The sequence below is a fragment of the Mesorhizobium sp. LMG17149 genome, from assembly GCF_024518695.1.
In the GTDB taxonomy this organism is placed as follows: domain Bacteria; phylum Pseudomonadota; class Alphaproteobacteria; order Rhizobiales; family Rhizobiaceae; genus Mesorhizobium.
Genome location: NZ_JANIFL010000010.1, coordinates 111,542 through 222,292, shown reverse-complemented (window position 1 = coordinate 222,292; position 110,751 = coordinate 111,542). Strand labels below are relative to the sequence as shown.

The 110,751-nt window shown below is 62.7% G+C and carries 110 protein-coding genes and 1 riboswitch (1 of these 111 running past the window's edge); of the genes, 52 read left to right on the top strand and 58 right to left on the bottom strand.

Annotated features, from left to right (window positions below; translation table 11 throughout):
• Window positions 1-62 precede the first annotated feature (62 nt).
• Window positions 63-449, top strand: coding sequence for a MerR family DNA-binding transcriptional regulator (locus NP945_RS23605; protein WP_023685221.1), 387 nt, complete (start codon window positions 63-65; stop codon window positions 447-449).
• A gap of 316 nt (window positions 450-765) precedes the next feature.
• Here NP945_RS23605 and NP945_RS23600 read toward each other — a convergent pair whose 3' ends face one another.
• The gene (locus tag NP945_RS23600; protein ID WP_127267999.1) at window positions 766-1,242 is read right to left on the bottom strand and encodes an isoprenylcysteine carboxylmethyltransferase family protein; all 477 of its coding nucleotides are present in this window, start codon (window positions 1,240-1,242) and stop codon (window positions 766-768) included.
• Window positions 1,239-2,237, bottom strand: coding sequence for a heparan-alpha-glucosaminide N-acetyltransferase (locus NP945_RS23595; protein ID WP_256747666.1), 999 nt, complete (start codon window positions 2,235-2,237; stop codon window positions 1,239-1,241). Before NP945_RS23595 ends, NP945_RS23600 begins: the two co-directional genes overlap by 4 nt.
• Before the next feature lie 222 nt (window positions 2,238-2,459).
• Between NP945_RS23595 and NP945_RS23590 the strand changes: the two genes are divergently transcribed.
• The 5 genes from NP945_RS23590 (at window position 2,460) to cobO (ending at window position 6,068) form a co-directional block, all read left to right on the top strand.
• Entirely contained in the window at window positions 2,460-3,659 is a 1,200-nt protein-coding gene (locus tag NP945_RS23590) for an MFS transporter (RefSeq protein ID WP_127297842.1), read from the top strand.
• Window positions 3,660-3,724: 65 nt separating this feature from the next.
• A riboswitch (cobalamin riboswitch) is annotated at window positions 3,725-3,922 on the top strand.
• 35 nt (window positions 3,923-3,957) lie between these two features.
• Window positions 3,958-4,137 (top strand): CbtB domain-containing protein, encoded by a 180-nt coding sequence (locus tag NP945_RS23585; protein WP_127267996.1) that lies wholly within the window; start codon window positions 3,958-3,960, stop codon window positions 4,135-4,137.
• Window positions 4,138-4,152: 15 nt separating this feature from the next.
• Entirely contained in the window at window positions 4,153-4,944 is a 792-nt protein-coding gene (locus tag NP945_RS23580) for a CbtA family protein (protein WP_256747665.1), read from the top strand.
• Window positions 4,937-5,452 carry a bifunctional adenosylcobinamide kinase/adenosylcobinamide-phosphate guanylyltransferase gene (gene cobU / locus NP945_RS23575; protein ID WP_256747664.1) on the top strand — a complete coding sequence of 172 codons (516 nt, stop codon included), beginning with the start codon at window positions 4,937-4,939 and terminating at the stop codon, window positions 5,450-5,452. Before NP945_RS23580 ends, cobU begins: the two co-directional genes overlap by 8 nt.
• A gap of 1 nt (window position 5,453) precedes the next feature.
• On the top strand, window positions 5,454-6,068 hold the full coding sequence (gene cobO / locus NP945_RS23570; protein WP_127331450.1) for a cob(I)yrinic acid a,c-diamide adenosyltransferase: 615 nt from the start codon (window positions 5,454-5,456) through the stop codon (window positions 6,066-6,068).
• Window positions 6,069-6,108: 40 nt separating this feature from the next.
• Here cobO and cbiB read toward each other — a convergent pair whose 3' ends face one another.
• Entirely contained in the window at window positions 6,109-7,077 is a 969-nt protein-coding gene (cbiB, locus tag NP945_RS23565; RefSeq protein WP_128309160.1) for an adenosylcobinamide-phosphate synthase CbiB, read from the bottom strand.
• On the opposite strand from cbiB, the gene cobD reads away from it, so the two are divergent.
• A complete protein-coding gene (cobD, locus tag NP945_RS23560) occupies window positions 7,076-8,125 on the top strand; it encodes a threonine-phosphate decarboxylase CobD (RefSeq protein WP_256747663.1) in 1,050 nt (349 codons plus the stop codon). The genes cbiB and cobD overlap by 2 nt on opposite strands.
• Complete coding sequence (locus NP945_RS23555) at window positions 8,122-8,631, top strand: tyrosine phosphatase family protein (protein WP_127272559.1); 510 nt, start codon at window positions 8,122-8,124, stop codon at window positions 8,629-8,631. Before cobD ends, NP945_RS23555 begins: the two co-directional genes overlap by 4 nt.
• A 22-nt stretch (window positions 8,632-8,653) precedes the next feature.
• Here the strand turns inward: NP945_RS23555 and NP945_RS23550 are convergent, their stop codons facing one another.
• From NP945_RS23550 to NP945_RS23535, 4 genes are all read right to left on the bottom strand, one after another.
• Entirely contained in the window at window positions 8,654-8,947 is a 294-nt protein-coding gene (locus tag NP945_RS23550; RefSeq protein ID WP_256747662.1) for a type II toxin-antitoxin system RelE/ParE family toxin, read from the bottom strand.
• On the bottom strand, window positions 8,947-9,201 hold the full coding sequence (locus tag NP945_RS23545; RefSeq protein WP_127271993.1) for a type II toxin-antitoxin system ParD family antitoxin: 255 nt from the start codon (window positions 9,199-9,201) through the stop codon (window positions 8,947-8,949). The genes NP945_RS23550 and NP945_RS23545 overlap by 1 nt, the downstream gene beginning before the upstream one ends.
• A 168-nt stretch (window positions 9,202-9,369) precedes the next feature.
• A complete protein-coding gene (locus tag NP945_RS23540; protein ID WP_256747661.1) occupies window positions 9,370-10,173 on the bottom strand; it encodes a creatininase family protein in 804 nt (267 codons plus the stop codon).
• 54 nt (window positions 10,174-10,227) lie between these two features.
• On the bottom strand, window positions 10,228-10,611 hold the full coding sequence (locus NP945_RS23535; RefSeq protein WP_127271694.1) for a RidA family protein: 384 nt from the start codon (window positions 10,609-10,611) through the stop codon (window positions 10,228-10,230).
• A 265-nt stretch (window positions 10,612-10,876) separates the two neighbouring features.
• On the opposite strand from NP945_RS23535, the gene NP945_RS23530 reads away from it, so the two are divergent.
• The 7 genes from NP945_RS23530 (at window position 10,877) to NP945_RS23500 (ending at window position 17,834) form a co-directional block, all read left to right on the top strand.
• Window positions 10,877-11,881, top strand: coding sequence for an ABC transporter substrate-binding protein (locus NP945_RS23530; RefSeq protein ID WP_256747660.1), 1,005 nt, complete (start codon window positions 10,877-10,879; stop codon window positions 11,879-11,881).
• 12 nt (window positions 11,882-11,893) lie between these two features.
• Complete coding sequence (locus NP945_RS23525) at window positions 11,894-12,721, top strand: ABC transporter ATP-binding protein (RefSeq protein WP_127272562.1); 828 nt, start codon at window positions 11,894-11,896, stop codon at window positions 12,719-12,721.
• Window positions 12,708-13,559 carry an ABC transporter permease gene (locus tag NP945_RS23520; RefSeq protein ID WP_127268481.1) on the top strand — a complete coding sequence of 284 codons (852 nt, stop codon included), beginning with the start codon at window positions 12,708-12,710 and terminating at the stop codon, window positions 13,557-13,559. Before NP945_RS23525 ends, NP945_RS23520 begins: the two co-directional genes overlap by 14 nt.
• 196 nt (window positions 13,560-13,755) lie before the next feature.
• Entirely contained in the window at window positions 13,756-15,057 is a 1,302-nt protein-coding gene (locus NP945_RS23515; RefSeq protein WP_256747659.1) for a cytosine deaminase, read from the top strand.
• Window positions 15,057-16,460 (top strand): FAD-binding oxidoreductase, encoded by a 1,404-nt coding sequence (locus NP945_RS23510; RefSeq protein WP_256747658.1) that lies wholly within the window; start codon window positions 15,057-15,059, stop codon window positions 16,458-16,460. Before NP945_RS23515 ends, NP945_RS23510 begins: the two co-directional genes overlap by 1 nt.
• 205 nt (window positions 16,461-16,665) lie before the next feature.
• The gene (locus NP945_RS23505) at window positions 16,666-17,247 is read left to right on the top strand and encodes an NAD(P)H-dependent oxidoreductase (protein WP_256747657.1); all 582 of its coding nucleotides are present in this window, start codon (window positions 16,666-16,668) and stop codon (window positions 17,245-17,247) included.
• The gene (locus tag NP945_RS23500; RefSeq protein ID WP_127322284.1) at window positions 17,247-17,834 is read left to right on the top strand and encodes an NAD(P)H-dependent oxidoreductase; all 588 of its coding nucleotides are present in this window, start codon (window positions 17,247-17,249) and stop codon (window positions 17,832-17,834) included. Before NP945_RS23505 ends, NP945_RS23500 begins: the two co-directional genes overlap by 1 nt.
• A 47-nt stretch (window positions 17,835-17,881) precedes the next feature.
• Here the strand turns inward: NP945_RS23500 and NP945_RS23495 are convergent, their stop codons facing one another.
• Genes NP945_RS23495 through NP945_RS23475 form a run of 5 tightly spaced genes read right to left on the bottom strand, consistent with a single transcriptional unit; the run spans window position 17,882 to window position 25,442 of the window.
• Window positions 17,882-20,332, bottom strand: a complete 2,451-nt coding sequence (locus NP945_RS23495; protein ID WP_256747656.1) for an FAD-dependent oxidoreductase — start codon at window positions 20,330-20,332, stop codon at window positions 17,882-17,884.
• Window positions 20,329-21,510 (bottom strand): pyridoxal phosphate-dependent aminotransferase, encoded by a 1,182-nt coding sequence (locus tag NP945_RS23490; protein WP_027034771.1) that lies wholly within the window; start codon window positions 21,508-21,510, stop codon window positions 20,329-20,331. Before NP945_RS23490 ends, NP945_RS23495 begins: the two co-directional genes overlap by 4 nt.
• Window positions 21,503-22,408, bottom strand: a complete 906-nt coding sequence (locus NP945_RS23485; protein ID WP_256747655.1) for a homocysteine S-methyltransferase family protein — start codon at window positions 22,406-22,408, stop codon at window positions 21,503-21,505. Before NP945_RS23485 ends, NP945_RS23490 begins: the two co-directional genes overlap by 8 nt.
• Entirely contained in the window at window positions 22,405-24,858 is a 2,454-nt protein-coding gene (locus tag NP945_RS23480; RefSeq protein WP_256747654.1) for an FAD-dependent oxidoreductase, read from the bottom strand. The genes NP945_RS23485 and NP945_RS23480 overlap by 4 nt, the downstream gene beginning before the upstream one ends.
• Window positions 24,859-24,878: 20 nt before the next feature.
• Entirely contained in the window at window positions 24,879-25,442 is a 564-nt protein-coding gene (locus NP945_RS23475; protein ID WP_127269323.1) for a helix-turn-helix domain-containing protein, read from the bottom strand.
• Window positions 25,443-25,646: 204 nt separating this feature from the next.
• Here NP945_RS23475 and NP945_RS23470 point away from each other — a divergent pair, with 204 nt between their 5' ends.
• Window positions 25,647-26,351, top strand: a complete 705-nt coding sequence (locus NP945_RS23470) for a nitroreductase (protein ID WP_164748979.1) — start codon at window positions 25,647-25,649, stop codon at window positions 26,349-26,351.
• Between the two features lie 11 nt (window positions 26,352-26,362).
• Here the strand turns inward: NP945_RS23470 and NP945_RS23465 are convergent, their stop codons facing one another.
• The 5 genes from NP945_RS23465 to NP945_RS23445 form a co-directional block, all read right to left on the bottom strand.
• Window positions 26,363-27,805 carry an MFS transporter gene (locus tag NP945_RS23465; RefSeq protein ID WP_256747653.1) on the bottom strand — a complete coding sequence of 481 codons (1,443 nt, stop codon included), beginning with the start codon at window positions 27,803-27,805 and terminating at the stop codon, window positions 26,363-26,365.
• Window positions 27,806-27,980: 175 nt separating this feature from the next.
• Window positions 27,981-28,583, bottom strand: coding sequence for a sarcosine oxidase subunit gamma family protein (soxG, locus tag NP945_RS23460; RefSeq protein ID WP_127398087.1), 603 nt, complete (start codon window positions 28,581-28,583; stop codon window positions 27,981-27,983).
• Complete coding sequence (locus NP945_RS23455; RefSeq protein ID WP_256747652.1) at window positions 28,576-31,569, bottom strand: sarcosine oxidase subunit alpha; 2,994 nt, start codon at window positions 31,567-31,569, stop codon at window positions 28,576-28,578. Before NP945_RS23455 ends, soxG begins: the two co-directional genes overlap by 8 nt.
• Window positions 31,566-31,880 carry a sarcosine oxidase subunit delta gene (locus tag NP945_RS23450; protein WP_127269175.1) on the bottom strand — a complete coding sequence of 105 codons (315 nt, stop codon included), beginning with the start codon at window positions 31,878-31,880 and terminating at the stop codon, window positions 31,566-31,568. The genes NP945_RS23455 and NP945_RS23450 overlap by 4 nt, the downstream gene beginning before the upstream one ends.
• A 16-nt stretch (window positions 31,881-31,896) precedes the next feature.
• Entirely contained in the window at window positions 31,897-33,156 is a 1,260-nt protein-coding gene (locus NP945_RS23445; protein WP_256747651.1) for a sarcosine oxidase subunit beta, read from the bottom strand.
• A 240-nt stretch (window positions 33,157-33,396) separates the two neighbouring features.
• Between NP945_RS23445 and NP945_RS23440 the strand changes: the two genes are divergently transcribed.
• The 12 genes from NP945_RS23440 to NP945_RS23385 all read left to right on the top strand — a co-directional run bounded on the left by NP945_RS23440 (window position 33,397) and on the right by NP945_RS23385 (window position 48,586).
• Window positions 33,397-35,883, top strand: a complete 2,487-nt coding sequence (locus NP945_RS23440; protein WP_256747650.1) for a mechanosensitive ion channel family protein — start codon at window positions 33,397-33,399, stop codon at window positions 35,881-35,883.
• A 156-nt stretch (window positions 35,884-36,039) separates the two neighbouring features.
• Window positions 36,040-36,303, top strand: a complete 264-nt coding sequence (locus NP945_RS23435) for a hypothetical protein (RefSeq protein ID WP_164748978.1) — start codon at window positions 36,040-36,042, stop codon at window positions 36,301-36,303.
• A 207-nt stretch (window positions 36,304-36,510) separates the two neighbouring features.
• Window positions 36,511-37,944 carry a UbiA family prenyltransferase gene (locus NP945_RS23430; RefSeq protein ID WP_256747649.1) on the top strand — a complete coding sequence of 478 codons (1,434 nt, stop codon included), beginning with the start codon at window positions 36,511-36,513 and terminating at the stop codon, window positions 37,942-37,944.
• A 2-nt stretch (window positions 37,945-37,946) separates the two neighbouring features.
• Entirely contained in the window at window positions 37,947-39,299 is a 1,353-nt protein-coding gene (locus tag NP945_RS23425) for an FAD-binding oxidoreductase (protein ID WP_256747648.1), read from the top strand.
• 124 nt (window positions 39,300-39,423) lie between these two features.
• Window positions 39,424-39,873, top strand: coding sequence for an EamA family transporter (locus NP945_RS23420; protein ID WP_127330325.1), 450 nt, complete (start codon window positions 39,424-39,426; stop codon window positions 39,871-39,873).
• A complete protein-coding gene (locus NP945_RS23415) occupies window positions 39,870-40,877 on the top strand; it encodes an NAD(P)-dependent oxidoreductase (RefSeq protein WP_256747647.1) in 1,008 nt (335 codons plus the stop codon). Before NP945_RS23420 ends, NP945_RS23415 begins: the two co-directional genes overlap by 4 nt.
• 104 nt (window positions 40,878-40,981) lie before the next feature.
• Window positions 40,982-42,412, top strand: coding sequence for an aspartate aminotransferase family protein (locus tag NP945_RS23410; protein WP_256747695.1), 1,431 nt, complete (start codon window positions 40,982-40,984; stop codon window positions 42,410-42,412).
• A 24-nt stretch (window positions 42,413-42,436) separates the two neighbouring features.
• Complete coding sequence (locus NP945_RS23405) at window positions 42,437-43,669, top strand: glycosyltransferase 87 family protein (protein WP_256747646.1); 1,233 nt, start codon at window positions 42,437-42,439, stop codon at window positions 43,667-43,669.
• Window positions 43,666-44,424 (top strand): FkbM family methyltransferase, encoded by a 759-nt coding sequence (locus NP945_RS23400; protein ID WP_256747645.1) that lies wholly within the window; start codon window positions 43,666-43,668, stop codon window positions 44,422-44,424. Before NP945_RS23405 ends, NP945_RS23400 begins: the two co-directional genes overlap by 4 nt.
• Window positions 44,425-44,584: 160 nt before the next feature.
• Window positions 44,585-47,146, top strand: a complete 2,562-nt coding sequence (locus tag NP945_RS23395; RefSeq protein WP_256747644.1) for an FAD-dependent oxidoreductase — start codon at window positions 44,585-44,587, stop codon at window positions 47,144-47,146.
• A 94-nt stretch (window positions 47,147-47,240) separates the two neighbouring features.
• Window positions 47,241-48,089 (top strand): DUF1194 domain-containing protein, encoded by an 849-nt coding sequence (locus tag NP945_RS23390; RefSeq protein ID WP_256747643.1) that lies wholly within the window; start codon window positions 47,241-47,243, stop codon window positions 48,087-48,089.
• 155 nt (window positions 48,090-48,244) lie between these two features.
• A complete protein-coding gene (locus tag NP945_RS23385) occupies window positions 48,245-48,586 on the top strand; it encodes a peptidase inhibitor family I36 protein (RefSeq protein ID WP_256747642.1) in 342 nt (113 codons plus the stop codon).
• 38 nt (window positions 48,587-48,624) lie between these two features.
• On the opposite strand, the gene NP945_RS23380 is transcribed toward NP945_RS23385, so the two are convergent.
• The 3 genes from NP945_RS23380 to NP945_RS23370 form a co-directional block, all read right to left on the bottom strand.
• On the bottom strand, window positions 48,625-49,563 hold the full coding sequence (locus NP945_RS23380; protein WP_348625597.1) for a GlxA family transcriptional regulator: 939 nt from the start codon (window positions 49,561-49,563) through the stop codon (window positions 48,625-48,627).
• A 346-nt stretch (window positions 49,564-49,909) separates the two neighbouring features.
• Complete coding sequence (locus NP945_RS23375; RefSeq protein WP_013531161.1) at window positions 49,910-50,044, bottom strand: hypothetical protein; 135 nt, start codon at window positions 50,042-50,044, stop codon at window positions 49,910-49,912.
• A gap of 338 nt (window positions 50,045-50,382) precedes the next feature.
• Window positions 50,383-50,568: a hypothetical protein gene (locus NP945_RS23370; protein ID WP_032930657.1), complete on the bottom strand. Its 186-nt coding sequence runs from the start codon at window positions 50,566-50,568 to the stop codon at window positions 50,383-50,385.
• Window positions 50,569-50,787: 219 nt separating this feature from the next.
• Between NP945_RS23370 and NP945_RS23365 the strand changes: the two genes are divergently transcribed.
• Window positions 50,788-51,687, top strand: a complete 900-nt coding sequence (locus NP945_RS23365; protein ID WP_127411553.1) for a LysR substrate-binding domain-containing protein — start codon at window positions 50,788-50,790, stop codon at window positions 51,685-51,687.
• Window positions 51,688-51,714: 27 nt separating this feature from the next.
• Here NP945_RS23365 and NP945_RS23360 read toward each other — a convergent pair whose 3' ends face one another.
• From NP945_RS23360 to NP945_RS23310, 11 genes are all read right to left on the bottom strand, one after another.
• A complete protein-coding gene (locus NP945_RS23360; protein WP_127317949.1) occupies window positions 51,715-52,662 on the bottom strand; it encodes an alpha/beta hydrolase in 948 nt (315 codons plus the stop codon).
• 230 nt (window positions 52,663-52,892) lie between these two features.
• On the bottom strand, window positions 52,893-53,078 hold the full coding sequence (locus NP945_RS23355) for a hypothetical protein (protein WP_127271300.1): 186 nt from the start codon (window positions 53,076-53,078) through the stop codon (window positions 52,893-52,895).
• Between the two features lie 188 nt (window positions 53,079-53,266).
• Window positions 53,267-55,357: an ASKHA domain-containing protein gene (locus NP945_RS23350; RefSeq protein ID WP_256747641.1), complete on the bottom strand. Its 2,091-nt coding sequence runs from the start codon at window positions 55,355-55,357 to the stop codon at window positions 53,267-53,269.
• 2 nt (window positions 55,358-55,359) lie between these two features.
• Window positions 55,360-55,920, bottom strand: a complete 561-nt coding sequence (locus NP945_RS23345; protein WP_127366739.1) for a T4SS efffector SepA family protein — start codon at window positions 55,918-55,920, stop codon at window positions 55,360-55,362.
• A gap of 103 nt (window positions 55,921-56,023) precedes the next feature.
• The gene (locus NP945_RS23340; RefSeq protein ID WP_127271735.1) at window positions 56,024-56,998 is read right to left on the bottom strand and encodes a methyltetrahydrofolate cobalamin methyltransferase; all 975 of its coding nucleotides are present in this window, start codon (window positions 56,996-56,998) and stop codon (window positions 56,024-56,026) included.
• 82 nt (window positions 56,999-57,080) lie between these two features.
• A complete protein-coding gene (locus NP945_RS23335) occupies window positions 57,081-58,172 on the bottom strand; it encodes a methylenetetrahydrofolate reductase (protein WP_013531168.1) in 1,092 nt (363 codons plus the stop codon).
• Window positions 58,169-58,807, bottom strand: coding sequence for a methylenetetrahydrofolate reductase C-terminal domain-containing protein (locus tag NP945_RS23330; protein ID WP_127397519.1), 639 nt, complete (start codon window positions 58,805-58,807; stop codon window positions 58,169-58,171). The genes NP945_RS23335 and NP945_RS23330 overlap by 4 nt, the downstream gene beginning before the upstream one ends.
• Window positions 58,800-59,102, bottom strand: coding sequence for a virulence factor (locus NP945_RS23325; RefSeq protein WP_023812316.1), 303 nt, complete (start codon window positions 59,100-59,102; stop codon window positions 58,800-58,802). Before NP945_RS23325 ends, NP945_RS23330 begins: the two co-directional genes overlap by 8 nt.
• Before the next feature lie 203 nt (window positions 59,103-59,305).
• Complete coding sequence (locus NP945_RS23320; RefSeq protein ID WP_256747640.1) at window positions 59,306-60,085, bottom strand: formyl transferase; 780 nt, start codon at window positions 60,083-60,085, stop codon at window positions 59,306-59,308.
• A 93-nt stretch (window positions 60,086-60,178) separates the two neighbouring features.
• A complete protein-coding gene (locus NP945_RS23315; protein ID WP_127317921.1) occupies window positions 60,179-60,754 on the bottom strand; it encodes a DUF4893 domain-containing protein in 576 nt (191 codons plus the stop codon).
• Between the two features lie 114 nt (window positions 60,755-60,868).
• Window positions 60,869-61,498, bottom strand: a complete 630-nt coding sequence (locus tag NP945_RS23310; protein WP_127317923.1) for a DUF1638 domain-containing protein — start codon at window positions 61,496-61,498, stop codon at window positions 60,869-60,871.
• Window positions 61,499-61,562: 64 nt separating this feature from the next.
• Between NP945_RS23310 and NP945_RS23305 the strand changes: the two genes are divergently transcribed.
• A complete protein-coding gene (locus tag NP945_RS23305; RefSeq protein ID WP_023812312.1) occupies window positions 61,563-61,703 on the top strand; it encodes an entericidin A/B family lipoprotein in 141 nt (46 codons plus the stop codon).
• Between the two features lie 82 nt (window positions 61,704-61,785).
• Here the strand turns inward: NP945_RS23305 and NP945_RS23300 are convergent, their stop codons facing one another.
• On the bottom strand, window positions 61,786-62,484 hold the full coding sequence (locus NP945_RS23300) for a B12-binding domain-containing protein (RefSeq protein ID WP_027029468.1): 699 nt from the start codon (window positions 62,482-62,484) through the stop codon (window positions 61,786-61,788).
• A 272-nt stretch (window positions 62,485-62,756) separates the two neighbouring features.
• Here NP945_RS23300 and NP945_RS23295 point away from each other — a divergent pair, with 272 nt between their 5' ends.
• Together NP945_RS23295 and NP945_RS23290 are read left to right on the top strand one after the other, a co-directional pair.
• Window positions 62,757-64,331 carry a trimethylamine methyltransferase family protein gene (locus NP945_RS23295; protein ID WP_024501311.1) on the top strand — a complete coding sequence of 525 codons (1,575 nt, stop codon included), beginning with the start codon at window positions 62,757-62,759 and terminating at the stop codon, window positions 64,329-64,331.
• A gap of 89 nt (window positions 64,332-64,420) precedes the next feature.
• Window positions 64,421-65,116: a 4Fe-4S dicluster domain-containing protein gene (locus NP945_RS23290; protein ID WP_256747639.1), complete on the top strand. Its 696-nt coding sequence runs from the start codon at window positions 64,421-64,423 to the stop codon at window positions 65,114-65,116.
• 55 nt (window positions 65,117-65,171) lie between these two features.
• Here NP945_RS23290 and NP945_RS23285 read toward each other — a convergent pair whose 3' ends face one another.
• On the bottom strand, window positions 65,172-65,444 hold the full coding sequence (locus NP945_RS23285) for a hypothetical protein (RefSeq protein ID WP_256747638.1): 273 nt from the start codon (window positions 65,442-65,444) through the stop codon (window positions 65,172-65,174).
• 504 nt (window positions 65,445-65,948) lie between these two features.
• On the opposite strand from NP945_RS23285, the gene NP945_RS23280 reads away from it, so the two are divergent.
• The 3 genes from NP945_RS23280 (at window position 65,949) to NP945_RS23270 (ending at window position 68,759) form a co-directional block, all read left to right on the top strand.
• On the top strand, window positions 65,949-66,626 hold the full coding sequence (locus tag NP945_RS23280; protein WP_256747637.1) for a FadR/GntR family transcriptional regulator: 678 nt from the start codon (window positions 65,949-65,951) through the stop codon (window positions 66,624-66,626).
• Window positions 66,623-67,918, top strand: coding sequence for an MFS transporter (locus tag NP945_RS23275; protein ID WP_256747636.1), 1,296 nt, complete (start codon window positions 66,623-66,625; stop codon window positions 67,916-67,918). Before NP945_RS23280 ends, NP945_RS23275 begins: the two co-directional genes overlap by 4 nt.
• Window positions 67,919-68,021: 103 nt before the next feature.
• Window positions 68,022-68,759, top strand: coding sequence for a dienelactone hydrolase family protein (locus NP945_RS23270; RefSeq protein WP_256747635.1), 738 nt, complete (start codon window positions 68,022-68,024; stop codon window positions 68,757-68,759).
• Window positions 68,760-68,922: 163 nt separating this feature from the next.
• Here the strand turns inward: NP945_RS23270 and NP945_RS23265 are convergent, their stop codons facing one another.
• The gene (locus tag NP945_RS23265) at window positions 68,923-69,480 is read right to left on the bottom strand and encodes a DUF308 domain-containing protein (protein ID WP_127382458.1); all 558 of its coding nucleotides are present in this window, start codon (window positions 69,478-69,480) and stop codon (window positions 68,923-68,925) included.
• A gap of 138 nt (window positions 69,481-69,618) precedes the next feature.
• Here NP945_RS23265 and NP945_RS23260 point away from each other — a divergent pair, with 138 nt between their 5' ends.
• Together NP945_RS23260 and NP945_RS23255 are read left to right on the top strand one after the other, a co-directional pair.
• Window positions 69,619-70,206: a TetR/AcrR family transcriptional regulator gene (locus tag NP945_RS23260; RefSeq protein ID WP_127810175.1), complete on the top strand. Its 588-nt coding sequence runs from the start codon at window positions 69,619-69,621 to the stop codon at window positions 70,204-70,206.
• Between the two features lie 81 nt (window positions 70,207-70,287).
• Window positions 70,288-71,466, top strand: coding sequence for an NAD(P)/FAD-dependent oxidoreductase (locus NP945_RS23255; protein ID WP_256747634.1), 1,179 nt, complete (start codon window positions 70,288-70,290; stop codon window positions 71,464-71,466).
• On the opposite strand, the gene NP945_RS23250 is transcribed toward NP945_RS23255, so the two are convergent.
• From NP945_RS23250 to NP945_RS23225, 6 genes are read right to left on the bottom strand one after another with little or no spacing between them, the layout of a single operon-like run.
• Window positions 71,463-71,870, bottom strand: coding sequence for a DUF1801 domain-containing protein (locus NP945_RS23250; RefSeq protein WP_127267741.1), 408 nt, complete (start codon window positions 71,868-71,870; stop codon window positions 71,463-71,465). The two genes, NP945_RS23255 and NP945_RS23250, sit on opposite strands and share 4 nt — an antisense overlap.
• 40 nt (window positions 71,871-71,910) lie before the next feature.
• Entirely contained in the window at window positions 71,911-72,303 is a 393-nt protein-coding gene (locus NP945_RS23245) for a VOC family protein (protein ID WP_127267742.1), read from the bottom strand.
• A gap of 29 nt (window positions 72,304-72,332) precedes the next feature.
• A complete protein-coding gene (locus tag NP945_RS23240; RefSeq protein ID WP_127267743.1) occupies window positions 72,333-72,770 on the bottom strand; it encodes a DUF1801 domain-containing protein in 438 nt (145 codons plus the stop codon).
• A gap of 11 nt (window positions 72,771-72,781) precedes the next feature.
• A complete protein-coding gene (locus NP945_RS23235; RefSeq protein ID WP_127267744.1) occupies window positions 72,782-73,003 on the bottom strand; it encodes a hypothetical protein in 222 nt (73 codons plus the stop codon).
• A gap of 56 nt (window positions 73,004-73,059) precedes the next feature.
• A complete protein-coding gene (locus tag NP945_RS23230) occupies window positions 73,060-73,485 on the bottom strand; it encodes an SRPBCC domain-containing protein (RefSeq protein ID WP_127267745.1) in 426 nt (141 codons plus the stop codon).
• The gene (locus NP945_RS23225; protein ID WP_256747633.1) at window positions 73,482-73,805 is read right to left on the bottom strand and encodes a helix-turn-helix transcriptional regulator; all 324 of its coding nucleotides are present in this window, start codon (window positions 73,803-73,805) and stop codon (window positions 73,482-73,484) included. The genes NP945_RS23230 and NP945_RS23225 overlap by 4 nt, the downstream gene beginning before the upstream one ends.
• A 154-nt stretch (window positions 73,806-73,959) precedes the next feature.
• Between NP945_RS23225 and NP945_RS23220 the strand changes: the two genes are divergently transcribed.
• The 3 genes from NP945_RS23220 to NP945_RS23210 all read left to right on the top strand — a co-directional run bounded on the left by NP945_RS23220 (window position 73,960) and on the right by NP945_RS23210 (window position 77,116).
• On the top strand, window positions 73,960-74,520 hold the full coding sequence (locus tag NP945_RS23220) for an RNA polymerase sigma factor (protein ID WP_127271980.1): 561 nt from the start codon (window positions 73,960-73,962) through the stop codon (window positions 74,518-74,520).
• A 2-nt stretch (window positions 74,521-74,522) separates the two neighbouring features.
• The gene (locus NP945_RS23215) at window positions 74,523-76,637 is read left to right on the top strand and encodes a VWA domain-containing protein (protein WP_256747632.1); all 2,115 of its coding nucleotides are present in this window, start codon (window positions 74,523-74,525) and stop codon (window positions 76,635-76,637) included.
• Between the two features lie 209 nt (window positions 76,638-76,846).
• Entirely contained in the window at window positions 76,847-77,116 is a 270-nt protein-coding gene (locus NP945_RS23210) for a hypothetical protein (protein ID WP_256747631.1), read from the top strand.
• Between the two features lie 15 nt (window positions 77,117-77,131).
• Here the strand turns inward: NP945_RS23210 and bmt are convergent, their stop codons facing one another.
• From bmt to NP945_RS23195, 3 genes are all read right to left on the bottom strand, one after another.
• On the bottom strand, window positions 77,132-78,154 hold the full coding sequence (gene bmt, locus NP945_RS23205) for a betaine--homocysteine S-methyltransferase (RefSeq protein WP_256747694.1): 1,023 nt from the start codon (window positions 78,152-78,154) through the stop codon (window positions 77,132-77,134).
• 103 nt (window positions 78,155-78,257) lie between these two features.
• Complete coding sequence (locus NP945_RS23200) at window positions 78,258-78,860, bottom strand: DUF1989 domain-containing protein (RefSeq protein ID WP_256747630.1); 603 nt, start codon at window positions 78,858-78,860, stop codon at window positions 78,258-78,260.
• Window positions 78,861-78,931: 71 nt separating this feature from the next.
• The gene (locus NP945_RS23195) at window positions 78,932-79,789 is read right to left on the bottom strand and encodes a helix-turn-helix domain-containing protein (protein ID WP_256747629.1); all 858 of its coding nucleotides are present in this window, start codon (window positions 79,787-79,789) and stop codon (window positions 78,932-78,934) included.
• 229 nt (window positions 79,790-80,018) lie between these two features.
• Between NP945_RS23195 and NP945_RS23190 the strand changes: the two genes are divergently transcribed.
• Together NP945_RS23190 and NP945_RS23185 are read left to right on the top strand one after the other, a co-directional pair.
• A complete protein-coding gene (locus NP945_RS23190; protein ID WP_256747628.1) occupies window positions 80,019-81,029 on the top strand; it encodes a fatty acid desaturase in 1,011 nt (336 codons plus the stop codon).
• Window positions 81,030-81,121: 92 nt separating this feature from the next.
• Complete coding sequence (locus NP945_RS23185) at window positions 81,122-81,949, top strand: phosphate/phosphite/phosphonate ABC transporter substrate-binding protein (protein ID WP_256747627.1); 828 nt, start codon at window positions 81,122-81,124, stop codon at window positions 81,947-81,949.
• Here NP945_RS23185 and NP945_RS23180 read toward each other — a convergent pair.
• The 4 genes from NP945_RS23180 to NP945_RS23165 all read right to left on the bottom strand — a co-directional run bounded on the left by NP945_RS23180 (window position 81,914) and on the right by NP945_RS23165 (window position 88,047).
• The gene (locus NP945_RS23180; RefSeq protein WP_256747626.1) at window positions 81,914-83,269 is read right to left on the bottom strand and encodes a Xaa-Pro peptidase family protein; all 1,356 of its coding nucleotides are present in this window, start codon (window positions 83,267-83,269) and stop codon (window positions 81,914-81,916) included. The two genes, NP945_RS23185 and NP945_RS23180, sit on opposite strands and share 36 nt — an antisense overlap.
• A 9-nt stretch (window positions 83,270-83,278) precedes the next feature.
• Complete coding sequence (locus NP945_RS23175; protein ID WP_256747625.1) at window positions 83,279-85,849, bottom strand: FAD-dependent oxidoreductase; 2,571 nt, start codon at window positions 85,847-85,849, stop codon at window positions 83,279-83,281.
• Entirely contained in the window at window positions 85,846-86,331 is a 486-nt protein-coding gene (locus NP945_RS23170) for an endonuclease domain-containing protein (protein WP_127271897.1), read from the bottom strand. Before NP945_RS23170 ends, NP945_RS23175 begins: the two co-directional genes overlap by 4 nt.
• A 138-nt stretch (window positions 86,332-86,469) precedes the next feature.
• A complete protein-coding gene (locus tag NP945_RS23165) occupies window positions 86,470-88,047 on the bottom strand; it encodes a trimethylamine methyltransferase family protein (protein ID WP_256747624.1) in 1,578 nt (525 codons plus the stop codon).
• Window positions 88,048-88,300: 253 nt separating this feature from the next.
• Between NP945_RS23165 and NP945_RS23160 the strand changes: the two genes are divergently transcribed.
• From NP945_RS23160 to NP945_RS23130, 7 genes are all read left to right on the top strand, one after another.
• Window positions 88,301-89,476, top strand: coding sequence for an MFS transporter (locus NP945_RS23160; RefSeq protein ID WP_256747623.1), 1,176 nt, complete (start codon window positions 88,301-88,303; stop codon window positions 89,474-89,476).
• Window positions 89,477-89,656: 180 nt separating this feature from the next.
• A complete protein-coding gene (locus NP945_RS23155; RefSeq protein WP_256747622.1) occupies window positions 89,657-90,829 on the top strand; it encodes an MFS transporter in 1,173 nt (390 codons plus the stop codon).
• Between the two features lie 68 nt (window positions 90,830-90,897).
• A complete protein-coding gene (locus NP945_RS23150) occupies window positions 90,898-92,970 on the top strand; it encodes a prolyl oligopeptidase family protein (protein ID WP_256747621.1) in 2,073 nt (690 codons plus the stop codon).
• Between the two features lie 256 nt (window positions 92,971-93,226).
• Window positions 93,227-94,606, top strand: a complete 1,380-nt coding sequence (locus NP945_RS23145; RefSeq protein ID WP_256747620.1) for an aspartate aminotransferase family protein — start codon at window positions 93,227-93,229, stop codon at window positions 94,604-94,606.
• Between the two features lie 143 nt (window positions 94,607-94,749).
• Window positions 94,750-95,115 carry a hypothetical protein gene (locus NP945_RS23140; RefSeq protein WP_256747619.1) on the top strand — a complete coding sequence of 122 codons (366 nt, stop codon included), beginning with the start codon at window positions 94,750-94,752 and terminating at the stop codon, window positions 95,113-95,115.
• 81 nt (window positions 95,116-95,196) lie between these two features.
• Window positions 95,197-95,841 (top strand): cytochrome c oxidase assembly factor Coa1 family protein, encoded by a 645-nt coding sequence (locus tag NP945_RS23135; RefSeq protein WP_127271457.1) that lies wholly within the window; start codon window positions 95,197-95,199, stop codon window positions 95,839-95,841.
• 193 nt (window positions 95,842-96,034) lie between these two features.
• Entirely contained in the window at window positions 96,035-98,470 is a 2,436-nt protein-coding gene (locus NP945_RS23130) for an FAD-dependent oxidoreductase (RefSeq protein WP_256747618.1), read from the top strand.
• A gap of 329 nt (window positions 98,471-98,799) precedes the next feature.
• On the opposite strand, the gene mmsB is transcribed toward NP945_RS23130, so the two are convergent.
• From mmsB to NP945_RS23115, 3 genes are all read right to left on the bottom strand, one after another.
• Window positions 98,800-99,681, bottom strand: a complete 882-nt coding sequence (mmsB, locus tag NP945_RS23125; protein ID WP_256747617.1) for a 3-hydroxyisobutyrate dehydrogenase — start codon at window positions 99,679-99,681, stop codon at window positions 98,800-98,802.
• Between the two features lie 63 nt (window positions 99,682-99,744).
• The gene (locus tag NP945_RS23120; protein ID WP_127331895.1) at window positions 99,745-100,113 is read right to left on the bottom strand and encodes a four helix bundle protein; all 369 of its coding nucleotides are present in this window, start codon (window positions 100,111-100,113) and stop codon (window positions 99,745-99,747) included.
• Window positions 100,114-100,135: 22 nt separating this feature from the next.
• Window positions 100,136-101,305, bottom strand: a complete 1,170-nt coding sequence (locus tag NP945_RS23115; protein ID WP_128364299.1) for an isobutyryl-CoA dehydrogenase — start codon at window positions 101,303-101,305, stop codon at window positions 100,136-100,138.
• A gap of 136 nt (window positions 101,306-101,441) precedes the next feature.
• Here NP945_RS23115 and NP945_RS23110 point away from each other — a divergent pair, with 136 nt between their 5' ends.
• A complete protein-coding gene (locus NP945_RS23110) occupies window positions 101,442-102,056 on the top strand; it encodes a dimethylsulfonioproprionate lyase family protein (RefSeq protein WP_256747616.1) in 615 nt (204 codons plus the stop codon).
• Complete coding sequence (locus tag NP945_RS23105) at window positions 102,056-103,528, top strand: cobyric acid synthase (protein WP_256747615.1); 1,473 nt, start codon at window positions 102,056-102,058, stop codon at window positions 103,526-103,528. The genes NP945_RS23110 and NP945_RS23105 overlap by 1 nt, the downstream gene beginning before the upstream one ends.
• A gap of 23 nt (window positions 103,529-103,551) precedes the next feature.
• On the opposite strand, the gene NP945_RS23100 is transcribed toward NP945_RS23105, so the two are convergent.
• The 4 genes from NP945_RS23100 to NP945_RS23085 all read right to left on the bottom strand — a co-directional run bounded on the left by NP945_RS23100 (window position 103,552) and on the right by NP945_RS23085 (window position 105,985).
• Complete coding sequence (locus NP945_RS23100) at window positions 103,552-103,971, bottom strand: VOC family protein (protein ID WP_256747614.1); 420 nt, start codon at window positions 103,969-103,971, stop codon at window positions 103,552-103,554.
• 72 nt (window positions 103,972-104,043) lie between these two features.
• Window positions 104,044-104,874 carry an AraC family transcriptional regulator gene (locus tag NP945_RS23095; RefSeq protein WP_256747613.1) on the bottom strand — a complete coding sequence of 277 codons (831 nt, stop codon included), beginning with the start codon at window positions 104,872-104,874 and terminating at the stop codon, window positions 104,044-104,046.
• Between the two features lie 102 nt (window positions 104,875-104,976).
• Window positions 104,977-105,147: a hypothetical protein gene (locus NP945_RS23090; protein WP_127268806.1), complete on the bottom strand. Its 171-nt coding sequence runs from the start codon at window positions 105,145-105,147 to the stop codon at window positions 104,977-104,979.
• A 52-nt stretch (window positions 105,148-105,199) separates the two neighbouring features.
• Window positions 105,200-105,985 (bottom strand): TSUP family transporter, encoded by a 786-nt coding sequence (locus tag NP945_RS23085; RefSeq protein ID WP_256747612.1) that lies wholly within the window; start codon window positions 105,983-105,985, stop codon window positions 105,200-105,202.
• Window positions 105,986-106,133: 148 nt separating this feature from the next.
• Between NP945_RS23085 and NP945_RS23080 the strand changes: the two genes are divergently transcribed.
• On the top strand, window positions 106,134-106,565 hold the full coding sequence (locus NP945_RS23080) for a TerB family tellurite resistance protein (protein WP_127268808.1): 432 nt from the start codon (window positions 106,134-106,136) through the stop codon (window positions 106,563-106,565).
• A gap of 20 nt (window positions 106,566-106,585) precedes the next feature.
• On the opposite strand, the gene NP945_RS23075 is transcribed toward NP945_RS23080, so the two are convergent.
• The 4 genes in view from NP945_RS23075 to NP945_RS23060 are tightly spaced (at most 13 nt apart) and all read right to left on the bottom strand, a layout consistent with a single transcriptional unit that may run on beyond the window.
• On the bottom strand, window positions 106,586-108,208 hold the full coding sequence (locus NP945_RS23075; protein ID WP_256747611.1) for an ABC transporter ATP-binding protein: 1,623 nt from the start codon (window positions 108,206-108,208) through the stop codon (window positions 106,586-106,588).
• Window positions 108,205-109,074 carry an ABC transporter permease gene (locus NP945_RS23070; RefSeq protein ID WP_256747610.1) on the bottom strand — a complete coding sequence of 290 codons (870 nt, stop codon included), beginning with the start codon at window positions 109,072-109,074 and terminating at the stop codon, window positions 108,205-108,207. Before NP945_RS23070 ends, NP945_RS23075 begins: the two co-directional genes overlap by 4 nt.
• Window positions 109,071-110,018, bottom strand: coding sequence for an ABC transporter permease (locus tag NP945_RS23065; protein WP_256747609.1), 948 nt, complete (start codon window positions 110,016-110,018; stop codon window positions 109,071-109,073). Before NP945_RS23065 ends, NP945_RS23070 begins: the two co-directional genes overlap by 4 nt.
• A gap of 13 nt (window positions 110,019-110,031) precedes the next feature.
• Window positions 110,032-110,751 carry the final stretch of an ABC transporter substrate-binding protein gene (locus tag NP945_RS23060; RefSeq protein ID WP_127271445.1) on the bottom strand. Its footprint extends 759 nt past the window's final position, so 720 of the gene's 1,479 nt are visible here — the last part of the coding sequence; the start codon falls outside the window, past its right edge; it ends in the stop codon at window positions 110,032-110,034.

Below are 110,751 nucleotides of genomic sequence, written 5' to 3'. Positions count from 1 at the left end.
CGGGACATAAGGGCGACGCCGGCATGGCGATCGCCCCTTGGTTTCGGCGTGCGGGAGTGGCAATGCGAGAATATTATTCGATCACCGAGTTGACCCGCGAGTTCGACGTGTCGACGCGGACGCTGCGCTTTTACGAGGACGAAGGGCTGGTGCAGCCGGTGCGGCGTGGCCGCACGCGGCTGTTTCGCCCCTCCGACCGGCACCTCATCCGTCAGATCATGCGCGGCAAGAGGCTTGGCTTCTCGATCAACGAAATCCGCGAGATCATCCAGATGTACAAGGAGCCGCCCGGCGAAGTCGGCCAGCTCAACCTGATGATCAAGCGCATCGAGGAAAAGCGCGAGGATCTCCGGCAGAAGCGCCGCGATCTCGAGGAGACGCTGGCTGAACTCGACCAGGCCGAGGAATCTTGTGTGGAGCGGCTGGTTGAGCTTGGCGTGAATACCTGAGCGGACTGGATTCTGTCGCGCGTTAGCGTTCGGAATTAGCGGAGACGTCTATTCCTTCGTCATCCTAGGGCGGAGCAAGGAGCGTAGCGACGCGGCGCAGACCCTAGGATCCATGCCATGACTGCAATGCACCGCGACGGCGCAGAACTTTGCTCCGCTGCACTCCTCGACCGAGGTCACGGCATGGATCCTAGGGTCTCCGCGACGGAGCTGCGCTCCTGCTTCGCCCTAGGATGACGAAGTTCGCAAGACTTAGGCTAATCGCCGAAGTGTGCACCTGTCAAACCTCTCCGCGATGGAAACCAGGGGCGCCAGCTCAGATCCAGCGGCGCACGCGTTTGGCGTAGTCGCGGTACTTCTTGCCGAATTTTGCCGCCAGCACCTTTTCCTCGCCTTCGATCGCCATTTTCTGCGTGGCATAGGCGGCGATGAATGCGAGCGGCAGGAACCACACGATGCCCGAGACAAAGGCGACCCCGATCAACAGCAGGGTGTTGGCCAGATACATCGGATTGCGGGTGATGCCGAAGGGACCCGTGGTGACCAGGTGATCGGGCACAGCGTTCGGGTTCAGCGTGGTCTTGGCGCGGACCATGGTGCGGATCGCGGTGACCCAGAGCGCGGCGACGGCAAACAGCGCCACCCAGCCGGTGGCGAAAAGAATATCGCCCAGGAGGTCACCGATCCAGGGCAGGGGATAGAGCAGGCCCAGCGCGATGCTGATGGCGATGGCGGCGGTGTAGATCAGCGGCGGCCACGGTATGAGCCCCGGCTTAGGCTGGTTCTCGGTCATTTGACCTCTTCCTCCATCAACTTGCTGTCGGTCTTGGCGGTACACATGCCGGCGAGATCGGACAGATGCGTCTTCCATTCCGCAGTCTGATCGTTGTTGTAGAGCCGATCAAGCGTTGCCTCGCCCTCGAGCGTATCGAGCATGCAGACACAGTAGCTCGTACAGAACTCGGTGTCGCGCGACTGCTCGCAGGACAGCTGGCAGGTTTTGAGGAAATTCACCTGCGGGGTTTCGACCTGTGCCGGCATGATCTGCGAGAACAGCCACATGCAGCCGATCAGCAATGGCTGGTGGATCAGGTAGAACGCCAGGCTGTGCCGGCCGATAAAGACCAGCGGGTTGGCCCAGCGACCGGGCGCCAATTCGGCAAGCCGGGCAAGTACGCCTGAACCGGCGGCGAGTTTCGTCATCGCGATGCCCGCAAGCACGGCGCCGAACCATGGAAACAACGGAACGTAGTCGTTGGAGCGTGGATTGTTCGCCGACAGGCCGACCCACCACAGCCATGGGTGATCGAACGCCTCGAGGCGCAGATAGACAGGCGCCGCGATGACGAGCGCGGCGACGACAAGCGTCAGCAGTGCCGGCAGCCGCAGAAAGGCGAGGCCGAGCAGGCTGGCCAGCGCGATCTCGTGCAAGATGCCGAAGAAGATGAATCCATCCGGCGTGGCGATACGGGTGACGACCGATATCGCGATCGCGGCTCCCGCGACCATGGCGAACCGCTTCCAGAAGCCGTTCCAGCGGATTTGTCGGCCATGGGCGAGGTACAGACTGACGCCGACCAGGAACAGGAAAGTCGAAGCGATGCAACGCGCGTAGATCTTCCACCAGCCGAAGGCGGTCAGGCCGGGATCGGTGTAGCCGAAGAACTCCAGATCCCAGGTGAAATGGTAGCTCGCCATGGCGATCAGCGCGATGCCGCGCACGATGTCGATGGCGACGATGCGCTTTGGTCGATCCGGAACGGGTGCGGTCGGCGTTTGGATGCTCATGGTCTCGCATTCTGATTCAGCCCCGCTGGAGGACTATCACGGTTGCCCCGGACAAAAGAAGACCGGCAACTCTGCCGACAACCCGGATCAGCCGCGGCATTGGGCCAGTGCAGGGAAGCCTTTGGCCGGCTTCGCTTTTGCCGGATGCGCGTCGGTTTCCTCTTATTGGCGCTGGGATCGCCACGTCAGATTTGACCCGGTGAATCTGCTTCGGGGAAAGCAATGTCCACCCATGTGCGCCATCCGATCTGGCTGCCGGCTCTCAAGGCCGCGGACGCGCGCACCTTCGCGTCGCTCTATGCGGTCGAATCCTTCGCCCGTGCCACGGTGTCGAGCGTCATCCCGATCCAGGCCTACGAGATCCTGCACAACGAGCAGATCGTGTCGATGCTCTACACAGTCGTGGCGATGCTCGGCCTGTCGGTGACATTGTTCATGCCGATGCTGATCCGCCGTTTTGCCCGGCGCTGGGTCTACACATCAGGCGCCTGCCTGCTGGCCGTCGGCTCGCTGTTCTTCGTCACCGACACGCTTGCCGGGCAACTGGCCGGCATGCTGTGCCGGGTGATGGGCGCCAGCGCGCTGTCGATCACGCTCAATCTCTACATCATGGACCACATCCGCAAGACCGACTTCATGCAGGCCGAATCGCTGCGCATGGCGTGGTCGATGCTGGCCTGGACCGGTGGGCCGACGCTCGGCATCTTCCTCTACACGCGCTTCGGCATCTATGCCGCGCATGGTGCGGTCGCGGTGTTCGCGTTTGCCCTGCTGGCGCTGTTCTGGACCTACCGCCTCGGCGACAACCAGTCTATCCGTCCGGGCAAGACGCGCCCCGTCAATCCGCTCGCCAATATCGGCCGCTTCGTGGCGCAGCCCAGGCTCAGGCTGGCTTGGCTGATCGCCTTCGGCCGCTCCTGCTTCTGGACGACGTTCTTCGTCTATGGGCCGTTGTTCATGGTCATCACAGGTGAGGGCAAGCTGGCCGGCGGCCTGCTGGTTTCGGCCGGCAACGCGCTGTTGTTCATGGCGATTTTCTGGGGCAAGGCAGGAAAGCGCTTTGGTGGCCGCGGGACCATGACATTCGCCTATTTCGCCATGTCGGCCGCGCTTTTGGCGGCGGGCTTCGTCGGCGAAACCGTGCCGCTGCTTACCGGCGCCTTCCTGCTCTGCGGTGCCTTCTTCACCATTGCGCTCGACGCCCTCGGCTCGACCGCCTTCATGCGCTCGGTGCGCTCCTATGAAAGATCTCAGATGGCAGCGGTCTACCGCACCTATCTCGACTTTTCCGAGTTGACGCCGCCGCTGGTCTATTCGGTGGCGCTGGCCTTCTTCGGCCTGGGCTCGGTGTTCGTCACGCTCGGTCTGCTGGCGGCGGTCTGCGGCTTTGTGACGTGGCGCTATCTGCCGAAATCACTTTGACCTTCATGGCGCATTCGCAATGGTCACCGGCGGAATTTGGTTTGCCGGAAGCGAGGATTCTGCCTATAGTCACCGCTGTCGCCGGTTCCATTTTGGAGCCAAGAGGGAATGCGGTGAGGGCGAATTTCGCCCAATGCCGTGGCTGCCCCCGCAACTGTGTGCGGTAGTCCTCTCCATAAACCACTGAGGATTTTTTCTTCGGGAAGGTGGGGAAGGACGCTGATCCGTGAGCCAGGAGACCTGCCGGCGACAGGAAACTGACTTCGATGCCCTCGGGTGGAGGGCGAAAGGACAAGACATGACTACCGCTTCCGTCTCCCTCGGCACCTCCGTCTCCTCGCAGTCGCGCTTCATGCAGCTCGCTCTTGCCGCGCTGCTCGGCGTTTTCGTGATGGGCTTTGTCGGCTTCTCGCATATCGATGCGGTCCACAATGCGGCTCACGACTATCGCCATTCGATGGCGTTTCCCTGCCACTGACGAGGGGCTGACATCATGAACCTGTTTCGCAACGTCGTGTTCATCGCGGCGATCGCAGGGCTCGTGGCCGGCGTCGTCCTCGCCTGCCTGCAAGCCTATGCCACCGTGCCGCTGATCCTGAAGGCGGAAGTCTACGAACAGGCGGGCGGCGGGCATCACCATGACCATGCCGCTCCGGCCGCAACGGATAGCAATGCCATGAGCACAACTGCACCGGCGGGAGATGCCATGAGCTCTGCTGCCCCGGCGGCGGAAGCCGCTCCGGCAGACGAAGGCTGGGCGCCGGCAGATGGTTTCGAGCGTTTCGCCTTCAGCGTGCTTGCCAACATTGTCACCGGCATCGGCTTCGCCTTGATCCTGGTCGCGGTCTCCGAATTCGCCGGCGGCATCGGTGGCTGGCGCCAGGGCGTGTTCTGGGGCCTGGCCGGCTTCGCCGTGTTCACGCTGGCGCCTGGCCTCGGCCTGCCGCCGGAACTGCCGGCCATGCCGGCCGCCGATCTCACCCAGCGCCAGATCTGGTGGTGGGCGACGGTGGCGGCGACCGCCGCCGGTCTCGGCCTGATCGCGTTCCGCAAGTCGCTGCCGCTGGCGATCCTTGCCGTCCTGCTGATCGTCGCGCCGCATGTTGTCGGTGCGCCGCAGCCCGGCAGTTACGAGACGGCGATTCCGGAAGGGCTGCATCACCAGTTCGTGGTGGCGGTGACCGTGACCAATCTGGTGTTCTGGCTGGTGCTCGGCGCCGTCGTCGGTGTGGTGCGTGGCCGCTTCACCGGCACCGCGACCAGCCTGCGCGACAGCTTTGCCTGATCGCAAGACACTGACCTTCCTCATCGGCGGTGCGCGCTCCGGCAAGAGCGCGCACGCCGAAATTTTGGCGACCGCCTTGCCGCCGCCCTGGACCTATATCGCCACGGCGCAAGCCTATGATGACGAGATGCATGAACGCATCGCGTTGCACCGATCGCGGCGCGGCGAAGGCTGGACGACCATCGACGCACCGCTCGATCTCTCCGGTACGCTTGCCGCCTTGCCGGAGGATCGGCCGGTGCTTGTCGACTGCCTGACGCTGTGGCTGACCAACCACATGCTGGCTGAACACGATTTCGAGCTGGAATGCCGGCGATTGGCGGAGGTGCTGTCGCGGCCGCGCGGGCCCTGGTTCGTGGTGTCCAATGAAGTCGGCCAAGGTATCGTGCCGGACAATGCACTGGCGCGCCGGTTTCGTGATGCCGCCGGCCGGCTCAACCAGCAGGTCGCCGCCGTCGCCGACATGGTGCTGCTGATGGTGGCAGGGCTGCCGCTCAAGGTGAAATGACATGACCGACATCGACAATAGGGACGAAGAACGCCACCGCGCCAAGATGGCCAAGCGCAAGGCTGTGCAGGATGCCGAGGTGGCGAGCAAGACGGTCGAGAAGGGCTTGCTCATCGTCAACACCGGACCGGGCAAGGGAAAGACCACCGCCGCCTTTGGCCTGGCGCTGCGCATGCTCGGCTACGGCAAGCGCGTCGGGGTCGTCCAGTTCATCAAGGGCAAGTGGCACACCGGCGAGAAGGACGCCTTCGCCGCCTTCGGCGACCGCGTTGTCTGGCACGCGATGGGCGAGGGGTTCACCTGGGAAACGCAGGACCTGAAGCGCGACATCGCCGCCGCCGAAGCCGCGTGGGCCAAGGTGCTTGAGCTGATGGCCGATCCGTCGATCAGCCTGCTGGTGCTCGACGAACTGAACATTGCGCTGCGCTACGACTATCTCGACCTCGACAAAGTGGTTGCGGCGTTGAAGGCGCGGCGTGAGGGCCTGCATGTCGTGGTCACCGGCCGCAACGCCAAGCCGGCGCTGATCGAGGCGGCCGACCTCGTCACCGAAATGGGCGTGACCAAGCACCATTTTTCCGCAGGCGTGAAAGCGCAGCAGGGGATCGAGTTCTGAGCGTTTCTTACCCTCCCCACAAGGGGGAGGGTGAAGTAGATCACGCCACGATGACAACGACCGAAACCAACCCGAACAGCGCGATCAGCAGATAGTCGGCGATGCGATAGAGTTTCAGCGCTCGCCTTATGTCGACGCTGTCGGCCTCGCGCCGCCCACCTTCGCCCATGAAGACGTCGTCCACGAGCACGCCGCCGTAGCTGCGCGGCCCGGCGAGCGCCAGGCCGAGCGCACCGGCCATCGCCGCTTCCGGCCAGCCGGCATTGGGTGAGCGGTGTTTTTTCGCGTCGCGCCACACCGCATGCCAGGCATTTTTCGCATCAGCGCCTTTGACGAAGAACGCCGCCAGCACGATCAGCAGCGCCGTCAGCCGCGACGCCGGCAGATTGATCCAGTCGTCGAAGCGCGCCGCCGCCCAGCCGAAGGCCTCGTGGCGCGGGGTGCGGTGGCCGATCATCGAATCGGCGGTGTTGGCGGCCTTGTAGGCGGCGCCGCCGGCCAGGCCGCCGACGCCGGTCCAGAAGGCGGGGGCGACGATGCCGTCGGAGAAATTCTCAGCCAGGCTCTCGATCGCGGCGCGGCAGACGCCGGCCCTGTCGAGCGTTTCAGGGTCGCGGCCGACGATTCGCGAAACGGCAAGGCGGGCCAGAGCGAGGCCACCGGTGTCGAGCGCGTCCGCCACAGCCTCGACATGCTCATAGAGGCTCTTCTGCGACAGAAGCGACGTTGCCAGAAGGGCCGTGATGACGAGGCCCATGGGAACGAACCAGAACAGGATCTGCACGCCCAGGCCAATTATCGCCGGCACCAGCACGATGACCAGCAGCGCCTGGACACCACGCTTGCGACGCAGCGCGTCGGGATCAGTGGCGCGGTTGAGCCTGCGGTCGAGAAAGGATATCAGCCTGCCGAACCACGTCACCGGATGGCCGATGGCGCGAAACAGCCAATCGGGGTAACCGAGGGCGAATTCGACGGCCAATGACAGGAAAGCGATCAGGACTGACATGAAGCTTCTTAATGGGGCGGTTGTGGACCATGGTGGAAGTCTTGGCCGCGCGAGGGCGCTTTTCCCCAACGCCCTGCTGCCATTCGTCGACCTCTCGACCGGTATCAATCCGCACTCCTACCCGCTTTTCGACCTGCCCGCCACCTCGCTGTCGCGGTTGCCGGAAGCCGCGCGCACGCGTGAGCTGACAGAGATCGCTGCCAGTGCCTATGGGGCGCCGTCGCCAGCCAACATCGTGGCGGCACCGGGCACGCAGATCCTGTTGCCGCGCGTCGCCTCGCTGATTACCCCCGGAAGGGCGCTGGTGCTGGGTCCGACCTACGCCGAACATGCCCGCGCAGCAGTGATCGCCGGGCACGCGGTGACCGAGGTCGGCGATTTCGCTGACCTGGCGGACGCCGACCTTGCCATCATGGTCAATCCGAACAATCCGGATGGACGTGTCATCGAGCGCGACCGGTTGCTGGCTCTGGCTGCCGGATTACGCGCTAAGGGCGGGCTGCTGGTTGTCGACGAGGCGTTCATGGATGTTGGGCCGCGCGAGCATAGCCTCTGCGGCGATGTCGGCCAGGGCGGCGTCGTCGTGCTGCGCTCGTTCGGCAAGTTCTTTGGTCTAGCCGGCCTGCGGCTCGGTTTTGCACTTTCCGATCCTGTGACGGTCGAACGGCTGGAAACACAATTCGGGCCATGGGCCGTCGCCGGCCCGGCGCTGGAATACGGCATTCGCGCGCTTGCCGATATCGGCTGGCAGGACGCGATGCGGACGGCGCTGGCTGATGAATCGGCGCGGCTCGATGCGCTGTTCGGCCGCTTCGGTATTCCCGTTATGGGTGGCACCACGCTGTTCCGTTTTCTTCGCCTGCCGCATGCTGCCGATTTGTTTGCCGCGCTCGGCGGGCGCGGCATTCTGCTTCGCCATTTTGCCGATCGGCCTGACGTTCTGCGCGCCGGCCTGCCGGGGAGTGAGGAGGAATGGCAGCGGCTCGAGACCGTTCTTGCCGAATGGGCGTTGCGGCGCGAGCATCAATCGAAGGGTTCGAAACAATGATCCATGTCTGCTCGCTGGCAAAGATCGAGGAAACGGTGGCCAGGAGCGGCGCCGACCGCATGCTGTCGCTGCTTGCCGCCGGAACGGCGGTGGTCCGGCCGGCCTCGATATCGAAAGAAAATCATCTGCATCTGGTCATGCATGACATCGCGGCGGCGCAGGACGGCATGACCATGCCGGGCGAGGAGCATGTCCGCAACCTGCTCGATTTCGCGCGCCGCTGGGACCGTGCAAGGCCGATGCTCGTGCATTGCTATGCCGGCATCAGCCGCTCGACGGCTTCGGCCTATATCATCGCGGCCGCATTGGCGCCGAAACGCGACGAGGCCGAATTGGCGCGGACGCTGCGGGCGCTGTCGCCCTCGGCAACACCCAATCCGCGACTGATCGCGGTGGCCGATGCGCTGCTTGATCGCAACGGCCGCATGATCGAGGCGATCGAATCGATCGGCCGCGGTGCGGATGCCTTTGAAGGCACGCCCTTCGCGCTGAGGATCGACAGCTAGCTGCCCCCATGTCGTTGTTCGATTATCGGGTGCCTTCATTCGCCCAATCTTCATGCCCGTGCCGTATCCGGACAATGAACACGTCGTCGTCGGCTTCGATCCGGTAGACGACAAGATGGGCTTTGAAGGGATGGATACGCATCGGTGGCGCCAATTCAAGCCGCTCCCGCGCTATTCGGGGACTGGCAGCGATCAGGTCAAAGATCGTGAACTCGTCATGATACTGTCTGGCCTGCACAGCGCCGAACAGGCGCACCCCTTGCTCGGCAATACTGACGATGTCCTCTTCCGCAGCTAAAGAAAGGCGAAATCCCACTACCCATTGCCGGATGGCTTTTCAGCGCGTTTAACCGCCTCCGTGAAAAGCGCGTCCCTGGATCGATTGCCGATGCCACTCTTCAAGCCATCATCGACAAAGCGCTGCATGGCGGCAATCTTGTCATTGCGCTCCTGATCCCGACGGATCAAATCGCGCACATAGTCGCTCGCGTTGGCGTAACGGCCCGTTTCGGTTTGCGCCTCCACCCAATCTTTCATCGGGTCGGGCAATGATACGTTCATCGTTGCCATACTGGCCCCCATATCCCGTCCAGTATGGTCCGTTTTGGCAAAGTTTGTCAAAATCTCTTGTGCGGAAATCTCTTGTCCAAAAGCGCGATTGTCAGATACGCCCTCCGTCGCCTGGTTTGTTCAAGAGGACAGCGCTTGCCTTTCGATGCCAGACCACTGGTTTGGAGGCTACGTCAACCAGTCCGCGAGCTTCGCCTTGCGCACATCCCGCAGCAGGCTGATGAAGCCGTCGGCCTGATATTCCGCCGTCAGCCGGCCCTTCTCCGCCGTCGCGATGCTGGCATCGCCGACGACGCCGTTCGGGTTGAGATCGCTGGCGATCCAGGCGAAGGCATGGGTGCCGGTGTGGCGCAGGAGCGAAAATTCGTTTTCGGCTTTGGCGACATTGGAAACGAAATTGTCGGCCTTGGCCATGTCGACGAGGTCCGGCCGGAAATGCAGCATCAGCGAGGTCTCGACATCGCCGCCATGGATGCCGTGGCGGTCCTCCAGTTCGGTGTACATGCCGGCCGGGCGGCCGAAGCGCTGCCAGCTGGTCTTTACCGCCAGCATTTTTTCGCGCACGCGCAATTCGCGCGTGACGATGCCCATGATCTCCTCGTTGCCGCCATGCGAATTGACCACGATCAGCTTGCGCACACCGGCGCGCGCGATCGACAGGCCAAGCTCGGTCCAGGCTTCGATCAGCGTGGTTGCCGGCAGTGTGAGGGTGCCCGGCGCATGCAAATGTTCGTTCGATTTGCCTACCGCCTGGACCGGCAGGATGCGGATGTCGAGATCGTCGGGCAGGCGGGCGATGACCGTGTCGAGCATGCCGTTCATGATCGAGGTGTCGGTCGAGACAGGCAGATGCGGGCCATGCTGCTCGATCGCCGCCACCGGCAGCACGGCGATCGTCGCCTCCGGATCGATCGAGGCGTATTCGGTGGTCCGGTAGTCGCCCCACCACACACGTTTCTTCGCAACAGTCATGTCATGCCTCTTCGATGAACGGCCAGACCTAGCGCGGCGGAGGTTGTCTGTCGATCACCCGGCCGCGATAGCCTCGACCTCGACTTTGAATTCGGGTCGGGCAAAGCCGGAGACGATCATCAGCGTCGAGGCCGGCGCGGGGCTGGAAAACAGCCGGTCGCGGACATCCATATAGGGCCGCAGATGCGCGCGGTCGGTGACATAGGCGTTGATACGGATGATGTCGCGTAGGCCCAGCCCGGCTTCGCCGAGGATCGCTTCGATGTTGCGGAAGCAGAGTTCGGCCTGCGCGCCGGCCTCTTCGGGAATCTGGTCGTCCGCGGTTATGGCAACCTGACCCGAGCACAGCACCAGCCGCTTTCCAGGCGGTACCTCGACGCCGTGGCTGTAGCGGGCAAAGGGCGGCTTGATCGACTTCGGGGTGAGGAATCTGAACATGGCAATCTCCTGGGTGCCGCCAGCCTAAAGCCGGACCCATTACACCTTCAAGATGGCGGTGCATGTTGCCCGGGCGATTGTGGACAGCCGTTCAAAAAATAGGCACGATGCCTTTCGTACAGCATGACCCGTCCGCGCTTGGCATGGCAACGTCTTTCAAGCGGGCGGCCCCGGCGCCAGACGCCGGTGGCATGTGTCTTGCTTCTTGAATCTTTGGTGTCGAGCCTGGCGCGTGGCGCGCCGGAGCAAACAGAGGGTGGTGTGGATGTACGGAAAACAGAAGATCTCGGTGGCGGCGGTGGCCCTGCTTGCAGCCAGCACGCTGGGTGCTGCTGCGAATGAGAAAGTCACCTTCGGCACCAACTGGTTGGCCCAGCCGGAGCATGGTGGATATTATCAGTCCGTGGCGGACGGCACCTACGCCGCCTGCGGCCTCGACGTCACCATCATGCAGGGCGGTCCGCAGGTCAGCGGCCGACCGCTGCTGCTGGCCGGCAAGATCGATTTCTACATGGGCGGCAATCTGCTGTCGGCTTTCGATGCCGTCCAGCAAGGCATTCCCATGCGCGTGGTGGCGGCGGACTTCCAGAAGGACCCGCAGGTCATCATGTCCCACCCCGGCGAAGGGATCGACAAATGGGAGGACCTGAAGAACGCCGACCAGTACATATTGGGCGACGAGGGCGTGCAGACCTTCTTCCAGTGGATGGTCATCGAACTCGGCTTCGACGCTTCCAAGCGCGCGCCCTACACCTACAACACCGCTCCCTTCCTCGCCAACAAGAAGTCGATCCAGCAGGGCTACGTCACCTCGGAGCCGTTCGCGGTCAAGAAGGAAGGCGGCTTCGTGCCGAACCAGTTCCTGCTCGCCGACTATGGCTGGGACACCTATTCGACGACGATCGAGGTGATGCAGGATACGATCGACAAGAAGCCGGAGGTGGTCCAGTGCTTCGTCGATGGCTCGGCCAAGGGCTGGTACAAATATCTGTACGGCGACAACAAGGCCGCCAACGACATGATCAAGAAAGACAATCCCGATATGAGCGACGAGCAGATCGCGTTCTCGATCGAGCAGATGAAGAAGTTCGGCCTTGCCGATTCCGGCGACACCGAAAAGCTCGGCATCGGCGCCATGACCGACGAGCGGATCAAGAATTTCTACGACAAGATGGTCAAGGCCAAGGTCACGCCAGCCGGCATCGACATCAAGAAGGCCTACACGCTGACCTTCATCAACAAAGGCGTCGGGCTCGAGCTGAAGAAATAGGCCGGTCCCGGTATGATAAGGGAAAAGGTGGCGCAAGCGCCGGCTGCATCGGGTGCGGCCCCGACGCTTCTGGCGCTGCGTGGCGTCGGCAAGGTTTTCTCCAACGGCGTGACGGCGCTCAACGATGTCGACCTGACCATCAGGGAAGGCGATTTCCTCAGCCTGCTCGGGCCGTCGGGTTGCGGCAAGTCGACGGCGCTGCGGCTGATCGCCGGCCTGTCGACGCCGACCTCCGGCGTGCTCGACTGGCGCGGCGGCGGCTCAGCTGACCGCTCGAACATCGGCTTCGTCTTTCAGGAGCCGACGCTGCTGCCCTGGGCCAACATCTTCGACAATGTCTGGCTGCCGCTGCGGCTGAAAGGTATTTCCCGTGCCAAGGCGGCACCTGCGGTGACGGAAATGCTGGCGCGGGTTCACCTGACCGGTTTCGAAGACGCGGTGCCGCGCGAACTGTCCGGCGGCATGAAGATGCGCGTCTCGATCGCACGCGCCATGGTAACCAAACCGCGCGTGCTGCTGATGGACGAACCGTTCGCGGCACTCGACGAGATCACCCGCTTCAAGCTCAACAATGATCTCCTGGAACTGTGGCAGGACGAACGCTTCACCGTCGTCTTCGTCACCCACAGCGTCTTTGAAAGCGTGTTCCTGTCCAACCGCGTCGTTGTCATGGCGGCGCGGCCGGGCCGGGTGTTCGACGAACTTGCCATCGAGGCCTCCTATCCGCGCGATGAGGCGTTTCGCACCTCGCCCGACTATGCGGCACTGTGCCGTCAGGCTTCCGATGTGCTGGTCAAGGCCATCAATTCAACAGCAGGCGCGCATCATGACGGCCATTGACGAGCGGGCGCTCGAACTCGACCCCGAGGAGGCGCGCCGCGTGCGCCAGGCGCGGTTCGAGCGGATCGGCCGATGGGTGCTGCCGCTGGCGATCATGATCCTGGCGATCTGGCTGTGGGATCGTATCTGTGTGTGGAACGAGATCCCGCAATACATCCTGCCGCGCCCGGGCGTGGTTCTGTGGACGCTCTACAACGATGCCGGCCTGCTGTTTTCTTCGCTGCTGGTGACCTTACGCATCACCTTCCTCAGCTTGGCTCTGGCGGTCATCGGCGGGGTCGGGCTGGCGGTGCTGTTCGCACAATCGAAATGGGTGGAGATGTCGTTCTTCCCCTTCGCCATCGTGCTGCAGGTGACGCCGATCGTGGCGATCTTTCCGCTGATCAACATCTATGTGAACGACCAGACGACCAAGCTTCTGCTGTGCGCCTGGATCGTCGCCTTCTTTCCGATCCTGTCCAACACCACGCTTGGCCTCAACTCCGTCGACCGCAATCTGCGCGACATGTTCAAGCTCAACGGCGCGACGCGCTGGCAGCAACTGCGCTATCTCAGGCTACCGGCGGCGATGCCCTATTTCCTCGGCGGGCTGAAGATCGCCGGAGGCCTGTCGCTGATCGGCGCCGTGGTGGCCGAGTTCGTCGCCGGCACCACCGGCCAGTCGTCCGGTCTTGCCTCACGCATCATCGAGGCCGGCTACCGGCTCAACGCGCCGCGGCTGTTCGCGGCGCTGTTCCTGATCTCGCTGACCGGCATTTTGATCTTCCTCGTGCTGTCGCTGATTTCGCATCTCATTTTGCGGCGCTGGCACGAAAGCGCACTGAAGCAGGAGCGCTAGGATGTGTGACCGTGATTGATATGTTGGCGCGAGGCGCCCCCCTCTGTCCTGCCGGACATCTCCCCCTCAAGGGGGGAGATTGGCTGTTGTCACGACCTTCGCCAATCTCCAACGTTGAAAAAAAAGAGCCGGCGCGGACGCTGCCAATCTCCCCCCTTGAGGGGGAGATGTCCGGCAGGACAGAGGGGGGCAGGCCTTGATACCAGCCTCCGGCTCTTATCAGCTCGCTAACGTCCGTGTTCATCAATCACTGACGTCGGGCCTTACTGCAACTTACGATAATAACGGTTTCGCGCTGGCCGACATTGCCGTCGCCGACGGCAAGGTCTCCAGCATTGCAGCGCATGACCGATCGAAAGCGCCTGCCGATGCGATTGACCTCGCCGGCCGTATAATCCTCCCATGCTTCGTCGACTGCCACACGCATATCGACAAAGGCCATATCTGGCCGCGGAAACCAAATCCCGATGGCACCTTCATGGGCGCGCTGAATGCCGCCGGAGCCGATCGCGTGGCACGCTGGAGCGCCGAGGATTTGGCGCGGCGGATGGATTTTTCACTGCGCTGCGCCTACGCCCATGGCACCCGGGCGCTGCGCACCCACATCGACAGCGTCGCGCCGCAGGAGGAGATCTCCTGGCCAGTGTTCGAGACGATGCGCGAGGCATGGTGCGGCCGTATCGAATTGCAGGGCGCCTGTTTGCTCGGCATCGAAGGCGTGCGTGACAAAAAGTGGTTCGACAGACTGGCAAAGCGGGTTGCCGCGGCCAAGGGCGTGCTCGGTGTCGTCACCTATATGGTGCCGGACCTGGAAGAACTGCTCGACCATGTCTTCGCGCAAGCCATCAAGCATGGCCTCGATCTCGATTTCCATGCCGACGAGACCGATGATATCTCCGCCATATCGTTGAAGAAGATCGCCGAGGCCGCTCTCTGGAACGGTTTCGAAGGAAAGATCCTCGTCGGCCATTGCTGCTCGCTCGCGCGCCAGCCGGACCTCGATGTGCTCGATACGCTGGACAAAGTGGCGAAGGCCGGGCTCGCCGTCGTCTCGCTGCCGATGTGCAATCTCTATCTGCAGGACCGGCGCGGCGACCAAACCACGCCGCGCTGGCGCGGTGTGACGCTGCTGCACGAGATGAAGGCGAGGGGCATTCCGGTGGCAGTCGCTTCCGACAACACGCGTGATCCCTTCTACGCCTATGGCGATCTCGACATGCTGGAGGTCTACCGCATGGCGACGCGCATCCTGCATTTGGACCATCCGGTCGCCGACTGGCCGCAAGCGGTCACCGCGACGCCGGCCAAGGTGATGCGGCTTGATGGCTTCGGCACGCTTGCCGCCGGCGGCGATGCCGATTTCATCCTGTTCAAAGGCCGAAGCTGGACGGAATTGCTCTCGCGACCCGAATCGGATCGCATCGTGGTGCGCGGCGGCAAGGCGATCGACCGGCAATTGCCCGACTATGCCGAACTCGACGAACTGATGGTGGGATAATGGACGTTTCGGCGCTCAAACGCGATCTTGACGGGCTCAAGGTCGACGACAACCCGGCCATCGTCCAGCAGAAGAGCCGTGACTTCTACTGGTACAGCCCGGTGCTGAAGCAGCAACTGGACCATGTCACCGGCGATCTGATCGTGACGCCAAGGAATGAGACCGAACTGATACGCGTGCTTGCCGCGTGTCATTGCCATGGCGTGCCGGTGACGCCGCGTGGCAGCGGCACCGGCAATTACGGCCAGGCGATGCCGCTCTCCGGCGGCGTCGTGCTCAACCTTGCCGAGATGAACGAGATCAAGTCGATCGCGCCAGGTCGCGTTGTGAGCGGACCGGGGGCGATCCTGGCCGATATCGACAAGGCGACGCGGGCGCATTCCGGGCAGGAGCTGCGGCTGTCGCCCTCCACCTACAACACCGCTTCGATCGGCGGCTTCATCGCCGGCGGTTCGGGCGGCGTCGGCTCGATCAATTTCGGCGGCCTGCGCGATTTCGGCAACGTGCTGCGCCTGCGCGTGGTGACGATGGAAGCCGAGCCGAAAGCGCTCGAACTCACTGGCGAGGATCTGCACAAGGTGACCCACGCTTACGGCACCAACGGCATCATATCGGAGGTCGAGATGCCGCTGACCGCGGCTTATGAATGGATCGATGTCATCGTCGGTTTCGACGCTTTCATGGATGTCGCCCGCTATGGCAATGCGCTGGCTTGCCAGGACGGTATTTTGACCAAGCTGATCACGCCGATAGCCGCACCCGTGCCGCAGCTCTATTTCAAGCGGCACCAGAAGTTCCTCCGGGAAGGGCAAAGCATTTGCGTCGTCATGGTGGCGCGGCACGGGCTGGACGCTTTCCTTGCCTTCACCCGCCGTGCCGGTGGCGAGGTGATCTACAATGCGGCCACGGCGACGCCGGACGAGAAAAAGGGCCTGCCGCCGGCCTATGAATTGGCCTGGAACCACACCACGCTGAGGGCGCTGCGCGTCGACCCTTCGATCACCTATCTGCAGTCGCTCTACCCCTTTCCCAACCAGCTGGCGCTGGTCGAGAAGATGGATGCGATGTTTCCCGGCGAGGTTTTTTCGCATCTGGAATTCGTGCGGCTGGACGGCAACATCACCTGCTTCGGCCTGCCGCTGGTCAAGTTCACCACCGAGGCGCGGCTCGACGAGATCGTGCGCCTGCATGAGGAGAATGGCTGTCCGATCTTCAACCCGCATCGCTACACGCTGGAAGAGGGCGGCATGAAGCAGACCGACGCGGTGCAGCTCGCTTTCAAGCGCGAGACCGATCCGCAAGGGCTGCTCAACCCCGGCAAGATGATCGCCTGGGAGAACCCGGACTATGACTACCGGTCGGGCCGGACATTCCTTTTCAAGGGGCTGCAGAGGGCAAGCTGATGACCAGCGTGTGGCGCTGCACCCCCCTCTGGCCTGCCGGCCATCTCCCCCTCAAGGGGGGAGATCAGACTGCCGCGCTGCTTTCGCTAACCATCAACGTCGCAGATAGGCAGCAACGCGGAAACCGCCAATCTCCCCCCTTGAGGGGGAGATGCCCGGCAGGGCAGAGGGGGGTGCCTCGCGCTGACCTGCAGGATGTCCTCCGATGAACATCCTCGTCCTTTACGCCCATCCGGTCGAGACCAGCTTCAATGCCGGCCTGCACCGCATGATCGTAGAGCGGCTGACAGCGGCGGGCCATGCGGTGGACGACTGCGATCTCTACGCGGAGGATTTCGATCCGCGGATGACGCGCCAGGAAAGACTGGACTACCACAGCCAACGCGGCGCCGCTGACGCTGCCGCGCCTTATGTCGAACGCCTGCTGCGGGCCGATGCGCTGGTGCTTTCCTATCCGGTCTGGAACTACGGCTTTCCGGCGATCCTGAAAGGCTTTTTCGATCGCGTCTTCCTGCCGGGCGTGTCGTTCAAATTGGTCGACGGCAAGGCGCAGCCGTCGCTGGACAACATCCGCAAGGTTGCAGCGGTGACCACCTATGGCGGCAGCCGGTTCCGCGCCATGCTGATGGGCGATCCGCCACGCAAGCTGATCAAGCGCATGCTGCGCGCCACCGTAAAACCGGGCGCGCCGGTGAGCTATCTCGCGCACTACGCGATGAACCTGTCTACCGACCAAACGCGCAAGGCTTTCATGACCAAGGTCGCGGCCAGCATGGATGCCTTCTGATGCGCGCGCTGGTGGTTTACTGCCATCCGGTGCCCGAGAGCTTTTGCGCGGCCATCCGCGACACCGCCGTGGACGTGCTGACGCGACGAGGCTGGGAGGTGCGGCTGCTCGACCTCTATGCCGAGAAATTCGATCCGGTGATGGGCTGCGACGAGCGGCGCTCCTACAACGACCAGTCGCCGCAGGACCCGGCACTGAAGCCGCATTTCGAACTGCTCAACTGGGCCGAAGCGATCCTGTTCGTCTATCCGACCTGGTGGTACGGACTGCCGGCGATGCTGAAGGGCTGGCTCGACCGGGTGTGGGCGACGGACGTCGCCTTCAAGCTGCCGGCGGGCAAGGGGCGGATCAAGTCGCTGATGACGCATGTAACCAAGGTCGGCGTCATCACCACCTGCGGCGCGCCGACCTGGTGGAGCGTCGTCGTCGGCCAGCCGGGACGCAAGACCCTGCTGCGCGGCATGCGGGCGCTATGCGCGACGCGCTGCCGGACGTTTTTCCTGGCGCACTATTTGATGGATGCCTCGACGCCGGCAACGCGGGCGGCGTTTCTGGCGAAGGTGCGGGCGAAGTTGGAGCGGTTTTAGGGAATTAGCGTCCTTCTCCCCGTAAACGGGGCGAAGGAAGAGGGGTGCTACATCCTTGTCCGTTCTGACTTCGGATCATACATCGGCTTCAGCGACGCTTCCGCCGCAAAGCGCTCGCCGGCGATCTCGATCTCGTAGGTTGAGGCCAGCACATCCGCCTCGCTCTCGCCCTCGCAAGGCACATAGCCTAGCCCGACCGCGCCGCCGAGATGATGGCCGTAATTGCCTGAAGTGATCGGGCCGACGATCTTGCCGTCGCGCAGGATCGCCTCGTTGTGGAAGAGCAGGGGCTCTGGATCCTTCAGGCGGAACTGGACGAGCCGGCGTGACAGGCCGGCTTCCTTCTTGCGCAGCACGGCATCGCGGCCGATGAAGTCGCCCTTGGCGGTCTTCACCGCGAAGCCAAGGCCGGCTTCCAGCACATTGTCCTCGTCGGTGATGTCGTGGCCGAAATGCCTGAAGGCCTTTTCGATGCGGCAGGAATCCAGCGTGTGCAGGCCGCAGAGTTTCAGGCCGACATCCGCACCTGCCTCATCGATCGCCTCGAAGACATGAGCCGCCTGGTCGGTCGAGACATAGAGTTCCCAGCCGAGTTCGCCGACATAGGTGACGCGATGCGCGCGGGCCAGGCCCATGCCGATCTCGATCTCCTGGAACGTGCCGAACGGATTTTTATCATTGGAAAAATCATTGGGGCTGACCTTCTGGATCAGCTTTCTTGCATCCGGGCCCATCAGGCAGAGCACGCTTTCGGCCGCCGTCACGTCGGTGACGACGACGAACTCGTCGGCGATGTGCTTGCGCAGCCAAGCCAGGTCGCGCTGCAGCGTGGCGCCGGGGACGACGAGGAAGAAAGCCGTTTCCGACAGCCGCGAAACCGTCAGGTCACTCTCGATGCCGCCGCGCTGGTTGAGCATCTGGGTGTAGACGATCTTGCCCGGGGCGACGTCCATGTCGTTGGCGCATAGTTTTTGCAGGAAGTGCCGAGCGTCGCGGCCCTCGACACGGATCTTGCCGAACGAGGTCATGTCGAACAGGCCGACGCCATTCCTGACCGCGAGGTGTTCTTCGCGCTGGTTGTCGAACCAGTTCTGGCGCTTCCAGGAATAGCGGTATTCGCGCTCCTGGCCCTCGCGTGCGAACCAATTGGCGCGCTCCCAACCGGCGACTTCGCCGAAAACGGCGCCGCGCGCCTTCAGATGCTCGTGCAGCGGCGAACGCCTGACATTCCTCGAGGTCGCCATCTGGCGGTAGGGGAAATGGTCGGCATAGAGCAGGCCGAGCGTTTCGGAGACGCGCTCCTTGAGGTAGCGGCGGTTCTTCTGGAACGGCTGTGCGCGGCGGATGTCGACTTCCCACAGGTCGAAGGGGGCTTCGCCGTCATTGATCCACTGCGCCAGCGCCATGCCGGCGCCTCCGGATGAGACGATGCCGATCGAATTGTAGCCGGTCGCCATCCAGTAGCCGGCCAGTTCCGGCGCCTCGCCGAGATAGTAGCGGTCGTCGGGCGTAAAACTCTCAGGACCATTGAAGAAGGTGTGGATGCCGGCGGTCGCCAGCATCGGCATGCGGTTGACGCCCATTTCGAGGATCGGCTCGAAATGCTCCATGTCCTCAGGCAGTTGGTCGAAGCAGAAATCCTCGCTTATGCCGTCCATGCCCCACGGCTTGGCCACCGGCTCGAAGGCGCCCAGCATCATCTTGCCGGCGTCTTCCTTGTAGTAGGCGCACTCATCGGGCACGCGCAGCACCGGCAGACGGGTGAGGCCGGGGATCGGTTCGGTGACGAGGTAAAAATGCTCGCAGGCGTGCAGCGGTATGGTGACGCCGTTCTGCGCTCCCAGTTCGCGGGCCCACATGCCGGCGCAGTTGACGACGATGTCGGCCTCGATCGTGCCTTGCTCTTCGCCTTGCGCCCAGGACACGCCGGTGACGCGGCCGGCCTTGCTGTGGACCTTGGTGACCTTGACATTCTCGACGATGGTGGCGCCGCGCTGGCGCGCGCCCTTGGCCAGGGCCATGGCGATATTGGCGGGGTCGCACTGGCCGTCGAGCGGCAGATGCACGGCGCCGACGACATCGGAAACATTGAGATGCGGGTACATCTCGCTGACTTCCCTGGGCGAAATCTCGCGGACATCGACATCGAAGGCACGCGCCAGCGATGCTTGCCTGTAGATCTCGTGCTTGCGCTCCTCGGTCAGCGCCACGGTGATCGAACCGACCTGGCGCATGCCGGTGCCGACCTCGGTCTCGGCTTCCAGCTTGACGTAGAGGTCGGCGGAATATTTCGCCAGCCGCGTCATGTTCTGCGAGCCGCGCAGCTGGCCGATCAGGCCGGCGGCATGCCATGTCGTGCCCGACGTCAGCTGTTTGCGTTCGAGAAGCACGATATCGGTCCAGCCAAGCTTGGCCAGGTGATAGGCGACCGAACAGCCGGAAACGCCGCCGCCGATGATGACCGCCCTTGCTTTGGCGGGAACTGCCTTGGCGGTCATGCTGCCTCGCGACGGTAGCTGGAAGCAAAGCGGCGCAGACGAAGTGCAGCTTCCTGCAGCACCGGTTCGGGCTGGCAGAGACTGATGCGAATGTGGCCGGCGGCCGCCTCGCCGAAGCTGGAGCCGGGCATGACGCCGACCTTTTCCTTGTCGAGCAGGGCCCAGGCGAATTTCTCATCGTCCGGTTCGACGGCCGAGATGTCGAGCATGACATACATGCCGCCCTCCGAACCGCGCACGGTCACGTCGTTCATGCCCCGCACGGCGTCGAGCAAGACGGTGCGGCGTGCCGCGTAACGTTCGGCGATCTCCTTGACGCCGTAACGGTTCTCCAGCGCCTCGGAACAGGCGATCGAGATGAAGGCCGGCAGGCCGTAGGTCGTCACCAGATTGAGATTGATCATGAGCGTGATCATCTCCTCCGGTCCCGTCAGCCAGCCCATGCGCCAGCCGGTCATGCCGTGGCTCTTGGACATCGAATTGATGACCAGCGTGCGCTCGGCCATCCCTGGCAGCGAGCGCGGCGAGACGTGCTCGCCGCCGCCGAGCGTCCAGTAGACTTCGTCCGACAGCAGCCAGAGGTCGTGCTCCCGGCAGACTTCTGCCAGTTGCTCCAGCCGCTCGCGCGAATAGACCGCACCTGTCGGATTGTTCGGCGTGTTGATCAGGATGGCGCGCGTGTTCGGCCGGATTGCCGCGCGGATCATGTCGGCACGTGGCTGGAAGCCATCCTCGGCCGGTGTCTCGACGACGGTGAAATCAGCGCCCGCGGCGCTGAACGTGTTGGGATAGGTGGCGTAGTAGGGCGCCACGACGATGGCGTGGTCGCCCTGGTCGAGCACGCCCTGCACGGCCGCGTAGAGTGCGGCCTGGCCGCCCGGCGTGGCGATGACCTGATCCGGCGACGTCTCGACGCCGGTGCAAGCGCTCGAGGCCGCCGCCATCGCCTTGCGTAGGCGCGGCAGGCCGGGAAGCGGGGTGTAGTGATGATTGCTGCCGCGAACCGCGGTCACACAGGCTTCGATCGTCTGCGAAGGCGTGTCGAAATCATGGTCGCCGACCGACAGCATGATGATGTCTTCGCCGGCCTCCTTGCGCGTCCAGGCGGCGAAATGCACTTCCCAGCCGTCCTTGCCCGAAGGCACGATGCCGGAAATGCGCGATGATGGTCTAGGCATGCAAAACTCCCGAAATTTCGTAGCCGGCCTGTTCGAGCCGGTCGCGCAGAGCGGCGATGTGCGGAGGTCCGACTTCGCAGCAGCCGCCAACGATGCTTGCCCCAGCTTCGACCCAGCCGATCGCCTGGTCGGCATATGCATCCGGGCCAAGGTCATGACGGGCGTGCAGCACATCGACGGTGCCGCCGTGCTTGAGCGCTTCGGTTGACGTGAAACCGTTGGCGTAGGCGCCGACCGGGCCGCCGAGGCCGATCAGTTCAGGCAAAGCCGCGGCGATTGCTTCCGGCCGGCAGCAATTGACCAGCCGCGCGGCGACTGCCAGGCCGTCGAGCGCGCTTGCCGCGGTGGCTATTGCTTCGCCGCTGCGCAGCCGCGGCTTGCCGTGGTCGGCCAGCGTCCACGACACCCATACCGGCTTGCCGCTTTCCGATGCCGCGGTGACCGCCGCGCGGGCTTCGTCCGCCGACGCCATGGTTTCACACAGGAACAGGTCGACGCCATCGGCCTGCTCGGCAACGATGCGGCGGTAAATATCGAGCGTGTCCTGGAAGGAAATGGTCAGTGCCGGTGCATAGCTGCCGAAAAGCGGCGACAGGCAACCGGCGATGGCTGCATCGCCGGCCTCGTCGCGGGCCTGCCTGGCCAATTCGATGCCGCGCTTCTGCAATGGCTTGAAGAGGTCTTGCGCACCTTCACGCGCCAGGCGTTCGGGCGTTGCCGAATAGGTGTTGATGGTGATCACGCGGGCGCCGGCGCGGATGAATTCCGCGTGCAGGTCGCGCACCAGATCCGGTTCGTCGATCAGCACCCTGGCCGACCATAGCGGCGTCGGCTCGGATTTGCTGCGACGGACCAGTTCCTGGCCCATGCCGCCATCGGTGAGGATGATTTTCTTCATGCGCGCAGCCTTTCGTTCTTCGGATCCCACAGCGGTTCATCCGTCTGCACGATCGCCTGAAAGCGGTCACCGAAGATTTCGACCTCGACTGATGTGCCTGGCTCGGCCAGATCGGCGCGCAGCATGCCGAGCGCGATCGACTTGTCGACCCGGTGGCCCCAGCCGCCGGACGTCGTCTCGCCGACGATCTTGCCGTCATGCCACAGCGTCGACACCGAAGGGGCGTCACAATCGCCGGGATTTTGCACGACCAGCGTGACGAAGCGCTTCTTCACGCCTTGCTGCTTTTCGTTCTGGAGTGCCGCCTTGCCGCGGAAGTCGGGCTTGTCCCATTTGACGAAGCGCTCTAACCCGCCCTGCAGGATCGAATAGTCGGTCGACAGGTCGCCCTTCCAGGTGCGGTAGCCTTTTTCGAGCCTGAGCGAATCCAACGCATACATGCCGAACGGCTTCAGCCCATGTTGCTGGCCTGCCGCGCAGACGGCGTCGAAGATGGCTGATGTGTCGTCCACCCTGGTGTGGATTTCCCAGCCGAGTTCGCCGGCGAAGGAGACGCGCACGAGTTTGGCCCAGCGACCGGCGATCTTTGTCTCCTGATGCGTCAGCCATGGCAAAGTGAGGTCGGCTTCGCAGACATCGGCGAGGATTTTTCGCGAGTTCGGGCCTGCCAGGATCTGGGTCGAGAATTCCTCGGTCCGATCGATCAGCTTGAACGGTGCGTCCTTGGGCATGCGCGATTTCAGCCACTCGAAATCGTGCCATTGCGCGACCGCCGCGGTGATCAGCGTCATCAGGTTGTCGTCGTGGCGCACCACGGACATTTCGGTGACGATGCGGCCCTTGTCGTCGGCGAAATAGACGAGACCGAGGCGGCCGGGCTTCGGCACCAGGCCGGTGACCTGCAGGCTCAGCCATTCGGCGGCACCGGGACCGTCGAGGTTGAAGCGCGAGAAGCCCGGCAGGTCCAAAATGCCGGCGGCGTCGCGCACGGCCAGGCATTCCTCGCGCACGCGATGATGCCACGGTCCGTCGCGGCGGAAGGTCAGCGTGGCTTCCTCGGAAATGTCATCGCCGTCTTGTGCGTACCAGGTGGCCCGCTCCCAGCCATTATAGGCGTCGAAGCGGCCGCCGAGCGCCTTGATGCGATCATGGATCGGCGACAGCTTGCGGTCGCGGCCTTCCGGCCAGGCATGGCGCGGGAACTGGATGGCATACTCGTTGCCGTAGATCTCCATGCCCTTGGCGACGCAATAGTCCGGCGCCGAGGCAAAGGAGGTGAAGCGGCGCGGGTCGCACGACCACATATCCCATTCGGTCTGGCCCTCTGTCACCCATTCGGCCAGCACCTTGCCGGCGCCGCCACCCTGGGCAATGCCGAAGGTGAAGACGCAGGCCTCGAAGGCATTGGGAACGCCGGGCATCGGGCCGATCAGCGGATTGCCGTCCGGCGTGTAGGGGATCGGCCCGTTGATGACCTTGGACAGGCCGGCGGTGCCAAGGATCGGCACGCGGGCGACGGCATCGGCCAGATAATGTTCCAGCCGGTCGAGGTCGTCGGAGAACAATTGAAAGGAAAAATCCTCCGGCATCGGGTCGTTGTGGCTGGCCCAATGCGCGCGGCAATTGCGCTCATAGGGGCCGAGATTCATCCCGTTCTTCTCCTGGCGCAGATAGTAGGAGGTGTCGACGTCGCGCAGCAGCGGCAGTTTCTTGCCCTGTTCCTTCGACCATGCCGCCAGTTCGGGAATCTCCTCGAACAATATGTACTGATGGCTCATCACCATCATCGGCACGTCGCGGCCGAACATCCGGCCGACTTCGGCGGCGCGGTAGCCGGCGGCATTGACGACGATCTCGCAGCGGATCTCACCTTGCGCCGTCTCGACCACCCACTCGTCGTTCTCGCGGCGCACGCCTGTGACCGGGCAGAAGCGGATGATCTTCGCGCCCATGTCGCGCGCGCCCTTGGCCAGCGCCTGGGTGAGCTGCGCCGGATCGATGTCGCCGTCGCTCGGGTCGTAGAGCGCGCCTTTCAAATCATGCGTCTCGATGAAGGGATAGCGGCGCTGGATCTCGTCGACGCCGACGATGTCGATGTCCATACCCTGGTAGCGGCCCATGCCCTTGGCGCGCTGAAATTCCTGCATGCGCTCTTTCGTGTGGGCAAGGCGCAGCGAGCCGGTGACGTGATAGTTCATGGGATAGTCGACCGCGTCGGCCAGCCCGCGATAAAGCTCGGTCGAATAGCGCTGCATGTTCATCAGCGACCAGGACGAGGAGAAAGTCGGCACGTTGCCGGCGGCATGCCAGGTCGAGCCCGAAGTCAGCTCGTTCTTTTCCAAGAGCACGCAGTCGGTCCAGCCCGCCTTGGCGAGATGGTAGAGCGCGGAAGTGCCGACGGCACCGCCTCCGATGATCACCACGCGCGCCGTGCTCGGCAAACCCGCCATGTTCTTCTCCAAACTTGAACTCAATAGACGGGTGGTGAAACCACCCAGATGACAATTGCAGGCTCCGCGCCCGGATTGCGCCAGCGGTAAGGCTTGCCTTCAAAGCGAAAGGAGTCGCCTTCGCCAAGCCGATGCCAGACACCTCCGATCTCGATGTCGAACAGCCCGGAGGCGACGTATCCAGCTTCTTCGGTCGGCCGCTGCGCCTCGGCCTTCAGTTCCGCGCCCGGCGCGAAGACCGAACGCACCATCTCGAAGCTACCGCCGAGATCGGGCGACAGAAGCTCCTCCACCAGGCCGGATTCGCTTGTGCCAAGCGTGCGGCGCCTGCCAGCGCGCACGACCACGCCGCGCTCGCTTTCGACAGGTACGTCATGGCTGAAGAACAGGCTGATCGGCACGCCGAACAGTTCGGCGAAGGCTCGGAGGTCACCGAGCGACGGCGTCGACAGACCGCGCTCGACCTGGCTGACCCAGCCGACCGAACGGCCAAGCTTCGAGCCGATCTCGGCGAGTGTCAGCCCGCGCGCCTTGCGCAGGGCCCTGATGTCGCCGGCCAGCACGCGTTCGTCAGGTACCTGCAATGTTCTAGCGGTAGTCGAAGGCAAAGCGCTCACTTTATGAAAAAATCTGGCCAAATTTCATGAGAAGTCAAGCTCATGAAAAAATCAAGTAGATTTTCACGGATGCACAAGATTTGCTTGCGCGATTTTGACGGTTCATGCAAAGGCTCCGCCGAGAGCGGCGAGTGGGGACGTCCGATCGAGACAAAGGGTAAGGGACGGCCCATGCTGGAAAATAACCCCCGAATTGCGGGCGATGCCGAGATTGTCGACGAGGCGATCCTGTCGCGCCGTTCGGTGCGCGCATTCCTGCCCGACATGGTCGACGACGAAACCATCCGCGCCATTCTGGCGGTTGCGGCGCGTGCCCCATCCGGCACCAACATGCAGCCATGGAAGGTCTATGTCACCAAGGGCGAGAGCAAGCAGCGGATATCAGACGCCATTCTCAATTCCGGCATTCGCGCCGAAAAAGCTGATTGGGACGAGTACCGGTATTATCCCACACAGTTCTTCGAGCCGTATCTGACCCGCCGCCGCGCCAACGGTTTCGGCCTCTATGGCGCGCTCGGGATCGGTCGTCGCGAGGTCGACAAGATGCGCGCCCAGCACGACCGCAACTTCGTCTTCTTCGACGCCCCGGTCGGCATGATCTTCACCATCGACCGCCGCCTCAACCAGGGCTCATGGATCGACTACGGCATGTTCCTGCAGAACATTATGGTCGCAGCAAGAGGCAGGGGTCTGCACACCTGTCCGCAGGCGGCCTTCGCGCCCTATCACCGGCAGATCAGGCCGGTGCTCGACATTCCGGACGAAGAGATCGTCGTCTGCGGCATGGCGCTTGGTTATGAAGATACGTCAAAACCTGAAAACGCCTTCCGCACCGACCGCGTGCCGCTGGAAGAGTGGGTGACGTTCAGCGAATAAGCCAGCCAGCCTCATTCGGTATTCATCTGTGCGCCGTGGCCGCTGACATGGGCACCGTCCTGTGGCGTCAGCTTGAGGTAGGCAAGCAGCGCGCAGAGCGTGATGATGCCCTCGATGACGAACAGGATGCGGAAATCGTTGGCGACGGCTGGACCGCCGCCGGCCAGAAATGACAATACCGCCGCAGCCAGGCCGACGCTGATCGCCACCGCCAGCTGCCATAATATGTAATAGAGCGCGCTGAAGCGGGCGAGCTGCTCGGGCGCGATGTCGGAATAGGCGAGATTGCCGGTCGAGGCCCATTGCGCGGAGCGGAAGACGCCGAAGACGAAGATGTAGGTCAGCACGATCCACACCGGCGTCGTCGCCTGCATCAAGGCGAAGCCGGCGACCATCACGGCGACGATCGGGGTGTTGTAGACCAGCACGCGGCGAAAGCCGAAACGGTTGAGGACACGCGGCATGAAGAAGCGCATGGCCACGGAGCCGACCGCGGCGACGAAGGTCAGCGATCCCGCCTGCACCGCGCTCATGCCGAAGCCGAGCTGGAACATCAAGGGCAGCAGGAACACCACCGAGCTGAGGCCGATCGTGTCCAGCCCGCCGCCGGTGAGGAACGAAATGCGGAAGGTACGGATGCGCAACAGCTTGAGATCGAGCAGCGGATTGCGCACGCGCAGGCAGTAGAACGAGGCGATGGTCAGGATGGCCAGCGCCAGCGCCAGTTCGGCGGCGATGATGCCGCCCGCGGCATCCTTGGCAGCAAGCGAATCCATGCCGAAGACGAGCAGGACCATGCCGCTGCCGACCAGCAGGAAGCCCGGAAAATCGAACGGCGTGCGCACGGGCTTGGTCATCGTCGGAAACAGCGAGGCGGCAAGAATTGCCGCCGCCAGCGCGAACGGCACGTTGATGAAGAAGATCCAGCGCCAGGAAATGTAGGTGGTCAGCGCGCCCCCGACGAGCGGACCGACCAACGGTCCGGACTGGCCGGCCAGCGATATGTACATGTTGATCTTCAGTGTGCGGCTGCGCGGAAAGGTCGACAGGATGACGACCTGGCCGAGTGTGCCCATCAAGGCGCCGCCAAAGCCTTGCAGCGCACGCGCACCAACCAGCATCCAGATGTTGTCGGACAGTCCGCAGAGCGCCGACGAGGCGGCGAACACCAGCAAGGCAAAACAGTAGACATTGCGCAGTCCGAAGCGGTCGGCGGCCCAGCCGCCAAGCGGCATCGAGATGATCAGGCTGGCGACATAGACGGTAATCAAGAGGCCGAGCTGGCTGGGCGGACGGCCGAGGCTCTCGCTGATGCCCGGCAGCGCGGTCACCACGACATTCTGGTCGAGGCTGGTCATGAACACGCCGCAGGCAACCGTCAGCGGCAGCAGGAGCAGGGCTCTGGCCGGCACATCGGCGCGATCCGTGGCGCCGGCGGATAGTTCTGCGGTCATTGAGATGTTCGAACCAAACGAATGTGCCGACTCTTGAAGAAGGGATTTCATATCCCTCGCGCCGGTTGGGCGGCCACGTTTTCGCACCATGGGCGCCGGCGGCCCGATTCTCTAGCGGCAGAAGCGGCCGGCGTTGATGCCAGATGTGGGCAACGCGGCCATCCGGCCGCGCCGCCTACTGCACCTCGTAGCCGACTTCCTCGCTGGCATGGCAGAGCGCCTTCCAGAAAGAGCGTGCAAACGAGCGGAAGACATAGATGTCGAACTGGTCGGCGCTGGTGCGCTGGATCTGGGCGAAGATGTCGTGATGGGTGGTCGAACGGCCGGCGCCGACCGGAAAGGCCGGCAGCGCGAAGTCGATGGCGAAGAATTTCGCCAGCACCCATTCGGCCTTCGGCCCGGCAATGCGGATGGCGGTGCGGCCGTGCGAGAGGTCGGTCACGGTGCCAATGGCGGGGGTCACCACTTTGGCAAAGGCCGCAGCCAGGCCTTCGGCTTCATCGGCAACGGTGAACTTTCCCGGCGCGAAGCCGAACACCGATTTCACGCCGTCGCTCAAGCCGCCGCCGGCGCCATCGGGCAGGGCAAGCCCGGTGACGGTGCGGATGGCTGCTATCAGCTTCTTCTCCTCGCCGGGCCACGCGGCGAGCTGCACGATCGAGCCCGGCCTTGTCTCGGTCAGGATGATCTCGACGCCGTGCTCGAAATTGCCGTGCGAGCCGACATGGAATTCAGGCTCAAGCGGCGACAAGGGTTCGGGTGATTGGCGCTCAACCATGCATGCGGCTCCCGTCCGGATCGAAGAAGTGGTTGGAGACGATCTCGACCGGTCCAAACCGGTTGCGCAAGGGATCGGAGACATGAGCGCGCGTGCCCTGCCGTGCCTTGCCGCCCTTGACCAGCGCCAGCGCGATATGCCTGCCGAGCGCCGGTGAATAGCAGCAGGCGGTGATGTGACCGATCGAGCCGTGCGGATTGGCCTCGTCAACCTCCTCGACGATGTGCGCGCCGCCATTGAACGGTAGGTTGTCGAGGGCGATCAGGCCGACCAGTTCCAGGCGGTCCGACGCGATCAGGCCTTCGCGGTCCATCATCGCCGAGCCGATGAACGGCTTCTTCTTCGACAGCATCCAGTCGAGATGCAGGTCGCGCGCCGTGGTGCGGCCGTCGATCTCGGCGCCGGTGACATGGCCTTTTTCGATGCGCATGGTGCCCAGCGCCTCGAGCCCGTAGGTGACCAGCCCGAACGGTTTGCCGGCCTCGACAAGCGCTTCCCAGACATGGGTGCCGTGGCCGGCGCCGGAATAGACTTCGAACGCCATTTCGCCGGAGAAGGACAGCCGGCAGATCATCACCGGCACGCCTGCTATCTCGCCGCGCACGAGGCCCATGAAGGGCAAGGTGGCATTGTCGACTGCGGTGCCGGTGACACAAGAGGCGAGGATCTGCCTGGCCTTCGGCCCGCCGATCGCGGCCCCCGCCCATTCGTCGGTCACCGAGGTGACGTGGACTTTCAGCTCCGGCCAGATCACGTCGAGGAAATATTCCAGATGCTGCATCACCTTGCCGGCATTGGCGGTGGTGGTGGTCATCAGGAAGTCCTGCTCGCCGAGCCGCCAGGTGGTGCCGTCGTCGAAGGCTAGGCCGTCCTCGCGCAGCATCAGACCGTAGCGGGCCTTGCCGACGGCCAGCGTCGAAAACATGTTGGTGTAGACGCGGTCGAGGAATGCGGCGGCGTCGGGGCCTTGCACGGCAATCTTGCCCAATGTCGAGACATCGACGATGCCGGCGCTTTCGCGTGTCGCCTTGGCTTCGCGCACATAGGCCTGCTCGACCGTTTCGCCTGCATGGCCGTAGATCATCGGGCGATACCAGAGGCCGGCGGAATACATCGTCGCGCCATTGGCCAGATGCCAGTCATGCATCGGGGTCAATCGTTCGGGCTTGAGATCGCCAAAACGTTCCGCCGCCAGCGAGCCGATCGACACCGGCGCAAAGGGCGGCCGGAAGCGCGTCGTGCCGACTTCGGGGATGGGCTTGCCCAGGGCTTCGGCCATGATGGCAAGGCCGGGCACGTTGGAGCTCTTGCCCTGGTCGGTCGCCATGCCGAGCGTGGTGTAGCGTTTCAGATGCTCGACCGAGACAAAGCCTTCCCGGTGCGCCAGCCGCACGTCCTCTGCCGTCACGTCGTGCTGGAAGTCGACAAAGCTCTTGCCCTTGGCCCTGATCTCGAACACCGGTGCCGGATCAGGATCGCCGGGCACGGCTTCCACCGCCGGCAATACAGAAGGCGCGCTGGGGCCACCGGCTGCGGCAAGGCCCGCGGCGCGGCCTTCGGCGATGGCTTCGGCGGTGGAGAAACTGCCGGTGAAGGCGCCGGCGCCGATCCAGCTCTGTGTTGGCTTCGGCGGCAGGAAGGCCTGCCGCGCGGCATTCCATTCCGCCTTGGCGCCGGCCTGGCTGGCCAGATGGATAGTCGGCGACCAGCCGCCGGACATCAGCAGGCAATCGGCGTGGATACTGCGGGCATCGCCGATGAGCGTGCCGTTGGCCATATCGAAGCGTTGCAGTTTGAGGCCGGACAGCGCCTTTCCGCCTTCGGTGGCGACGACGGCATGGCCAGCGAAGATCTCGGCCTCGGCTTCCGCGGCCAGCTTGCGCATCTCCGGCGAAAGTTCCGGCCTGACATCGGCGATGGCGACGACCGCGGCACCGGCCTTCTTCAAGGCGACGGCCGCCCGATAGGCGCTGTCATTGTTGGTGAACAGCGCGATCCGCTCGCCCGGCAGCACGCCGAATTCGTTGGCATAGCGCTCGGCTGCATGCGCCAGCATCACCCCTGGCCGGTCATTGCCGGGGAACACGAGCGGCCGCTCGAACGCACCGGTGGCCAGGACCACGGATTTGGCACGGATCGCCCAATAGCGATGGCGCGGCTCGCCCTTGCCTGGCTGATCCTTGTGATCGCTGACCCGTTCCAGCGCGGCAAGCGTGTTGTTGTCGTAATAACCCCACACTGTGGTGCGCGGTAAAAGCCGGACATTGTCGCGGCCTGCGAGCTGGGCGACGGTGCGGCGCGCCCAATCGGCAGCTGGTGCGCCATCGATCGTTTCCCCGGACCAGTTGGCCGAACCGCCGAAAAGCGGCTCGAGATCGGCCAACATGACGCGCGCTCCCTGATCGGCGGCGGTCCTGGCGGCCATCAGGCCGGCCGGGCCGGAGCCGACCACCAGCACGTCGCAAAAGGCGTTCATGCGCTCGTAGCGGGCCGGGTCTTTCGCCGTTCCGGCGCTGCCGAGACCGGCTGCGCGGCGGATGAAGTGTTCGCAGAACATCCAGAAGCGCGTGCCTTTGAGCGGGCCGAACACCGGTCCCATGAAGGTCTTGTAGTAGAACCCGGCCGACAGGATGTTGCCGCCGAGCTGGTTGACGGCGTTGATGTCCCAGGCAAGCGAGGGAAAGCGGTTCTGGCTGATGGCAACCAGGCCGTCATGGATTTCGACCAGGGTCGCCGGAATGTTGGGCTCGCGAACCTCGCCCTTCAACACCGTCACCAGCGCGTTGGGTTCCTCGACGCCGGCAGTCAGCAGGCCGCGCGGGCGGTGGTATTTGAACGAACGTCCGTAAAGCGTGACGCCCTTGGCCAGCAGCGCCGACGCCAGCGTGTCGCCGGCATGGCCGGTGTAGGCCGTGCCGTCGAAGGTGAAGCGGATGGTTTTCAGCCGGTCGATGCGGCCGCCGGTATCGGCGCGGCGCGGGCTCATGCCTTGTCCTCCGCCTTGCGGCGCGCGGCGGAGCCATGATCGCCGCGCCCTTGATGATCACCGCGCACAAAGGCAACGCTGGAAATCTCATGCGTCAGCGTGTTGCGCACGACGCGCAGATGCGCGCGGCAACCGCCGGAATGCTGCCATATCTCGTTGTGGTCGCCGGCCGGGTTCAGCCGGTCATAGACATAGGCATTCCACGCCTCGAAATTCTGGGAGGCGGAGTCGGGACGCTCACGATTGCCGTCACCCTGATAGGTGAACTCGATGACGTCACGCGGACCGCAATAGGGGCAAGTGATCAACATTGGACTCTACCTATTGCTAATGCAGCCGCGGGTTTGCACCCTGGCCCTTGTCGTCGATCACCAGGCCGCGGTGGAAGCGGTCGAGGGTGAAGGGGGCGTTGAGATCGTGCGGCTGGTCCTTGGCGATGGTCCAGGCAAAGCACCAGCCCGAGGCCGGCGTCGCCTTGAAGCCGCCATAACACCAGCCGCAGTTGAGATACATGCCGGGCAGGGGACCGGTGGTGATGATCGGCGAGCCGTCCATCGACATGTCGCAGACGCCGCCCCAGGAGCGCAGCATGCGCACACGGGCAAGGCCCGGAAACAGCGCCAGCATTTCGCTCATCACCTCGTCGACGACAGGCAAATTGCCGCGCTGGGCGTAGCTGTTGTAGCCGTCGATGTCGCCGCCATAGATGAGGCCGCCCTTGTCCGACTGCGACATGTAGAAATGGCCCATGCCGAAGGTGACGACGGTGTCGATGAAGGGTTTCAGCGATTCCGTCACGAAGGCCTGCAGCACATGGCTCTCGATCGGCATCGTCTCGATGCCGGCCAGCTGCATGACGCGTCCGGTGCTGCCGGCGACCGCCACGGCCACCTTCCTGGCGCGGATGTCGCCGCGCGAAGTGGTGACGCCTGATATGCGGTCGCCATCGCGCAGAAAGCCGGTGACCTCGCAATTCTCGATGATGTCGACGCCGCGCCGGTCGGCGCCGCGCGCGTAGCCCCAGGCCACCGCATCGTGGCGGGCGGTGCCGGCGCGGCGCTGCATCAAGCCGCCGACCACCGGGAAGCGCGCGCTGTCGGAGACATCGAGCGCCGGGATCAGACGTTTGATCTCAGCCTTCGTCATCAGTTCGGCGTCGACACCGAGATGGCGCATGGCGTTGCCGCGCCTTGCATAGTCGTCGAACTGGGCCGGCGTGTGCGCCAGGTTCAGGCAGCCGCGCTGCGAGAACATGACGTTGTAGTTGAGCTCATGCGAGAGGTTCTCCCACAGCTTCATCGAGTGTTCGTAGAAGCGGGTGTTGGCCGGCAGCAGGTAGTTCGAGCGCACCGCCGTGGTGTTGCGGCCGACATTGCCGGAACCGAGCCAGCCCTTTTCCACAACGGCGACATTGGTGATGCCGTGTTCCTTGGCAAGATAATAGGCGGTCGCCAGCCCATGACCGCCGCCACCGATGATTATGACGTCATAGGACGCTTTCGGGTCAGGCTTGCGCCATGCCGGCTTCCAATCCTTGTTTCCCTTGAGCGCATTCGCGAGCAGCGAAAAGGCCGAGTACTCTGCCATTGATGTCATCCGGTTCGGGCGATGCGGCAGACTATAGAGCAGGCCGCACCCGCAAAGCCAATATTGCGCCATCGCCTTTCGACTGGCCGACGCTTGAAATGGATCGATGGGGGTGAGTGATCGGTTGGCGCCAATGATCGGATGGGCTCGCGATACGACGGCTTGCCCCAGGATAGGGCCGTCTTTATCAAGGACAGGCTTTTCAAATTGCCTTTGCCGCCGATGAGTCGCCAACAAATCATGCTTTTCCGATTGCTTCGTCTCATTTTGATCCTCACGCTTGTCGTCTCGGCGCCGCTGTCGTTCGATGCGATGGCACAGGGGCTTGGCCAGGCGCCTGCCGGACTGGTCGCCGATCAGCAGAAGATCCTGCAGGACCTGACGACCAAGACCGACAATCTGGAAAAGAAGATCCAACAGGACGCCGAGGAGGATAGCAGCCTCGTCGATATCCGCCTGCAGCTCGAGGAGTTGTCGCGGCAATCGCTGAACAGCGCACTGGCCTTCCGCACGCGTCTTGGCGAGATCAACAGCCGTCTTGAGCAGCTTGGCGCGGCACCTGCGGCGGGTCAGCCGCCGGAGCCCGACATCGTCAGCGGCGAACGCCAGGCGCTGGTGTCGGAAAAGGCCGAGATCAATGCGGTCATCTCGCAGGCCCAGGCCCTGTCGATCCGCATCAGCGGGCTGATCGATAAGATCGGCAATATGCGCAGCGAGTTGTTCCGCAACCTTTTGACCAAACGCTACGTGCTGTCGGATGCGCTGAGCCCGCAGGTTTTCTCCGACGCCCAGGACGAATACACCAATCTGTACAAGGCGGTGTCTTCCTGGCTGAGCTTCGCTTTCAAGTTCAAGTTCCAGGCCATCCTCGCAGCGACCTTCGTGGCGCTCGGGCTGGCGCTGGTGCTGCTGGTCGGCGGCAGGCGGCTGTTCGGGAGGGTGTTCGAAGCCGATCCCTCCAATGAAGACCCGTCCTATCTCAGCCGCTTATCGGTGGCTTTCTGGTCAACCTTGCTGCCAACGCTGGCGGTTGCCGCCTTTCTGGGATCGACGATTTTCTTCTTCAATTATTACAATGTGTTGCGTGGTGATATTGGCCTGTTCCTCAATGCATTGGCGACCGCCATCGGCGTGGTGTTCTGCGTCAACCGGCTGACCAATGCGGCGCTGGAGCCGCGGCTGCCGAACTGGCGCCTTATCCCGGTCGAAACGGGGCCGGCGCGCTGGCTGGTGCGCCTGACCACCGCCATGGCCGTGGTCATCAGCGTCAACACCTTCCTGTCGGTGATCAACGACAAAATGGGCTCGCCGCTGTCATTGACCATTGCCCGCAGTTTCGGCGCAACCATCATCGTCGGCGTCATCCTGATCCTGATGGCGATGCTGAGGCCATTCAAGGCGCGTGATGGAAGTTGGCGGCCGTGGCCGGCATGGCTGCGCTATACGGCGCTTGCACTCGGTCTTTTCACCATCGTCGCGGCGCTGCTTGGTTACATCGGCCTCGCTCTGTTCGTTTCGCTGCAGGTCGTCGTTACCGGCACCGCGCTGATCACCGCCTATATCGGTTTCCTGTCGGCACAGGCGATCGGCGAGGAGGGTGCTTTCGCCAACACGACCGTCGGGCGCTGGCTGTCGGCCAAATCCAGCTACGAGGATACGGCCCTCGACCAGCTAGGCCTTGTCGTCAGTGTTGCCATCAATGTGATGATCGTGCTGGTGTTCCTGCCGCTGATCCTGCTGATGTGGGGTTTCCAACTGGGCGATATCCAGGCTTGGGCCTACAAGCTCGCAACTGGGATCAACATCGGGTCGGTGACCATTTCGGTGACCGGCATCCTCTCCGGCATCGTCGTCTTCATCATAGGCTATTTCCTGACGCGCTGGTTCCAGGGCTGGCTCGACGGTTCGGTGATGGCGCGTGGCAAGGTCGATACCGGCGTGCGCAACTCGATCAGGCTGGCGGTCGGCTATGCCGGCGTCGCGCTCGCGGCACTGGTCGGCATCTCGGCGGCGGGCATCGACCTGTCCAGCCTGGCGCTGGTCGCCGGCGCTCTTTCCCTCGGTATCGGCTTTGGCCTGCAGAACGTGGTGTCCAATTTCGTTTCCGGCCTGATCCTGTTGGCCGAGCGGCCATTCAAGGTGGGCGACTGGATCGTTGCCGGCGATGTCAGCGGCACAGTCAAGAAGATCAGCGTGCGCGCCACCGAGATCGAAACCTTCCAGCGGCAATCGGTGATCCTGCCCAATTCGAACCTGATCAACAACGCCGTCGGCAACTGGACGCACCGCAACAAGCTCGGCCGCATCGACATCAAGGTCGGCGTCGCTTACGGCAGCGACGTCAAGCAGGTTCATGCCGTCCTGCTGGAGATCGCCCGCAGCCACCCGATGGTGCTGAAGAACCCCGAACCCTTCGTGCTGTTTTCCAATTTCGGCCCTGCCGCCCTGGAATTCGAGATCCGCGTGTTCCTGGCCGATGTGATGAATGGCAACATCGCGCAGAACGACATCCGTTTTGCCGTCCTCGAAAAATTCAGCAGCGAACACATCGAGATGCCCTCGACGCCGCGCGCCGTGGTCGAGGCCCACAAGCCCAAGGCGTGGCCGACAGACGACGACAAGATCGAGGCCGACTTCGCCGAACAGGAGCAGATAAAGGCCGAAGCCGAGGCGGAGAAGAAGCGGCTGGTCAAGTCCCGCAAAACCAAGAAGCCAGATCCGGACTAAGCTGGGACTCCGTCGACCTTGATCCTGCCGGAACCGATTGCGGCATGAATGCGGCATTCAGTTGCGGTTCAGCTTCCATCTCCTATAAGCTCCCATGCAAAGGCGAAATTGCCTTGCGAAATGCAACAGAGGCGGTGGGAACACCGATATTGCGCCATGTGGAAGTCTCTCGTCGCTGCCGTCGCCCTGGTCGCCGCCATCGGCTCGGTCCATGCCGCAAGCGCGGTCAACAAGGACGCCGAGACCCGCACGCTGGTCGTGACCGAGGGCGGCAGCAAGACCGACCTCGCGCTGGCTGGTGGCGAAACGGTTGAGTTCTGCCCGAATGGCTGTTTCGTCACCTTGCCGAACGGCGACCTCGAAGCTCTGACCGGTTCGGAAACCATCGAAATCTCGGGCGGCGTCGCCCGAATCAAGTAATTCCGATTGGCATATCTTGAGAGGCCGGGCATTTGCTCGGCCTCTTATCGTTTTCGGTAGCAGATGCTTAACAATGACGCGGGAAATACCGTCACGGCAGCCGTCTGCAACCGGGCGTTTTAACGTTCGCTACGCCATCGCCCGCTATACCAGCCTCAAGACGCCGGAAAGCGGCGCGCAACTCTACGCGGGCAGGGCAGGACGGACATGGATGCGCGGTCGGACAGGAACGCAATACCGCTTGCGGTCGATCTCGACGGCACGCTGATCGCGACCGATCTGTTGTGGGAAGGGCTGTTCATCCTTCTCAAGAAGAACCCGCTCTATATCTTCCTAGTACCGTTCTGGATCGCCGGCGGGCCGGCGCGGCTGAAGCAGGCAATCGCGCAACGCATCGACATCGATCCGGCATCGCTGCCCTATCGCGAGGTGCTGCTTTGCCGCCTCCGGACCGAACACGCCGAGGGCCGCAAGATCGTGCTGGCGACCGGTACGCCGCGCAAGTTCGCCGACGCCATCGCGGCCCATCTCGGCATTTTCGACCAGGTGCTGGCCACCGATGGTCTCGCCAATCTCACCTCGGGCAGGAAGCGCGCTTCGCTGATCGCAGCCTATGGCGATGGCGGTTTCGACTATGCCGGCAACAGCCGTCACGATCTCCAGGTCTTCGATGCAGCGCGCAACGCGATCGTCGTCGCGCCCGACCGCCATGCCGCGCGCTGGCAGGCAGCGCATGGCGCCGAGACGATGCCGGCGCCGAAGCCGACTTTGCGGACCATCGTCAAGATGCTGCGTGTCCATCAGTGGCTGAAGAATTCGCTGATCGCAGTGCCGATGGTGCTCTCGCATGAATATTTCAACACCGACATGATCTGGCAATGCCTGCTGGCATTCGTCTCGTTCAGTGCGGTGGCGTCGGCCATCTATATCCTCAACGATTTCTTCGACCTCGCGCTCGATCGCAAACACCTCACCAAGCGCAACAGGCCGTTCGCCAGCGGTGCGCTGTCGATCCCGTTCGGACTTGGCGCAATCGCGGTGCTTCTGGCGATCGGCATCGGCACCGGGCTGTTCCTGTCGCCCGAATTCATGGCTGTGCTCGGCGGCTATATGGTCGTCACGACGGCCTATTCGCTGTCGTTCAAGCGCATGCTGCTGGTCGATGTGCTGACACTCGCCGGCCTCTACACGATCCGCGTCCTGGCCGGTGCGGCGGCGACCGGCGTCGACGTCTCGTTCTGGCTGCTGGCCTTCTCTATCTTCTTCTTCCTGTCGCTGGCGCTGGTGAAGCGCTTCGTCGAACTGCGCACCACCGCCATTCCGCCTGGCGAGCGCATTGCCGGCCGCGGCTATCGCACCGAAGACCAGGAGATCGTCGCCCAGGCCGGCATGGCTTCGGCCTTCTCCTCGGCGCTGGTGCTGGCGCTCTACATGGACAGTGTCGCGGTGCGCGAGCCTTATCCACATCCGTGGCTGATCTGGCCGCTGGCACCGATCGTGCTTTATCTCACCATGCGCGTCTGGATCCTGGCGCGCCGCAACGAGATGCATGACGATCCGGTCGTCTTCATCATCCGCGACTGGCGCAGCCAGATCGTTGTGCTGATCGGTGCAGTGATGCTGGTCATCGGGGGCTGGTAGGCATGGCCACTGAGCGGTTCCCGAGCTTTGGCCTTGCTACGCCGCCGGCGCCGCGCGCCATCGGTGCCGACGAGGCTATCTCGCTGCTGAAGGGCGGTCAGGCCAAGCCAGCGTCACTGCTTGCCTATGGCAATGGTCGCTCCTACGGCGATTCCTGCCAGAACGCGGCCGGCGCGGTCGTCGACATGCGCTCGCTGAACCGGATTCGTGCCTTCAACGCCGAAACCGGTGTTCTCGAGGCGGATGCCGGCGTGCTGTTGTCCGACATCATCGCCCACGCTGCCCCACACGGCTTCTTCCCGGCGGTTGTGCCCGGCACCCAATTCGTCACGCTGGGTGGCGCCATCGCAAACGACGTGCATGGCAAGAACCATCATCGGCGCGGGACATTCGGCTGCCATGTCGAGAGCTTCACGCTGCTCAGGTCCGACGGAAAGACCCACCGCTGCTCGGCATCGGACAATGCGCGGCTGTTTGCGGCAACGATCGGCGGCATGGGGCTGACCGGCCTCATCCTGTCGGCTTCGATCCGGTTGATGCGGGTGCATTCCCTCGACATCGTCGAAAAGGCGACGCCGTTTCGTGATCTCTGCGAATTCTTCGACCTGGCCGAGGCGGCCGATCAGGCCAATGAATATGCGGTCGCCTGGATCGACCAATTGGCCGGCGGCCGCAACAGCGCTCGCGGCCTGCTGTTGTCGGGCAATCACGCCGAGCACGGCTCGCATGCCGCCTCGCGCGTCGGCGGCAATTTCTCGGTGCCGGTCCAGCCGCCATTCAATGTGCTCAACCGGCCGTTCCTGACCGCCTTCAACGCTGCCTACAGGTGGAGGAAGAGCCGGGCAACGGTGCCGCGCCAGGCCGGATATCAGGACTTCTTCTTCCCGCTCGACGGCGTGCGCGACTGGAACCGGCTTTATGGGCCGAAAGGGCTTTTCCAGCACCAGAGCGTGGTGCCGGAAGAGACGGCGCGCGAGGCCGTGCCGGCATTGCTGGCGGCTGCAAGGCAAGCGGGGCAGGGCTCGTTCCTCACCGTGCTGAAGCGCTTTGGCTCCATCCGCTCGCCGGCACTGCTGTCGTTCCCGCGCCCTGGCTACACGCTGACACTGGATTTCCCCAACAGGGGTGCCGCGACACTGACATTGCTGCGGGAACTCGACCGCATCACGGTCGAGGCCGGCGGCGCGGTCAATCCATACAAGGACGCCCGCATGGCCGCCGAGATATTCGCCTCGTCCTTTCCCGAATGGCAGCGGCTGGAAGCGCTCCGCGACCACGCCTTCATGTCTGACTTCTGGGCGCGCACCGCGAAGAGGTTGGATGCGCGACGAGGCTCGGTCGAGGCGGCCGAATAGATAAAACTCGAATGATTCCTGGTTAATTGGTGCTTAATAGCGCGATTTACTCAAAATATTGTTGGGACTTCACCAAATGTTTGCGGGTTTGTAGTAGGAAGCGCGAAGGGGTGGCTTGGAACACATGAAATACATCGTCTTCATTCTCTTTACAGTCATGACCAATGCCGCCGCGCAGCTGATGCTGAAGCAAGGCATGATGTCGCTCGGGCCGATCTCGTTCGAGGGCGTCAATCCGCTCGTCAAGTTGCTGCAGATCGTTTTCAGCCCCTGGGTGTTCCTGGGCCTGTGCACCTTCGTCATCTCGATGGCATCGCATCTCTATGTGCTGTCCAAGGTCGAGCTCTCCTTCGCCTATCCGTTCCTCAGCCTCGCCTATGTTGCCGTCGCCATCTTCGCTTATTTCGTCTTCCGCGAGGACCTCAATGGCTGGCGCATCGCCGGCATCGCCTTCATCTGCGTCGGCACGGTGCTGATCGCCCAAAGTGGCCGAGATTTGGGTGGTCGAGGGCATGAGGACCAGACCGCTTCCATCACGCCCGACAAGATTCACGCAAACGAGATCGTTCGATGAGACATGTGATTTTCGGCGGCGACGGTTTCGTCGGCCGCCATCTCGCCCCGAAACTTGTGGCCGATGGTGAAGAGGTCGTCGTCGCCGATATCGTCAAGAGCGACCTGCCGCATTACCGCACTGTCCGCTTTATCCAGTGCGACGTCACTGATCCGGCATCGGTCGCGGCGGTTGGGCTGAAGGCCGACGACATGGTCTATAATCTGTCGGCCAAGATGCTGTCGCCGATCCAGGTGCGCGCCAAGCGGCACGATTTCTTTTTCCCGGTGAATTTCCACGGCACCGAGCACATCATGCAGGCCATGGACGGAGCCGGTGCGTCAAAACTCGTCCACTACACGACTGACATGATCTACGGCCACACGGTCACGCAGCCGATGACCGAGGAGCACCCGGTGGCGCCGCTGGGCGAATATGGCTGGTCGAAGCAGAAGACAGAGGAGTTGGCGGCCGAATGGCACAAGCGCGGCATGTCGATCTCGCTGTTTCGCCCGCGCCTGATCATCGGCCCAGGCCGGCTCGGCATCCTGGAAAAGCTGTTCAAGCTGATCGACTGGAATTTTCCGGTGCCGATGATCGGTTCGGGCAGGAACCCCTATCAGTTCATCTCGGTGTTCGACTGCGCCGAGGCCGCGCGCGCGGCCTGGAAGGCCGGCGTGCCTAATGAGGCCTATAATCTGGGTTCGCTCAACCCGCCGCCGGTCAAGAAATTGCTCGGCGATTTGATCCGGCATGCCGGCTCGACATCGATCCTGATCCCGACACCGGGCTGGGCGGTCAAGCGCACGCTGGACCTGCTCGACCTCTTGAACATGCCGATCATGGACCCGGAACAGTATCTGATCGCCGACGAGGACTGCGTGCTCGACGTGTCCAAGGCCGGGCGTCAGCTCGGCTGGGTGCCGCAATATCGCGACGAGGACATGCTGATCGCCGCCTACAGCGAGTACCGCACAAAGAAAGCCGGTCACGCCGTCGCCACCAAACATGTGCCCGCCGAATAGCGGCTCGCAAAACAGCTTTCGTTGCGCCCGATCCTGGTCGTGCGTGCAGACAGGAGATTGAAATGACCGTCATGGCCAAGCCCGAACAGACCAATTTGCGCACCATGGTCAGCGCGCCGTCGCTGTCGCCCGCCACCATCGCCAAGCCCGATTTGATCAGCGTCGAGCAGGCCAAGGCGATGGACGTTGCCCGCATGACCGACCTGTTCAAGGCGCATCTCAACCCCGGCCAGCTGCACTTCATGAAGCTGCTCGGCTTCCACAAGATCAAGATCGAGCGTGCCGAAGGCATGTTCTACATCGACCAGAACGGCCGCAAGATCCTCGACTTCTTCGGCGGCTTCGGTTCGCTGGCCTTCGGCCACAATCATCCGCGCATTCTGGAAGCACGCAAGAAATTCCAGGAGGAGAAGCGCCAGGAAATCGCCATCGCCTTCATGTCGCAATATGCGGCGGCACTTGCGCACAACATCGCCAAATGCTCGCCCGGCGATCTCGACATGGTATTTTTGGGCTCGTCCGGCTCGGAAGCGATGGAAGCGGCGGTGAAGCTCGCCGAGCGCGCCGCCGGTCCGAAGCGGCCGAAGATCGTCTATGCCGAGAATTCCTTCCACGGCAAGACCAAGGGCGTGCTGGGCATCACAGACGGCCAGCTTTACCGCGCCGACTTCAAGGTGGCCGAAAACACGGTCCGCATCCCGTTCGCCGACATCGAGGCGGTCGAGCGCCTGTTCCGCTCCGACCCGGAGGTCGGGGTCATCGTGCTTGAAACCATCCAGGGCGGTGGCGGCATCATTCAGGCGCCGGCCGAATATTGGCAGAAGCTGCGCGCACTGTGCGACCAGTATGGCGTGCTGTGGGTCGCCGACGAAGTGCAGTGCGGCTATGGCCGTTCGGGCCGCTTCTACGCCTTCGAGCATTACGGCGTCATTCCCGATGTGACCGCGCTGGCCAAGTCGCTTGGCGCCGGCAAGGCGGCGGTGGGAGCCATGATCTCGCGGCGCGAGGTTTACATGAAGGCCTATGGCACGCCGAAAACGGCGATGATCCATGCCATGGCGACCTTCGGCGGCATGGGCGAGGCCTGCGTCACCTCGATCGAGGGGCTCAACGTGCTCTATGACGAGGGGCTGATCGACAATGCCGCCGTCACCGGCGACTATTTGCTGCAGCGCCTGCAGGCGCTCAGGGAAAAGTACCCGAAGATCATCAAGGATGTGCGCGGCAAGGGTTTTATGGTCGGCCTGGAGTTCCACGACTTCTCGCAGACCTTGCCGATGGTGCTGCGGCCGATCGTCAGCGTGCTCGACGACAAGCTGAAGGGCTCGCTGTCGGGCTTCGTTGGCGCGCTGCTGCTGCGCGATTACGACGTGCTGGTCGCCTTCACCGAGTACAACCGCAACGTCATCCGGCTGGAGCCGCCGTTGATCTGCCAGCGCGAGCATGTCGACCGCTTCGTCGATGCCTTCGACAGTCTGCTGTCGCGCGGCATCGTGTCGATCGTCAAGGACTTCGTCAAAAGCCAAGTCCGTTAGAAACGAAGCTCGCTGAGTTCGACAATGCTGACCAGGTCGCCCGCACCAGACAACCCACTCGACCGGCTCACCGAGGCCAGTCTGGCGTGGGGCGAGGGGACTTATGCGCGGCTGGCGGCACCGATCGGCGCGGCGGCCTTCGCGCTCTACATGCTGTTTACGGCGTTCACGGCATGGGTGATGCCCGACGCCAATTGGGACATGCTGCCCTATCTCGCCATAGCGGAGGAAGGCACCTATCCCGATGCACAGGCGCTGCATGACTATGCCTACAACACTGTCAAATCGGGCGTGTCGGCCGGTGACTACAAGGCGCTGACCGACGATGGCGGCGGCTTCCGCAGCCACATGGCGGAGAATGCCGCCGACTTCCATTCATTGCTCGGCATGTACCGGATCAAGTTCCTCTATGCCGAGATCCTGTCGACGATGAGCGCGGTGATGTCGCCGGTCGCGGCGATGCGCCTGGTCTCGGTGTTCTCGGTTCTATTGTTCGGCGCGATCGCCCTGATGTGGCTGCGCTCCGAAGGGGCGCTGGCCTTGGCGCCTGTGGTCGGCGCGGTGCTGATCATGGCCGATTTCGGCGATGCGGCGCGCGCTTCGACGCCGGATTTGTTGTGTTCGGCGCTGTTGCTCGGCGGGCTCTACGCCTATGTCCGCGGTCGCGAGATGGCAACGGCGCTCCTGCTCTTTCTCGCCTTCATGGTGCGGCCAGACAATATTGTTTTTCTTGCCATTTTTGCCGTGCTGCTGGTCGCCTTCCGGCAGAAATCGTGGGGCGCGCTGGCCGGTTTTGCGGCTTCCTTCGTCGCCTATTTCGCCATTTCGCACTGGGCTCATCATCCAGGCTGGTGGCCGCATTTGTGGTTCTCCAGCATTGAGCAGCATTACAATATGGACGGGTTCGAACCGCCATTCTCGGTCACCGCCTATCTCAGGGCGTTTGCCGCCTCGCTGCTGCGCGCCGTCAGCCTGAACAGCTGGGTCGGCGTGTCGGTGCTGGCACTGGCCGGCTGGTTTGCCGCCGCCCGCGCCGGCTTCCGCCTCGACCGCCGCGCCGGCATCCTGTTTGCGGCACTGGTGCTCGGCGCGCTGGCGAAGTTCACCGTCTTTCCGATCCACGACACGCGCATCTATTTCCCGCATCTGATCCCGCCATTCCTGCTGCTGGCGACGCCGTTCATGGCGCTGTGGGCAGCCGCGGCTCGTGGCCAGAATCGCGCGCCCTTGCCAATCATTCCCGGAGACAAGCCATGAGTTCGCTATCCAGCCTGGCGCGCGTTGCCCTGTCGCTTGGTCTTCCCAAGGGTGTTCTCGATCGCGGGCCGTCGCTGCGCGGCACGAAGTTCCTGGCCAGGGCGGCGCTGAAGGCGCGATTTGGTGAGGCAGGGCGACCGTTCCAGATGGTCAATGTCGGTGCCTGCGACGGTGCGCTGTTCGACGATGTGACGCCGTGGCTGCACCGCATAGCTGGCGCACGCGCGATGCTGGTCGAGCCGATCCCGTACAATCAGAAACGACTGCGCGCCAACTACCCCGACACCAGCCGGTTCATCATCGAGCCGGTGGCGGTGACGAAGACAAAGGGCACGATCACCGTCCACACTTTCGATGCCGCCGCGCTCGAGGCCGGCACGTTGCCCATCGAGTTCATCGGCTGCTCGTCGGTCACCGACACCAATCTGATGTCGGGCAAGAATGCCTGGGGCGAGGCCGACATCAACTTCAACAAGTTCGCGCCGCATCTCAGGGACATCGAGGTGCCATCCGAGACCTTGCAGACGCTGCTCGACCGCAACGGCATCAGCCATATCGACGCCTTTCTCGTCGATTGCGAGGGCGCCGACTGGATCGTCTTCGAACAGCTCGACCTCAAGCGCTACCGTCCCGGCATGATCAAGGTCGAGGTCGGTGCGCTGCCCGCGGCCGAGATCGGCCAGGTCGTGGTCAAGCTGAAGACCTCCGGCTATCAGGTCGGCTTCCAGGCCGAGGACATCTGGGCCTTCGCCTGAGTTATAGCCTTCACCTTGGAAGGCGAACCGCCAAGGGTCCGACGGGAAGCATTCTGCCGTCTGGTCGCTCGGCTTTTTGCCAATGTCGCAAACAGGCTTCATCAGGCCCATCGCTCCGCCCTATAGTCCGCCCGCTTTATCACTTTGGAGTCGCGGGCAAATGGCAGAGTTTCCGAAAAAGGCGAAGGTCGTCATTGTCGGCCTGGGCGGTATTGTCGGCGCATCGATCGCCCATCATCTGATCGAACGCGGATGGGACGACATTGTCGGCATCGACAAGTCAGGCATCCCGACCGATATCGGCTCGACCGCGCACGCCTCCGACTTCTGCTACACGACCAGCCACGATTTCCTGTCGTGCTGGACGACGCTCTACTCCATCGATTTCTACGAGAAGATGGGCCACTACGCGCGCATCGGCGGCCTTGAGGTCGCGCGCGTCGGCGACGACGGCCGCATGGAGGAGATCAAGCGCAAGATCGCCTCGGCCAAGGCGTTTGGCACGCGCGCCCGCCTGATCGAGCCGGCCGAGATCAAGGAGAAATTTCCACTCATCGAAGAAGCGATTGTCCAGGGTGGCCTTTGGGATCCCGATGCCGGTCTGGTCATCCCGCGCTCGCAGACGGTCGCCGGCAAGCTGGTCGATCAGGCGGAAGCGTCCGGCAAGCTCAAATCCTTCGCCAACACGTCGGCTCGGTCGCTTGTCGTCAAGGACGGCCGCATATCAGGCGTGGTGACGGACCGCGGCACCATTGAGGCCGACTATGTCATCGTCTGCGCCGGGATCTGGGGCCGGCTGATCGCGGAAATGGTCGGCGAGGACCTGCCGGTCATGCCGATCGACCATCCGCTGACCTTCTTCGGCCCCTACAACGAGTTCGCCGGCACGGGCAAGGAGATCGGCTGGCCGCTGCTGCGCGACCAGGGCAACTCGGCCTATATGCGCGACACCGGCGATCCAAAGACCGCCGAGGGCGGGCAGATCGAGTGGGGTTACTACGAAGAGACCAATCCGCGCCTTTGCCATCCGCGCGACCTGCTGGAGAAGGACCAGGCGCGGCTTTCGCCCTCACAGCGCGACCTCGACATGGAGCAGATCCTGGCACCGCTCGAACGCGCCATGGAACTGACGCCGATCCTCGGCGAACTCGGCTATAACGAGAGCCATTCCTTCAACGGGCTTCTCCAGGTGACGGCTGATGGCGGCCCGTCCATGGGCGAAAGCCAGAAGGTGCGGGGCCTTTGGTATGCCGTCGCCATCTGGGTCAAGGATGGTCCCGGCATGGGCAAGCTGATCGCCGACTGGATGACCGACGGCCGCACCGCAATCGATCACCATGCCATCGACTATGCACGGTTCTATCCGCACCAGACCAAGGAGCAATTCATCTGGGATCGCTGCACCGAGACGGCGATGAAGGTCTACAATCCGGCGGTGCATCCGCGCGAGCCGTTCTCCAAAGCCCGCAACATCAGGCGCTCGCCGTTCTGGGAACGCGAGAAGGAACTCGGCGGCTATTTCATGGAGCTCGGCGGCTGGGAGCGCGCCCACGGCTATGCCGCCAACGAGCATCTCCTGGAAAAATACGGCAACCGCGTGCCGGTGCGCGAGAACGAGTGGGACAACCGCCATTTCTGGCGCGTCTCCAATGCCGAGCATCTCGCCATGAGCGAGGATTGCGGCATCGTCAACCTGTCGCATTTCGCCATGTACGACATCGAAGGTCCCGACCATGTCGCGCTGCTGGAATGGCTGTGCGCGGCCAAGATCGGCGGCGACAACAACATCGGCAAGGGCATCTACACCCACTTCCTCGACGAGGAAGGCATGGTGCGCGCCGACTTTACCGTCATCCGCATGGCCGACCGCTGTCGTTTGATCGACGGCGCGGACGCCGGTCCGCGCGACTTCCAGTACATGCGCCGCACGGCACAGGACAAAGGTTTCGACGTCACCATCACCGACGTGACGGAAAAATACGTCACCATCGGCATCTGGGGGCCGAACGCCCGGGCGACCTTGCAGAAGGTCGTCGAAAATCCGGACGGGCTCTCTGTTGAGAACTTCCCATTCGCGGCAATCAAGCCGGTCCGGATCGGCGGCAAGGATGTCACCGCTTTCCGCATCTCCTATGTCGGCGAGCAGGGCTGGGAGCTGCATATGCGCTACGAGGACGGCCTGGCCGTCTGGGACGCCTTGCGCTCGACCGGCGTGATGCCCTTCGGCGTTGAGACCTATGCCAACACGCGCCGCATGGAAAAGAGCCTGCGGCTGCAGAACGCCGACCTTCTGACCGAGTACAATCTGCTCGAAGCCGATCTTGCGCGTCCGAAGGTCAAGGAGAACGATTTCTGCGGCAAGGCGAAGCATGTCGAATATCGCGCCCGCGAGCACCAGCCGGCCATGCTGTGCACGCTGGTGATGACCGAGAATGTCGATGCGAAGGGCGTGGCCCGCTATCCGGTCGGCACGATGCCGGTGATGGACCCGAAGACCGGCGAAACGCTGGTCGACGAACTCGGCCGCCGGTCCTTCACCACGTCGATGGCGTACGGGCCGACCGTCGGCAAGAATATCGGTCTTGCCTATCTGCCGTGGGCGTACGCCCAGGAAGGCCGCGAGCTCACGATCGAGTATTTCGGCGAGACCTATCCAGTCGAAGTCGCCGCCGTCGGCTACAAGCCGCTCTACGATCCGGAGAATTTGAAGCCGCGCAGTTGATTGCAGGCAGGCGCAAAGGGCATGAAGGCAAAAGCCTAGCCATCGGCCGGGCTTTTCTCTTTTTAAGCCGGCGGTTTTGGCTTACCCTTGCGGAATGTCTGCTTTTGCCTGTGCTAGACATTTGCTTTCGGGCTGTGCCGCGTTCGCGCTGACGCTTTGGTTGGCGCCGGCGTCCCTTGCTGACGAGCCCGTCGATGTGGAGCTGGTGCTGGCCGTCGATGTCTCGTTGTCGATGTCACCGGACGAGCTCGAGATCCAGCGTCATGGCTACGCAGCGGCGCTGACGCACGACAATGTGCTGCAAGCCATTGCCGATGGCGCTTATGGCAAGATCGCCGTCACCTATGTCGAATGGGCCGGCACCACCTGGCAGCGCGTCATCGTGCCGTGGACGGTGATCGCCAGCCGCACCGACGCGGAGCGCGTGGTTGCGCAGTTGTCGGCGCAGCCGCCCAATAGCGCGCGGCGCACCTCGATCTCCGGAGCGCTGGAGTTCGGCAACGACCTGTTCGCCGAAAGCGGCTACCGGGGCACGAAGCGGGTCATCGACATTTCGGGCGACGGCCCCAACAACCAGGGTGCGCCGGTCAACCTGATCCGCGACGGGCTGATCAAGCAAGGCATCGTCATCAACGGCTTGCCGCTGATGACGCGAGGCGGTTTTCCCGGCGCCTACGACGTCAGCAATCTCGATCGCTACTACAGCGACTGCGTCATTGGCGGCCCCGGAGCCTTCATGATCCCGGTCAATGACTGGACGCAGTTTCCCGAAGCCATTCGTCGCAAACTGGTGCTGGAACTCGCCGGTCCGGCCTCGCCGCAATGGGCGGCGGAAGAGGCCGCGCATCCGCCGGTGATATTGGCGCAGGAGAGGTCCACCACCGACTGTCTCGTCGGCGAGAAAATGTGGCGAAACCGCAGCTGGATGTTCGACAGCCGCTAAGCTGTTCCCCGTTGAGCGTGATCTTTGGCCAAACCGGCTCCCACTGCCTATCTGTTCGGGCTTACGCTCTAGTCTTGCCTCCGCTACCGAAGCAGTGGCAAACTGGGCAGGCCGCATGACCCAGCCAGGAGTGCGGCCGAACCGAGGAAACACCGATGAGACGTCTTGCCATTCTGACCGCAGTCGCGTCCATGCTTTATGCCGACGTCGCCAGCGCCCAATACAACCAGGCTGCCTGCATCATGTTCGAGAACGGGAATTTTCGCGGGCGGTCCATCGGCATGGGTGCCGAGGATTCCGTAAATTTTCGTGGCGGCCAGTTCTGGAATGACCGTGTGTCGTCGGTGATCGTCCGCCGCGGCTGCACGCTCGTGGCCTATGAGGATTCTCGGATGGGCGGCCGCTCGATCGAGATCACGCGCAGGATCCGCAATTTGGGCGGTAGTGACTGGAACGACCGTATCTCCTCGGCGGAATGCACCTGCGACGACTACTGAGGTTCAGGCGGCGGAGCGCAGACCGGTTACGGGTCGGATCAGGCTGCCAGCAGCTGCTTGCGGTCGACGCGCTCCTGCTGCGGCGAGCGGGCGTAGAGTTCTCGGTAGCATTTGGAGAAATGCGAGGCCGAGACGAAGCCGCAGGCGACCGCCACCTCGACCACCGGCATCGACGACTGGATTAGCAGATGCCTGGCGCGGTCGAGCCGGATTTCCAGATAGTAGCGGGCAGGGGAGCGCCCCATCTCGGTGCGGAACAGCCGTTCGATCTGGCGGCGCGACAGGTCGACATGGTCGGCGATCTCGATCAGTGACAGCGGCTCCGACAGATTGCCCTCCATCAGTTCGATGATGGTCAGCACTTTCGAGTTCTGGACGCCGAGGCGGGCGCGAAGTGGCAGGCGCTGGCGGTCGGTGGGGCTGCGCACGCGGTCGGTCAGCACCTGCTCGCAGACGCGGTTGACGAGGTTCTCGTCAAAGTCGTCGCCGATCAGCTTCAGCATCATGTCGAGTGCGGCGGTGCCACCGGCGCAGGTGTAGATGTTCTGGTCGATCTCGAAGAGGTCGGCAAAGACGTTGGCCTTCGGGAACGCTTCGGAAAAGCCCGGCAGGTTCTCCCAGTGGATGGCGCAGCGCTTGTTGGACAGCAGGCCGGCGGCGGCGAGGATATGCGCGCCGGTGCACAGGCCGCCGACGGCGACGCCGCGATTGTATTCCTCGCGCAGCCAGGCGAAGGCGGACTTGTTCTGGTAGCGCTCGACATTGATGCCGCTGCAGACGATGGCCATGTTCGGCCGGTCGGGGCCTGCCATCTTCTTGCGCTCGTCCTCGAGCGAGGTGTTGACCGCGCATTCGACCCCGTTCGAGGCGCGCACCGGCTTGCCGTCGATGCTGGCGAGGCGCCAGCGATAGGCCTCGTAGCCGAGCATGCGATTGGCCGAACGCAACGGGTCGAGCGCGGTCGCAAAAGCGATCATGGTGAAATCGGGAATAAGGAAGAATACAAACGATCGCTTGATCGGATGCTTTACGGCGTTCAAGGGAACCTCACACAGCCATGGCGCGAACAGGATGTCGCGAATAGCATAGCGACATCAGGAAAAACCATGTCTGTCAATCGGCTACGCCGCTACGACGAGATTAAATTTGCGACATGGGTCGCAAACGGGCAATCGGCGTGCAGCGAGCCCTGGAAGTGGCACGAACTGTTCAAGGGACGGGCAACGTACTGCCTGCGCGCAAAACAAAAACGCCGCCTTGGCTGGAGCCAGGCGGCGTTACAGTTTTAAAGCAGCGGCAGGGATGCGCTGCCCCTAAAAATCTTCAGGCGACGAAGCCGAGGCGGGCCGCATTCATGGCGCCGGTCTGGCCGGGCATGGTGTTGGCGAGACGCTGACGCTCGAGGGCGGTGGTCAGGTTCATTTCGCGGCGGGCAAAGAGGCGTGCAAAAAGCTTCATAATCATCTCCATTTGTTGCTCAGACGGGTCGCCTTCGCTTGATGGAGTGGGGCAGCTCGTTTGCTGGCGCTGATATAGGCTTGTGTAAGCAGAAACTAAATCGCAAAAGCGAAGCGCTTGATATGAAATGCGACATGGATTGCGACAAATTTGGGCAAAGTGCCCAAAATTTGCTATTATTTACAAGGCGTTAATTGGAACAGGAGCTGCTATGCGGCTTTCTCATATGCGTCATGCGCTGGAAACATGGCTCTAAAAATTCATTTGAGTGCAAATAAAATAGAGAAGGCCTGCCGGGCGGTTTGCGCGGCAGGCCTTCAGCACATGGTACACACGATCTACTTTGCTCCAGCCCAGGATCCGACGCCGTTGCGAGTACCGGTCTTGGTATCGGAAGCTTCAGGCCAGCCGATGTCCTTCTGCAGTTCGATCGGCAGGGAGCGGATAGCGCGTTCAGTCTGGTAGCGGGCGCGCGCCGCGCTGAATTCGGTCGCGATGCGACCAAGGGACGACAGGATAGACATCTCTTTCTCCTTTAGGTTGGCTAGTGCCAGACAGCGAGTTGGCTACTGCGGGTTTGTTTCAACTTCATTTCGTGTCGAATGCAGGTCTGTGTCGAGGTCGTTTCATGGCTGCTTGTGGCAGCTACCTGCTTCGATGGAGTTGACTATCCTCCCAATCTGATGTTCAATCAAACGAAATGGAATGATGTTTTGTATCAGAAAAATTGAAGGTCGGTTGCCATGAACGCCCCGCTCAATCATCCGCTGCCACTGCTCGATCTCGACGTTTTGCGCACGTTTGTGGCGATTGCCGAGACCGGCAGCTTCACCACTGCCGCCAATGCCGTCTTTCGCACGCCGTCGGCTGTCTCCATGCAGATCAAGAAGCTGGAGGACATTCTTGGCCGCTCGGTGTTCGCGCGCGACGCCCGCTCGGTGTCGCTGACGACGGATGGCGAGATGCTGCTCGGCTATGCCCGCCGACTGCTGTCCATCAATCGCGAGGTGGTGTCGAAGTTTATTATTCCGGAGATTGTCGGTGTGGTGCGGCTTGGCTCGCCGGACGATTACGGTGAGCGCGTGCTGCCGCATGTGTTGAAGCGTTTCGCGCAGTCGCATCCGTCGATCGCCGTCGACGTCACCATAGACCAGAGCAGCAATCTGCGCCGGCGCATGGACGACCGGGCGCTCGACATCACGCTGTTGACCAATTCCTACAAGACCAGCGCGCTCGGCGCCGAGGTGCTGCTCACCGAGCCGATCGTCTGGGCCGGTGCCAAGGGCGGCTCAGCGCATCTGCGCGAGCCCTTGCCGGTGTCGCTTTGGGAAGAGGGCTGCGCCTGGCGTGCCGGCGCGCTCGATGCGCTTGGCCGCGAAGGCCGCAATTACCGCATCGCCTATATGAGCGCGCACACGGCCGGCCAGCGCGCCGCGATCATGTCCGATCTCGCCGTGGCGCCATTGCCGAAGTCGTTCCTCGGCAATGACATGGTCGAACTCTGCCCGAAGGACGGCATGCCCGACATCGGGACCTACAATCTGGCGATGGTGGTGGCGCCGGATGCCAGTGCCCCGGTCAAGGCCGTTGCCGACCACATCCGCGCGACTTTCGAAGTCTTCCGGGAAACCGGCAAGTTCTGACCGGCTGGTAAGGACGATAGTATAAAGCTACTCCGCCGCTTCGGCGGGGCGCTGTTCAGGCCTTACTCTCGTATCGTGCACGATCCGGCTCTCCCCGAGAAAGGCGACGATGCGCTCGCGGGCGCGCCGGGCTTCCGGCATGTCGATCAACGGCCAGACGTGGAACATGCCTTCCTCATAGACAAGATCGATTTCAACGCCGGCTGCGCGGGCTTTTTCGGCGAAGATCAGATTGTCGGGAGTCAAAAGATCGCGCGAGCCGGTCAAAAGCAGCGTTCTTGGCAGCACTGACAGATCTCCATAGACCGGGCTGATGTGCCAGTCGCTGGGATCGATGCCGGCACTGTACAGGCGAATCGCCTCCCTTCCGCCAGCTATGCCCAGCCAAGGGTCGTTGCGTTCCGCCTCGAACACTGCGGGGTTGGTGAGCGACACGTCGAGACCCGGCGAAATGAGCACATGCCGCGACGGCAGGGGCAGTCCTTCTTCGGCGACCATCATGGTCAGCACCACAGCCATATTGCCGCCGGCGGAATCGCCCATGAAGACGATGTCTTCGGCTTCCGTCTCGGCGAGCATCTGCCGGTAGACATCGCCAACCATTCCGAACATGGCATGGAAATCGTGTTCGGGAGCGATTGGATAGATCGGCACCGTGATCCCGTAGCCCAGCCGATCCGCCATCTCGGCGATCAGGTGCCAATGATAGGGTGTGATTTCAAAGACATAGGCACCGCCGTGCAAGTAGAGAATCCGCTTCTGCTCGCCGGTCCTGGGTGCGATTTCGTAGACGGGGAAGCCATCGACCGTATGCATCTCGATGTCGAGACGCTGATGCAACGAGGCGGGCGGGCGGTGGTTCTCGGTCTTGCGCGCGGCCGCGATCCAGCGCTGCAAATTTTCCGGACTGGCAAATGCCTGCTTGCGGCTGTGCCGCAGGACAAAAGACACGACATGGCTTTTCAAACTTGGCATGCGGATACACGAACTTCGGCCAAAGCCGACTAAGAGAACCCCCTAATCGGAAGATTGTGCCGTGGCCGAAAATGTCAAGATTTAGGCTTTGTCTACACGCTGGTGTGATCCGCGCCGCGGTGCTCAGCGGCGCGGCAAAAGTGCGGCACGCAGCCGGTTGCTGGTGGTCGCCGGGGACATGCGAGATTCCCGGCGCATACCGAGCAATTTGCATTTGTTGGCGAAGGTCATCAGCGCGCGGCGCTCCAGATCGTGTTGATAAGTGCGGCCTTTTCGCTGGATCGCGGCGATACCGGCCAGCCGATATCCTTCTGGATTTCGGGCGGCAGGCTGTTCAACAGGCGTCGCGCCTTGCTGCGGTCGTGAGCATTCTTGATGGCCGTGCCATAGCGGCCGAGGTTTTCGAGCATTGACATCGTTGTCTCCTCTGGAGCGTTGCGGCGGCTGGAAAGATATCTCCAGCCTGCCATTCGATGCCGGTTGAATGCGCCTGCCATGTATCTGGCGAATTTCACGAAAACAGCTTTTTGGTTTCCGGATCAGGCGATCCGGAAACATTTGCATGCAAATGAGTTTGGAAAGGCCGTGACCTGGGCGCGGCCGCTTATTCCCGTCCACGCCTGGCGGCGTGGCCTTCGCGCGAACGCCGTCGCGGAGCGGCGTCGCCGGCAACGCCGTCCTCGCTGACCGTCTTGCGCGGCGGCAGTTTCACCGCTGCCGACAGCTTCGGGAACGGATCGACCTTGTTGGGCAGCGCCATGGCGTAGACGAAATGCTCCTGGAATTTCGGTTCCAGGGCCGTCTCGATCTTCTCGATCTTGCTGACCGTGTCCTCGATCTCGCGGCGGTAGCCGCGATTGAGCAGCGCCATGCGGGCGCCGGCACCTGCGGCGTTGCCGACGGCCGAGACCTTGTCGAGGTCGCAATCCGGGATCAGCCCGAGCACCATGGCGTATTTCGGATCGATGAAGGAACCGAAGGCGCCGGCGAAATGGATGCGGTCGACATGCTCGGTGTTCTGCTTTTCCATCAACAGCTTGGTGCCGGCATAAAGCGCTGCCTTGGCAAGCTGAATGGCGCGTACATCGGTCTGGGTGATGGTGATCTTCGGCCCATCTTCCGTCAATGCGGCGGAGCCTTCCTTCAGCACATAGGAGAAGGTGCGGCCGTTGGCGGTGACGCGCGGAGAACGGGCCGAAAGCCCGCCGTCGATGACGCCATCCTCGGAAATGATGCCGGCGAGATACATCTCCGCCACCACTTCGATGATGCCGGAGCCGCATATGCCGGTGACGCCGGTCGCCTGGACGCTTTCCAGGAAGCCCGGTTCGTCGGACCACAGCTCAGAGCCGATGACGCGGTATTTTGGTTCAAGCGTATCGGGATCGATGCGCACGCGCTCGATGGCGCCCGGTGCTGCGCGCTGGCCGCCTGAGATTTCGGCACCCTCGAAGGCAGGGCCGGTGGGCGAAGAAGCGGCCACGACCCGCGCACGATTGCCGAGCACGATCTCGGCATTGGTGCCGACATCGACGATAAGCATCATCTCGTCCTGGCGATGCGGGCCTTCCGACAGCGTCACCGCCGCCGCGTCCGCTCCGACATGGCCGGCGATGCAAGGCAGCATGTAGAGCCTGGCGCCCTGGTTGAGCTTCAGGCCGATGTCGGATGCCTTGATATGCACCGCACCTGAGACAGCCAGCGCAAAGGGCGCGCCGCCAAGCTCGGTCGGATCGATGCCGAGGAACAGATGGTGCATGATCGGATTGCCGACGAAGACGCTGTCCAGGATGTCGTTGCGCTGGACATTGCCTTCGGCGCAGACCTTGTCGACGAGACCCGAGATGGCCTCACGCACGGCGACCGTCATGCCTTCGCGGCCGTCAGGATTCATCATCACATAGGAGACGCGGCTCATCAGATCCTCGCCGAAGCGGATCTGCGGGTTCGAGGTGCCCGACGAGGCGGCGACGCGGCCCGACAGCAGCGACACCAGATGCATGGCAATGGTGGTCGAGCCGATGTCGCAAGCCAGCCCATAGGCTTCGTTCTTGAGGCCCGGCCACAGCGCCACGACGCGCGCGGTCTCCGAATCGGCATCCTTGTAGATGGCGGCGGTCGCGGTCCAGTTGCCCTTGCGCAGGATGCCTTGCACCTGCGGCAGCAGATGAAAATCGAAATCAAGGCTTTTCAGGCCCCAGTCGTGCATCAGCGCGATCTTCAGCCGGTCGAGATCGCCAAGCGGCTTGTGCATGTCGGGTTCTTCGATCTCGACATAGCACATGCGGATCGCCGCATCGCGGGCGATCACTCTGGTGTCGGCATCCTTGCGGATGGTCTGCGCGTTGATGACGGTGTCCTGCGGCACGTCGATGACGAGGTCACCGAGGATCTGCGCCGAGCAGGAGAGGCGGCGCCGTTCGGGCAGGCCGCGGACGCGCTCATAGCGCTCTTCCTTGGCGCCCTTGGGCGTGATGTGGTCGTTGGAGGAGGTGATCTTGTGCTTGGCGAAATTGCCTTCCTGCACTTCGATCTGGCAGCGCCCGCAGGTGGCGCGTCCGCCGCAGACGCTTTCTACGTAGACGCCGAGCTGGCGCGCGGCATCGAGCACCGGCGTGCCGACAGGAAAACGCCCGCGCTTGCCGGACGGCATGAACAGCACGAGCGGGTCGGTGATGTTGGCAGGTGAATTCATTTCTAGCTGATGCCACCGTTCACAAAGCTACCATACAGATGAATGTGGGCTCGCTTTCCGGGAAAAAACGCGTCTTCCTTGTCACGCCACTCGAATTCCAAATCACAACGCCAGTCAAAATACTTGCAAAGACGCTGCACTATTTTCATCGCATCTTCAGCTGAAACCCCTTGGTACGAGTATTTCTTTTCGGCGAGATACTTGTAACCCTCGTCTTCTTTTCTACCATTTTTCAAGTTGGCGCCGGATACTTTTCTCAACTCATCGAGATCATTCAGCTTTTCCAATGCCGCATTCAAAGCGACCACAAGGAAAGCGTCCCAAGCCTTCTTTTCGGGTGACTTCCCGTCCAGATTTCCATCCAAAAATTTCGCATGAGTTAGAGGAGGGATCTCCGTAAACATCATCGGCAACGGGTTGGCTTCAGTCCCCTTTTTTTGGTCGGAATGGCCAGAATATCGATCGAGCAATCGCCCTATAACCGTGGCTGGAGTGTCAACAAACGGCTCGGCAAGCGCCTTTAGGCGTTCGTAGTCAGCGTCCGAAATTTCGATACGTTGCATCAAAACCTCCTTCAAGTTACGGAAGGGGTCTATATGGAAATATGAGTAGGCACAATCCATATTTTCATATTTCTATTAAATCATCAAATTCCATATTGAATCGCTATCCTCGACCCATCCGGGCCTCACGACCGCCACGGCGGCGGCCGCCATTGCCGGCGCCGTCACCCGGCGCATTGACCTGCGTCGGGGCGGCGACCGCCTGGCCGCCTTCGGCCGGCTTGTAGTCCTTGTAGGTGCGGATCCAGTTGGTGCAGTTCTCGTCGGTGCCGTTCAGCACATTGGCGCCGCGCACGGCTTCCATTTCCTGCGGGCGCACTGGGTTCATGATCGCCGAGGTCATGCCGGCGCCGATAACCATCGGAATGAAGGCAGCGTTGATGCCATGGCGATGCGGCAGGCCGAACGAGATGTTGGACAGGCCACAGGTGGTGTTGACCTTGAGCTCTTCACGCAGGCGGCGCAGCAGCGCGAAGACCTGGCGGCCGGCATCGCCCAGCGCGCCGATCGGCATCACCAGCGGGTCGACGACGACGTCATGCGCCGGAATGCCGAAATCGGCGCAGCGCTCGACGATCTTCTTGGCGACGGCGAAACGCACGTCCGGATCCATTGAAATGCCCGTCTCGTCGTTGGAGATGGCGACGACCGGCACGTTGTACTTCTTGACCAGCGGCAGGATGGCTTCGAGCTTTTCTTCCTCGCCGGTGACGGAGTTGACCAGCGGACGGCCCTTGGCGACCTTGAGTGCTGCTTCGATCGCGGCGGTGACGGAACTGTCGATCGACAGCGGCAGGTCGACCAGCCCCTGCACGATCTCCAGCGTCTGCACCAAAAGGCCGGGTTCGGTCTCGTTCGGGTTAACCGAAGTGACGCCGGCGTTGACATCGAGCATGGTGGCGCCGCAGGCTGCCTGCTCAAGTGCGTCCCGGATGACGGTGTCGAAATTGCCCGCGATCATCTCGGCGGCCAGCTTCTTGCGGCCGGTCGGGTTGATGCGTTCACCGATCACGCAGAACGGCTGATCGAAGCCGATGATGATTTCTCGTGTCGCCGAGGCGACGATGGTACGGGTCATGGAATTCTCTCCGCCGTGATATAAAGATTTCTTTATATCGTTATCTGGTTTCGTTCAAGCGAATGGGTGGCCGTCCGCGCCGTCAATGCGCGGTCTTCACCATGTCCACCTGCGTTTCGGTAATGTCGTCGTGCAAGATGCTGTCGAGCCGGTCGGCGACGAGCTGATCGTCGCGGCGGATCTCACGTTTCCACGGCTGGCGGCCCTTCAGCACGCCCGATTCATCGACGATCTCGGCGACATATTCCTCCTGCCGGTAGGCCATCACATGGACGCCGGAAACGCCTGATATTTCCTTCACCTCGTTGATGATGTCGATGCAGAGTTGCTTGCCTTCCTTTTTCTGGTCCTGGGCGCCTTCCAGCCGCTTGATGACAGAATCGGGAATATGGATGCCCGGCACGTTCGAGCGGATCCACTTGGCCGTTTTGGCCGAGGCCAGCGGCCCGACGCCAACCAGGATGAAGCATTTTTCGGTGTAGCCGAGGTCGCGCACCTTTTGCATGTAGGTGCGGAACATCGGCACGTCGAAGCAATACTGGCTCTGCACGAACTGCGCGCCGGCGGCGATCTTCTTGCCCAGCCGATGCGGGCGGAAGTCGATCGGCGGCGCGAACGGATTGATCGCAGCACCCAGGAAAAGCTGCGGCGGCGTCGTCAGTTTGCGGCCGGACAGAAACTTGCCGTTGTCGCGCATGATACGGCAGGTCTCGAGCAGCGACATGCAGTCGAGGTCGAACACCGGCTTGGCGCCGGGCTGGTCGCCGGCCTGCACACCGTCTCCGGTCAGGCACAGCATGTTGGCGACGCCCATCGCGGCCCCGCCCAGCACGTCGCCCTGGATGGCGATGCGGTTCTTGTCGCGGCAGGCGATCTGCATGATCGGCGCATAGCCCATGCGGGTCAAAAGCGCGCAGATACCGACCGACGACATGTGGCAATTGGCGCCCGAGGCGTCGACGGCGTTGATGGCATCGACCCAGCCGTCGAAGATCTTGGCGCGGTTATAGACGTCTTCCGGATCGGCGCTGTCGGGCGGGTTGAGCTCGGTGGTGACGGCGAACTCGCCGCGCCGCAGGACGCGCTCCAGCCGGCCGCGCGAGGTGTGGCCGGGCAGGGGTTCGAGCGGCAGGTGGATGCCGGCCGGGTTCTCGTCGCGCTGGCGGCCGATCATGCCGACGCCCCGGTGTTTGCCGTCTCATTCTTGGCGGCAGCGGCCGCTTCTCGTGCGGTGGCCGCCTGTGCGGTCACCCGCAGCCAGGCCGAGGTTTCGCGCAGCGACTGGTCGACCGGCTTCTGCACGGTCAGGATCCTGTCGCTGTGCACCATGTTCTGCGAGCCTTCCCAGGCCTTGACCCAGACGCAGGGCATATCGGGCTCGACCTCGCAATTGCCGTTGGCGCGGACGCCGCCGCAAGGACCGTTGCGCAATTGCTTGGGGCAGTTCATCGGGCACGACATGCCTGTCGAGGACAATATGCACTGGCCGCACATGCGGCAGTCGAACATGAAGCCCTTGACCCGCTTCTCGACAAATTTGATCGGCCCTTCGACGCGGCCGTAACCTATGCCCTTCCACAAGGGATGGAGAAGCAGGAACATGTCGGCGAATTTGGCGTAGAACCATTCGAGTAATCGTGAGTGCCGCACAGACCATAATCTGACCGCAAAGGAACGCTGCACGCGCCGCTGCGGCGATACGTCGGCCGGCTTGTAGTCGGATTTCGGCGCTGCCTTTTTGACCAGAGTGGCCTGGGTAACCGGCTGGACAACCCTTTGGCCATCCTTGGCAGGAATGGTTTCAGACATTTTCTTTGCCGCCTGCCTTGACCAGGGCAACCAGCCGCTCGCGGTCGTATTTCGTGTCGATATCGTTGAATGCCTTCTCGACCTCGGCTTCGAGGTCATCGCCGACCGGAACGGGATCGGCCTTGCGCCATTCGGCCAGATAATCGTCGGTGCCGCCGGCGCCAGTGCGCATCGCGCACATGTCGATCGCTTCGGTGAAGCGCAGCGGCAGCTCGCGCTTGGCGTTCTGCCGGCCCTTCTTGACGATGATTTGGGCTGGGATGTCGCGCCAGTAGACGACGATCAGATCGGCCATGAATTCTCACTCCTCGTTCTGCGAGCATTGCCGGAAGCGCAGTGGGGCCGCTTGTTATGGGACGACGCGCGCGCATTCAAAAGCGACGCATTTGGATGTCGTAAAATGAAAGGTGTGATTATTCGTTTCCGGCGTCTGCCGGCGCCCGGTTCGAGGCGTCGGAAAAGCCGGCGCACGGCATGCGGATCCTGACGAGGAATGCGCTACCAGATGCCGGTTCTCAGGCCAGTCCAGAGATAGAACCAGATCGTCGGATGATACCATTGCTGTGATGGCAGACCGGGGTCGACGGTGGTGATTTTTCCGGCCAGAACATCGCTGACCGCCTCGACGCAGATGTCGCGCGAGAACGCGGCCTGGCGCAACGCGTAGCTGGAGATGGTGTCGCCGCGTTTCGGTTGACCGCGCACCTGTTTCAGCACGGCGCCCGTATCGACGCCGGCATCGACCAGATGAACGGTGGTGCCGAAATTCTGCGGGTCGCCTGACGTCAACGCCCAGTAGCCACCGTTCATGCCGCGGTATTTCGGCGTGATGCCGGCGTGATAGTTGAGCACCGGGCAAGGCATCCGGGCAAGCATGTCCTTCGACAACAGCCTGCAGCCGTTAAGCAGGACAACGCCAGGCTGGATCTTCTTGATAGCTTCGAGGCATTCCGGCCCGTTGGCTGAGGCGACATGGATGATTTCCTGATCCCGCCGCGGCTCGACCTCGAGCTTTTCCTCGGCAATCAGCCGGGCGGCATGGCTGGCGAGAAGCCGTTTGCCCAGTCTGCTGAGCACCATCGTGCCAAGTTGGCCGATGGCGGAGATCCAGCCCTGGCGGCGAGCCCGGCCGCGAAGCAATTGCTTTTTGGATTCAGGCGTTTCGAGGATGACGCTGACAGGGCCGACGCGGTCGGTGATCGCGTTGACGATAGCCCAGACATGCTGGCCGCCTCCGGTGACGACCACGATCCGCGTAATGGATTCTGATGCTGCCATGGATCTTGCCCCCTCCAAGCAACCCGTTCTCGATAATTGTCGGGATGCTAGGGCGTCCGGGTTAATCCTTGGTGATCAGCCTTCGATACACGGTCAGCGCTTGAATTCGATGATATCAAGCTTCGATTCGTAGTAGGGCGCCGGAAATTCGATGCGCCATTCCTTGGCGCTGTTGCGGAAGGCATAGCCGACCTGGTCGGTTTGCGGGCCGCTGCCATAGGGCTTTGCCGGATCATCGTTGACATAGAAGGAACCGAGATAGATCGCGCGTTTCTCGCCATCGTCGAAGAAACGGCCCTTGGTGCGCTGCGAGCCGCTGATCTTTTCCAGCCGCCAGCCGGAACCGTCGTCGGTGACCTTGCACTTGAACCAGCCATAGATGACGAGCGGCAAAGAACCGCCGGCCTTGATGGTGCGGCACCGCCAACTGCCGGTCAGGTCCTTGTCGGAAAAGGCCACCAGCGGTTTTGCCAGCAAGGCGTCGAGTTGCTTGACCTCGGCCGCATCTCCAGCTTTCGCCTCGGCAAGCGCCGCCTTGCGCGTCTCGCCATAATTGTCGAGCCGCTTCTTGTCGGCCGGGGTGATGAGTTTCTGTACGTCGCCATCGGCATGAGCGGGCAGGGCGAAACAGAGGAGACCGAGTGCGGCTATCAAGAGGCGAGGGGTCATCGGTGCGTTTCCACGTTCGAATGGCTGGAGGGCCTGTTGCCTTGTGGCGCACAACTTACCTGTTCTCGGCGGCCTGTCACCCAGGGTTAGAGCATGGCGGGGTCAGGAATTGCTTCAGGCGTGTGCTGCCGCCTGCGCCATTCCGGCCGTCAGGTCGCCATAGCCGGTTGCGCGGCGTTCATAGACGAGACCAAGCATTCTGGCTGCCTTTTCGGCGACCTTGTCGAGTTCCGGATCATTGGTCTGGGCCAGATAGATCAGCTTCTCGTAGTTGCCGAAATAGTCCTTGATCAACTCCGGGTGCTTGTCGAGGCCGAGCGGTTTCATGAAGAAGGCGTCGAACTGCCGGCAGAGGAAGTCGGTCATGTAGAAGGACATCATGTCGTCGTCGGCGACTTTCGCATAGGCCTCCATGCCTTGATAGAAGGCAAAGCAGTGCGGGCCCGCCATGCGCTCGACGCCGTGCTTCTCGCAGATGCGGTCGAGCAGGCCGCCGGTGCCGCAGTCGGCATAGCCGACGAAGATGTTGCTGTAGCCTTCGGCCTTGGCCTTTTCGATTGCCTTGTCCATGGCCGGGGCGATGCGGTCCGGATAGAAATGGAATTCTGCCGGCAGGCAGGTCAGGTCGAGGTGATCCAGTCCGAGCTGTTCCTTGACGGCCAGAATTTCGCGCGCAATCATCCCACAGGCGATAACGAGCAGCCTGTCGTCTTGATTCGGTTTCGTTTTTTGCGTCTTGGCCATGGAACCCGTCGAGCCGGCCTTCGTTGCTGTAGCGCTAATTTATCTATTGAGGGAGACACCGTCCATGAAACTGCTACGCATCACGCCAATTGCCATCTTGACCTGCGCCCTGGCCCTCACGGCTTGTGCGAACACCGTCCGAGGCGTCGGCAAGGACGTCAAATCAACCGCCAATGCGGTCGAGGACACCGTCAACAATCCCTGATCCGCGCCCGTACTTCTTCATCTGGGAACAAAAAAGCCGCGCTGCAAGGCGCGGCTTCCTGTTGTCCGGCCGAAATGACCAATCAGGCCGAAGCGCGCACATTGTGCTTGCGCTTCATGAAGTCCTTGGCGGTCTCGACCGCCACTGCCGCGTCGCGGCAATAGGCATCGGCGCCGACGGCCTTGCCGAATTCCTCGTTCAGCGGCGCGCCGCCGACCAGCACGACATAATCGTCGCGGATGCCCTTTTCCTTCATCGTGTCGATGACGACCTTCATATAGGGCATGGTCGTGGTCAGCAGTGCCGACATGCCGATGATGTCGGGCTGGTGCTGTTCGATCGCATCGAGATATTTCTCGACCGCATTGTTGATGCCGAGATCGATGACGTCGAAACCAGCACCTTCCATCATCATGCCGACGAGGTTCTTGCCGATGTCGTGGATGTCGCCCTTGACGGTGCCGATGACCATCTTGCCCTGCTTCGGCGCGCCGGTGGCGGCGAGCAGCGGACGCAGGATGAACATGCCGGCCTTCATCGCATTGGCCGACAGCAGCACTTCGGGAACGAACAGGATGCCGTCGCGAAAATCCTCGCCGACGATGCGCATGCCTTCGACCAGCGCTTCCGTCAGCACCTTGTAGGGCACCCAGCCGCGCTCGAGCAGGATGTTGGTGCCTTCCTCGATCTCTTCCTTCAGCCCGTCATAGAGATCGTCGTGCATCTGCTGCACCAACTCGTCGTCGGAAAGTTCGGAAAGGATGATCTCGTCGTCGGACATTTGTATCGAGCTCCTGCCGGCATCGCGACCATGTCGCAAGGCACACATCTTCGCGTTCATACCTAACCCGCTGAGGGCATGTATCCATAGCTGATTTGCGACTTCCCGCAAAAGGAAAGCGACCGTAACTCTCTTGGAATTCTTGTCGATTTTGCGACAGGCGTTGGCGCTGGCGGGCCGTTTCGAATAGGGTGCATGGCTACGATCTGGCAAGAAGCGGCGAGGCAGCCGCTATGGATTCCAGACAAGAACAGTTTCAGGGAAGAACCACCATGAGCGAACACGCGGCAGTCGATCAGGAAGCGTCAAACGCGCGACGTGGGCGTGGCGCCAGTGGCGGGGCAGCAGCCCGGCGGGCAGCACGTTCAGGCGGTGGCCCGGGCACGCAGCTCACCTACATCAAGCGCAAGATCAACGTTTATGAGGTGCTGGACGAGGAAGGCCTGGCGCTGATCGAGAAGAACACCGATACGGTGCTCGAGGAGATCGGCATCATCTTCCGCGACGACGCGGAGGCGTTGCAACTGTGGAAAGAGGCCGGCGCCGACGTCAAGGGCGAGCGCGTGCACTTTCCGAAGGGGCTGTGCCGTTCGCTGCTCAAGACCGCGCCGTCCGTCTACACCCAGCACGCCCGCAATTCCGAGCGTTCGGTGCAGATCGGCGGCAATGCCACCGTTTTTGCGCCGGTCTACGGTCCGCCCTTCGTGCGTGACCTCGATGGCGTCAGGCGTTACGCGACGATCGAGGATTTCCAGAATTTCGTGAAGCTCGCCTATATGGCGCCGTCGATCCACCATTCGGGCGGCACGGTGTGCGAGCCGGTCGATGTGCCGGTCAACAAGCGCCACCTCGACATGATCTACAGCCACATCAAATATTCCGACAAGCCGTTCATGGGCTCGGTGACCGCGCCGGAGCGCGCCGAAGACACCGTCGCCATGGCCAAGATCGTGTTCGGCGACGATTTCGTCGAGAACAACACGGTGCTGACCAGTCTGATCAACGCCAACTCGCCGATGGTGTTCGACGAGACCATGCTCGGCGCTTTGAAAGTCTATGCGCGCCACAACCAGGCTTGCATCGTCACGCCGTTCATCCTTGCCGGCGCGATGAGCCCGGTGACGGTGGCCGGCACGCTGACGCAGGTCCTGGCCGAAGTGCTGGCCGGCGCCTCGTTCACGCAGCTGATCCGGCCGGGCGCGCCGGTGCTGTTCGGCACCTTCGCTTCGTCGATCTCGATGCAGTCGGGCGCGCCGACCTTCGGCACGCCGGAGCCGTCGCTGGTGTCTTATGGCGCCGCACAGCTGGCGCGCCGTCTCGGCCTGCCGTTCCGCACCGGCGGCTCGCTCTGCGCGTCGAAGGTTCCGGATGCTCAGGCGGCCTATGAAAGCGCCAACACGCTGAACTCGACCATCCTGGCCGGCACCAATTTCGTGCTGCATTCGGCCGGTTGGCTCGAGGGGGGGTTGGCGTCCTGCTACGAGAAATTCATGATGGACATCGACCAGCTCGGCATGACGCAGAAATTCTCAGAGGGTGTCGACCTGTCGGAAAACGGCCAGGCGATGGACGCCATCCGCCAGGTCGGCCCGGGCAGCCACTATCTCGGCTGCGACCACACCCAGGCCAATTTCCAGACCGCCTTCTATCGCTCCAACATCGCCGACAACAATTCCTACGAGCAGTGGCTGGCCGAAGGTGAGAAGACTGCGCCGCAGCGCGCCAACGAACTCGCCCGCCGCTGGCTGGAAAGCTACGAGGCGCCGCATCTCGATCCGAGCATCGACGAAGCGTTGAAGGACTTCATCGCCAAGAAGAAGGGGTCGATGCCCGACGCCTTCACTTGAAAGGAGCCCGAATCAGGCGGGGCTAAAGTCGCCAACATCATCCACAAGGAAGTCTGGCGGAGCGCGTTCTCCGATCCGGTCAAGAAGGAATGATTGCGCGTCGCGGCATGATCGAGGAGATCACGGCCGCGCTTGGCGCCAACGGCCTCATCCTGCGCGGCGGCTTTGTGTTCCCTGACGACGAGGATGCTCCACATGGCACCTCGGGCGCGCCAGCAAGGTCCGTGCTGCTGGTGGGGCAGGCGGGGGCGGCACCTTGGCCGCATTTCCTGCGCTGGCGCGAAAACCAGCCACGGACAATCGCCGATCCGCTCGACAACTGGTCGCGGCAGGTCATTGGCGCCGTGGCCAATGAATTCCAAGCCCGTGCGGTTTCGCCTTCCGACAAACCCTATCTTCCGTTCCAGCAATGGGCGATGCGGGCCGAGGGTTTAAAACCGTCGCCGCTCGGCATCCTCATGCATCCGCAATACGGGCTTTGGCATGCCTATCGCGGTGCGCTGCTGTTCGAGGACGAGATCGCGCTTCCGGAGCAGGGCAAGGCGATCCACCTTTGCGACACCTGTGTCGAGAAACCTTGCCTGAGATACTGTCCGGTCGATGCCTATTCCACGGAAGGATTCGCCTACCAGTCCTGTCTGGCGCATGTGCGAGGAGCGAAGGGCGAGCCGTGCCGCAGCGGCGGCTGCCTTGACCGCAATGCCTGCCCCTATGGCATCGCCTATCGCTATCCGGCTGAGATCCAGGCGTTTCACATGGCAAGCTTTGCGTCAGCCGCCGACTGATCGGCGCCATAGCTTGGTGAGTTTCTATCTCAATGGTAGTGAGTCAGTTTGAAATCTAAGCTTTGAATATCTCAGCTAGGAGTTCGATAGCCCGCTCCTGAGTCAACTCTGGGTCCCAAGGATCGGATACAGAGATTGCCTCACGCTGGCGATCATCAATCTTAGGTCCCAACACCTGATAATATACATCGCGAATAATCGGGAGGAATTTGGCCTGGAATTGATTGAGTTCGGCCTTGCTCCGCTCTTGATGGAGAAAACTGACGGCGTGAGCCAATAGGAACGCTAACTTGGCGAATTCGGTAGGATCGAAATCATAGCTCTTCATGGCGGCGGCATAGCATATTGAAGTCAAGCTGTCCGCTTCTTGTAAGGGCCGCGCAGCACCGGCTTCTCAATTTCCTTCACTTCGATCAGCGCAACAATGTCACCAATCTCGCAAAGCTTTCATGATAGGGCGTCTGGGTGCATTGATTTAGTACCGGAAAATGTTCGCGGCTTTAGCGAGCATCCATCATGCCCTTCGATGTGTTCGAAATGAGCGCGCATCCCATTGTTACTTTCGCGGTGAGCGCGAACAGCACCATGACACCCCGGGGCAGCGCTTTGGCAGGTCCGGGTTAAGACCAAGAGCTTGCTCAACGTGCAAGGGCGCCCAACCGTTTCGTGTCTTAGTTTCGCATGTGTCATCCATGCCTGAATTATCGCATTCAACGCCGGCCATTCAAAGGCTGAATTTCACACTGACCCACTACCATCTCGATCAGTAGCTTGACGGCAGCCAGGAGTAGGCCTATTCATCAAGTCATCTGATGACTTGATGAATAGGCCGATGCAACCCGCCACCAGAACCAATCTCACCGACAGCGCCACCAGCAGCCTGCGTGCCGAGATCGTCAGCGGCCGCTGGGGCGTCGGCGAGCGTATTCCCAACGAGGCAGCTCTGACCGACCTTCTGTCGGTCAGCCGCGGCACGGTACGCGAGGCGGTGCGGGTGCTGGTCTCGCAGGGATTGCTGGATACGCGCCAGGGCTCGGGCACCTATGTGCGCTCCGCCGTCGATACTTCTGCCGCGCTCGACCGGGTCAAGCGCAGCGGCCTGCGCGATCAGTGGGAGGCGCGGGCAGCGCTGGACCTCGAGGCCGCACGGCTCGCTGCCTTGCGCCACACGCCAGCCGACCTCGAGCGGATGCGGCAATTGCTTGCCGCGCGCGGCACTGTCGCCGAAGGCGGAAGCGAATCCTTCATCCACCGCGATCTCGCTTTCCACAAATCCGTCGTCGCGGCGTCCGGCAACAGGGCGATGATGGAGCTCTACGACTTCTTCACCGCCGCCATCACCGAGACCATCCATGCCACCATCGACGGCGATCTGCCCGAACCGGACCACCAGGCGCATGCGGCAATCGTCGAAGCCATTGCCGCGAGCGATCCCGAGCGGGCCGTTGCCGCCGTCCGAGCCTTCATGGCGCCGGTGCTTGCCCAACTTGAAAGACTGCTTTCGCAATGAACCAGAGTTTTCGTCAGCCTGACCCGAAGGCGGAGGTCGAGGGTCTAGAACTCATCGATGCCGAGGCCGACAGCCTGCCCATGCCGCAGCCGCCTGAACTGCGCAGCCGTGCGGCGCGCATCGTGCTTGGCGCGAGCCTTGTGCTGATCGCCTTCAGTCTGCGGCCGCTGTTTTCGAGCCTGTCGGTGCTGTTGCCCGAGGTGATGCAGGCAACCGGGCTGTCGACGACGGGCGCCAGCCTGCTGACGACGCTGCCCGTCCTGTGCCTCGGCCTATTCGCGCCCTTCGCACCAAGGCTTGCGCAGCGCTATGGAGCCGAGCGCACTTTGCTCGGGGCGCTCGCCTTGCTGGTGCTGGGAACCGGCCTGCGCTGGTTCGGTACGGTTCCCCTGCTGTTTGTCGCCACCTTCCTGGCCGGCGGCGCCATTGCCATCGGCAATGTGCTGCTGCCAGGCCTGGTGAAGCGCGATTTCGCCGACAGGGCCGCCGTCATGACCGGGCTCTACACCATGGCGCTCTGCGCCGGTTCGGCTGCCGCCGCGGGCTTCACGCTGCCGATCGAGCATTTTGTCACCGGTTCATGGTCCGGAGCACTTGCTGCCTGGTCGGTGCCGACCCTGATTGTGTTGCTGATCTGGATTCCGCAGGCGCTGGGCAGCCGGCGGCAAGTGAGCCATCAAGGCTTTCGCGTCGTCGGGCTTTGGCGCGATCGCCTGGCCTGGCAGGTGACGCTGTTCATGGGGCTGCAGTCGGCGCTCGCCTATTGCATCTTCGGCTGGCTGGCGCCGATCCTGCGCGAGCGTGGCTTCGATGCGGCCACCGCTGGCGCCATGGTTTCGGTGTCAGTGATGGCGCAGGTCATCACCTGCCTCGCCGTGCCATCCTTTGCGATGCGGCTGAAGGACCAGCGCGGCATCAATGTGGCGCTCGTCGCCACGGCGGTGGTCGCGCTGCTCGGCATTCTCTTTGCGCCGACCTCGACGATGCTGTTCTGGGCGGTCCTGCAAGGCATCGGGCAAGGTGGCCTTATCGCGGCTGCCATGAGCTTGATCGTGCTGCGTTCGCCGGATTCGCATGTCGCCGCGCATCTTTCAGGCATGGCGCAAGGCGTCGGCTATGTGCTGGCGGCATTCGGTCCGCTGCTGGTGGGCCTGATCCGCGACTGGACCGGCAGTTTTTCGGGGACGGCGTTCCTGTTCGTCGCGCTCGGGCTTGGCGTAGCCATTATGGGGCTCGGTGCCGGCCGTGCGCTGCATGTCGGCGCGCGGACCGTGCGCGAGGGCGAGCAATAGCGTCCGCAATCCTGCACGAAATGTTGACTGCCACGCCCCGGGAATGCCTTGCCGTATGGCCTTGCGCGGATATGTATCGCGCATCAGTCGAACGGAGCGGGCGATGACGAAACACGACATTCAGATCAAGACCAGGGATGGTGTTGCCAATGCCGGGCTTTTCCACTCGGCAAACGCATCTCCTGCCAAGGCCGGCGTCATTCTCTATCAGGACGCCTTCGGTCCGCGGCCGGCGCTCGACGGTATGGCCGAGCGGCTCGCGAATGAAGGCTATGCGGTGCTGGTGCCCGACCTGTTCTACCGCAATGCGCCCTACGGGCCGTTCGACGCCAAGACCGCCTTCGCCGAGGAGAAGACCAAAATCCCGCTGATGGCGCTGGTCACGGGCACGACACAGGAGATGACCATCAGCGACAGCGGTGCGTTCCTCGACGCACTTGCTGCCGAGGGCATCACCGGGCCGATCGGCACCGTCGGCTATTGCATGGGCGGCGGTCGATCATTGAATGCGGCTGCAACCTATCCCGAACGGATAAAAGCGGCCGCAAGCTTCCATGGCGGCAATCTGGCCAGCGACGCCGCCGACAGCCCGCATCGCAAGGCAGCCTCCATCAAGGCGCGCGTCTATGTCGGCATGTCGGGTGTCGACAGAAGTTTCCCGCCGGAACAATCGATGCGATTGGAGGAAGCGTTGCGGGTTGCGGAAGTCGACCATGTCATCGAGAACTATGCTGGGATGGCGCATGGCTGGTGCGTGCCCGATCATAGCGTTTTCAACGCCGCGGGCGCCGAACGCCACTGGAAGCGATTGACGACGCTGTTCGCAGAGACGCTGATTTAAGGCAGGAGTCACTGCGCACTGATCGCACACAGGTCGACTCTGAGCAGGACGCTACGCGTCTTTGAACCAGAACGGCAGCCGATGCGGCGAAGAGTGAGCGATGCTTGCCCTTTCGACGGCGGCAGATGACTGTTCACCTTGCCGCCGCCGGATCAGGCTGCGCCTAGGCGTTTGCCTTGCGATAGGCTGCTACGACAAGCCAAATTGCGGAAAGCAGAAAGTAAAACGCGCCGAACCCGGCATAAGGGGCGATGTCCAGAATCGTCGGCGCAGCCGTGCCGAGGGATCGGCTGATCATGAAGCCGCCGGCGAGGGCCGACTGCGCACCACTCAGGATCATCGGCCATTGTGCGCCATGGTAGCGCCAACGCCTTGCTCCCGTATTCAGCTGCAGCAGACCCGAGAGGATCGCCCAAACCCCAAACACGGCCAGAACGGCATACATGCTGTTGTTAACCGCCACGATGACGGCGAGCGCCGTTATCGTGCTGACCACGACATTCAAAGCCTGGGACGAGTTGGCCTTCAGGCCGCCATTTACCCTGGCGTCAACCAGATTGGCGAGAGCGTCCCATGCCGGGTAGATCACGAGCAGAAGCGCGGTGGGACCGGGTTGCCCGTTAAACAGGATGGCGGCAGCAACCCAGGCGATAGAAAATATGGCGCGTGCGAAATAATAGGATCGTAGCCATCCGGACCGGGTGAAAGATTGGTTTTGCATCGGCAGATTCCTTGTTGCTGTCTACCTATTAGTAGGTAGACAAAACCCCTAAGTCAACCCAATGTCCGGAACACCTCCCTGTGAGAATCGGGAACGATGCAACCTTGACAGTTCGCCTACCAGAAGGTAGGCGGCGATATGAAATCAATGGCTTCGACTTCAGAAAAGATTCTCGATGTCGCGCAGTCTCTCATCGTCGCGGGAGGCTACAACGGGTTCAGCTATGCCGATATCTCGGCTGCCATCGGCATCAGGAAGGCGAGTATCCACCACCATTTTCCGACGAAGGCCGAGCTGGTTTCGGTGCTGGTGGATCGTTACAGGCGGCAGGCCGAAGTGGGTTTGGAGTCTCTCCGGGGAGAACTCTCAAGCCCTGCTGAACAACTGCAGTCCTATCTGAACTATTGGCGGACATGCATTCGCGATGCCTCGCCGTCGTTCTGCGTCTGCGCGATGCTCGCCGGCGAGATGCAGATGCTGCCGGAAGAGGTGGCGTCACGCGTTCGTGCCCATTTCCAAAATCTCGCGGGATGGCTTACGTCGGTGCTGCGGGCTGGAATGGAACAGGACTTGTTCCGCTTGAACAACCGGCCGGAGGAGGAGGCCCAGATGCTGATGGCATCGGTTCACGGGGCAATGCTGTCCGCGAGGGCTTTCAGCGATCCCGGGCTGTTCACCACAATCGTCACCCCCCAGATCACCAGGCTGCTGGGACGGGATAGCTAGAAAACCATCGGACCAAAGTGATACCAGGCAGCGCAAGTGGCGCGCCCCAAATGAGCCGGTCGAGCGGGAACGAATAGCCTGATGCAATCTTATGATGTCGTGATCATCGGCGCGGGTGCCGCCGGAATGATGTGCGCCGTGGAGGCGGCCAAGCGCGGCCGTTCGGTGCTGATCCTCGATCATGCGGCGGCGCCTGGCGAGAAGATCCGCATCTCCGGCGGCGGCCGGTGCAATTTCACCAACATCCATGCCAGCCCGAAGAATTTTCTGTCGGGCAATCCGCATTTCTGCATTTCGGCGCTCAGTCGCTACACGCAGCGCGATTTCATCGCCCTCGTCGAACGCCACCGCATTGCCTATCACGAAAAGACGCTTGGGCAGCTGTTCTGCGATGGCTCCGCACGCCAGATCATCGACATGCTGGTCTCGGAAATGCAGGGCAGGGGCGTGGAGCTGGCGCTCTCGGCCAGTGTTGAGGATGTCCGCAAAACCGTGGAGGGGTTTGCGCTCACCCTCTCCACAGGCTTGGTTACTTGCCAGTCGCTGGTGGTGGCCTGCGGCGGCAAGTCGATCCCCAAGATGGGGGCGACCGGTTTCGGCTATGAGCTTGCCGAACGGTTCGGCCTTGCCATTGTCGAAACGCGACCGGCGCTGGTGCCGCTGACCTTCGACGCAAACACGCTCGAACGGCTGGCGCCCCTGGCCGGCAACGTCGTCGACGCGGAAGTCGCCTGCGGCAAGACGCGGTTCTCCGAAGCGATGCTGTTCACGCATCGTGGCGTCAGCGGGCCATCTATCCTGCAGATCTCTTCCTATTGGCGCGAGGGCGATGAAATCCGCATGGCCATGCTGCCGGCAGTTGACGTGGCGGACCTCATTCGGGTGGCCAAGCGAAGCAATGGGCGGCAAGCGGCACAAACGGTGCTGGCAAATCATCTGCCGAAGCGGCTTGCGCAGTCGATCGCCGAGCGCACCGGGATCGACGGCAACCTTGCTGATCTTTCCGACGCCCAGATGAAAACCATAGCTGCCGCAGTCAATGACTGGCGCATCAAGCCTGCCGGCTCAGAGGGCTACCGCACCGCCGAAGTGACGCTGGGTGGGGTCGACACCAACGGGCTGGACCAGAAGACGATGCAGGCGAAATCCGTGCCGGGCCTGTTCTTCATCGGCGAAGTCGTCGATGTCACGGGTTGGCTGGGTGGCTATAATTTCCAGTGGGCATGGTCGTCGGGCTGGGTGGCAGGCCAGGCGGCCTAGACTTGCGTCTGTGGCTTCGCCCCGGCAGCCGCTTTCTTCTTCTTTTTGGCCTGATTGTAATCGATCGCTGCGCGGACGAGCTCTTTTAAAGCGCCCTCATTGAGCCTGTCGCCCTCGAACATGTCGATTGCCCGCCACACCTTGCCGCCAAAACCATTGTTGAACAGATTGTCGGGGTCCGGCAGGCTGGCGCCATGGGAAAAGGTCAGCTTCACCTTGTCCTTGTGGGCGTTGCCGACCACGATGTTGCCATCGAGGCACCATACCGGGCTGCCCATCCACTTCCACTCCTCGACGATGTCCGGGTCGGCTGCAAGGATGGTCTTGCGGATGCCGGCGAGCGTATCGCCGCGCCAATCGATGAGGCCGGCGATCATTTGGTCGATATGTTGCGAGGGGGTCATTGGGTGTCTCCTGTGTCTCGACGCGTTTCAACCGCCGCCGTTACCAGCGCGCCAGCTGGGTGATCTGAACGAGGTTGCCGCAGCTGTCGTTCAACTGGGCGATGGTCGAACCGGTCGCCTCGGTCGGCGGCTGGATAAACGCACCGCCCTTCGCCTTGATGCGCTCGTAGTCGCCCTTGACGTCGTCGGTGAAGAACATGACCGCGGGCTGGCCCTGCTTGAAGATGGCTTCCTGATAGGCCTTGGCGGCCGGGTTGTCGTTGAGCGCGAGTTGCAGCTCGGTTCCATCAGGCTCTTCAGCCGAGGCCACGGTCAGCCAGCGATAAGGCCCGTTGCTGAAATCGGCCTTTTTGGTGAAGCCCAGCACGTCGGTGTAGAAGCGCAGTGCGTTTTCCTGGTTGTCCACATACACGCTGGTCAGCTTGATCTTCATGGCTCTTTTTCCTCTGTCATAGTCGGTCATTACGGGATCCAGCCGGGCAGGGCCGCGGCCTGCTTGATCCATTCCACCATCCTCGCCTCATCGAACGGATCGTCTTCGCGGATGTCGATCCAGCGCACATCCTTGCTCTTGGCCGTGCCGCCAGGCGGAATCGGCCGCAACGACGTGCCGCTGAAGAAGGTCACTTTCAAATAGTGGGTGAAGACATGGAAACTCACGAACCAGCCTTGGCCCTCGACGCCGTAGAAGGGCGAGTTCCAGCGCACGGCCTTGCGCACGTCGGGCACGTTGTGTTCGATGAGCGCGTCGAGCCGCTCGCCGAGGCCACGCTTCCAGCCCGGCATTGCAGCGATGTAGGCCTGCACCGGAGCGTCGCCGTCGCCCTTGGCGATTTGCGGGTTGCCGCCCGAGAGCAGGACCGGTGCCGCTTTGGTCGACTGACCCTGCGTCTTGGTCATTCTACCCACTCCTATCCGCCGGCACGCTGCGCGCCGCGGCCCCTGGCGGCATAGGGCAGCACGAACATGTACAGGCCGCTGAACAGCAGCAGGAAGAGCGGCAGGAGCGGCGAATAGACTACCCAGGCGGGAGGCTGGCCGAATGCCATGGTGGCGAAGTTGGCGACAACGGTCAGCGTAAACATAATCGACAGCCAGCGATGAATTTGCCGAACCCACTTGTTCCTGTCCAATAGCTCCTCCTGTCAAAACAGACCGAAGCGGACCCGTGATCCGCATGTCGGCGGGTTCAATCCATCCGCGCCAGGACCTGACCCAGATTTGTAAAGTACTGCCGCCACCCACTCGTCGCGCCCCGATACGCCTGCTCCTGATCCGGCCGGAAGCCGGACTGTTCCATACGCAACCGGGTGCCCGTGCTGGTCGGCATGAGGGTCCAGGTGACGACACTCTCGAGGCCATAGGCCTGCCACGTGTAGGACAGTGTCTTGTTCAGCTCGACGGCTGTTACCTGACAGTCGACAACAATGCTCACGTCGGTTTGCGTTTCCTTTCGCAGATTGAAACGGTGGTCCACAACTGGCTTGAAGTCGTTCTTCATCAGCCATTCCTCGATCAGATGCGGTTGGGTCAGCGCGCGCCAGATTTTTTCCGGCGGATAGGGGATCTCACGTTCGACGACGACGGAGCGCGTTTCGGTCGCAATGTTGGTCATTGGTCCATTCTTTTGAGCAAATTTTCGAGGTCGTCGAACCGGCTCTGCCAGAACGCATTCATCTGGTTCGTCCAGTCGGTCAGCGGGGAAAGTGCTGCGATCTGGGCGCTATAATGGGTCTGCCGTCCTTGATGGCGGTCGCGCACCAGCCCGGCCTGCCTGAGTACGCCGAGATGCTTCGACACCGCAGGTTGGGAGACCCCCGACTGAGCCGTCAGGGCGCCGACCGTCTGCTCGCCTTGCCGGCACAGGCGCTCGAAGATCGCACGACGCGTCGGATCGGAGAGCGTTCTGAAGAGGACATCGTGAGCGTTCGTCATTGGGATCGATAACCCGGTGGCTATTGATTGACGTATAACCGCCGAGATATGGATGTGTCAAGCGGGGTGCCGGCGGTCACGATCCGGCGGTTTCCAAAAAAATCTTTCCATTGCCCCAAGGATTAGCCATTAGCCTTCGTCCAACAGGCAAATGATGGCGATGATGCTGGATGAAAGCGAAGCCTCCGACGCCGAACTGATCGGGCGGGCGAAGGGCGGAGACAGGGGGGCCTTCAGCACATTGCTGGAAAGGCACTATGACTTCGTCTATCGCGCTGCCTATCGCTGGTGCGGCAGGAAGGCCGATGCCGAAGACATCGCCCAGGAAGTCTGCGTCAGGCTCGGCAAGGCGATCCGCGACTATCGCGGCGGCGGCGCTTTCACCACATGGCTCTATTCCGTGACCCTGAACGCCGCGCGCGACATGATGCGAAAGTCCGCCCGCGAGACCGTGAAGACCGAGGCCTATGGCGTCCATGCACTGATCTCCGGCGAGGCGTCGGTCGAACCGGAGGATCCGGCCGAAGCGCTGTGGACCGCGGTGCGGCAACTGCCGGACAAGCAGCGCGACGCCGTGCTTTTGGTCTATGGCGAAGGATTGAGCCACGCGGCCGCCGCCGAGGCGATGGCGATCTCGGAGACGACGGTTTCCTGGCACATCCATGAAGCGAAGAAACGGCTGAAGACGCTGATGCGCGCGGCCGGGGAAGTGTGACCATGGTCGACGACAACGAACTCAACAGACTGCGCGATATCGCAGCACCGGCGCCCGCCAAGGATGCCAAGGCACGTGCCTTCGAGGCCGCCCTGCGCGCCTATGATCAGGAAAATATTTCTGCTGTCACCCAAGGATCGATTGGCGGGCTTCGTCTCACAGAGCGAGCACAAAAGCTCTGGAGCGAGATCATGCAAAAGAAACTCATTGCCACGCCGGCCCTTGCCGGGCTCGTCGCCCTGCCGATCGCCGGATACGCCACCTTCCATTTGCTGAGGGAACAGCCGCCCAAATTCGGCGGCGACGAGAAGATCACCGAGACGCTGGCCGACAAGCCGGCGACGGTGAAGCCGACGACCGCCGAGCCGAAGCCGGCTCGCGGCGAGTTGGAGAAGGACAAGAAGGCAGACGCGGATGTGGAAAGCCGCGGCGCCACCGATGCGCTTGTGGCGCCGGCCTCGCCGCAGAAATCCGAATCGACCGTTGCTTCCGGCGCGGCACAACAAAATGCGCTGGAGCGCGGTGTGCTGGCCGAGCCTGCGCCACCGGCACCGACAGGTGAATTCGCGCTGGATGGCGCTGCAAGTGTACCCAGCACCTCGCGAGCCCGCATGCCGGCCGAATCCAAGCTGATGGCGCCGCAGCAGCCGTCGATCTTGCCGGCCGACCAGATGCAGCCGCAACCGGAAAACCGCGACCGCATCGAGGATTTCAAGACCAATCCGGTGCATGCGGCGCTCGAGGATCCGGTCTCGACCTTCTCGATCGACGTCGACACTGCCTCCTATTCCTTCGTGCGCGGCTCGCTGAAGCAGGGCACCCTGCCGCAGGCCGATACTGTTCGCGTCGAGGAGATGATCAACTACTTCCCCTATGACTGGAAGGGTCCGGAGTCGGCCTCGACACCATTCAACTCGACCGTCAGCGTCATGCCGACGCCGTGGAACACGCAGACCAGGCTGATGCATGTCGCCATCAAGGGTTTTGACGTCAAGCCGATCGAGCAGCCGAAGGCCAATCTGGTCTTCCTGATCGATGTCTCGGGCTCGATGGACGAGCCGGACAAGCTGCCGCTGCTCAAATCGGCATTTCGCCTGCTGGTCAGCAAGCTGAAGGCCGACGACACTATCTCGATCGTGACCTATGCCGGTGACGCCGGCACAGTGCTGGAGCCGACCAAGGTGTCCGAAAAGGACAAGATCCTCAGCGCCATCGACAATCTGACGCCCGGTGGCAGCACGGCCGGCGAGGCGGGCATCAAGGAAGCCTACAGGCTGGCGCAAAAATCCTTCGTCAAGGACGGCGTCAACCGCGTGATGCTTGCTACCGACGGCGACTTCAATGTCGGCCAGACCGATGACGACGACCTCAAGCGGCTGATCGAAAGCGAGCGCAAGACCGGCGTTTTCCTGTCGGTGTTCGGCTTCGGCCGCGGCAATCTGAACGACCAGATGATGCAAACCATTGCCCAGAACGGCAACGGCACCGCCGCCTATATCGATACGCTGGCCGAGGCTGAAAAGGTGCTGGTCGAGGATGCCTCCTCGACGCTGTTCACCATCGCCAAGGACGTCAAGATCCAGGTCGAGTTCAACCCGAACAAGGTCTCGGAATATCGCCTGATCGGCTACGAGACCCGTGCCTTGAACCGCGAGGATTTCAACAATGACCGCGTCGATGCCGGCGATATCGGTTCGGGCCATTCCGTCACCGCGATCTACGAAATCACGCCCAAGGGCAGCGGCGGTGAGCAGATAGATCCGCTGCGTTATGGCCAGGCGTCGGTGGACAATGGCGGTGTCGCCAATGCGGACGAATATGCCTTCGTCAAGATCCGCTATAAGCTGCCGAATGAAGACGTCTCGAAGCTGATCACCACGCCGGTGACCTCGGCCAACGAGATTTCGTCCTTCGACCAGGCCAGCACCGATCAGCGCTTCTCCGTCGCGGTTGCCGCCTTCGGCCAGAAGCTGCGCGACGAGGATGCGACCGCGAAGTTCGGCTACGACAAGATCATGGAGATCGCCACTGCCGCTCGAGGGGCCGACCCGTTTGGGTACAGGGCCGAGTTCCTCTCGCTTGTGCGCCTTGCCTCTGCGCTGGGCGGTAACCGGTAAGTGGTGATGACGGCCGGTTTCTTTCAGATGGGATCGTTCTGATACGGGGGAACCGACCGCGGGCGGGTGAGGCAGGCCGGCGAGGGAAACCTTGCCGGCCTTTTTTCGCGGATTTTATGGGTCGTTAAATTGCGCGGCAATTCCGGTACCGGATGGCAACCCCCTCCTTGTTACGCAGGACAGGTGTACTGGGCTTGAGGGAGCCGAAATTGCAGATCAGGACTATCGCCAACTCGATACCCCCGGCGCCAGACGCCTCGGCGGTTTCATCGGCCCCATCATCGGAATCCAGGCGTATCAGTGACGATGTCGCACAGGCGCGCCACACCGCCCTGTCGGCGCTGACCAACGACCGCTTCCGCATCATGCTGGAACAGATCACCGACCCCCGCGCTTCGGGCGCGCTGATGACGATGCGCGGCGACAATGTGGTCGACTTCAAGTCGGCGCAGTCGAGCTACGCCGACAACAGCGAATAACCGAAATCGATGAGGTCAGGCCCGGCTGCGGCGGCGCTCGCGGCGGGCTTCGCTGGTCTCGGCGGTGTTTTCCGTCGCGACCTTGTTGCGCATCGGACCAATGCGCTCGACGATCGCCGCAACCGTCGGACGATCCGACTTGGTGTGCGCGTCGAGCGCCTTGCGCATGGCGGCAAGGTGCTGGAACGAGGTGCCGCAGCAGCCGCCGATAATCTTGGCGCCGCCATCGACGGCGAGGCGCACATAATCGGCCATCAGTTCGGGCGTGCCGGAATAATGGATTTCGGTGCCGCGGAATTCGGGAATGCCGCAATTGCCCTTGACGATCACCGTCGCTTCCGGCTTCGCCTCGGTCATGTCGAGCAGCGAGGCCAGGATGTCGGACGCGCCGACACCGCAATTGGCGCCGACGCCGAGCGGCGCCTGCGAAAGCCCGTCGGTGACGCCGTGAATATCCCTGGGCAGCAGACCCATCATGGTGCGGCCGGCAGTGTCGAAGGAACCGGTGTAGGTGTAGGGCAGGCCGACGCGGATGGCAGCCTCGGCGGCGGCGCGGATCTCGTCGGGAGCTGACATGGTCTCGATCCAGGCGATTTCGGCGCCGCCTTCCTTGAGGCCCTCGATCTGCTCGGCGAAGGCGTCGACCGCCTCGTCATAGGTCATGGCGCCAAGCGGCACCAGCAATTCGCCGGTCGGGCCGACCGAGCCGGCGACGATGACCTTGCGGCCGGCCTTGCCGGCGACCGCACGCGCAAGCTCAGCGGCGCGTTTGTTCAACGCGTGCACGCGATCCTGCGCATGGTGCAGCTTCAAGCGGTGACGGGTGCCGCCGAACGAGTTGGTGAGGATGATGTCGGCGCCGGCATCGACGAAATTCTGATGCAGGCTGGTGATGGTGTCGGGCGCCGTCTCGTTGAGCAGCTCTGGCGCCTCGCCCGCCTCCAGCCCCATGGCGAACAGGTTTGTGCCGGTGGCGCCATCGGCTAGCAGCACGCCCTTTTCAGCCAGCAGCGTATCGATCGGGTTGGTGGTCGTCATCGGATTGGCTTTCATGTTTCGAAGTCGAATAAGGATATAAAGAAGTCTTTATGTGTAGTCAACGATTTTGGAGCGATGCCGACACCGGATCGGAGGCGTTTCCTCACCGTGTCGAGGTGACCTCGACGTGGATTTCGGTGCAGACCCCGCCATTGGTTGGATAGTAGTCAACCGAGCAAGCGGTGACCACCAGCAGGAGGTCCTGTTCGGCGCGCAACGTCACATAGCCGCCCGGCGGGTTGATCGACGCGGAAACCACCAGCCGACCGTCGGGTTCCGGCAAGGAGTTCTGAAAGAGATCGACCGGATCGGGGGCGAAAGGCAGCGATATGCCCTCTGTGGCCAGCGCCTGCATCAGATTGTCCCGGCAGTTCGGATGATTGGGAAATCCGGCGCGCTCATAGAGCGCGCTGTCGCAAGCGGGGTAAAGCATGTCGTGCGGACCCGGCGAGCCATCTTCGACCAGCGTCAGCATCGGCTTGGCGGCGGCACTGAAGAAACTGTCGCCGATTGCGGGAAAAAGCCGCTCGGTGATGTCACGGGTCTGCGAGGTGCTCAGCCAGTCAAGCGCCGGGTCGGTGCTGAAAGCCCAGAGATCGGAAACCTGCTGTCCTTTGGGATCGATGATGCGAATGAGGTCGCCTCGAGAGACGCGGATGGCGCGGCCCGACTGGGGAGGAACGACGATGCGGCGCGGTTCGGGCATGAACTGTCCTTCAAAAATGGAAATGGCGTGGCCGGGACGAGGCTCCACCAGAGGACCATGATTGCCAGAGATCAGACAGTGCCTGTTGGGAACGACATGCCGGCCAGTTTGTGCGCGAAGCCGGACGCCTCGTGCGCGTTGATGTCGGCGGCGCGGATCAGATTGTCGAAATGCTGGATCAGCGTCTGGATCGGCTGGGTGGCGTTGAGCACCAGATACATGTCGCCGACATAAATGGCGGCGCGATAGGGACCGAAGATGGTGTAGGGGATGGAATAGCGAATCCGCCCGTCATAGAAAAACAGCCGGAAGGTGGGGTAGAGGTCGTCGAGCAGCGTCGCCATGTGTAGCAATTGGGCGCGGCGGTCGGCTTCCGGGAAACGATCCCAGACACCCAGGCCGCGGGCGAAAATCTCCAGCGTATGGCGAGGCATGCAGACTTCCATGTCGGTTTCCGGCCGCCTGTTGTAGTTGATGCGGTATTGCGTTTCGCCGGCCTGGGCGAGGCGGCTCTTGTTGGTGATGCCGGCTTCGTAGTCGACCAGTGCTTCGGTGCGCAGGAGGTCGGGGATGCCGGCCGGCACGTAGCGGATCTTGGTGCCGGCCGCCTCGGCATGCCATTTGGCCAGCAGGGTGCGGTCGAAACCGTCGGGTGCCTCCTCGATCTCCAGGCTCTCGCGGATTTCGCCGGTGAGGCCCTCGTCCTGGCTGAGGCCGAGAAGCCAGTCCAGCGACACTTTGAACTCGGCGGCGATGTTGAGCAGCGTTTCGGCGCGGGGCAGGCGGGTCGAGGCGCCCGACAGCAGCTGCGACAGCGCCGAACGGTCGATGCCGACCGCGGTCGCGAAGGCCGACTGGTTGAGGTCGGAGCGTGTCAAGAGTGTTTTCAGGCGCTCGCGGAAGATCGTCGACAGGTCGCGCTTGTCCATGTGCGTGCTCCACCTCGATTGAGGAAAAATTTGCGCCGAATCGCTTCCGAGCGCACCTCAGGCGTAAATGAATCCCTAAGCCTGTTTACAATGTGTAACATGTGCGGTCAAAAATGCGCAATCGCAACAGTTTGTGTACTTTGTCTCGTTGAGTGGAATCACTTCTCCTGACACAATGTTGTCAGGAGCCAATTGGGGCTCCGGCGACTGAGGGGCAGTGGTCGATAGCATGACGAGCAAGAGCATCAGGCGACACAGCGCACCGGCCATAGAGTGGCCGACCGTGGTACTCGCCTTCTTCTGCTACGCAACTTGGCTCGCCACCGGTTTCCTGCTCTGGCCATCTTACCCCATACTGGCGCTCGCCCTCCTGGCTTTGACCGCCGCACTGCAATCCTCGATCATGCACGAAGTGCTGCACGGTCATCCGACACGCAATGCACGGGTCAACGAAGCCTTTGTGTTCCTGCCGATCGGTCTGGTCTGGCCGTTCCGCCGCTTCAAGACCATCCATCTGCGCCACCACGCCGACGAGCGGCTGACCGATCCGCTGGACGATCCGGAAAGCTATTATCAGGCGCTCTGGCAGCACGACGAACTGCCGCCGACGATGAAATTCCTACTCAAGATCAACAACACCATGGCCGGCCGCTTCGTGCTTGGCCCGTGGCTGTCCTGCGTCGGCTTCTTCATCGACGATGCCAAGCAGGTGATCGCCGGTGACAAGGCGATCCGCAAGGCCTGGCTGCTGCATGCGATCGGCCTTGCCGTCGTGATGCCGATCGTGCAGTTCGGCTTCGGCATCCCGCTGTGGCTTTACATTCTGGTGCCGGTCTGGCTCGGCCAGTCGCTGATCTCGATCCGTACTTTCGCCGAGCATCAATGGTCGGAACATCCGGAAGGCCGCACGGTGATCATCGAGCGCTCGCCGCTGTCGTTCCTGTTCCTCAACAACAATCTGCACTTCGTCCATCACAAGACCCCGACCGTGGCCTGGTACAAGCTGCCCAAGCTGTTTCGCGACCGCCGTGAGGAATGGCTGCGGATGAACAATGGCTATGCCTATCCCAACTATTTCGCGCTGATCAAAGCCTATGCGTTCAAGGCGAAGGAGCCGATCGTGCACCCGGTGCTGCGGCGTCAAGCTGAGCCGGGCAGGGCCTTCAAGCCGCGCATCAGGGCGCGCAGCATCAGCGGACTCGGCAGTGCGCCGGTTCCCGCAGAGCCGCCGAAGGAATAATTCCGGTCTACCCGGAATCCGTGTCGGCCAATTCTGATTGGGCGCCGCGTTTTTGCGATCATTTTTCCAGACATGATGATTTGATATCCGGCATGAGTGAATTGGTTGCGGCGTTGCCGATGTATGACTGGCCCGAAATGCGCGGCGAGGTCGACGCGCAATGGATGCTGTTGCGCGACGCGTTTCTGCAAAAGGGTATCGACGCACCGCAAACCATCGTGCGGCGCAATGGAGACCTGCCGCCGATACCGGGCGGTATTCGTGATGCTGCCGGTGCATTGATCGCACCCGATCCAGCGACATTGCCGCCGGACGAGCTCGATTTTCACAGACTGTGGCTGCACCCGGCGCTGCTGTTCGCGCAGACCTGCTGGGGGCCGATGGAACTCGGCCTGTCCAGGCATGTGCAGGTGGTTGCCCAGCCAAGCTACGACGCCTACGAAGGCGGGCAGGGCGAGCTCTATTCCAGCGCCATCGTCATGCTGGCGGATGGCGCGCCGTCGGTTGCCTCGCCCAATGACGGCAGCCCGCTGATCCCACTCGATCGGATCCGCGGCAAGCGCTTCACCTTCAACAGCCTCGATTCGATGTCGGGGTTCCTCGGTTTGACGCGCGACCTGGAGGCGATGGGCGAGAGCCTTGACCTCTTTGCCTCGCGCAGCGAAAGCGGTGGGCACCGTTCCTCGATCGTCGCAATTGCAGAGGGCAAGGCCGATATAGCGGCCATCGACTGCGAGAGTTGGGCGCTGGCGCAACGCTTCGAGCCGGCGGCGAAAAAGGTGGCGGTCGTCGGCTGGACCGGACGGCGCAAAGGCCTGCCCTACATCACCGCCGCAGGGACACCGGAAAAGACGGTTGGGGCGTTGCGCGAGGCCATTGCCGGGCTAGCCGAGCAGGCTCTTATCCAACGGGTAGGTTGAGAGCTGTTCGTTGCCCGTCTCGGTGATCAGTATCTGTTCCTCGATCTTGACGCCTTCGCGCCCGCCAAGCCTGCCGATATAGCTTTCCACGCACAGCACCATGCCCGGTTCCAGCACGCCGTCCGGAGTGTCCGATGTCCAGTCGCTGGCATGCGGCAAGGTCGGGTATTCATCGGCCAGGCCGACGCCGTGATAGAGCACGCCGTAGCGCGTCGGGAAGCAGTCGCCGGGCGGCACCGCCGAGCGTTCGACGAGGTCGCGAAACGAGATGCCTGGCTGCATCAGTGCCGTGTTGTGCCCGATCTGGTCGGCAGCGATGCGGAACAGGTCGCGCTGTTGGCTGGTCGGCTTTCCATCGCCGCACAGCCATGTGCGCGACAGGTCGGCGCAGAAGCCGTAGGGGCCGATCAGGTCGGTGTCGAAGGCGACGAGATCGCCAGCCTCGATCTTGCGCGACGAGCATTCCTGGAACCACGGATTGGTGCGCGGGCCTGACGTCAGCAGTCGCGTCTCGATCCATTCGCCGCCGCGCGCGATGTTGCCGCGGTGCAGTTCCGCCCACAATTCGTTTTCGGAAATCCCCGGCTTCAGCGCTTGTTCCATCTCGCCCATCGCCGCCTCGCAGGCGACGATCGCGCGGCGCATGGCGAGGATCTCGTCGGGTGATTTGATCAGCCGCGCGTTCTCCATCAACGCTTCGCCATTGCCGATGGAAATGCCGAGGCGAGCCAGCTCCTCGACGCCTTCCGGATTGATATGGTCGACGGCGATGCGGCTGTTGCCGCCGCCATGCTCTTTCACCAGATCGGCTATTCCTGCGGCCCAGCGGCGGACCTTTTGCTCGGTCAACTCACCGCCATAGAGATACATCCACGACACTGCCGGTCGCACTTCGTCGACGACGCCGGAATGATCGGACAAATGCTCGCAGGAGAAATAGTCGAACAGCACCACCGGCCCGTCGGTGGCGACAAAACAATGCCGCGTCGGGTTGTGCGCCACCCACAGCTGCATGTTGGTCGAGTCGGTGGCGTAGCGGATGTTGACGGGGTCGTAGAGCAGGGCGCCGGCATAGTCGCGGCGCCTCAGTTCGGCGCGGATGCGCTCCAGCCGGTATTGGCGCATCGCCGGGAGGTCGGGAGTGGCAATGCCCGCCGCGACCCATTCAGCCTCGGCCTGCGCGCCATAGCCCAGCACATGCTGGTTGAGCGAAGCCGCCTTCTGGCGGGAGGCGTCGCGCAAGGCTTCGATCGAGTCGGCTTCGAACGGCATGATCTTGCGATGCCGGCCAAAGCTGCCCTTTGGCGCCGGGTTGTCCATGGTCGAAACTCAGGTCCGCATCTTCTCGCCGCTCGGATCGAAGGGCGCTTCGACATTGATGCGGGCCGGGCGCCGGTGACCGAGGATCTCGATCTCGAACAGCCCGGCACTTTCGTCCTCGGCAAGCGCTGCCGGGACGTAGCCCTGCGCCATCGACTTCTGCACATAATGCGCATAGCCGCCTGACGTGACCCAGCCGACCACGCGCCAGTCACCGTCGACGATACCCCGCACGGCGGAAGCGCCTTCGGCAGCCTTGGAGCCACGTATTTCCTTGCCGCCCTTGTCGAATCGGGGCGCGCCATAGCCATGCGGCTTTTCAACCGTGCCATAGTCCTTGCTGACCTTGGCCCAGATCGGCTCATCGCCCATGACATCGGCGTCGGTGGCATCGACGATGAAGGAGACGCGGCGCAGCTTTGGCCCCTCGGCCTGTTCCTTGGCAGCGGCCTCGCGGCCGATGAAGTCGTTCTTCTCGAGCTTGATGAAGCGGTCCATCGCGCCTTCGAACGGTCCATAGATCGGCCGCAACTCGCGGAACCAGGTCGGAAAATTCTTTTCGAGGCGCATGGAGAGCAGCGCGCGCATGCCGAAATCGACAAGGCCGAATTCCTCGCCGGCGTCCTTGATCGCTTTGTAAACCAGGCGCTCGTAGGCCGGTGCCATCCAGATTTCATAGCCGAGGTCACCGGTGTAGGTGATGCGGTTGACCATGCAAGGCGCCCCGCCAACCGCCATCTCGCGGAAATCCATGAAGCGGAAGGCTTTTGTCGAGACATCGACATCGACCAATTTCTGCAGCAAGTCACGTGACTTCGGCCCTGCGATCGACAGGCCGACCAGCGTCTGGTCGAAGCGGTGGATGCGCACCGTTCCGTCCTTCGGTAGATGCTTCTCGAACCAGCGCATGTGGTATTTCTGCGCCGCCGAGGAACCCCAGATCATGAAGCGGTCTTCTGCCGCCTTGGCGATGGTGAAGTCGCCAATCAGCTTGCCGAATTCGTTGAGCATCGGCGTCAGCACGATGCGGCGGGTCTTCGGCATGCGGTTGGTCATCAGCCGGTTGAGGAAATCCTCGGCTGCGGGTCCCGAGACTTCGTATTTGGCAAAATTGGCGATCTCGGTGACACCGACACGCTCACGCGTGGCGCGCACTTCCTCGCCGATCGGCCCAAAATCGTTGGAGCGGTGGAAGGAGACGATATCCCTGGGTTCCTTGCCTTCAGGTGCGAACCAGAGCGGCGTCTCAAGTCCCCAGCTGTCGCCCATGACGGCATTGTTGGCCAGCATCGTGTCGTAGAGCGGTGTCGTCTGCGCCGGGCGTGCTGCCGGGAGTTCCTCATTGGGGAAGCGGATGGAGAAGCGGCGCGAATAGTTTTCGCGCACCTTGGCGTTGGTGTAGCGCAGGCCTGCCCATTCGCCGAAGCGGGTGACATCCATGCCCCAGACGTCGAAGCCGGGATCGCCATGGACCATCCAGTTCGACAGCGCGAGGCCGACACCGCCGCCCTGGCTGAAGCCGGCCATGACGGCGCAGGCGCACCAGAAATTGGTCAGGCCCTGCACCGGGCCGACCAGCGGGTTGCCGTCGAGCGCGAAGGTGAAGGGGCCGTTGATGATCTGCTTGATGCCGGCCCTCTCGATGCCAGGGAAATGCTTGAAACCGATTTCCAGCGACGGCGCGATGCGGTCGAGGTCCGGCGGCAGCAATTCATGGCCGAAATCCCACGGCGTGTTGACCGGCGACCACGGCTTGCAGGCCTTTTCATAGGTGCCGAGCAGGATGCCGTTGCGTTCCTGGCGGGTGTAGATCTCGCCCTTGAAGTCGAGCACGCCGATCATTTCGCGGCCGGTAGACTTGTTGAATTCCTCGACCTCCGGCATCGGCTCGGTCAGCAGATACATGTGCTCCATGGCCAGCACCGGCAGTTCGACGCCGACCATGCGGCCGATCTCGCGCGCCCACAGGCCGCCGCAATTGACGACATGCTCGGCCTTCACCGTGCCCTGTTCGGTGACGACGTTCCAGGTGCCGTCGACCTCCTGTGTCAGTTCCACAACGCGATTGCGCAACACGATCTCGGCGCCGAGTTTTTTCGCCGCCTTGGAATAGGCGATGGTGGTGCCCGACGGATCGAGATGGCCTTCGACCGGGTCCCACATGGCGCCGACGAAGTTGGTCTCGTCCATCAGCGGGAACATCGCCTTGGCTTCGGAAGGGGTGATCAGCTCTGTGTCCATGCCGAGATAGCGGCCCTTGGCGTGGGCCAGCCGCAGGAAGTCCATGCGCTCGGGCGTGTCGGCCATCATCACGCCGCCGGTCAGGTGCAGGGAGCAGGACTGGCCGGATATTTCCTCGATCTCCTTGTAGAGCTGCACCGTATAAGCCTGCAGCTTGGCGACGTTGGGGTCGCCGTTCAGCGTGTGGAAGCCGCCCGCGGCGTGCCAGGACGAGCCGGAGGTGAGCTCCGAGCGCTCGATCAGCATGATGTCGGTCCAGCCGGCCTTGGCCAGGTGGTAGAGAACCGAGCAGCCGACGACGCCGCCGCCGATAACAACCGCTTTTACGTGAGATTTCATCTAGATAGGTCCGTTTTTGAAGAGATTGAATCGGGTGAGTGAGGCGTGAAGACAAAGCGGAGGTCGGGTGCCGTGATGTTCTCGGCTAGCCTGCCATCGAGCGCGGCGAGGATGGTTTCACAAACCGAAGTACGATGCTTCAAGACTTCATGGCTCCAAACACGCAGGATCGAATAGCCCTGGGCATGCATGAAATCGTCGCGGCGGCGGTCATAGGAACAGTCGGCGTGTTGATGTCCGTCGACTTCCACGACGAGCCATTTTTCGCGGCAAGCGAAGTCTGCGTAGTATGGTCCGATAGAGAACTGTCGCGTGAACTTGTAGCCGCCAAGTTTGCGGGCTTTTAACTCAAGCCAAAGCAGCGCTTCGGCCTGGTTGTCACCTTGCCTGAGTTTTCGGGCTCGCTGGGTGATGCCCGTTTTGCGGCGGCTGCGTGTTGCGGGGCGGGCTTCCCCCACTCCGTCTCGGCTTCGCCGAGCCACCTCTCCCCCCTCCGGAGGGAGAGGAAGGGAGCCAGCCTGCATAAGTTCGCGCCTTTCCTCTCCCCCGTCGATCGGGGGAGAGGTGTCGAGCACAGCTCGACGGAGTGGGGGTCGACCGTTCATCAACAGCACTGCCGATCAAAAATCGGTCGGCGCGCCGCCTTCGGACCGGCGCTTGGCGACGAAGGCGTTAAGTTCCTCGCGGATGGCCGGGTCCATGTAAGGCTCCTCATAGGACGCCAGCCGCTCCTTCCAGACCTTGTTGGCCTTTTCGAGCGCCGTCGGCGAGCCGGCTTCCGCCCAGGTCTCGTAATTGCGCCAGTCGGACAGGATCGGCGAGTAGAAGGCGGTCTTGTAGCGGTCCTGCGTGTGCTGGGTGCCGAAGAAATGGCCGCCAGGACCGACCGACTGGATGGCGTCGAAGCCGAGTGCCTCGTCGGAAAGATCGAGGGGGGTCAGGAATTCGGCCACCATCTGCAGCAGGTCGATGTCCAGGATGGTCTTCTCGTAGGAGCAGCGCAGGCCGCCTTCGAGCCAGCCGGCGGCATGCATCATCAGATTGCCGCCGCCCTGGATGGCGCCCCACAGCGAGAACACGCTTTCATAAGCCGCCTGCGCGTCGACCGTGTTAGCGGCGCAGGTGTTGGAGGTGCGGTAGGGAATGTTGTAGCGGCGGGCAAGCTGGCCGCCGACGAGCTGCGCCTTCATGTATTCCGGCGTGCCGAACGCCGGCGAACCGGACTTCATGTCGACATTGGAGGTGAAGCCGCCATAGCCGACGGGTGCGCCCTTGCGCACCATCTGGGCGAAGGCGATGCCGGCAAGCGCCTCGGCGTTCTGCTGCACCAGTGCGCCGGCGATGGTGACAGGCGCCATGGCGCCCGACAGGGTGAACGGCGTCACGACGACGACCTGGCCCTTGCTCGACATCTGGATGATGCCTTCCATCATCGGCACGTCGAGCTTGAGCGGCGAATTCGTGTTGATGATGGTGAAGACGGACGGCTCTTCCAGCATCTGCTCGTGGCTGATGCCGCGCGCGATCCTGGCGATCTCGATGCCGTCGACATTGCGTTCCTTGCCGAGCGAATAGATGTGGAACACCTTGTCGGTGAGCACGCTGAGATCGCGGATGCATTCGAGGTGGCGGACGGACGGATGGATATCGGTCGGCTCGACCGGGTAGCCGCCCGTGCAGTTCAGGATGTTGTGCATCTGCGCGAGCTTTAAGAAATTGCGGTAGTCCTGCTGGTTGCCGGGCCGGCGGCCACGATCGATGTCGGAGCAATTGGGCGCCGACGCCATCATCGAGATGATCACATTGTTGCCGCCAAAGCGCACATTGTGCGCCGGATTGCGGGCATGGATGGTGAACTCCGACGGGCAGTGCGACACCAGTTCGAGGATCATGTCGCTGTCGAAACGCACCCGCTCGCTGCCTTCGCGCACATCGGCGCCATGCGCCTTCATGATGCTGCGGGCCTCGTCATGCAGCACGTCGACGCCGATTTCCCTGAGCACGCGCAGGGAGGCGAGGTGGATCGATTCCAGCTCGTCGTCGGAGACCAGCCTGGTCGGGGTCAGCGGGTTTTTCAGCTGGCGGAAAGCGGGCTGCTCGAACGCGGTCGAGCCGCCGGCGCGTTTTCCGGCGCGGCCGCCGCGACGGGCGCGGTCGGTGGTCAATGCCGGTTCCAAGGGTTGTAAGGCGGCGGTCATGATGGTCCTCGTAGGATGCGATAGCGGGCGGCATAATGGACCGGCGGCTGCCCAGCCATTGCGGAGGCGGCGACCACTAGGGCGAGGGAAGCGACATGCCGGAACGGCAGTTGCGCGGCCACGACATCGGCCTGATCCCGCCGCCTCGTTGGCGCAAGCGGATTTCGCCGGGCGGCCCTTCCTTTGCCTGGATCGAACCAGTAGCTACTCGGGCTTGCCGGCCGGATGGCCAGCAATTCACATGGATGGCAGCATGGTTGCGACCGGCTCGAACGAAGGCGAAGAAGGAACGCAGTGGGCAGCGCTTGCCGGCGTCACCGCGGCACTTGCGATGTTCGGCGCGGCGCAGGGGTTGAGTTCGCCGCTGTTCACGCTGCTGATGCAGAAACAAGGCATGTCGCCAGCGCTGATCGGCTTGTCGGCGGCGATGATGCCGCTCGGGCTGATCCTTTCGGCTTCTTTCGTGCCCGCGGCTGTGCGGCTTGTCGGTGCACGCAATCTGGCGGTCGGCTGCTCGCTGATCGGCGCGCTCTGCTTCTTGGGTATCGGCTATCTGCAGGACTGGGTGGCCTGGTTCGTCATCCGCTTCATCATCGGCGTCGTCATCAACCCGCTCTACATCCTCGGCGAGGTGTGGGCACTGTCGCTGGCGCCGCCATCGCGGCGCGGCAGGGTGATGGGCGTGTTCAACACGCTAATGGGCGCCGGCTACGCCGCCGGACCATTCGCGCTGACCCTGCTCGGTACGTCGGGCTGGGCGCCCTTCATGGTCGGCGTCGCCGGTTTCGCGCTCTGCGCGGTGATCCTGCACGCGGTCTCGTCTAAGCTGACCGGGTTCGAGGATGACGACCAGCCTGCCAGCGGCCTTGTCGGCTTTGCCAAGGTGGCGCCTGCGCTGCTGCTTGCCGTGCTTGTCTCGGCGGCGGTTCAGCAGAGCACTTATGCGCTGGTCCCGGTCTTCGGCGCCAGCTATGGCCTGGCGGAAGCCGTTCTGGCCTCGCTGGTGATGGCGCTTTCCCTCGGCAACATCCTGCTGCAGATACCACTCGGCCTTCTGGCGGAGCGTTTTGGCGGCCGCGCCATGATCATCGTCTGCGCGCTGGCAACAACCGTTTGCGCGCTTTTGCTGCCTCTGCTGATCACAACGCCGTTGATCTGGGTCGTGCTGCTGGTGATGGGCGCGGTCGGTTACGGCGTCTACACCATGGCATTGGTCGAACTCGGCAGCCGGTTCAAGGGCTCTGTGCTGGTCGCCGGCAACGCTGCCTTTGCACTGATGTGGGGCGTCGGTGGCATCGTCGGCCCACCCGGTGCCGGCGTGCTCATGCAAGGCATCGGCCCGCTCGGGCTGCCGGTCGTGATCGCCGGCCTCGACGCGGTGCTGGTGATGTTCGCGCTGTATCGGTCGTCCGTGCGCCGAGCTTCCTGACGAGCCCAACCTCCTGACCGGCCCAACTTCCTGACAGGCCCAACTTCCTGACAGGCCCAGCCTCCTGACAGGCCCGGCGTCCTGACAGGCATTGTCTGGAGCAAGCGGTTTTCGCCCGCCAGGGGCTTACCACCGCGTTGCTCAATCGCTAATCCTGCAGCCTCGATAGCGGTGCGCACAATGAATTTGGTTGAATCGAACGAGGACGAGACGATGCAATGGGCGGCGATCACCGGTGTGATCGCGACCGTCTCGGTGTTCGCCATCGCGCAAGGGTTGTCCTATCCGCTGCTGAGCTTCATCCTGCAGCGCCAGGGCGTTTCGCCGGCGATGATCGGCCTGTCGGCGGCCATGACGCCGATTGGTTTCATCCTGTCGTCGCCATTGATCCCGGCGCTGGCCCGCCGGTTCGGGGCAGGGCGCACAGCGCTTACCTGTGCGGCGCTTTCGGCTGTCGTGCTGGCGCTGATCGGCTGGACGCAGAATGTCTATCTGTGGTTTCCCCTGCGCTTCCTGATCGGTGTGGTGACCAACCCGCTCTATGTGCTGAGCGAGATCTGGGTCATCGCGCTGGCGCCGCCGGCGCGGCGAGGGCGCGTCATGGGTGTCTATTCGACGATCATCTCGGCCGGTTTCGCGGCCGGGCCGCTATGCCTGCTTGCAGTCGGTACTGAGGGCTGGCCGCCCTTCCTCGTCGGCATCTCCGCCTTCGTGCTGTGCGGCATCTGCCTGGGCTTGGTGCTGCCGCGCTTGCCCAAGGTCGACGAGGCCGGGCATCAAGTTTCCGTCCTGGGTTTCGTGCCGCTGGCGTGGCTGCTTTTGTTTGCCGTCATAGTCGCCGCCGGCTTCGAACAGGGCGCGCTGGCGTTGCTGCCTGTATATGGCACCCATCACGGCATCACCGAGACCCGCATGTCGGCGCTGCTGTCGGTGATGATTGCAGGCAATATCGCCATGCAGGTGCCGCTCGGCCTTTTGGCGGAAAGGCTTTCCGCGCGCCTGGTGCGGCTTGCCTGCGTCGCGATCACGGTGCTCGGCTGCGTCCTGCTTCCGCTTCTCATCGAGTCGCCGCTGATCTGGCCGATGATCTTTGTCTGGGGCGCGGTTTCCTACGGCATCTACACGATGTCGATCATCGAGCTCGGCGAGCGCTTCACCGGCTCCGCACTGGTTGCCGGCAATGCGGCCTTTTCCCTGATGTGGGGCGTCGGCGGTATCGCCGTGCCGCCGCTGGCGGGGGGCGCCATGGATATTCTGGGTGCCGGCGGGCTGCCGATCACGCTTGGGCTGCTGTGCCTGGCGCTGGCTATTGCTAGCCTCGCTGGTGGGCGGAAAGCCTCAATTGTGCGCTGAGCATAGTTAATATCGATACGGCCTATCGGCGTTGGCTTTTTCAAAGCAACGCGTTTATCGGAGACCTGATGACCAAGCCTGCCACCCAGACGCCGAATTCCACCCCCTCGACCGACGATCCCTTCCTCTGGCTGGAGGACAGGACAGCCAAACAGTCATTGGACTGGGTACATCGCCAGAACGAGGTCACGGTTGGCGAATTGCAGGGCGATCCGTCCTATCAGGCGTCGTTCCAGACCGCGCTCGACCTGATGACGGCCGAGGACAACATCGCGGTCGGCGCGGCAAAAGCCGGCCATGTCTACAATTTCTGGCAGGACAAGACCAATGTGCTCGGCCTCTGGCGCCGCACGACCGTCGCTTCCTACAAGACCGAGAAGCCCGACTGGGAAACGATCATCGACTTCGACCAGCTTGCGGCGAAGGAGGGGATAAAATGGGTTTTTGGCGGCGCAAGCCGACTCTATCCGGACTTCAACCGTTGCCTGGTGAGTATGTCGCCGGATGGCGGCGACGCGAGCGAGATGCGCGAGTTCGACATTGCGACCAAGTCGTTTGTCCACGGTGGGTTTCACGCGCCCGCTTCCAAGTCGGGCTTCAGCTGGCTGGACAAGGACACCGTGATTGTTTCGGCCGCTTTCGACGAGGCCGACAAGACCGAGTCCGGCTATCCGCGAGTCATAAAGCTGTGGAAGCGCGATACCAAGCTGGAAGACGCGACGCCGATCTTCGAGGCGCAGAAAGAGGATCTCGCCGTTGGTGCCGCTGTCGAGTACGACGGTGACAGACGCTATCTGGTCCTGGCTCGAACGCTGAATTTCTTCGCTTCGCACATCTTCCTTCGGCTGCCTTCCGGCGAAAACAAACAGCTGCCGCTACCGGACGACATGACCGATACGGCAATATTCAGGGATCAGCTCGTGTTCGGCGTGCGCAGTCCATGGACGGCGCCCGACGGCACGGTTTGCAAGCCCGACGGCCTCTATTCGCTGGATCTGGCGCACTGGGTCGAGACCGGCGCGCTCGGATCTGTCGAAACCTTGTTCGAGCCGGCATATCGCGTTTCCATCGCCGGCATGGCCCGCACGCAGGACCGGCTGTTCATCAGCCTGATGGACAATGTGCGCGGCAAGGTCGTCGTCTGCGAGCGCAAGGATGGCAACTGGTCGCTGAAACCGGTGGCGCTGCCCGAAAATGGCAATGTCGGCATCAGCCATGCCGAGCAGTTCGGCTCGAGCGTGTCCTTTTCCTTCACCGATTTCCTGACCCCGAGTTCGATCATCTGGTCTGACGACAATGGCGAGACGCTCGCTACCGTGAAGTCGCAGCCGGCGCGTTTCGATGCCTCGCCGCTCATCTCGGAACAGTTCGAGGCGCGCTCCAAGGACGGCACGATGATCCCTTATTTTGTCGTCAGGCGGCGCAATCAGAAGGGGCCGGTGCCGACGCTGCTTTACGGCTATGGCGGTTTCGAAGTGCCGCTGCTGCCCGGCTATGCCGGCGTGCGCGGGAGGCTATGGCTGGAAAAGGGCAATGCCTATGTGCAGGCCTGCATCCGCGGCGGCGGCGAGTTCGGCCCGGCCTGGCATCAAGCGGCGCTCAAGGGTAATCGCCAAAACGGATTCGACGATTTCGCAGCGGTCGCGCAGGACGTCGTCAAGCGCGGCATCGCGACAGCAAGCTCACTCGGCATCCAGGGTGGTTCGAATGGCGGCTTGCTGACCGGCGTTTCCTTGACGCAGCATCCCGAGCTATTCGGCGCCGTCATCATCGAGGTGCCGCTGCTCGACATGCTGCGTTACGCCGAATTGCCGCCTGGCGCCTCGTGGATGGCCGAATATGGCGATCCGTCGAAACCCGAAGACGCGAAGTGGCTTTCAGCCTACTCTCCCTACCAGCATGTCAACGCCGCTGCCGCCTATCCGCCTGTGCTCCTGACCACATCGACCGCTGACGATCGGGTCCATCCCGGCCATGCGCGCAAGATGGCCGCCCGCCTGCAGGAAGCCGGCCATGCCAGGACGCTGTTCTTCGAGGAGACCGAGGGTGGTCATGGCGGGCGTGGCGACCGCCGGCCGCAGGCGGCGCAGACGGCGATGAAATATGTCTTCCTGCAGAGGGCGCTGACAGCCAAGGCCTAGACTCATTCCGTTATGGGCCAAGCAAAGGGTGGTTCTCCTCGACCAGCCTTTGCTCTAAGGTGCCAGCCATGGCTCTCGTCAGGATGTTGGTTGGCGCATTTGAGGCTCGCGCATTGCGGGTCGCGGTGACGCCGTCACCGCGTACGCTGCGCGCCGAGCTTTTGCGGCTGTGCGCCCGCATCGGCTATTCGCCACCTCTTTGCCTCTGAAGCATTCGCCCCGGCTTGCCGGATAGAATCCAGAGGGAAGATCAGACATGACCTATCAGAATTATTCGCTGAAGCAGCTTCAGCAGATCGACGCCGCGCATCATCTGCATCCGTTCACTGACCACAAGGAAATGCGCGGGGCCGGGTCGCGCATCATCACCCATGCCAATGGCCCTTTTATCTACGATTCCGAGGGGGCTGAAATCCTCGATGGCATGGCCGGGCTGTGGTGCGTCAACATCGGCTATGGCCGTGACGAGCTGGCCGAGGCCGCCTATGCCCAGATGAAGGAACTGCCTTATTACAACTCCTTCTTCAAATGCTCGACGCCGACGCCAGTGCTGCTGTCCAAGAAGCTGGCGGAGATCGCGCCAAAGCACGTCAACCAGGTGTTCTATGGTTCGTCGGGCTCGGAGGCCAACGACACGGCACTGCGTCTCGTGCGCCACTATTGGGTGCTGGAAGGCCAGCCGGAGAAGAACCGCATCATCTCGCGCAAGATGGCCTATCACGGCTCGACCGTTGCCGGCACCTCGCTCGGCGGCATGGATGGTATGCACAAGCAGCTCAACGGTGCGGTGCCCAACATCGTCCATGTGATGATGCCCTACGCCTATGAACTGGCGCTGCCGGGCGAGAGCGACCATGATTTCGGCCTGCGCGCGGCCGGGGCTGTCGAGGAGGCGATCCTCGAAGCCGGCGCCGACAAGGTTGCCGCCTTTATCGGCGAGCCGGTCATGGGGGCGGGCGGCGTGAAGATACCGCCGGCGAGCTACTGGCCGGAAGTGCAGCGCATCTGCCGCAAATACGATGTCCTGCTGATGCTGGACGAGGTCATCACCGGCTATGGCCGCACCGGCGAGTGGTTCGCTGCCCAGACGCTCAGCATCGAGCCCGACACGATCACCACGGCCAAGGCGCTGACATCGGGCTATCAGCCGTTGTCGGCATTGCTGGTCGGCGACCGCATCGCCTCGACGCTGGTCGAGAAGGGCGGCGAGTTCAATCACGGTTACACCTATTCCGGGCATCCGGTGGCCTGCGCCGTGGCGCTGAAGAACCTCGAGATCATCGAGCGGGAAGGGCTGGTCGATCGCGTCCGGAACGATACCGGCCCTTACTTCGCCAAGGCGTTGCAGGAGCGCATTGCCGGGCATGATCTGGTCGGCGAGGTGCGTTCGATCGGACTGATGGGCGCAATCGAGATCGTCAAGGACAAGGCGACCAAGGAGCGGTTCCTGCCGGCTGGAAGTGCGGCGGTGACCGTGCGCGATCATGCCATCGCGCACGGCATGATGCTGCGCGCTACCGGCGACACGATGATCCTGTCGCCGCCGCTGATCTGGACCCGTGATACGATCGATATGGCCTGCGACCGCATCTCGAAGGCGCTGGATCTGGCGCAAGCCGACCTGCGCAAGCGGTAGAACTCGACCCCTCGGCTGGGCGCTCCTCGGCGGGAGCGCCCAGCCTTGAGGCCATGCTGACGCGGGGAGCGAACGAATTCCACCACAAGCGCGTAGTGTGTGGGGCTGCGGCTGATTCGGCCGCGACAAGGGGTTTTGTTTCCATGAGAAAGACCAGCAAGAGCCGACGGACGCAAGAAGCGGCCATCATCGGCGGCGACCTGATGCTGGCGCCGCTGGTGGCGATGATGCGGCTGCCGTTGATGGCCATGGATGGCGGGAGCAGCCAGCCTTGGAGCACGGAGACCGCGCGTGCGGTAAACGAGAAGACCGCCGCTATGGCCGAAGGCGTGTTTGCGGCGCAAATGTCCTTCCTGCAATCGGCATCGCGGTTCTGGCCGGAAATCTTTTCCGGCCGCACGCCGTCGCTGTTCAACGGGGTCGCGACGGAGCGCTCGATCAGCGCCGCGCTGAAGCCGGCAAGCCGTGCCGTGAAAGCGAATTTTCGCCGGCTATCCAACAAGACCTGACAGAAGTTGCAGAACTTTGATTTTGCGCATTGACGGGCTCATGCGCTAGAATCAGTCGGTACGTCACCGATGGGGGACACGATGGCCGGACAACCGCTCAACCAGCCGGCTGAAATTCCAGCCGAACTCGACCGCTGGAACTGGGGCGCTTTCTTCCTCAACTGGATCTGGGGCATCGGCAACAGCACTTTCATCGCGTTACTGGCGCTGATCCCTGTCGTCAACATCATCATGATCATCGTGCTGGGCGCACGCGGCAGCCGCTGGGCCTGGCAGAACCGCGCCTGGCGCGACGCGGAACAGTTTCGCAAGACGCAACGCAACTGGGCAATCGCCGGCCTTGCCGTCTGGGTTGTCGGGATTGGCGGCTGCGCGACGATGGTGGGCAGCATTCCCTACGTCCTGAAAGGCAGCGATGCCTACCACATGACGATGGACAGGCTTCGCGCCGACGACCGCGTCAAGGCGGCGTTGGGCGATGATTTGACCGACAGTTTCTGGGTCGGCGGCCATCTCAACGTCAATGCGAATGGGGCCGGCGACGCCCAGTTCGGCATTCCGGTCCACGGCGCCAAGGGCAAGGGCACGGCCTACTCGACCGCTGTCCGGACAGCCGGCACATGGAGCCTGCGCCTGCTGGTCGTCAGGGTCGAAGGAGCCGACGCGCCGATCGTGCTGATCAACGAAGATCATGTCCCGATCCCGAATGCTGCAATCGGAATATAGCAGGGCAAAACGCAAAAACGCAGCCTAAACGCGGGCGCGAAGGCTGACAGTTCGGCCGGCTTTGTGGCCCAACAGTCGGGTGACCACTGCTGCGTTCCAGACAAGGAAATATGCTGAAAAGCCGGATGCTGTCTGACAGTATGCGCATGCGTTCATGTGGACCGGTGGCAATTTCATACAAGGGCACGCGCATATGGTGAGTTCCTTTCGTGCGGTCGTGGTCGGTGGCGGCTGTGTGGGTGCAGGCATTCTCTACGGCCTGGCAAAGCGCGGCTGGACCGATGTGGCATTGCTGGAGCGAACGCAGCTTACGGCCGGGTCGACATGGCATGCCGCGGGGCTCATCCCTTCTTACGCGCGCAGCCGCAATGTCGGCCGCATGATCGCCAGGTCGATCGAAATCTATGAGGGGCTGGAGGCGGAGACGGGCCAGAACGTCGGCTGGCACAAATGCGGCCAGCTGCGCATTGCCAACACGCGCGACAGGCTGGACGAGTACAGAAGCTACATGGACGTTGCCGAGGTCCAGGGTGTGCGGGCCCGGATCGTATCGCCCGCGGAAGCGCGAGAAATCTGGCCGCTGCTCGACAACAACAGCATGCTGGGTGCCCTTTATCATCCCGATGACGGCCACATTGCACCCGCCGATGTCACCCAGGCCATGGCCAAGGGTGCACGCGACCGTGGCGCGAAGATCCATCTCGATACCGAGGTTGTGGGCTTCGAACGCATGCCGAGCGGCGAGTGGAGGGTCAAGACCTCACGCGGCGAGATCGTCTGTGAACATGTCATCCTTGCAACAGGCAATTACGCCCGCCAGACCGGCGCCATGCTTGGCCTGGACATTCCCGCGATCCCGATCCTGCATCAGTACTGGATCACCGAGGCGGTCCCCGAAATTGTGGAACGCAAGCGGCTTGGTCTTCCGGAAATGCCGATCCTCAGGGACGAGGGTTACGAGGGCTATCTGCGCGAAGAAGGCGACGGGCTGATGTTCGGTCCCTACGAGCGCACCGAGCAGCTCAAGCTGTTCGCTGAAAACGGCGTCCCGGAATGGTTCGGCGCCGATCTGCTCGATGAGGATTTCGATGCCGTGTCCTGGAACTGGGAACGCGCGACCGAACTGGTCCCCGCGCTCGGACGCGCCGGCATCAAGCGGAATGTGCGAGGACCTTTCCAGATGACGGCCGATGAACTGCCGCTGATGGGGCAGGCGTGGGGCCTGGAGAATGTCTGGCTCGCCGAAGGGGTGCCTGGAGGCATCCTTTGGGGTGGTGCGATTGGCTATTACCTCTCCGAACGGATCGTGGAGGGTGGCAACAGCATCGACACGGCGGAGCTGGACCCCCGCAGGTTCGGCCGATATGCCAACAAGAACTGGACCCGGGCAAAGGTCCGGGAAGCCTGGGGCACCCACGCCGCACAGCACTATCCTGGCCAGGACATGCCGGCGGCGCGACCGCAGAAAACGGCCCCGTCCTATGATCGCCTAAGCCAGCTCGGCGCGGTGTGGGATGTGTTGAACGGCTGGGAGATGCCGAGCTGGTTTGCGCCTGCCGGTGTCGAAGCGCGCAATGTCTACAGCTGGCGCTGGACCTCAAAAGGAGACCACGTCGCCGCGGAGGTGCAGGCTGTCCGCCAGGCCGCTGGGCTGGTCGAGATGACTCCCATGACCAAGTTCGAGGTTAGCGGGCCGGGCGCCAAGGGCTGGCTCGACGGAATCCTGGCCAACAGGCTGCCTCGTCCCGGTCGCGTAGCTCTTGCCCATCACCTGACGCCGGCCGGCTGCGTGCAGGCCGAATATGTGGTGGCGCGGCTGCAGAGCGACCTGTTCTATCTCATATCGACGCCGCGCGCCGAGCGCTGGAACCTTGACGATCTCAGCCGGCTGTTGCCGAAGGACGGCAGCGTGCATCTGCGCAACGTCACGGAGGATCGCGGCAGCTTCACGTTGGTTGGGCCGAAGGCGCGCGACATATTGCAGCCGCTGACGGAGATCGACCTCTCCAATGAAGCCTTTCCATGGTTCAGCGTGCAGTCCGGCACCGTCGGCATGGCCAGCGACGTACGGCTCCTGCGCGTCAACTATTCGGGCGAACTGGGATGGGAACTCTATCATCCTCTCTGCTATCAGCGGCATTTGCTGGATGCGCTCCTGGCATCGGGAGAGGCACACGGGCTGAGGCTGGCCGGACTTCAAGCGCTGGAATCGCTTCGTCTCGATAAATCCTACCGCGCCATGTATCGCGACATGAACCCCGAATTGTCAGCCTGGGAAAGCGGCCTCGACCGATTCATCAGCCTCGACAAAGGGGACTTCATCGGCCGCGCGGCACTGGTCGCAAAACAGAAGCAGGTGACACGCCGGATCGCCACGTTGTCGATCGATACGGATGGTGCGAGCGCGTTCGCCTTCGAGGGCGTTTACCGCGAAGGCGAGCTCGTCGGCCACATCACCTCGGCGGGCTACTCCTACACTTTCGGTCACGACATCGCACTTGCGCTGTTGCCCCTGGCACTTGTGTCGCCCGGCACCGAGCTCGAGGTGTCCATCCTCGGCGAGCGCCGCGCGGCCAAGGTGATCGCCGACTCGCCCTATGATCCGGAAGGCGCCCGCGGGCGCATGTGAGGCATCCCGGAGTACAGTTCCGGGTTATCGATGTCTCAAAACGTGCTGCAGGGCAAAATGCAAAAACCGCGCTCCATCAGGAACGCGGCTTTGCCAGATACGCATGGCGCTTCGCTACGCAAACACTTTGCGAAACTTATGGCACTTGTCGAAACTTACGGGCTCCGGTACGCGAGACCTGATCCGGAGCGCCGGGCGGATGAGATATGTCCGCCTCGCAGTCCGTTTTATAGGGACATCGTTACCGCGGAGTTATCGAGAGCTTAAGCAAATCTAAATTTGCACTTTTTCCACCCAAGGAAACCGGAAAAATCCGGCAAATCCGGGGGTTACGCTGGGTTACCCCTGAGAAAATTAATTATGCCGGAGAAATCGACCCCGCCATGTCCCTGGGCGTTGAATAAGGCATAGAGCTGGGCTGCTTCGGCACCAAGCGGCGTTACAGCACCCGCACCATGCGCGGCTTCCTGGGACAATTTCAGGTCTTTCAGCATCAGTGCCGCTGCAAATCCTGGGTTGTAGTCCCTGTTTGCGGGCGAAGTCGGCACCGGCCCGGGCACCGGGCAGTAGGTGGTCAAGGACCAGCACTGGCCGGAGGAGGTCGAGGCGACGTCGAACAGCGCCTGGTGTGACAGGCCGAGCTTTTCCGCCAGCACGAAGGCTTCGGCGACACCGATCATCGAAATGCCGAGGATCATGTTGTTGCAGATCTTTGCCGCCTGGCCGGCGCCGTCGCCGCCGCAATGGACGATGCGACCGGCCATCGGCGTCAGGATCGGCTCGGCAGTTGCAAAGGCGTCATCGGAGCCTCCGGCCATGAAGGTCAGCGTGCCGGCCGCGGCACCGCCGGTGCCGCCCGAGACCGGTGCATCGATCGACGACAGCCCGTGCTTCCTGGCGACGGCATGGGCCTTGCGGGCTGACTCGACGTCGATGGTCGAGGAATCGATAAAGAGTGCGCCTTGCTTGGCCTTGAGCGCGATGTCTTCGTAGACGGAGAGCACATGCTTGCCGGCGGGAAGCATCGTAATCACCACATCGGCATCCTTCACCGCGGCAACGGCATTAGCCATCACTGTCACGCCATGCTCTCGGGCGACGGTGAGGTTTTCCGGCACAAGGTCGAAACCATTCACCGCATGCCCTGCCTTGACCAGGTTAGCGGCCATCGGATTACCCATGTTCCCTAGGCCGATGAAGGCGATCGTCATAGTGGTGCTCCGTGATTTGGGCTAGCAGTAGGCAGTAGGCAGTAGGCAGTAGGCAGTAGGGGTCTATTCGGGTGCAAGTTTGAAAATAAGCTGGCGAAGCATTTTGCCGATGCCCTCCGTGGATGTCAGCAAATGACTAGCTTGATCATGCGTGGCAAGGCCAATGCGTTCAGCGATCTGGAGGTGTGTCTCGAATTCCTTCAGCGAGCCTTGGGCAATCCTCAGAAATTGCTGATAGGAACCTCTGTTGTCTCGGCCATAACCTTCGGCGATGTTTGCAGGAATAGAGGTTGCTGAACGGCGGATTTGGCTGGTCAACCCATACAATTCCTCTTTTGGCCATGCCTTGGTCAAAGAATAGGTAGCGACAGCCAGATCCATCCCCTGCTGCCACACGATAAGATCCTTGTAGGAATTGATCTTGCCGGTCATCTCACTGCCTACTGCCTACTGCCTACTGCCTTCCAATTAATGCCCGCGCGATGATGACGCGCATGATCTCGTTGGTGCCTTCGAGGATCTGGTGCACCCGCAGGTCCCGCACCAGCTTCTCGATGCCGTAGTCGTGCAGGTAGCCATAGCCGCCGAGCAGCTGCAGTGCGTCGTTGGCGACATTGAATCCGGTATCGGTGACGAAGCGCTTGGCCATCGCCGACCATTTGCCGGCGTCCGGCGCCTTGCGGTCGAGCTTCGCGGCGGCGGCATAGAGGAAAATACGCGCCGCCTGCAGTTCGGTCTCCATGTCGGCCAGCCTGAACTGCAGCGCCTGGAACTGGTTGATCTTCGAGCCGAAGGCCTTGCGCTCGGCGGTGTAGGAAAGCGCCTTGTCGAGCGCCGACTGCGCGCCGCCCAGCGAACAAGCGGCGATGTTCAGACGGCCGCCGTCGAGCCCGGCCATGGCGATGCCGAAACCCGCACCTTCGCCGGACAAAAGGTTCTCCGCCGGCACCTTGCAATCCTCGAAGATGACCTGGCGGGTCGACTGCATATGCCAGCCCATCTTGTGCTCGTTGGCGCCGAAGGAAAGGCCTGGCGCATCTCTGGGCACGACGATGGTGGAAATGCCTTTCGGGCCGTCCGCGCCGGTGCGCACCATGACGGCATAGACATCGCTGTCGCCGGCGCCGGAGATGAACTGTTTGGTGCCGTTGAGGACATAGTCGCCGCCGCTCTTGACCGCGCGCGTTTTCAGCGCCGCGGCATCGGAGCCGGAGCCTGGCTCGGTCAGGCAGTAGCTGGCCAGCCATTCCATCGAGGTGAGCTTCGGCAGGAAGCGCTGGCGCTGCTCGTCATTGCCGAAACGGTCGATCATCGACGCCACCATATTGTGGATGGAGATGAACGACGAAAAAGCCGGATCTGCGTGCGACAGCGCCTCGAAAATCAGCACGGCGTCGAGCCGGCCAAGTGCCGAGCCGCCGACATCGTCCCTGATGTAGATGCCGCCGAGGCCAAGCGGGCCGGTTTCGCGGATCACATCGGCCGGGAAATGCTTGTTACGGTCCCAGTCGAGCGCATTTGGCGCGACACGGTCTGCGGCGAAGGCCTGCGCCATCTCCTGGATGGCGCGCTGCTCCTCGTTAAGTTCGAACTGGCTGGTGCTCGCATCGACCGCGGCGTCCATGGCGTGCTCCCTAATCTTCGACCTGTTGGCCTGTCGTTTTTGGCTTTGCGCGCGCACCAATCTAGACCAATGATGCCGCCGCGCAACCCGATCCCCTGCGGAGCGGCTGTGCATCAATGCATGTCCGGAGTAAGATGTGACGACAAAATTCGATGAACTGCTGGGCCGGTTCCGCGCATACCTTTTCTCCGTGGATCACGCCTTGGTGCGCGATGCCGTGGCGCGCATTGGCTGGGACATGCCGGCTCGCACGCTGGAGCCGCATCCGCTCAGCTGCCTGCGTCATCTCGATCGCGCCGCAGAACTGGCGCCGTCGGATGCCAAGCCGCTGGTGCAACTGCTTGCTGAACGGCGCAACGATCTCCGCTGGGGGCAGACCTATGGCGAGGCGGATTTCGGAAAAGAGTTCATCGACAATTACGGCTGGTTGGAAGTGTTCGGCACCCGAGGCCACTTCGTCAATGACGCGGTCGCCGCCGGCGTGCTGATCCTTGGGCTTGATATCGTCTATCCCGACCACCATCACATTGCCGAGGAAATCTACATTCCGCTGACCGGCGGTACCGAATGGCGCATGGGCGAGAGCGGCTTTTGCATGCGCACGGCCGGCGAGGTCGTCCACCACGCGTCCAACGTCAATCACGCCATGCGCACCGGCAAAGACCCATTGCTGGCGCTGTACATCTGGCGCGGCGGGCCGCTGGCGCAGAAATCCGATATCACCGGAACCTTGGCGCAGGGCAGGGACTGATGGCCAGAGCGATCATGCTGCAAGGCACGGGTTCCGACGTCGGCAAGACGGTGCTGGTCGCCGGCCTCTGCCGCGCGGCAAAGAAGCGTGGGTTGAAGGTGCGGCCGTTCAAGCCGCAGAACATGTCGAACAACGCCGCCGTTGCCGATATTCCCGGCGACAAAGCTGGCGGCGGCGAGATCGGCCGCGCGCAATGGCTGCAGGCGATCGCTTGCGGCGTGGCACCCTCGGTCCACATGAACCCGGTGCTGCTGAAGCCGCAGACCGATGTCGGCGCACAGGTCATCGTGCAGGGCAAAATGTTCGGAGAAGCGCGGGCGCGTGATTACCAGGCGATGAAGGGCCAGTTGATGGACGCCGTTCTGGACTCCTGGGGCAAGGTCGGCGAGGGCGCCGATCTCGTCATCGTCGAGGGCGCGGGTTCGCCGGCCGAGATCAACCTGCGCAGCCGCGACATCGCCAATATGGGCTTTGCCACGCGCGCCGACGTGCCGGTGGTGCTGGTCGGCGACATCGATCGCGGCGGCGTCATCGCTTCGGTCGCCGGCACGCATCTGATCCTGCCGGAGGAGGACCGGCGCATGATCGTCGGCTATCTCATCAACAAGTTCCGCGGCGACGTTTCGCTGTTCGACGATGGGCTGGAGTCGATCGAGACATTCACGGGTTGGCGCTGTTTCGGCGTGGTGCCGTGGCTGAAGGCGGCGGCGCGCCTGCCTTCGGAGGATTCGGTGGTGCTGGAGCGGTTGGCGTCCGGCGAGGCACGCGCGCTGAAGGTGGCGGTGCCGATGCTTGGCCGCATCGCCAATTTCGACGATCTCGACCCGCTCAAGGCCGAACCGCAGGTCGAGGTGGTGTTCGTGCCGCCGGGAAAGCCTCTGCCGGCCGATGCCGGGCTGGTGGTCATTCCGGGCTCCAAGTCGACGATCGGCGATCTGCTGAAATTCCGCGAGAACGGCTGGGATCGCGACTTGCTGGCCCATCGCAAGCGCGGCGGCCATGTCGTTGGTATCTGCGGCGGCTTCCAGATGCTCGGCCGCACAGTGCGCGACCCTGACGGCATCGAAGGCAGCGTCATCGAAGCCGAAGGGCTCGGCCTGCTCGACGTCGAAACGGTGATGGAACCGGAAAAGACGGTGCGCAACGTCAGCGCCCGTTCGGTGCCGTTCGACTTGCCGCTCGAAGGCTACGAAATCCACCTCGGCCGCACCACCGGACCGGATACGCTGCGGCCTTCCGCTGTCATCAATGGTGTCGAGGACGGGGCGGTGTCGGCCGACGGCAAGGTGATCGGCACCTATATGCACGGCCTGTTTGGCGCCGACGGCTTTCGCGGGAGATTCCTCGAAAGCCTCGGCATCAAAGGCGGCGGCATCGACTACCGGGCCGAGGTCGAGCGGGCGCTGGACGAGGTCGCAGCCGAGCTGGAGACCCATCTCGACTGCGACGCGATCTTTGCGCTGGCTCGGTAATTCGCAGAGCGCCCGAGGTTGGCTCAGGCCTTTTCGCCCGCCTTCGGCCAGTAGGTGCCGAAGGACCAGACGTTGCCTTCCGGGTCGCGGCAGATGAACTCGCGGCTGCCATAGTCGCGGTTGGTCAATTCCTGGATGATCGTGGCGCCGGCGTTCCTGGCCTTGGCATAGGCGGCATCGGCATCGTCGACGGCAATGTAGATCGACTTGCCGCCGCCTGAGCCGGGTTCGCCGACCATCTTGCCGTAGTCGTCGTCGCGCACCGTGCCCAGCATGATCATCGAGGAGCCGAAGACCAGTTCGGCATGGTGCACGACATCGCCTTCGCCATAGCGGGCACGGACGCTGAAGCCGAAAGCCTCGCCCAGCCAATCGATCATTCTTGCCGCGTTCTTGTAGCGCAAAGCGGGGTAGAGGCGGGGCGCTTCAGTGGTGGTTGGCATGGGAGCCTCCTTCATTTGGGTTGGTCGATAACCCACCCTGCTCAAAGACCGTTCCGGCGTCTTGAAGAAATGTTACCTGACAGAGAGCGCGGTCGGCGTTTCGCCGGCGAGGTCGCGAAACTCGCGCACCAGATGCGCCTGGTCGGCATAGCCGCAATCGGCGGCGATGCCGGCCCAGTCGACGGTCTGTTGTCTCGACAGGCCGAGCGCGCGGTTGAAGCGGACAATGCGCGACAGCGTCTTGGGGCCGATGCCGATGGCGTTGGAAAAACTGCCGGCGAGATGCTTGCGGCTCCAGCCCAGCCTTTCGGCGATCGATCCAATGCGGGTCCGGCCGCCGGATGCGATGATGCGGTCATAGGCCCAGGCGATTTCAAGCGGCGTCTCGGCGGCATTCTCGAGACGGGCGGTGACGAAGGCTTCGGCCATGTCGAAACGCGTCGTCCAGTCCGGCGCGTTGCCAAGCTTTTCACGCAGCGCCAAGCCTTGCGCGCCAAGCACGTCGTCGAGGACGACCATGCTGTCGGCCAGTTCGCTCATCGGCAGGCGGAAGAAACGGCGTGCGCCAAGCGGCGTGAAGTTGACCTGGACGCAGCAGGCGCCGCCGAAGGATTCGATCACCACCGGTCCGGCAAAGAGGCCGGCGGCGAAACTGGCGAAGCGGTCATTGTCGCCGGGTGCCTTGCCGAGGCCGATGGCGAAGGGTTCGGCGAAGTTGATGACCAGCGGCACGGTGAGGGACGCGTATTCGACGTTGCGCATATGGCCGGGCGTCATTTCGCGATAGCCGCAAATGTCCGACACAATGCCCTGAAGTCGAGGATCGGGCAGGCGCCGGCGCATCTCGAACCGCCCGGCGACGGAACGGTCCTGCTCTTGCTGGGGTTGCATCTCGACTGGCATCGGCCATCCTTGCGCCAAGTCAAATCTAGCAGACCCGGGGCCGGAATCAAAAGCGCCCGGCTTTTGGCCGGGCGCTCCTCGTCCCCACTTCAAGGGAAATGGTCAGGCGCCGCGCATCAAGCAGCCGCCGGCAAGCACGATGAAAGCAATAAGAACAATCCACACCGATGCGAGTGGAATGAACGCAAGAACGCCAAGCGCGGCGAGTGCGCCGATGATGGCGATAACAACGGAAATGATAAAAACGATCTGCGTAGGTGCGCTAAGATTCATGTGTGGCTCCTCCTACATGATTCGAACAGCGGCATTCTATCAGGGCGCGTGATCACACACCAATCAGGGCGCGCAGCGGGTTCGCCGGGTCGGCCAGCAGCTTCACAGCAAGCGCCAGGCACACGATCACCAGCAGCGGCTTGATCAGTTTCGCGCCGATGCGCATGGCCAGGCTGGCGCCGACGCGGGCGCCGATGAACTGGGCAACGCCCATCATCAGGCCGATCTTCCAGTAGACGACGCCGAAGGCCGCGAAGACGATGAAGCCGCCGATGTTGGAGGCGAAGTTGAGCAGCTTGGTATGCGCCGTCGCCTTGAGCACGCCATAGCCGGCAAGCGCCACGAAGGCCAGCATGTAGAAGGAGCCTGCGCCCGGTCCAAACAGGCCATCGTAGAAGCCGATCGCGGGTACCAGGATCAGTCCGAATAGGAAGGGCGACAGCCGCTCGGCGCGATCGATGTCGTTCATGTTGGGCTTGAACGCGAAGTAGAGCGCGATGGCGATCAGCACGATGGGCAGGGCAGCCCGCAGAATGTCACCCGGCACCATCGTCGCCAGCAAGGCGCCGATGGCGCTTCCGACAAGGGCCAGAAGCGCCGACGGCAATTGCCGGCGGAGGTCGACATGACCCTTCGATGCGTAGTGGATGGTCGCCGAGCCCGAGCCGAACATGCCTTGCAGTTTGTTGGTGGCGAGCGCCTGGACCGGCGTGAAGCCGGCAAGCAGCAGCGCCGGCACGGTGATCAGCCCGCCGCCGCCGGCGATCGAATCGACAAAACCCGCGGCAAAGGCGGCGAAGGCGAGCATGGCGACGGTCTGGATGCTAAGGTCGATCATCTGATGTATGGCGGTGTCCGGCCGGCTGAAATATCGGGCGTTCGACCACGGCCGCCCTGTTTGCGCAAGGTCGATTCCGCGCTACCTCTATCCAAGCGCATCGCGCTTGGATTTGTATTTATGTGGTTAACCCGGAAAGAGGCTCCTGATGGCATTCGCATTGCTGGACCAGATACGTCAGATATTCGACGGCGACCCGGGTGTGCGCAAGGTGGCGGACGATCCGGTCCTGTCGGCGGAACTGCTGATGTTGTTTCGCATGATCCTGGCCGACGGGTCTGTCAGCGAGAGCGAGATGGTTGTCTTCCGGCGCATCTGCAAGGACGCCTTCGGCATTGCGGAAAGCAGTATCGACAGCGTCATCGAATATCTCAACGAGTTCGGCTACGAGACCAACGGCTCGCAGGCGATCGCACTGTTCCGCGACCTCGATGTCGAGCGGCGCCGCCAATTGGCCAAACATATGGCGGAGATCGCCAAGGCGGATTCGCAACTTGCCGAGAGCGAGATGCGCCTTCTGCGCCGCACGCTCGACCTGCTCGACATCAGCCCGGTCGATGTGGTGAAGCCGCAGGAGTGATTGGACGCCTTCTCTCCTGATCAGCCTTGCTCTCGCAGCCGCGTCGCGATCGCCCGGTGCAAATCAGGGGCGGCGGTGACAAGCGCCTTGGCAGCCTCGGATTGCGGGTGGTCGAGCACCGCGTTCGTCTTGCCGCGCTCGACGATCTTGCCGTCATGCATGACCAGCACCTCGTCCGTGATGGCGCGGGCGACGGTCAGGTCATGGGTGATGAAGAGATAGGCGATGCCGAGCTTCTGGTTGAGCTCGGCGAACAAATCAAGGATTTGGGCGCGGATCGAGACGTCGAGCGCCGAGACCGGCTCGTCGGCGACGACCAGCTTGGGGCGGGTGATGATGGCGCGGGCGATCGACAGGCGCTGGCGCTGGCCGCCGGAAAATTCATGCGGGTATTTGTCCATGTCGCTGATGCCGAGGCCGACTTCGTGCAGCGCATGCGCCACCATTTCGCGGCGCTCGGTGCGTGTCGGCTGCTTCTCCAGCACATGCAGGGGTTCGGCGACTAGTTTTTCGACCTTCTGACGCGGGTCGAAGGATCCGTAGGGATCCTGGAAAACGACCTGCATGTCACGGCGAGCCGGCTTCAGCTCGGCTTCGCTCTTGCCGGTGACGGTCTCGCCGCGAAACCGGATCGTACCCGAGCTTGGCCGATCCAGCGCCAGGATCATGCGGGCGAGGGTTGACTTGCCGCAGCCGGATCTGCCGACCAGCGCCACCGATTGGCCCGGCGCCATCGACAGCGAGACATCGTCGACAGCGCGGATACCAGGCGCGCGTTTGAACAATGAGGTGCGTCGGCCGGGATAGTCGCGGGTCACGCTTTCGACCTGAAGCAAAGGTTGGCCCGTCGCGATGTCATGCGGCCTGGCGCGCGCCGGCACATGCATCGAGGCCTGCGCCAGCTGGCGCGTGTAGGGATGGAGCTGCTCGGACAGCGTGCGCGCAGTGTCGCCGGCTTCCATAACCTCGCCGCGGCGCAGGATAGTGATGCGGTCCGCCATCTCGGTCACCACGGCGAGGTCGTGCGAGATCAGGAGCAGGCCCATGCGGCTTTCGGCGACGAGGTCGCGCAACAGGTCGAGGATCTGTGCCTGCAGCACCACGTCGAGCGCCGTCGTCGGTTCGTCGGCGATCAGCAGCTTCGGCTTCAGGGCGCAGGCGATGGCGATGACGACGCGCTGGCGCTGGCCGCCGGACAGTTCATGCGGATAGCGCGACATAGGGAATTTCGCCGAGGGCAAGCCGACGCGGTCGAGCATTTTTCGCGCCCGGTCTTCGGCCTCGGCGCGGCTGGCCTTGGTGTGCCAGCGTATGCCTTCGGCAACCTGTTCGCCGATGGTCTTGACCGGATTGAGCGCCGTCATCGGCTCCTGGAAGACCATGCCGATGTCGTCGCCGCGCAACGCGCACATTTGATCCTCGCTCGCCGTGAGGATGTCGATGCCGTCGAATGTGACGCGTCCGGTGGCCCGCGCGGCATGGGGCAGAAGCTGCATCACCGTCAGCGCAGTCATCGACTTGCCCGAACCGGATTCGCCGACCAGGCCCATCACCTCGCCGGGCGCGACGGAAAGCTCCATACTTTTAAGGATCTGCGTGTCACCGATGGTCAGCGACAGGTTCTCGATGTCGAGCAGGCTCATCGCTGTCGCCGCGATTTCGGATCGAGGATGTCGGCGATGCCGTCGCCCAGGAGGTTCAGCCCCAGCACGGCGACAACGATCGCCATGCCCGGAAAGATCGCCATCCATGGCGCCACCACCATGCGGGTCTGCGCGTCGAACAGCATGCGGCCCCAGCTCGGCATTGGCGGTTGCGTGCCCAGGCCCAGATAGGAAAGCCCGGCCTCGGCCAGGATGCCCAGCGCGAACTGGATGGTGCCTTGCACCAGGAGCAGCGTGGCGATGTTGGGCAGCACATGTTCGATTGTGATTTGCGCGCTGCTCTTGCCGGCGGCGCGTGCGGCGAGAATGAACTCGCGCGGCCAGATCGCCAGCGCGCCGGCCCGGGCGACACGGGCAAAGACCGGGATGTTGAAGATGCCGATGGCGATGATGGCGTTGATCGCGCCTGGCCCGAAGATGGCGGTGATCATGATCGCCGACAGCAAAGCCGGGAAGGCGAAGACGAGGTCGTTCAGCCGCATCAGTGCCTCGTCGACGAGGCCGCCGCGTGCCGCCGCAAAGGCGCCGAGCGGCACGCCGACCCCCATGCCGATGCCGACCGCGACCAGCGCCACGGCAATCGAATTGCGGGCCCCGACCATGACCATCGACAGAATGTCGCGGCCGAAATGGTCGGTGCCGAACCAGTGCGCCAGCGAGGGTGCCTGCGTCTTGTCCGATATCACCAGTTTGGTGACGTCGTAGGGCGTCCAGCCATAAGAGACTACAGCCATTGCCAGGATCAGCAGCGTGATGACGAAACCGGCCACGAAGGCGGTATTCCTGAACGCCTTGCCCAGGATGTTGCCAAACGTCTCTTCTGACATCTCGATTTGCAGTGTCATTGCCGGCTTCTCAAGCGCGGATCGACAACCGCATAGGAAAGGTCGACGAGGAGGTTGACGGCGATGACGGCGGCGACCAGCAGCATGACGACGCTTTCGACGACGATCAGATCGCGCTGGGTGATGGCCTGGAACACCAGCCTGCCGAGGCCGGGCAGGTAAAAGACATTCTCAATGATGATGGTGCCGGCAAGCAGGAAGGCAAACTGCAGGCCCAGAATGGTCAGCACCGGGATCATGGCGTTGCGCAGTGCATGCCGCCACAAGACTGCGCGATAGGGCAGGCCCTTGGCGCGGGCGGTGCGGATATAGTCCTCGTTCAGCACCTCGATCAGCGCCGAGCGGGTGACGCGCGCCAGGATCGCGGCTTGCGGCAAGGCAAGTGCGACCGCCGGCAGCAGCAGCGATTTCAAGGCTGGCCAGATGCCAGCACTCCAGCCGGGAAACCCACCGGCGGGGACCAGCCGCAGCCAGACGGCGAAGACATAGATCAGCATCAGCGCGAACCAGAAATTGGGCACGGCAACGCCAAGCTGTGCGGCGCCCATGGAAATCGTGTCACCGGCGCGTCCACGCCGGCTGGCGGAAAACAGGCCAACGGGAATCGCGATGATGGTGGAGAGCGCAAGCGCAATCAGCGCCAGCGGCAGCGAGACGGCAAGCCGCTCGCGCACCAGATCGATGACCGGCACCGAATAGGTGTAGGAGCGGCCGAAATCGAGACTGAGCAGGCCGCCGGCCCATTGCAGGTAGCGCAAGGCCAGCGGCGCGTTGAGGCCCATCTGGTTGCGCAGCAGCTCGACCTGATCGGCACTGGCGTTCAGGCCCAGCATCAGCCGCGCCGTATCGCCGGGCAGGATCTCCAGGACGGCGAACACCACCATGGAAGCCAGCACCAGCGTGGCGAGCGCGACGGCGAAGCGTTTTAGGAGGTAGGCGGTCATGGAAGGTGGGGGATCACTCGCTCCACTTCACCTTGGTCAAATCATTGGCCTGGATCGGGGCGTTTTCCCACAGGCCTTGCAGCTTGGCGTCCCAGACGCCGACCTTGGGCAGTTCGTAGAGGAAGCCGACCACGGCATCGTCCGCCAGGATCTTCTGTGCCTGCCCCAGCAATTCCTTGCGCTTGGCTTCGTCGGAGGTGACGCCGAGATCGGCAATCACCTTGTCGAAGGCCGGGTTGTCGTAGTTGAAGTAATAGTCCTTGCGCGAATAGATATCGATGTCGTTGGGCTCGGTGTGGGAGACGATGGTCAGGTCGTAATCCTTCTTGGTGAACACCTGATCCAGCCACTGCGCCCATTCGACCGGGATGATCTCCAGATCGATGCCGACGTCGCGAAGTTGTGAGGCTATGATTTCGCCACCGAGGCGGGCATAGGCGGGCGGCGGCAGTTTCAGCGTCGCCTTGAAGCCGTTTTCGAGGCCTGCCTCTTTCAGCAATTCCTTGGCCTTGGCGACATCATGCTGGTAGCGGCCGGTGAGGTCGACATAATCCTTGCTGGCCGGCGACATGTGCGAGCCGATCGGCTGGCCGAGGCCGGCCGAGGCGCCGTCGATGATCGCCTTGCGATCGAGCGCGTAGGAGATCGCCTGCCTCACCTGCAACTTGTCGAAAGGAGGCTTCTTGTTGTTGATCGACAGGATGGTCTCACCCTCGGTCGAGCCGATCACCAC

Excerpts from the sequence above, each read along its gene's own strand:
- NP945_RS23605 (WP_023685221.1), top strand. The coding sequence starts at position 63 with ATGCGAGAATATTATTCGATCACCGAGTTGACCCGCGAGTTCGACGTG.
- NP945_RS23600 (WP_127267999.1), bottom strand. The coding sequence starts at position 1,242 with ATGACCGAGAACCAGCCTAAGCCGGGGCTCATACCGTGGCCGCCGCTG.
- NP945_RS23595 (WP_256747666.1), bottom strand. The coding sequence starts at position 2,237 with ATGAGCATCCAAACGCCGACCGCACCCGTTCCGGATCGACCAAAGCGC.
- NP945_RS23590 (WP_127297842.1), top strand. The coding sequence starts at position 2,460 with ATGTCCACCCATGTGCGCCATCCGATCTGGCTGCCGGCTCTCAAGGCC.
- NP945_RS23585 (WP_127267996.1), top strand. The coding sequence starts at position 3,958 with ATGACTACCGCTTCCGTCTCCCTCGGCACCTCCGTCTCCTCGCAGTCG.
- NP945_RS23580 (WP_256747665.1), top strand. The coding sequence starts at position 4,153 with ATGAACCTGTTTCGCAACGTCGTGTTCATCGCGGCGATCGCAGGGCTC.
- cobO (WP_127331450.1), top strand. The coding sequence starts at position 5,454 with ATGACCGACATCGACAATAGGGACGAAGAACGCCACCGCGCCAAGATG.
- cobD (WP_256747663.1), top strand. The coding sequence starts at position 7,076 with ATGAAGCTTCTTAATGGGGCGGTTGTGGACCATGGTGGAAGTCTTGGC.
- cbiB (WP_128309160.1), bottom strand. The coding sequence starts at position 7,077 with ATGTCAGTCCTGATCGCTTTCCTGTCATTGGCCGTCGAATTCGCCCTC.
- NP945_RS23555 (WP_127272559.1), top strand. The coding sequence starts at position 8,122 with ATGATCCATGTCTGCTCGCTGGCAAAGATCGAGGAAACGGTGGCCAGG.
- NP945_RS23545 (WP_127271993.1), bottom strand. The coding sequence starts at position 9,201 with ATGGCAACGATGAACGTATCATTGCCCGACCCGATGAAAGATTGGGTG.
- NP945_RS23540 (WP_256747661.1), bottom strand. The coding sequence starts at position 10,173 with ATGACTGTTGCGAAGAAACGTGTGTGGTGGGGCGACTACCGGACCACC.
- NP945_RS23535 (WP_127271694.1), bottom strand. The coding sequence starts at position 10,611 with ATGTTCAGATTCCTCACCCCGAAGTCGATCAAGCCGCCCTTTGCCCGC.
- NP945_RS23530 (WP_256747660.1), top strand. The coding sequence starts at position 10,877 with ATGTACGGAAAACAGAAGATCTCGGTGGCGGCGGTGGCCCTGCTTGCA.
- NP945_RS23525 (WP_127272562.1), top strand. The coding sequence starts at position 11,894 with ATGATAAGGGAAAAGGTGGCGCAAGCGCCGGCTGCATCGGGTGCGGCC.
- NP945_RS23520 (WP_127268481.1), top strand. The coding sequence starts at position 12,708 with ATGACGGCCATTGACGAGCGGGCGCTCGAACTCGACCCCGAGGAGGCG.
- NP945_RS23510 (WP_256747658.1), top strand. The coding sequence starts at position 15,057 with ATGGACGTTTCGGCGCTCAAACGCGATCTTGACGGGCTCAAGGTCGAC.
- NP945_RS23505 (WP_256747657.1), top strand. The coding sequence starts at position 16,666 with ATGAACATCCTCGTCCTTTACGCCCATCCGGTCGAGACCAGCTTCAAT.
- NP945_RS23500 (WP_127322284.1), top strand. The coding sequence starts at position 17,247 with ATGCGCGCGCTGGTGGTTTACTGCCATCCGGTGCCCGAGAGCTTTTGC.
- NP945_RS23495 (WP_256747656.1), bottom strand. The coding sequence starts at position 20,332 with ATGACCGCCAAGGCAGTTCCCGCCAAAGCAAGGGCGGTCATCATCGGC.
- NP945_RS23490 (WP_027034771.1), bottom strand. The coding sequence starts at position 21,510 with ATGCCTAGACCATCATCGCGCATTTCCGGCATCGTGCCTTCGGGCAAG.
- NP945_RS23485 (WP_256747655.1), bottom strand. The coding sequence starts at position 22,408 with ATGAAGAAAATCATCCTCACCGATGGCGGCATGGGCCAGGAACTGGTC.
- NP945_RS23480 (WP_256747654.1), bottom strand. The coding sequence starts at position 24,858 with ATGGCGGGTTTGCCGAGCACGGCGCGCGTGGTGATCATCGGAGGCGGT.
- NP945_RS23470 (WP_164748979.1), top strand. The coding sequence starts at position 25,647 with ATGCTGGAAAATAACCCCCGAATTGCGGGCGATGCCGAGATTGTCGAC.
- NP945_RS23465 (WP_256747653.1), bottom strand. The coding sequence starts at position 27,805 with ATGACCGCAGAACTATCCGCCGGCGCCACGGATCGCGCCGATGTGCCG.
- soxG (WP_127398087.1), bottom strand. The coding sequence starts at position 28,583 with ATGGTTGAGCGCCAATCACCCGAACCCTTGTCGCCGCTTGAGCCTGAA.
- NP945_RS23455 (WP_256747652.1), bottom strand. The coding sequence starts at position 31,569 with ATGAGCCCGCGCCGCGCCGATACCGGCGGCCGCATCGACCGGCTGAAA.
- NP945_RS23450 (WP_127269175.1), bottom strand. The coding sequence starts at position 31,880 with ATGTTGATCACTTGCCCCTATTGCGGTCCGCGTGACGTCATCGAGTTC.
- NP945_RS23445 (WP_256747651.1), bottom strand. The coding sequence starts at position 33,156 with ATGGCAGAGTACTCGGCCTTTTCGCTGCTCGCGAATGCGCTCAAGGGA.
- NP945_RS23440 (WP_256747650.1), top strand. The coding sequence starts at position 33,397 with ATGCTTTTCCGATTGCTTCGTCTCATTTTGATCCTCACGCTTGTCGTC.
- NP945_RS23435 (WP_164748978.1), top strand. The coding sequence starts at position 36,040 with ATGTGGAAGTCTCTCGTCGCTGCCGTCGCCCTGGTCGCCGCCATCGGC.
- NP945_RS23430 (WP_256747649.1), top strand. The coding sequence starts at position 36,511 with ATGGATGCGCGGTCGGACAGGAACGCAATACCGCTTGCGGTCGATCTC.
- NP945_RS23425 (WP_256747648.1), top strand. The coding sequence starts at position 37,947 with ATGGCCACTGAGCGGTTCCCGAGCTTTGGCCTTGCTACGCCGCCGGCG.
- NP945_RS23420 (WP_127330325.1), top strand. The coding sequence starts at position 39,424 with ATGAAATACATCGTCTTCATTCTCTTTACAGTCATGACCAATGCCGCC.
- NP945_RS23415 (WP_256747647.1), top strand. The coding sequence starts at position 39,870 with ATGAGACATGTGATTTTCGGCGGCGACGGTTTCGTCGGCCGCCATCTC.
- NP945_RS23410 (WP_256747695.1), top strand. The coding sequence starts at position 40,982 with ATGGTCAGCGCGCCGTCGCTGTCGCCCGCCACCATCGCCAAGCCCGAT.
- NP945_RS23405 (WP_256747646.1), top strand. The coding sequence starts at position 42,437 with ATGCTGACCAGGTCGCCCGCACCAGACAACCCACTCGACCGGCTCACC.
- NP945_RS23400 (WP_256747645.1), top strand. The coding sequence starts at position 43,666 with ATGAGTTCGCTATCCAGCCTGGCGCGCGTTGCCCTGTCGCTTGGTCTT.
- NP945_RS23395 (WP_256747644.1), top strand. The coding sequence starts at position 44,585 with ATGGCAGAGTTTCCGAAAAAGGCGAAGGTCGTCATTGTCGGCCTGGGC.
- NP945_RS23390 (WP_256747643.1), top strand. The coding sequence starts at position 47,241 with ATGTCTGCTTTTGCCTGTGCTAGACATTTGCTTTCGGGCTGTGCCGCG.
- NP945_RS23385 (WP_256747642.1), top strand. The coding sequence starts at position 48,245 with ATGAGACGTCTTGCCATTCTGACCGCAGTCGCGTCCATGCTTTATGCC.
- NP945_RS23380 (WP_348625597.1), bottom strand. The coding sequence starts at position 49,563 with ATGATCGCTTTTGCGACCGCGCTCGACCCGTTGCGTTCGGCCAATCGC.
- NP945_RS23375 (WP_013531161.1), bottom strand. The coding sequence starts at position 50,044 with ATGAAGCTTTTTGCACGCCTCTTTGCCCGCCGCGAAATGAACCTGACC.
- NP945_RS23370 (WP_032930657.1), bottom strand. The coding sequence starts at position 50,568 with ATGTCTATCCTGTCGTCCCTTGGTCGCATCGCGACCGAATTCAGCGCG.
- NP945_RS23365 (WP_127411553.1), top strand. The coding sequence starts at position 50,788 with ATGAACGCCCCGCTCAATCATCCGCTGCCACTGCTCGATCTCGACGTT.
- NP945_RS23360 (WP_127317949.1), bottom strand. The coding sequence starts at position 52,662 with ATGCCAAGTTTGAAAAGCCATGTCGTGTCTTTTGTCCTGCGGCACAGC.
- NP945_RS23355 (WP_127271300.1), bottom strand. The coding sequence starts at position 53,078 with ATGTCAATGCTCGAAAACCTCGGCCGCTATGGCACGGCCATCAAGAAT.
- NP945_RS23350 (WP_256747641.1), bottom strand. The coding sequence starts at position 55,357 with ATGAATTCACCTGCCAACATCACCGACCCGCTCGTGCTGTTCATGCCG.
- NP945_RS23345 (WP_127366739.1), bottom strand. The coding sequence starts at position 55,920 with ATGCAACGTATCGAAATTTCGGACGCTGACTACGAACGCCTAAAGGCG.
- NP945_RS23340 (WP_127271735.1), bottom strand. The coding sequence starts at position 56,998 with ATGACCCGTACCATCGTCGCCTCGGCGACACGAGAAATCATCATCGGC.
- NP945_RS23335 (WP_013531168.1), bottom strand. The coding sequence starts at position 58,172 with ATGATCGGCCGCCAGCGCGACGAGAACCCGGCCGGCATCCACCTGCCG.
- NP945_RS23330 (WP_127397519.1), bottom strand. The coding sequence starts at position 58,807 with ATGTCTGAAACCATTCCTGCCAAGGATGGCCAAAGGGTTGTCCAGCCG.
- NP945_RS23325 (WP_023812316.1), bottom strand. The coding sequence starts at position 59,102 with ATGGCCGATCTGATCGTCGTCTACTGGCGCGACATCCCAGCCCAAATC.
- NP945_RS23320 (WP_256747640.1), bottom strand. The coding sequence starts at position 60,085 with ATGGCAGCATCAGAATCCATTACGCGGATCGTGGTCGTCACCGGAGGC.
- NP945_RS23315 (WP_127317921.1), bottom strand. The coding sequence starts at position 60,754 with ATGACCCCTCGCCTCTTGATAGCCGCACTCGGTCTCCTCTGTTTCGCC.
- NP945_RS23310 (WP_127317923.1), bottom strand. The coding sequence starts at position 61,498 with ATGGCCAAGACGCAAAAAACGAAACCGAATCAAGACGACAGGCTGCTC.
- NP945_RS23305 (WP_023812312.1), top strand. The coding sequence starts at position 61,563 with ATGAAACTGCTACGCATCACGCCAATTGCCATCTTGACCTGCGCCCTG.
- NP945_RS23300 (WP_027029468.1), bottom strand. The coding sequence starts at position 62,484 with ATGTCCGACGACGAGATCATCCTTTCCGAACTTTCCGACGACGAGTTG.
- NP945_RS23295 (WP_024501311.1), top strand. The coding sequence starts at position 62,757 with ATGAGCGAACACGCGGCAGTCGATCAGGAAGCGTCAAACGCGCGACGT.
- NP945_RS23290 (WP_256747639.1), top strand. The coding sequence starts at position 64,421 with ATGATTGCGCGTCGCGGCATGATCGAGGAGATCACGGCCGCGCTTGGC.
- NP945_RS23285 (WP_256747638.1), bottom strand. The coding sequence starts at position 65,444 with ATGAAGAGCTATGATTTCGATCCTACCGAATTCGCCAAGTTAGCGTTC.
- NP945_RS23280 (WP_256747637.1), top strand. The coding sequence starts at position 65,949 with ATGCAACCCGCCACCAGAACCAATCTCACCGACAGCGCCACCAGCAGC.
- NP945_RS23275 (WP_256747636.1), top strand. The coding sequence starts at position 66,623 with ATGAACCAGAGTTTTCGTCAGCCTGACCCGAAGGCGGAGGTCGAGGGT.
- NP945_RS23270 (WP_256747635.1), top strand. The coding sequence starts at position 68,022 with ATGACGAAACACGACATTCAGATCAAGACCAGGGATGGTGTTGCCAAT.
- NP945_RS23265 (WP_127382458.1), bottom strand. The coding sequence starts at position 69,480 with ATGCAAAACCAATCTTTCACCCGGTCCGGATGGCTACGATCCTATTAT.
- NP945_RS23260 (WP_127810175.1), top strand. The coding sequence starts at position 69,619 with ATGAAATCAATGGCTTCGACTTCAGAAAAGATTCTCGATGTCGCGCAG.
- NP945_RS23255 (WP_256747634.1), top strand. The coding sequence starts at position 70,288 with ATGCAATCTTATGATGTCGTGATCATCGGCGCGGGTGCCGCCGGAATG.
- NP945_RS23250 (WP_127267741.1), bottom strand. The coding sequence starts at position 71,870 with ATGACCCCCTCGCAACATATCGACCAAATGATCGCCGGCCTCATCGAT.
- NP945_RS23245 (WP_127267742.1), bottom strand. The coding sequence starts at position 72,303 with ATGAAGATCAAGCTGACCAGCGTGTATGTGGACAACCAGGAAAACGCA.
- NP945_RS23240 (WP_127267743.1), bottom strand. The coding sequence starts at position 72,770 with ATGACCAAGACGCAGGGTCAGTCGACCAAAGCGGCACCGGTCCTGCTC.
- NP945_RS23230 (WP_127267745.1), bottom strand. The coding sequence starts at position 73,485 with ATGACCAACATTGCGACCGAAACGCGCTCCGTCGTCGTCGAACGTGAG.
- NP945_RS23225 (WP_256747633.1), bottom strand. The coding sequence starts at position 73,805 with ATGACGAACGCTCACGATGTCCTCTTCAGAACGCTCTCCGATCCGACG.
- NP945_RS23220 (WP_127271980.1), top strand. The coding sequence starts at position 73,960 with ATGGCGATGATGCTGGATGAAAGCGAAGCCTCCGACGCCGAACTGATC.
- NP945_RS23215 (WP_256747632.1), top strand. The coding sequence starts at position 74,523 with ATGGTCGACGACAACGAACTCAACAGACTGCGCGATATCGCAGCACCG.
- bmt (WP_256747694.1), bottom strand. The coding sequence starts at position 78,154 with ATGACGACCACCAACCCGATCGATACGCTGCTGGCTGAAAAGGGCGTG.
- NP945_RS23200 (WP_256747630.1), bottom strand. The coding sequence starts at position 78,860 with ATGCCCGAACCGCGCCGCATCGTCGTTCCTCCCCAGTCGGGCCGCGCC.
- NP945_RS23195 (WP_256747629.1), bottom strand. The coding sequence starts at position 79,789 with ATGGACAAGCGCGACCTGTCGACGATCTTCCGCGAGCGCCTGAAAACA.
- NP945_RS23190 (WP_256747628.1), top strand. The coding sequence starts at position 80,019 with ATGACGAGCAAGAGCATCAGGCGACACAGCGCACCGGCCATAGAGTGG.
- NP945_RS23185 (WP_256747627.1), top strand. The coding sequence starts at position 81,122 with ATGAGTGAATTGGTTGCGGCGTTGCCGATGTATGACTGGCCCGAAATG.
- NP945_RS23180 (WP_256747626.1), bottom strand. The coding sequence starts at position 83,269 with ATGGACAACCCGGCGCCAAAGGGCAGCTTTGGCCGGCATCGCAAGATC.
- NP945_RS23175 (WP_256747625.1), bottom strand. The coding sequence starts at position 85,849 with ATGAAATCTCACGTAAAAGCGGTTGTTATCGGCGGCGGCGTCGTCGGC.
- NP945_RS23165 (WP_256747624.1), bottom strand. The coding sequence starts at position 88,047 with ATGACCGCCGCCTTACAACCCTTGGAACCGGCATTGACCACCGACCGC.
- NP945_RS23160 (WP_256747623.1), top strand. The coding sequence starts at position 88,301 with ATGGTTGCGACCGGCTCGAACGAAGGCGAAGAAGGAACGCAGTGGGCA.
- NP945_RS23155 (WP_256747622.1), top strand. The coding sequence starts at position 89,657 with ATGAATTTGGTTGAATCGAACGAGGACGAGACGATGCAATGGGCGGCG.
- NP945_RS23150 (WP_256747621.1), top strand. The coding sequence starts at position 90,898 with ATGACCAAGCCTGCCACCCAGACGCCGAATTCCACCCCCTCGACCGAC.
- NP945_RS23145 (WP_256747620.1), top strand. The coding sequence starts at position 93,227 with ATGACCTATCAGAATTATTCGCTGAAGCAGCTTCAGCAGATCGACGCC.
- NP945_RS23140 (WP_256747619.1), top strand. The coding sequence starts at position 94,750 with ATGAGAAAGACCAGCAAGAGCCGACGGACGCAAGAAGCGGCCATCATC.
- NP945_RS23135 (WP_127271457.1), top strand. The coding sequence starts at position 95,197 with ATGGCCGGACAACCGCTCAACCAGCCGGCTGAAATTCCAGCCGAACTC.
- NP945_RS23130 (WP_256747618.1), top strand. The coding sequence starts at position 96,035 with ATGGTGAGTTCCTTTCGTGCGGTCGTGGTCGGTGGCGGCTGTGTGGGT.
- mmsB (WP_256747617.1), bottom strand. The coding sequence starts at position 99,681 with ATGACGATCGCCTTCATCGGCCTAGGGAACATGGGTAATCCGATGGCC.
- NP945_RS23120 (WP_127331895.1), bottom strand. The coding sequence starts at position 100,113 with ATGACCGGCAAGATCAATTCCTACAAGGATCTTATCGTGTGGCAGCAG.
- NP945_RS23115 (WP_128364299.1), bottom strand. The coding sequence starts at position 101,305 with ATGGACGCCGCGGTCGATGCGAGCACCAGCCAGTTCGAACTTAACGAG.
- NP945_RS23105 (WP_256747615.1), top strand. The coding sequence starts at position 102,056 with ATGGCCAGAGCGATCATGCTGCAAGGCACGGGTTCCGACGTCGGCAAG.
- NP945_RS23100 (WP_256747614.1), bottom strand. The coding sequence starts at position 103,971 with ATGCCAACCACCACTGAAGCGCCCCGCCTCTACCCCGCTTTGCGCTAC.
- NP945_RS23095 (WP_256747613.1), bottom strand. The coding sequence starts at position 104,874 with ATGCCAGTCGAGATGCAACCCCAGCAAGAGCAGGACCGTTCCGTCGCC.
- NP945_RS23090 (WP_127268806.1), bottom strand. The coding sequence starts at position 105,147 with ATGAATCTTAGCGCACCTACGCAGATCGTTTTTATCATTTCCGTTGTT.
- NP945_RS23085 (WP_256747612.1), bottom strand. The coding sequence starts at position 105,985 with ATGATCGACCTTAGCATCCAGACCGTCGCCATGCTCGCCTTCGCCGCC.
- NP945_RS23080 (WP_127268808.1), top strand. The coding sequence starts at position 106,134 with ATGGCATTCGCATTGCTGGACCAGATACGTCAGATATTCGACGGCGAC.
- NP945_RS23075 (WP_256747611.1), bottom strand. The coding sequence starts at position 108,208 with ATGAGCCTGCTCGACATCGAGAACCTGTCGCTGACCATCGGTGACACG.
- NP945_RS23070 (WP_256747610.1), bottom strand. The coding sequence starts at position 109,074 with ATGACACTGCAAATCGAGATGTCAGAAGAGACGTTTGGCAACATCCTG.
- NP945_RS23065 (WP_256747609.1), bottom strand. The coding sequence starts at position 110,018 with ATGACCGCCTACCTCCTAAAACGCTTCGCCGTCGCGCTCGCCACGCTG.